The 115,343-nt window shown below is 48.3% G+C and carries 107 protein-coding genes, 1 other RNA gene, 2 pseudogenes and 2 riboswitches (1 of these 112 running past the window's edge); of the genes and pseudogenes, 33 read left to right on the forward strand and 77 right to left on the reverse strand.

The features are described 5' to 3' along the window. Positions 1 to 296: 296 nt before the first annotated feature. The 16 genes from AC58QD_RS18435 to rpoE form a co-directional block, all read right to left on the reverse strand. Positions 297 to 560, reverse strand: a complete 264-nt coding sequence (locus AC58QD_RS18435) for a pro-sigmaK processing inhibitor BofA family protein (protein ID WP_497335904.1) — start codon at positions 558 to 560, stop codon at positions 297 to 299. 1 nt (position 561) lies between these two features. After that, positions 562 to 843, reverse strand: coding sequence for a DUF2508 family protein (locus tag AC58QD_RS18440; RefSeq protein ID WP_497335906.1), 282 nt, complete (start codon positions 841 to 843; stop codon positions 562 to 564). Positions 844 to 976: 133 nt separating this feature from the next. Next, the gene (gene recR, locus AC58QD_RS18445) at positions 977 to 1,576 is read right to left on the reverse strand and encodes a recombination mediator RecR (RefSeq protein ID WP_497335908.1); all 600 of its coding nucleotides are present in this window, start codon (positions 1,574 to 1,576) and stop codon (positions 977 to 979) included. Between the two features lie 34 nt (positions 1,577 to 1,610). Further along, positions 1,611 to 1,928: a YbaB/EbfC family nucleoid-associated protein gene (locus AC58QD_RS18450; RefSeq protein ID WP_497335910.1), complete on the reverse strand. Its 318-nt coding sequence runs from the start codon at positions 1,926 to 1,928 to the stop codon at positions 1,611 to 1,613. Positions 1,929 to 1,979: 51 nt separating this feature from the next. Then, positions 1,980 to 3,776, reverse strand: coding sequence for a DNA polymerase III subunit gamma/tau (gene dnaX / locus AC58QD_RS18455; RefSeq protein WP_497335912.1), 1,797 nt, complete (start codon positions 3,774 to 3,776; stop codon positions 1,980 to 1,982). Between the two features lie 90 nt (positions 3,777 to 3,866). Then, positions 3,867 to 5,285, reverse strand: a complete 1,419-nt coding sequence (locus tag AC58QD_RS18460) for an ATP-binding protein (RefSeq protein ID WP_497335914.1) — start codon at positions 5,283 to 5,285, stop codon at positions 3,867 to 3,869. Positions 5,286 to 5,432: 147 nt separating this feature from the next. Further along, positions 5,433 to 5,700, reverse strand: an RNA gene (gene ffs / locus AC58QD_RS18465) — signal recognition particle sRNA large type. A 38-nt stretch (positions 5,701 to 5,738) separates the two neighbouring features. Further along, a complete protein-coding gene (locus AC58QD_RS18470; protein WP_497335916.1) occupies positions 5,739 to 6,122 on the reverse strand; it encodes a hypothetical protein in 384 nt (127 codons plus the stop codon). 82 nt (positions 6,123 to 6,204) lie between these two features. After that, positions 6,205 to 6,402 carry a 50S ribosomal protein L31 gene (rpmE, locus tag AC58QD_RS18475; protein WP_497335918.1) on the reverse strand — a complete coding sequence of 66 codons (198 nt, stop codon included), beginning with the start codon at positions 6,400 to 6,402 and terminating at the stop codon, positions 6,205 to 6,207. 97 nt (positions 6,403 to 6,499) lie between these two features. After that, positions 6,500 to 7,741, reverse strand: a complete 1,242-nt coding sequence (locus AC58QD_RS18480) for a radical SAM family protein (protein WP_497335920.1) — start codon at positions 7,739 to 7,741, stop codon at positions 6,500 to 6,502. Positions 7,742 to 7,784: 43 nt separating this feature from the next. After that, entirely contained in the window at positions 7,785 to 9,062 is a 1,278-nt protein-coding gene (gene rho / locus AC58QD_RS18485; protein ID WP_497335922.1) for a transcription termination factor Rho, read from the reverse strand. Between the two features lie 86 nt (positions 9,063 to 9,148). Then, complete coding sequence (gene murA, locus AC58QD_RS18490) at positions 9,149 to 10,402, reverse strand: UDP-N-acetylglucosamine 1-carboxyvinyltransferase (RefSeq protein ID WP_497335924.1); 1,254 nt, start codon at positions 10,400 to 10,402, stop codon at positions 9,149 to 9,151. Between the two features lie 79 nt (positions 10,403 to 10,481). Continuing rightward, complete coding sequence (gene fba / locus AC58QD_RS18495) at positions 10,482 to 11,336, reverse strand: class II fructose-1,6-bisphosphate aldolase (RefSeq protein WP_497335926.1); 855 nt, start codon at positions 11,334 to 11,336, stop codon at positions 10,482 to 10,484. A 342-nt stretch (positions 11,337 to 11,678) separates the two neighbouring features. Then, entirely contained in the window at positions 11,679 to 12,074 is a 396-nt protein-coding gene (locus AC58QD_RS18500) for a response regulator (RefSeq protein WP_497335928.1), read from the reverse strand. A gap of 156 nt (positions 12,075 to 12,230) precedes the next feature. Further along, positions 12,231 to 13,847 (reverse strand): CTP synthase, encoded by a 1,617-nt coding sequence (pyrG, locus tag AC58QD_RS18505; RefSeq protein WP_497335930.1) that lies wholly within the window; start codon positions 13,845 to 13,847, stop codon positions 12,231 to 12,233. Between the two features lie 194 nt (positions 13,848 to 14,041). Then, the gene (gene rpoE, locus AC58QD_RS18510; protein ID WP_497335932.1) at positions 14,042 to 14,626 is read right to left on the reverse strand and encodes a DNA-directed RNA polymerase subunit delta; all 585 of its coding nucleotides are present in this window, start codon (positions 14,624 to 14,626) and stop codon (positions 14,042 to 14,044) included. Between the two features lie 393 nt (positions 14,627 to 15,019). Between rpoE and AC58QD_RS18515 the strand changes: the two genes are divergently transcribed. Next, positions 15,020 to 16,192, forward strand: coding sequence for a S8 family peptidase (locus AC58QD_RS18515; protein WP_497335934.1), 1,173 nt, complete (start codon positions 15,020 to 15,022; stop codon positions 16,190 to 16,192). Positions 16,193 to 16,224: 32 nt separating this feature from the next. On the opposite strand, the gene argS is transcribed toward AC58QD_RS18515, so the two are convergent. Together argS and AC58QD_RS18525 are read right to left on the reverse strand one after the other, a co-directional pair. After that, positions 16,225 to 17,904, reverse strand: coding sequence for an arginine--tRNA ligase (argS, locus tag AC58QD_RS18520; RefSeq protein ID WP_497335936.1), 1,680 nt, complete (start codon positions 17,902 to 17,904; stop codon positions 16,225 to 16,227). 64 nt (positions 17,905 to 17,968) lie between these two features. Continuing rightward, entirely contained in the window at positions 17,969 to 18,451 is a 483-nt protein-coding gene (locus tag AC58QD_RS18525; RefSeq protein ID WP_497335938.1) for a YwiB family protein, read from the reverse strand. 177 nt (positions 18,452 to 18,628) lie between these two features. Between AC58QD_RS18525 and AC58QD_RS18530 the strand changes: the two genes are divergently transcribed. After that, positions 18,629 to 19,324, forward strand: coding sequence for a hypothetical protein (locus AC58QD_RS18530; RefSeq protein WP_497335940.1), 696 nt, complete (start codon positions 18,629 to 18,631; stop codon positions 19,322 to 19,324). 51 nt (positions 19,325 to 19,375) lie between these two features. On the opposite strand, the gene speE is transcribed toward AC58QD_RS18530, so the two are convergent. After that, positions 19,376 to 20,203, reverse strand: coding sequence for a polyamine aminopropyltransferase (gene speE / locus AC58QD_RS18535; RefSeq protein ID WP_497335942.1), 828 nt, complete (start codon positions 20,201 to 20,203; stop codon positions 19,376 to 19,378). 243 nt (positions 20,204 to 20,446) lie between these two features. Between speE and AC58QD_RS18540 the strand changes: the two genes are divergently transcribed. Further along, positions 20,447 to 22,501: a transglycosylase domain-containing protein gene (locus tag AC58QD_RS18540; RefSeq protein ID WP_497335944.1), complete on the forward strand. Its 2,055-nt coding sequence runs from the start codon at positions 20,447 to 20,449 to the stop codon at positions 22,499 to 22,501. A 207-nt stretch (positions 22,502 to 22,708) separates the two neighbouring features. Here the strand turns inward: AC58QD_RS18540 and AC58QD_RS18545 are convergent, their stop codons facing one another. After that, a complete protein-coding gene (locus AC58QD_RS18545; RefSeq protein ID WP_497336304.1) occupies positions 22,709 to 23,179 on the reverse strand; it encodes a YwhD family protein in 471 nt (156 codons plus the stop codon). Positions 23,180 to 23,378: 199 nt separating this feature from the next. Between AC58QD_RS18545 and AC58QD_RS18550 the strand changes: the two genes are divergently transcribed. The 3 genes from AC58QD_RS18550 to AC58QD_RS18560 all read left to right on the forward strand — a co-directional run bounded on the left by AC58QD_RS18550 (position 23,379) and on the right by AC58QD_RS18560 (position 26,961). Next, positions 23,379 to 25,367: a M1 family metallopeptidase gene (locus AC58QD_RS18550; protein ID WP_497335946.1), complete on the forward strand. Its 1,989-nt coding sequence runs from the start codon at positions 23,379 to 23,381 to the stop codon at positions 25,365 to 25,367. 29 nt (positions 25,368 to 25,396) lie between these two features. Next, positions 25,397 to 26,215 (forward strand): hypothetical protein, encoded by an 819-nt coding sequence (locus AC58QD_RS18555; RefSeq protein ID WP_497335948.1) that lies wholly within the window; start codon positions 25,397 to 25,399, stop codon positions 26,213 to 26,215. Between the two features lie 131 nt (positions 26,216 to 26,346). Continuing rightward, positions 26,347 to 26,481, forward strand: a riboswitch (cyclic di-AMP (ydaO/yuaA leader). Between the two features lie 3 nt (positions 26,482 to 26,484). Beyond that, positions 26,485 to 26,961 carry a C40 family peptidase gene (locus tag AC58QD_RS18560; RefSeq protein ID WP_497335950.1) on the forward strand — a complete coding sequence of 159 codons (477 nt, stop codon included), beginning with the start codon at positions 26,485 to 26,487 and terminating at the stop codon, positions 26,959 to 26,961. Between the two features lie 80 nt (positions 26,962 to 27,041). On the opposite strand, the gene AC58QD_RS18565 is transcribed toward AC58QD_RS18560, so the two are convergent. Beyond that, the gene (locus AC58QD_RS18565) at positions 27,042 to 27,953 is read right to left on the reverse strand and encodes a LysR family transcriptional regulator (protein ID WP_497335952.1); all 912 of its coding nucleotides are present in this window, start codon (positions 27,951 to 27,953) and stop codon (positions 27,042 to 27,044) included. A 114-nt stretch (positions 27,954 to 28,067) separates the two neighbouring features. Between AC58QD_RS18565 and thrC the strand changes: the two genes are divergently transcribed. Together thrC and AC58QD_RS18575 are read left to right on the forward strand one after the other, a co-directional pair. Then, on the forward strand, positions 28,068 to 29,267 hold the full coding sequence (gene thrC, locus AC58QD_RS18570; protein ID WP_497335954.1) for a threonine synthase: 1,200 nt from the start codon (positions 28,068 to 28,070) through the stop codon (positions 29,265 to 29,267). Positions 29,268 to 29,381: 114 nt separating this feature from the next. After that, positions 29,382 to 29,946: pseudogene (locus AC58QD_RS18575) on the forward strand (FAD-dependent oxidoreductase). A 126-nt stretch (positions 29,947 to 30,072) separates the two neighbouring features. On the opposite strand, the gene AC58QD_RS18580 reads toward AC58QD_RS18575, so the two are convergent. From AC58QD_RS18580 to AC58QD_RS18600, 5 genes are all read right to left on the reverse strand, one after another. Further along, positions 30,073 to 31,053, reverse strand: coding sequence for an HD domain-containing phosphohydrolase (locus AC58QD_RS18580; RefSeq protein WP_497335956.1), 981 nt, complete (start codon positions 31,051 to 31,053; stop codon positions 30,073 to 30,075). A 175-nt stretch (positions 31,054 to 31,228) separates the two neighbouring features. After that, positions 31,229 to 32,146, reverse strand: a complete 918-nt coding sequence (locus AC58QD_RS18585) for an RNA polymerase sigma-70 factor (protein ID WP_497335958.1) — start codon at positions 32,144 to 32,146, stop codon at positions 31,229 to 31,231. A gap of 31 nt (positions 32,147 to 32,177) precedes the next feature. Beyond that, positions 32,178 to 33,491: a phytoene desaturase family protein gene (locus AC58QD_RS18590; RefSeq protein ID WP_497335960.1), complete on the reverse strand. Its 1,314-nt coding sequence runs from the start codon at positions 33,489 to 33,491 to the stop codon at positions 32,178 to 32,180. A gap of 195 nt (positions 33,492 to 33,686) precedes the next feature. Continuing rightward, positions 33,687 to 33,992 (reverse strand): putative quinol monooxygenase, encoded by a 306-nt coding sequence (locus AC58QD_RS18595; RefSeq protein WP_497335962.1) that lies wholly within the window; start codon positions 33,990 to 33,992, stop codon positions 33,687 to 33,689. Between the two features lie 74 nt (positions 33,993 to 34,066). Then, positions 34,067 to 34,990 (reverse strand): Rossmann-fold NAD(P)-binding domain-containing protein, encoded by a 924-nt coding sequence (locus AC58QD_RS18600; protein ID WP_497335964.1) that lies wholly within the window; start codon positions 34,988 to 34,990, stop codon positions 34,067 to 34,069. A gap of 146 nt (positions 34,991 to 35,136) precedes the next feature. Here AC58QD_RS18600 and AC58QD_RS18605 point away from each other — a divergent pair, with 146 nt between their 5' ends. Beyond that, positions 35,137 to 35,559, forward strand: a complete 423-nt coding sequence (locus tag AC58QD_RS18605) for a DUF4395 domain-containing protein (protein ID WP_497335966.1) — start codon at positions 35,137 to 35,139, stop codon at positions 35,557 to 35,559. Between the two features lie 60 nt (positions 35,560 to 35,619). Here AC58QD_RS18605 and namA read toward each other — a convergent pair whose 3' ends face one another. After that, positions 35,620 to 36,630 (reverse strand): NADPH dehydrogenase NamA, encoded by a 1,011-nt coding sequence (namA, locus tag AC58QD_RS18610; protein ID WP_497335968.1) that lies wholly within the window; start codon positions 36,628 to 36,630, stop codon positions 35,620 to 35,622. Positions 36,631 to 36,840: 210 nt separating this feature from the next. Between namA and AC58QD_RS18615 the strand changes: the two genes are divergently transcribed. Next, a complete protein-coding gene (locus AC58QD_RS18615; RefSeq protein ID WP_497335970.1) occupies positions 36,841 to 37,380 on the forward strand; it encodes a general stress protein in 540 nt (179 codons plus the stop codon). A gap of 126 nt (positions 37,381 to 37,506) precedes the next feature. Here the strand turns inward: AC58QD_RS18615 and AC58QD_RS18620 are convergent, their stop codons facing one another. Both AC58QD_RS18620 and AC58QD_RS18625 read right to left on the reverse strand, forming a co-directional pair. Continuing rightward, positions 37,507 to 38,061 (reverse strand): GNAT family N-acetyltransferase, encoded by a 555-nt coding sequence (locus AC58QD_RS18620; protein WP_497335972.1) that lies wholly within the window; start codon positions 38,059 to 38,061, stop codon positions 37,507 to 37,509. A gap of 39 nt (positions 38,062 to 38,100) precedes the next feature. After that, on the reverse strand, positions 38,101 to 38,850 hold the full coding sequence (locus AC58QD_RS18625; protein WP_497336306.1) for a class I SAM-dependent methyltransferase: 750 nt from the start codon (positions 38,848 to 38,850) through the stop codon (positions 38,101 to 38,103). 191 nt (positions 38,851 to 39,041) lie between these two features. On the opposite strand from AC58QD_RS18625, the gene AC58QD_RS18630 reads away from it, so the two are divergent. Next, positions 39,042 to 39,596, forward strand: a complete 555-nt coding sequence (locus tag AC58QD_RS18630) for a hypothetical protein (protein WP_497335974.1) — start codon at positions 39,042 to 39,044, stop codon at positions 39,594 to 39,596. Positions 39,597 to 39,648: 52 nt separating this feature from the next. On the opposite strand, the gene AC58QD_RS18635 is transcribed toward AC58QD_RS18630, so the two are convergent. Continuing rightward, positions 39,649 to 40,077: a DUF6157 family protein gene (locus AC58QD_RS18635; protein WP_497335976.1), complete on the reverse strand. Its 429-nt coding sequence runs from the start codon at positions 40,075 to 40,077 to the stop codon at positions 39,649 to 39,651. Between the two features lie 128 nt (positions 40,078 to 40,205). Here AC58QD_RS18635 and AC58QD_RS18640 point away from each other — a divergent pair, with 128 nt between their 5' ends. The 4 genes from AC58QD_RS18640 (at position 40,206) to AC58QD_RS18655 (ending at position 43,644) form a co-directional block, all read left to right on the forward strand. Beyond that, complete coding sequence (locus AC58QD_RS18640; RefSeq protein ID WP_497336308.1) at positions 40,206 to 40,961, forward strand: exodeoxyribonuclease III; 756 nt, start codon at positions 40,206 to 40,208, stop codon at positions 40,959 to 40,961. Between the two features lie 189 nt (positions 40,962 to 41,150). Further along, positions 41,151 to 41,885, forward strand: a complete 735-nt coding sequence (locus AC58QD_RS18645) for an ABC transporter ATP-binding protein (protein WP_497335978.1) — start codon at positions 41,151 to 41,153, stop codon at positions 41,883 to 41,885. Further along, complete coding sequence (locus AC58QD_RS18650) at positions 41,882 to 42,922, forward strand: ABC transporter permease (protein ID WP_497335980.1); 1,041 nt, start codon at positions 41,882 to 41,884, stop codon at positions 42,920 to 42,922. The genes AC58QD_RS18645 and AC58QD_RS18650 overlap by 4 nt, the downstream gene beginning before the upstream one ends. A gap of 47 nt (positions 42,923 to 42,969) precedes the next feature. Next, the gene (locus AC58QD_RS18655) at positions 42,970 to 43,644 is read left to right on the forward strand and encodes a TetR/AcrR family transcriptional regulator (protein WP_497335982.1); all 675 of its coding nucleotides are present in this window, start codon (positions 42,970 to 42,972) and stop codon (positions 43,642 to 43,644) included. Positions 43,645 to 43,758: 114 nt separating this feature from the next. On the opposite strand, the gene AC58QD_RS18660 is transcribed toward AC58QD_RS18655, so the two are convergent. Continuing rightward, positions 43,759 to 44,097 (reverse strand): hypothetical protein, encoded by a 339-nt coding sequence (locus AC58QD_RS18660; protein ID WP_497335984.1) that lies wholly within the window; start codon positions 44,095 to 44,097, stop codon positions 43,759 to 43,761. 12 nt (positions 44,098 to 44,109) lie between these two features. Further along, entirely contained in the window at positions 44,110 to 44,808 is a 699-nt protein-coding gene (locus AC58QD_RS18665; protein WP_497335986.1) for a pirin family protein, read from the reverse strand. Between the two features lie 268 nt (positions 44,809 to 45,076). On the opposite strand from AC58QD_RS18665, the gene AC58QD_RS18670 reads away from it, so the two are divergent. The 6 genes from AC58QD_RS18670 to AC58QD_RS18695 all read left to right on the forward strand — a co-directional run bounded on the left by AC58QD_RS18670 (position 45,077) and on the right by AC58QD_RS18695 (position 50,063). Then, entirely contained in the window at positions 45,077 to 45,268 is a 192-nt protein-coding gene (locus AC58QD_RS18670; protein ID WP_497335988.1) for a hypothetical protein, read from the forward strand. A gap of 187 nt (positions 45,269 to 45,455) precedes the next feature. Next, positions 45,456 to 45,902: a hypothetical protein gene (locus AC58QD_RS18675; RefSeq protein WP_497335990.1), complete on the forward strand. Its 447-nt coding sequence runs from the start codon at positions 45,456 to 45,458 to the stop codon at positions 45,900 to 45,902. A gap of 1 nt (position 45,903) precedes the next feature. Then, positions 45,904 to 46,131 carry a helix-turn-helix transcriptional regulator gene (locus AC58QD_RS18680; protein ID WP_497335992.1) on the forward strand — a complete coding sequence of 76 codons (228 nt, stop codon included), beginning with the start codon at positions 45,904 to 45,906 and terminating at the stop codon, positions 46,129 to 46,131. Continuing rightward, positions 46,128 to 47,099 (forward strand): NAD(P)-dependent alcohol dehydrogenase, encoded by a 972-nt coding sequence (locus AC58QD_RS18685; protein ID WP_497336310.1) that lies wholly within the window; start codon positions 46,128 to 46,130, stop codon positions 47,097 to 47,099. The genes AC58QD_RS18680 and AC58QD_RS18685 overlap by 4 nt, the downstream gene beginning before the upstream one ends. A gap of 275 nt (positions 47,100 to 47,374) precedes the next feature. Next, complete coding sequence (locus tag AC58QD_RS18690; RefSeq protein ID WP_497335994.1) at positions 47,375 to 48,112, forward strand: bleomycin resistance protein; 738 nt, start codon at positions 47,375 to 47,377, stop codon at positions 48,110 to 48,112. Between the two features lie 139 nt (positions 48,113 to 48,251). Beyond that, positions 48,252 to 50,063, forward strand: coding sequence for an ATP-dependent nuclease (locus AC58QD_RS18695; RefSeq protein WP_497335996.1), 1,812 nt, complete (start codon positions 48,252 to 48,254; stop codon positions 50,061 to 50,063). A gap of 915 nt (positions 50,064 to 50,978) precedes the next feature. Here the strand turns inward: AC58QD_RS18695 and AC58QD_RS18700 are convergent. The 15 genes and pseudogenes from AC58QD_RS18700 to AC58QD_RS18770 all read right to left on the reverse strand — a co-directional run bounded on the left by AC58QD_RS18700 (position 50,979) and on the right by AC58QD_RS18770 (position 63,193). Then, positions 50,979 to 51,767 (reverse strand): ankyrin repeat domain-containing protein, encoded by a 789-nt coding sequence (locus AC58QD_RS18700; protein ID WP_497335998.1) that lies wholly within the window; start codon positions 51,765 to 51,767, stop codon positions 50,979 to 50,981. Positions 51,768 to 51,969: 202 nt separating this feature from the next. Further along, positions 51,970 to 52,146 carry a hypothetical protein gene (locus AC58QD_RS18705; protein ID WP_497336000.1) on the reverse strand — a complete coding sequence of 59 codons (177 nt, stop codon included), beginning with the start codon at positions 52,144 to 52,146 and terminating at the stop codon, positions 51,970 to 51,972. 65 nt (positions 52,147 to 52,211) lie between these two features. Further along, positions 52,212 to 52,334: pseudogene (locus tag AC58QD_RS18710) on the reverse strand (sulfurtransferase); the annotation flags it as partial. 96 nt (positions 52,335 to 52,430) lie between these two features. Further along, positions 52,431 to 53,171, reverse strand: a complete 741-nt coding sequence (locus tag AC58QD_RS18715; RefSeq protein ID WP_497336002.1) for a tyrosine-protein phosphatase — start codon at positions 53,169 to 53,171, stop codon at positions 52,431 to 52,433. A 43-nt stretch (positions 53,172 to 53,214) separates the two neighbouring features. Continuing rightward, positions 53,215 to 53,910, reverse strand: coding sequence for a GntR family transcriptional regulator (locus tag AC58QD_RS18720; RefSeq protein WP_497336004.1), 696 nt, complete (start codon positions 53,908 to 53,910; stop codon positions 53,215 to 53,217). After that, positions 53,910 to 54,740 carry a carbohydrate ABC transporter permease gene (locus AC58QD_RS18725; protein WP_497336006.1) on the reverse strand — a complete coding sequence of 277 codons (831 nt, stop codon included), beginning with the start codon at positions 54,738 to 54,740 and terminating at the stop codon, positions 53,910 to 53,912. The genes AC58QD_RS18720 and AC58QD_RS18725 overlap by 1 nt, the downstream gene beginning before the upstream one ends. Before the next feature lie 13 nt (positions 54,741 to 54,753). Continuing rightward, positions 54,754 to 55,713: a carbohydrate ABC transporter permease gene (locus tag AC58QD_RS18730; RefSeq protein ID WP_497336008.1), complete on the reverse strand. Its 960-nt coding sequence runs from the start codon at positions 55,711 to 55,713 to the stop codon at positions 54,754 to 54,756. A gap of 124 nt (positions 55,714 to 55,837) precedes the next feature. Next, the gene (locus AC58QD_RS18735) at positions 55,838 to 57,184 is read right to left on the reverse strand and encodes an ABC transporter substrate-binding protein (RefSeq protein WP_497336010.1); all 1,347 of its coding nucleotides are present in this window, start codon (positions 57,182 to 57,184) and stop codon (positions 55,838 to 55,840) included. A 30-nt stretch (positions 57,185 to 57,214) separates the two neighbouring features. Next, positions 57,215 to 58,039, reverse strand: a complete 825-nt coding sequence (locus tag AC58QD_RS18740; RefSeq protein WP_497336012.1) for a metallophosphoesterase — start codon at positions 58,037 to 58,039, stop codon at positions 57,215 to 57,217. 2 nt (positions 58,040 to 58,041) lie between these two features. Further along, positions 58,042 to 59,034 carry a metallophosphoesterase family protein gene (locus AC58QD_RS18745; protein WP_497336014.1) on the reverse strand — a complete coding sequence of 331 codons (993 nt, stop codon included), beginning with the start codon at positions 59,032 to 59,034 and terminating at the stop codon, positions 58,042 to 58,044. Between the two features lie 668 nt (positions 59,035 to 59,702). Next, complete coding sequence (locus AC58QD_RS18750; protein ID WP_497336016.1) at positions 59,703 to 60,539, reverse strand: sulfurtransferase; 837 nt, start codon at positions 60,537 to 60,539, stop codon at positions 59,703 to 59,705. A gap of 32 nt (positions 60,540 to 60,571) precedes the next feature. Beyond that, positions 60,572 to 61,027 carry a DUF350 domain-containing protein gene (locus AC58QD_RS18755; protein WP_497336018.1) on the reverse strand — a complete coding sequence of 152 codons (456 nt, stop codon included), beginning with the start codon at positions 61,025 to 61,027 and terminating at the stop codon, positions 60,572 to 60,574. Between the two features lie 54 nt (positions 61,028 to 61,081). Continuing rightward, entirely contained in the window at positions 61,082 to 62,365 is a 1,284-nt protein-coding gene (locus AC58QD_RS18760) for a glutathionylspermidine synthase family protein (RefSeq protein WP_497336020.1), read from the reverse strand. A gap of 5 nt (positions 62,366 to 62,370) precedes the next feature. Continuing rightward, positions 62,371 to 62,703, reverse strand: a complete 333-nt coding sequence (locus AC58QD_RS18765) for a hypothetical protein (protein WP_497336022.1) — start codon at positions 62,701 to 62,703, stop codon at positions 62,371 to 62,373. Positions 62,704 to 62,743: 40 nt separating this feature from the next. Next, a complete protein-coding gene (locus tag AC58QD_RS18770; RefSeq protein ID WP_497336024.1) occupies positions 62,744 to 63,193 on the reverse strand; it encodes a hypothetical protein in 450 nt (149 codons plus the stop codon). A 193-nt stretch (positions 63,194 to 63,386) separates the two neighbouring features. Between AC58QD_RS18770 and AC58QD_RS18775 the strand changes: the two genes are divergently transcribed. After that, entirely contained in the window at positions 63,387 to 63,899 is a 513-nt protein-coding gene (locus AC58QD_RS18775; protein ID WP_497336026.1) for a GNAT family N-acetyltransferase, read from the forward strand. 17 nt (positions 63,900 to 63,916) lie between these two features. On the opposite strand, the gene AC58QD_RS18780 is transcribed toward AC58QD_RS18775, so the two are convergent. Both AC58QD_RS18780 and AC58QD_RS18785 read right to left on the reverse strand, forming a co-directional pair. After that, positions 63,917 to 64,735: a YitT family protein gene (locus AC58QD_RS18780; protein WP_497336312.1), complete on the reverse strand. Its 819-nt coding sequence runs from the start codon at positions 64,733 to 64,735 to the stop codon at positions 63,917 to 63,919. Positions 64,736 to 64,852: 117 nt separating this feature from the next. Next, complete coding sequence (locus AC58QD_RS18785) at positions 64,853 to 65,146, reverse strand: hypothetical protein (protein WP_497336028.1); 294 nt, start codon at positions 65,144 to 65,146, stop codon at positions 64,853 to 64,855. Positions 65,147 to 65,237: 91 nt separating this feature from the next. On the opposite strand from AC58QD_RS18785, the gene AC58QD_RS18790 reads away from it, so the two are divergent. The 3 genes from AC58QD_RS18790 (at position 65,238) to AC58QD_RS18800 (ending at position 72,781) form a co-directional block, all read left to right on the forward strand. Continuing rightward, positions 65,238 to 66,869, forward strand: coding sequence for an SWIM zinc finger family protein (locus tag AC58QD_RS18790; protein ID WP_497336030.1), 1,632 nt, complete (start codon positions 65,238 to 65,240; stop codon positions 66,867 to 66,869). Next, the gene (locus tag AC58QD_RS18795; RefSeq protein WP_497336032.1) at positions 66,866 to 69,922 is read left to right on the forward strand and encodes a DEAD/DEAH box helicase; all 3,057 of its coding nucleotides are present in this window, start codon (positions 66,866 to 66,868) and stop codon (positions 69,920 to 69,922) included. The genes AC58QD_RS18790 and AC58QD_RS18795 overlap by 4 nt, the downstream gene beginning before the upstream one ends. A gap of 231 nt (positions 69,923 to 70,153) precedes the next feature. Then, complete coding sequence (locus AC58QD_RS18800; protein ID WP_497336034.1) at positions 70,154 to 72,781, forward strand: beta-propeller domain-containing protein; 2,628 nt, start codon at positions 70,154 to 70,156, stop codon at positions 72,779 to 72,781. A gap of 136 nt (positions 72,782 to 72,917) precedes the next feature. On the opposite strand, the gene AC58QD_RS18805 is transcribed toward AC58QD_RS18800, so the two are convergent. Further along, positions 72,918 to 73,607, reverse strand: a complete 690-nt coding sequence (locus tag AC58QD_RS18805) for a TerC family protein (protein WP_497336036.1) — start codon at positions 73,605 to 73,607, stop codon at positions 72,918 to 72,920. 480 nt (positions 73,608 to 74,087) lie between these two features. Here AC58QD_RS18805 and AC58QD_RS18810 point away from each other — a divergent pair, with 480 nt between their 5' ends. Next, positions 74,088 to 74,771, forward strand: coding sequence for an N-acetylmannosamine-6-phosphate 2-epimerase (locus AC58QD_RS18810; protein WP_497336038.1), 684 nt, complete (start codon positions 74,088 to 74,090; stop codon positions 74,769 to 74,771). Positions 74,772 to 74,793: 22 nt separating this feature from the next. Here AC58QD_RS18810 and AC58QD_RS18815 read toward each other — a convergent pair whose 3' ends face one another. The 18 genes from AC58QD_RS18815 to AC58QD_RS18900 all read right to left on the reverse strand — a co-directional run bounded on the left by AC58QD_RS18815 (position 74,794) and on the right by AC58QD_RS18900 (position 99,687). Then, on the reverse strand, positions 74,794 to 75,702 hold the full coding sequence (locus AC58QD_RS18815; protein ID WP_497336040.1) for an ROK family protein: 909 nt from the start codon (positions 75,700 to 75,702) through the stop codon (positions 74,794 to 74,796). After that, entirely contained in the window at positions 75,695 to 77,503 is a 1,809-nt protein-coding gene (locus tag AC58QD_RS18820; protein ID WP_497336042.1) for a class I mannose-6-phosphate isomerase, read from the reverse strand. Before AC58QD_RS18820 ends, AC58QD_RS18815 begins: the two co-directional genes overlap by 8 nt. 31 nt (positions 77,504 to 77,534) lie before the next feature. Then, a complete protein-coding gene (locus tag AC58QD_RS18825) occupies positions 77,535 to 79,187 on the reverse strand; it encodes an MGH1-like glycoside hydrolase domain-containing protein (protein ID WP_497336044.1) in 1,653 nt (550 codons plus the stop codon). Between the two features lie 24 nt (positions 79,188 to 79,211). After that, positions 79,212 to 79,889, reverse strand: a complete 678-nt coding sequence (locus AC58QD_RS18830) for an SGNH/GDSL hydrolase family protein (protein WP_497336046.1) — start codon at positions 79,887 to 79,889, stop codon at positions 79,212 to 79,214. A 21-nt stretch (positions 79,890 to 79,910) separates the two neighbouring features. Then, positions 79,911 to 80,729, reverse strand: a complete 819-nt coding sequence (locus AC58QD_RS18835; RefSeq protein ID WP_497336048.1) for a carbohydrate ABC transporter permease — start codon at positions 80,727 to 80,729, stop codon at positions 79,911 to 79,913. 15 nt (positions 80,730 to 80,744) lie between these two features. Next, positions 80,745 to 81,647, reverse strand: a complete 903-nt coding sequence (locus tag AC58QD_RS18840; protein WP_497336050.1) for a carbohydrate ABC transporter permease — start codon at positions 81,645 to 81,647, stop codon at positions 80,745 to 80,747. Between the two features lie 71 nt (positions 81,648 to 81,718). After that, positions 81,719 to 83,056: an ABC transporter substrate-binding protein gene (locus AC58QD_RS18845; RefSeq protein WP_497336052.1), complete on the reverse strand. Its 1,338-nt coding sequence runs from the start codon at positions 83,054 to 83,056 to the stop codon at positions 81,719 to 81,721. Beyond that, the gene (locus AC58QD_RS18850; RefSeq protein WP_497336054.1) at positions 83,053 to 84,411 is read right to left on the reverse strand and encodes a glycosyltransferase family 4 protein; all 1,359 of its coding nucleotides are present in this window, start codon (positions 84,409 to 84,411) and stop codon (positions 83,053 to 83,055) included. The genes AC58QD_RS18845 and AC58QD_RS18850 overlap by 4 nt, the downstream gene beginning before the upstream one ends. Before the next feature lie 18 nt (positions 84,412 to 84,429). Continuing rightward, the gene (locus tag AC58QD_RS18855) at positions 84,430 to 86,160 is read right to left on the reverse strand and encodes a sugar phosphorylase (RefSeq protein WP_497336056.1); all 1,731 of its coding nucleotides are present in this window, start codon (positions 86,158 to 86,160) and stop codon (positions 84,430 to 84,432) included. Positions 86,161 to 86,272: 112 nt separating this feature from the next. Continuing rightward, positions 86,273 to 87,457, reverse strand: coding sequence for a CdaR family transcriptional regulator (locus AC58QD_RS18860; RefSeq protein WP_497336058.1), 1,185 nt, complete (start codon positions 87,455 to 87,457; stop codon positions 86,273 to 86,275). A gap of 502 nt (positions 87,458 to 87,959) precedes the next feature. Beyond that, positions 87,960 to 88,913 carry an ROK family protein gene (locus AC58QD_RS18865; protein WP_497336060.1) on the reverse strand — a complete coding sequence of 318 codons (954 nt, stop codon included), beginning with the start codon at positions 88,911 to 88,913 and terminating at the stop codon, positions 87,960 to 87,962. Between the two features lie 109 nt (positions 88,914 to 89,022). Continuing rightward, positions 89,023 to 89,934, reverse strand: a complete 912-nt coding sequence (murQ, locus tag AC58QD_RS18870; RefSeq protein WP_497336062.1) for an N-acetylmuramic acid 6-phosphate etherase — start codon at positions 89,932 to 89,934, stop codon at positions 89,023 to 89,025. A 164-nt stretch (positions 89,935 to 90,098) separates the two neighbouring features. Continuing rightward, complete coding sequence (locus AC58QD_RS18875; RefSeq protein WP_497336064.1) at positions 90,099 to 90,923, reverse strand: copper amine oxidase N-terminal domain-containing protein; 825 nt, start codon at positions 90,921 to 90,923, stop codon at positions 90,099 to 90,101. 101 nt (positions 90,924 to 91,024) lie between these two features. Then, positions 91,025 to 91,942, reverse strand: coding sequence for a DMT family transporter (locus AC58QD_RS18880; RefSeq protein ID WP_497336066.1), 918 nt, complete (start codon positions 91,940 to 91,942; stop codon positions 91,025 to 91,027). A 128-nt stretch (positions 91,943 to 92,070) separates the two neighbouring features. Continuing rightward, positions 92,071 to 92,997: a LysR family transcriptional regulator gene (locus AC58QD_RS18885; RefSeq protein WP_497336068.1), complete on the reverse strand. Its 927-nt coding sequence runs from the start codon at positions 92,995 to 92,997 to the stop codon at positions 92,071 to 92,073. Positions 92,998 to 93,084: 87 nt separating this feature from the next. After that, complete coding sequence (gene ald, locus AC58QD_RS18890) at positions 93,085 to 94,200, reverse strand: alanine dehydrogenase (RefSeq protein ID WP_497336070.1); 1,116 nt, start codon at positions 94,198 to 94,200, stop codon at positions 93,085 to 93,087. Positions 94,201 to 94,432: 232 nt separating this feature from the next. Continuing rightward, entirely contained in the window at positions 94,433 to 96,943 is a 2,511-nt protein-coding gene (locus AC58QD_RS18895; RefSeq protein ID WP_497336072.1) for a hypothetical protein, read from the reverse strand. 82 nt (positions 96,944 to 97,025) lie between these two features. Continuing rightward, positions 97,026 to 97,109: riboswitch (cyclic di-GMP riboswitch) on the reverse strand. Positions 97,110 to 97,212: 103 nt separating this feature from the next. Beyond that, positions 97,213 to 99,687 (reverse strand): S1C family serine protease, encoded by a 2,475-nt coding sequence (locus AC58QD_RS18900; RefSeq protein ID WP_497336074.1) that lies wholly within the window; start codon positions 99,685 to 99,687, stop codon positions 97,213 to 97,215. A 216-nt stretch (positions 99,688 to 99,903) separates the two neighbouring features. Here AC58QD_RS18900 and AC58QD_RS18905 point away from each other — a divergent pair, with 216 nt between their 5' ends. Both AC58QD_RS18905 and AC58QD_RS18910 read left to right on the forward strand, forming a co-directional pair. Next, complete coding sequence (locus AC58QD_RS18905) at positions 99,904 to 100,392, forward strand: nucleoside deaminase (protein ID WP_497336076.1); 489 nt, start codon at positions 99,904 to 99,906, stop codon at positions 100,390 to 100,392. 228 nt (positions 100,393 to 100,620) lie between these two features. Further along, positions 100,621 to 100,947, forward strand: coding sequence for a hypothetical protein (locus tag AC58QD_RS18910; RefSeq protein ID WP_497336078.1), 327 nt, complete (start codon positions 100,621 to 100,623; stop codon positions 100,945 to 100,947). A gap of 60 nt (positions 100,948 to 101,007) precedes the next feature. Here AC58QD_RS18910 and AC58QD_RS18915 read toward each other — a convergent pair whose 3' ends face one another. Further along, on the reverse strand, positions 101,008 to 101,628 hold the full coding sequence (locus AC58QD_RS18915; RefSeq protein WP_497336080.1) for a DsbA family oxidoreductase: 621 nt from the start codon (positions 101,626 to 101,628) through the stop codon (positions 101,008 to 101,010). A gap of 197 nt (positions 101,629 to 101,825) precedes the next feature. On the opposite strand from AC58QD_RS18915, the gene AC58QD_RS18920 reads away from it, so the two are divergent. Further along, a complete protein-coding gene (locus AC58QD_RS18920) occupies positions 101,826 to 102,479 on the forward strand; it encodes a DUF6483 family protein (RefSeq protein WP_497336082.1) in 654 nt (217 codons plus the stop codon). 177 nt (positions 102,480 to 102,656) lie between these two features. Here the strand turns inward: AC58QD_RS18920 and AC58QD_RS18925 are convergent, their stop codons facing one another. The 3 genes from AC58QD_RS18925 to AC58QD_RS18935 form a co-directional block, all read right to left on the reverse strand. After that, complete coding sequence (locus AC58QD_RS18925; protein ID WP_497336084.1) at positions 102,657 to 102,917, reverse strand: hypothetical protein; 261 nt, start codon at positions 102,915 to 102,917, stop codon at positions 102,657 to 102,659. 66 nt (positions 102,918 to 102,983) lie between these two features. Next, the gene (locus AC58QD_RS18930; protein ID WP_497336086.1) at positions 102,984 to 103,838 is read right to left on the reverse strand and encodes a DUF72 domain-containing protein; all 855 of its coding nucleotides are present in this window, start codon (positions 103,836 to 103,838) and stop codon (positions 102,984 to 102,986) included. Next, on the reverse strand, positions 103,835 to 104,485 hold the full coding sequence (locus AC58QD_RS18935) for a phosphatase PAP2 family protein (RefSeq protein ID WP_497336088.1): 651 nt from the start codon (positions 104,483 to 104,485) through the stop codon (positions 103,835 to 103,837). The genes AC58QD_RS18930 and AC58QD_RS18935 overlap by 4 nt, the downstream gene beginning before the upstream one ends. Before the next feature lie 179 nt (positions 104,486 to 104,664). Between AC58QD_RS18935 and AC58QD_RS18940 the strand changes: the two genes are divergently transcribed. Continuing rightward, positions 104,665 to 105,828, forward strand: a complete 1,164-nt coding sequence (locus AC58QD_RS18940) for an iron-containing alcohol dehydrogenase (protein WP_497336090.1) — start codon at positions 104,665 to 104,667, stop codon at positions 105,826 to 105,828. Between the two features lie 777 nt (positions 105,829 to 106,605). On the opposite strand, the gene AC58QD_RS18945 is transcribed toward AC58QD_RS18940, so the two are convergent. The 4 genes from AC58QD_RS18945 to AC58QD_RS18960 form a co-directional block, all read right to left on the reverse strand. After that, on the reverse strand, positions 106,606 to 107,436 hold the full coding sequence (locus AC58QD_RS18945) for a sugar phosphate isomerase/epimerase family protein (protein WP_497336092.1): 831 nt from the start codon (positions 107,434 to 107,436) through the stop codon (positions 106,606 to 106,608). Between the two features lie 71 nt (positions 107,437 to 107,507). Further along, a complete protein-coding gene (locus AC58QD_RS18950; RefSeq protein ID WP_497336094.1) occupies positions 107,508 to 108,668 on the reverse strand; it encodes a dihydrodipicolinate synthase family protein in 1,161 nt (386 codons plus the stop codon). Between the two features lie 52 nt (positions 108,669 to 108,720). After that, positions 108,721 to 109,872, reverse strand: coding sequence for a Gfo/Idh/MocA family protein (locus AC58QD_RS18955; RefSeq protein ID WP_497336096.1), 1,152 nt, complete (start codon positions 109,870 to 109,872; stop codon positions 108,721 to 108,723). 119 nt (positions 109,873 to 109,991) lie between these two features. Next, positions 109,992 to 110,873 (reverse strand): LysR family transcriptional regulator, encoded by an 882-nt coding sequence (locus AC58QD_RS18960; protein WP_497336098.1) that lies wholly within the window; start codon positions 110,871 to 110,873, stop codon positions 109,992 to 109,994. A 125-nt stretch (positions 110,874 to 110,998) separates the two neighbouring features. Here AC58QD_RS18960 and AC58QD_RS18965 point away from each other — a divergent pair, with 125 nt between their 5' ends. The 3 genes from AC58QD_RS18965 to AC58QD_RS18975 are packed head-to-tail and all read left to right on the forward strand — an operon-like array spanning position 110,999 to position 114,245. After that, the gene (locus AC58QD_RS18965) at positions 110,999 to 111,601 is read left to right on the forward strand and encodes an ankyrin repeat domain-containing protein (protein ID WP_497336100.1); all 603 of its coding nucleotides are present in this window, start codon (positions 110,999 to 111,001) and stop codon (positions 111,599 to 111,601) included. Between the two features lie 44 nt (positions 111,602 to 111,645). Beyond that, positions 111,646 to 112,902, forward strand: a complete 1,257-nt coding sequence (locus tag AC58QD_RS18970; protein ID WP_497336102.1) for an amidohydrolase — start codon at positions 111,646 to 111,648, stop codon at positions 112,900 to 112,902. Positions 112,903 to 112,904: 2 nt separating this feature from the next. Continuing rightward, the gene (locus AC58QD_RS18975; protein ID WP_497336104.1) at positions 112,905 to 114,245 is read left to right on the forward strand and encodes a purine/pyrimidine permease; all 1,341 of its coding nucleotides are present in this window, start codon (positions 112,905 to 112,907) and stop codon (positions 114,243 to 114,245) included. A gap of 33 nt (positions 114,246 to 114,278) precedes the next feature. Here AC58QD_RS18975 and AC58QD_RS18980 read toward each other — a convergent pair whose 3' ends face one another. Continuing rightward, positions 114,279 to 115,343 carry the 3' portion of a glycerol-3-phosphate dehydrogenase/oxidase gene (locus AC58QD_RS18980; RefSeq protein ID WP_497336106.1) on the reverse strand. It continues 615 nt past the right edge of the window, so the window shows 1,065 of its 1,680 coding nt (coding positions 616–1,680); its start codon lies off the right edge, out of view; the stop codon is at positions 114,279 to 114,281.

A 115,343-nucleotide genomic window follows, 5' to 3' on the forward strand; every position in this document is an offset into this window, starting at 1 on the left:
CTCTCCATAAAGGTAGAAATTTGACTTGCTCTTAAAACGAGTCTAGCTTGTTTTTGGCCATATGGCCGTTAAAACTTGCACGTTCGTTGTTCAGTTTTCAAGGAACAATCTTGCTGTCTTCCGGTGAGAACCTTCCGAACAGCGACCTGATTAATATACCACATTCGCCTACTCGATTGCAAGAACTATTTTTCATATTCACTAGCATCGCTCTCGGGCAGAACATTAATCTACCACGAAATAAGAGAAGAAGTCAAATTACAATTTCTACCTGACTTCATTCTCTGCCGCGTCCCTTATACAACCGTTAATTTTAATCCTACCAGCATCAACAACCCAGGCACACCTAAGACCACAACCGAGGTCACTGTAGGCAGATTAATCGGGATTCGGAATCCCGTATAAACGCTAAGCAAATTCAAAAAATAGAGTAGAAACGCCGCAACAACAACATGCAGCATAGCATAGGCAACCCAGTTTCTCGCATGCTTATTACGCAGCACCAACACCGCCAAGAGAATAGCAGAGACTAAGAATAATAGGAGTATGAACAGATCCATGCTATCCCTCCGCCGCTTTCGGATATCCAACAGTCAGCACATGAAGCTTCATAAATTTAGCTTTCCTGAGCAACATTTCATACTTCTTCTCTGCCGCTTCCATAGCATATATGGCATAATCAATCTCATCCTGTCCTTGTGCATAGTTGAACTGGTACTGAGCATTCTTCCAATCCTGTAAAGCTATTCGCACCTCTTCCATCAACCTTTGCTTGTCCGGCATTAGAACATCCTCCTCTACTCGACGTCCAAATATACCCCTCCAAAATGTAAATAACCCCATATCTCCACTCCCTAATCTATGAATGATCGCTCATTTCTATAAATATGGGAGTGGGAGAAAGTTAGAACAACAAAAAGAACCCTGCTATAACCGCATCAACCAAACGGTTAAACAGAGTTCTATGTTCCTATAATCAGAAAAGCTCCCGTCTTCCTTCTAAAGCTTTGGAGAGTGTCACTTCATCTGCATATTCCAAATCGCCGCCCACAGGGAGTCCATGTGCAATTCGGGTCACCTTAATCCCGAACGGCTTAACCAGCCGCGATAAATACATTGCCGTGGCTTCCCCTTCCAAATTCGGATTCGTTGCCAGAATCAGTTCCTGCACCTGGTCGTCTCCGAGCCGTTTCAGCAGCTCCGCCATTCTAATCTCATCTGGTCCAATCCCCTCCATAGGAGATATAGCACCATGCAGGACGTGATAGTACCCCTGAAATTCTCTCATTCGCTCCAGGGCTACAAGGTCTTTGGGCTCCTGCACCACACAGATGATCGAAGCATCACGGCTTCTGTCCTGACAAATTCGGCAAGGGTCGACATCGGTTATATTACAGCAAACGGAACAATAGTGCAGATTGCGCTTTACACTAACAAGTGATTTGGCAAAATCAAGCACATCTTCTTCCTTCATCCTCAGGACGTGAAAGGCGAGTCTACCCGCTGTCTTAGGACCGACGCCCGGCAACCGGGTGAAAGCATCTATCAGTTTAGCAATAGGTTCCGGGTAATACAAAGCATTAGCCCCTTCGCAGTTAAAAGTCGTTACTCTAGAACAAACCAGGCATCTTCATTCCGCCTGTGTATTTTCCCATATCCTTCTCAGCCAACTCTTCTGCCTTAGCAAGAGCGTCATTAATCGCTGTCAGAACAAGATCTTGAAGCATTTCAACATCGTCCGGATCTACTGCTTCCGGTTTGATAACGATGTTCGTAATTTTACGTTGGCCTGTAGCTGTAACGGTAACAACTCCACCGCCGGAAGAGCCTTCAACCACTTTGTTCGCCAGCTCTTCTTGCGCTTTTAGCATCTGTTCTTGCATTTTCTTAGCTTGTTTCATAATTTGCTGCATGTTATTCATAGACATACACCCATCCTTCTCAAAAGTTATGGTATTCTAACGGTGGTCAAAGTTTTATCAATCCTTAATGACAACCAACTCTTCCCCGAACAGCTGCACCGCTTCCTCGATCCATTCTTCCTTGGCCTTAGCAGGTGCCCCGTCCGCGGCTTCCGCTTCCATCCGAAGCTCTTCGGCCGGTTCTTGAGCAACAGCGCGAGCATCCTTCCAATCCTTCATCATGATGGTAGTCAGCTTCGTTTGTGTTCCAAGCACCTCACTGATCACCGACTCAATAATTTCCTTATGCGCCGGTTTCTCCGTCGTATCGCGATGCATCCCGCTCTTAAAAGCAAGAAGCACCGCGTCTCCAGTTGCAGATACCAATTCCCCATCCACAAGCCAGGCATGAATGGTAATCCTTCGCTCTTTCACCTGCTGAAGCACTTGACTCCACTTGGATAACGCCTGCCTAAAGGAATCGGATTCGGTCTGCGAAAGAAAAGCATCTACTTTGACGGATGACTTCACACCGCCTCCAGAGGTGCCAGCGCGAGAACTGGACGAAGGCCTGCCACTTTCTGAGGCTTTGGCTGCCTGAGCTGCTCCGGCCCCTCCACCGGCTGCAACCGTACCCGATTGCGCTAGCTTGGTTAATTGGCGTTCTAGCATATCCACCTTTTGTCGAAGCGCAGCAAGCTCGCCTGCTGGTGTGCGATCTGAACCCACACCCGCACTAGAAGGGGCAGCCTTGCCAGCATCCGCACCCTTGCTGCCCTCCTCTTCTACGCCCGCAGTTGTACAGATCTTCATAACCGCTACTTCCAGCATAGTCTGGGGCTGGGCAGAATATTTCATCTCCGACTGATAGCGATTCAGCACATCAATCATTGTGAATAATTGCTCCGCTGAGAACCGATTCATCCACTGCCCTGCCTGGTTAGCATCAAGAATTCGGTCTGTCATCCCTTGTGCTCCCGGCACCAGCTTAAGCATCAGAACATCACGGAAATATAAGATTAGATTCTCCATGCATTTCTCGGCACTCCGCCCTTCGTGCATGAAAGCTTCGATCTGTCCCAAACAATCCGCTATATCCTGTGCAGCTATTGCAGCAGCCAGTCTGCCGAACTGTTCGGCCCCAATCCCGCCTGTTATAGCAAGGACCGCTTCGTACTTAATCTCATTCCCTGTATAGGCAATGATCTGATCCAGAACACTGAGCGCGTCCCTCATGCCGCCATCCGACAGTCTAGCGATGTATTGAACCGCTTCCGGTTCAGCCGTTACCCCTTCTTGTCCGCAAATGTAATTGATTCTGGATATTTGCTCTTCCAGAGACACTCGGCGGAAATCAAAACGTTGGCATCGCGATAAAATGGTTGCCGGCAACCGGTGCGGCTCCGTGGTTGCCAAGATGAACATGACGTGGCCGGGAGGTTCCTCCAACGTTTTCAATAAGGCGTTGAATGCCTCGGTTGTAAGCATATGCACTTCATCAATAATATAAACTTTTTGTCTGACTTCAGTAGGCGCGTATTTCGCCTTATCTCGAATGTCGCGAATTTCCTCTACTCCCCGATTGGAAGCAGCATCAATCTCAACGACGTCCATAACAGCCCCGTCCGTAATTCTCCGACAGGCAGAGCATTCGTTACAAGGCTCCTCGTTCGGTCCATTCTCACAGTTGACCGCTTTGGCCAATATCTTGGCAGCGCTTGTCTTTCCCGTGCCCCTCGGGCCATTGAAAAGATAGGCATGCGACATACGGCCTTCCCTTAAGGCATTCTGAAGCGTCTGGGTAATGTGCTGCTGCCCGACTAATTCCCGGAATGCTTGCGGTCTCCAGGTGCGGTATAAAGCGATGTGCGCCATAAAGATTCCCCGATCATCACTATCATTTTAAAGCAACTACATTATACTATATCTCGGGAAGCTTGACCAACGGCCAACTTCACATGTCCCTTATTCTCGAATATAGGGCATACTCACTGTAAAAGTCGTACCGAACCCCTTCGAAGACACCCTTATGCTGCCGCCAATATCGTGAATGATTCTTTGACAAACAGACAACCCGAGACCTGTTCCGCTATCTTTGGTAGTGAAAAAAGGATCGAATATTTTATCAATTAAAAATGCCGGAATCCCTGGACCTGCGTCATGAATATCGACACTCACTTTCTGTTCAGCAGCGTCAACACGCTCTGTTAGCGTCAATGTCCCTCCTGTCACCATGGCTTCAATTCCATTCTTGCACAAATTAATAAATACTTGCTTGAGCAGTCCTTGATCTGCAATCACCTTGGGCATCTGGTACACGGATTGGTATCGAATGGTTACATTATGAAGAACTGCTTGGTTGTTAATAATCGGCAGTACATCCCGTATAACGCCTGACATGTCCGTCTTGTCATAAGAAACATGCCTCGGCTTGCTCAGGAGCAGAAACTCATTCACAAGCTCGTTAATACGGTCTATCTCTGTCAGCATCAATTCCGTGAAGCCATGCTCCTTTTCCATCCCCGTATGGACGAACGTCCGTTGAAGCACTTGCAAAAAACCTTTGATCGAGGTAAGGGGGTTCCGGATCTCATGGGCGGTACCTGCTGCAATCTGACCAATCATAGCTAATCGATCGCTTCGCTGCACCTGCTGCTCTAAGGAACGAAGGTTCGTAACATCTTTGAAAATGACATACGCTCCGACGATTTGGCCATCCGGATCTTTGATCAGATTAGAATCCATCAACAGCTCATAACGCTCGGCGTTATTGGTCCAGCTAACCGCATAATTGCGCACAACAACACCATCTAGCACATTCCGCCGGACAAGCCGATGTTCCTCTGGCACTACACGAAACACATCATCAACGGAACGGTTCAATGCCGAATCTTTGTGCACCCCCAGAATACGGCATGCTGTATCGCTAATATCCACGAGCGTAAACTTGTTGTCAATTAGCAGCACACCCAGGTTAACATCCTTGATGAACATCCCTGCAAATTGCTGAAGAAGGCTCAATCCGCCAACCCTGTGATCACGCAAGATCATCAACCAATTCTCTTGTCCATAAGCTTCAACCCTATGTATACTTCGATGCATCCGGGATTCAGTGCCATCCGCTCCTCGAACCGCAACATATGTTGAAGAGCTCTGTAACCTCTCCCCCTCATTCCAATCGATCAAGCTGGATTCTACCGGGTCATTGGGAAAAAACGGATTCACCGACATCCCTTTCGCCCCCATGGCTCCTGTGACACTTGTAAACATAGCATTGCTATTCAAAATAATCCCGTTTCTATCTGTTAACACGGCCGGGTATGCAAATAACTTATGCAAATAAAAATTCAAATCCTCTTCAGATAAATGGATTTTATGCAGCAATTTATGACCACCTTTACGAATAGGCTGGCTATCCATAAATATACAATTCGATGTGATCCGCGTTTTCCCTTTTTTACCATAACACAAAAAAAACACCGATCGGGTCGCCCCTATCCAGTGTATTCTGTGTAACCATAAAGTTAAGTACCGTGCACCTGATGTTGATCAATGCGATCCAAGCGTTACCTCTACCGGTTAGCTCGAGTTAGGCAACCCCCCGGCACATGAACGATCCAGCTTACGGCTGCTTCCTTCCGGACCTGACCGGATTCACAGGTGTCCATTGCGGAGGACCCGACTGTCAACACTACGTATAGAGGGCAGGCCTTACATCGACAAGACCTCCAACAGGAATTCAACCCCGCTACAGCGGATTGCGGGCTACAGGGCACCGCTACCTCCCCATCTAGCACGGCAAAAATAAGTATAGCCGATCATGCTCAAAAACGCAATCTATCTGGCCATTTTTACATAATATTGGTAGCGCGGCGCGGCTTTGGTCAATTCGATCTCGGCTTCCTGCTTGATCCGCGCCATGTCTGCGTCGGTCGCATCCTTAGGAAGGAACAACTTAATCGTAGCATGCGATCCATTGAGATTAATCCGAGAATCACGGATACCCGAAATCTTGCTCAGTGCGTCCTTCATCATGTTAGAATCTTGCTGATAACCATGATAAGTCGGGTTAATGGGAAGATTAGGATTCGAATTCGACATCCCCATGTAGCCGTCCTCTTTATAGGTCTTTGTCTGATCGGTTGCAGAGTTCGAGCATCCTTCTGCAGCAAATACAGCCGTGACAATTAGGCTCAGTGCAGCTATTCGTTTCATCCACATAAAAGAAACAACCTCCCTTTACCATTAGGATGGCCAAGAGAGGTTGAAATATGCTATGAAATCTCAAGAACAGCGAAATTGCTTATACGCCGTATTTCTTCTTAAATTTATCAACACGACCGCCAGCATCGATAAACTTCTGCTTACCTGTGAAGTGCGGGTGGCAGGCCGAGCAAATTTCCACACGAAGATTCTGCTTGATGGAACCGGTCTCGAACGTGTTACCACAAGCACATGTAACCGTAGTAATGTTGAAATTAGGATGTGTGTTAGCTTTCATTGAACTTCACCTCTTTCCGCCCTGGATCTGTTTGTCGAACCAGAGTTATATAGACACATAACGAGATTATAGCACGCAGTCCAGGCTCACGCAACTTTTATTTGATAGGCGGAATATGCGTGTAGGATCCAATTACAACATCCGGCAGTTCAGCACGGTAGATGTCCAGCATCTGCTTCATGCCGTATATTTCACCTTGCGGCTTAGGGATAAGCTCCAAATAACTTTCTGGATCAATGTTCAGATTCCTCATCTGAATCAACTTAAGTCCAGTCCGGCGAACAAATCCTAGCATAGCCTCAATTTCTTCCTCGCGATCCGTGACACCAGGGAAAATTAAGTAATTGATGGATGTATATACTCCGTGATCTGTAGCATATCTAAGCGACTTCTCGACATTGGCGAGGTTGTAGGCTCTAGGCTTGTAATAAGCGTTGTAATGATCATCCAGAGCACTGATTGTGCTTACCCTCATCAAATTAAGTCCTGCATCAACGATCCCGCGAATGTGGTCAGTCAGACCGGCATTTGTATTGATGTTAATATACCCGTTAGCCGTCTGCTCCCGTACTCGCTTGATGGCAGGTATAATAAGCGCTGCTTGTGTAGAAGGCTCTCCCTCGCACCCTTGTCCGAAGCTAATAATCCCGTCCGGTGTTTGGAGGTGCTCGAGCATAACCTCTACAATCTCATCCGTAGTCGGTTTGAAGCTCATCCGAGTCTGCGGCGCCGGGAATCCACTGTCATCCGGTTGTTCCGATATACACCCGAAGCAACCCGCATTACAAGAGTAAGAGACCGGAACAGCGCCCTCCAACCGATTTAAGAACGTGTTCGATGCTGTCAAACATTCATACTCCAAGGCGCAATTCGTCAGATGCTGATATAACCGATTCTCCGGATATTGTTCATTGATACGCTGAACTTGTTGCTCCAGTTCCGTTACATCACAATTGCGTGGATTCCAAGGCTCTGGATCGTCAGTAGATTCGGCTGCGACAAAAAACTGCCCGTCCTTCCACACAACTGCCGTATATCCAAAAAGAGGGAATTTCTTGGTTTTGTCCGTCTTGGCATACCCAGGCAACAACAATCGCGTGTACCCTTGAGGCAGCAAAGCACCTACAGCTAAGCAGTCTTCAAGCGGCTTCATCTGGCCGGCTTCCTCATCCCATCCAATGGGACGGGTGTCAGGCAAGCTTACCATTGTAGCACCTTCAGGCAGAGGAATAAGCTCCTCTTCCAGAATTTCCGTAATCATATCCCCGCTCCGCCCTAAGCCCAATAACTCGGGATGGTCGAAGACGTTCCCTTTGGCGTCCGCATATACAAGATACATGCGCTTCACCCCTATTCACTTACAGAGTTAGAATGACCTCAGATTAAGAAGCCGGGTGCTTGACTCGTTTCGGATCTGGCTTCACTTCGAGAGCATCCAGGAACTCCTGATTAGTCTTCGCTTCCCCGATTTTCTTAATCAACGATTCCGTAAATTCGTGAGAGTCATTCATATTTTTGCGAATGGCCCAGATCTTATCCAGCTCTTCCTTGGTCATAAGCATCTCTTCGCGTCTTGTACCCGAACGACGAATGTCGATAGCAGGGAATATACGGCGCTCAGCAAGCTTACGGTCCAGGTGAAGCTCCAAATTACCTGTACCTTTAAATTCCTCATAAATTACATCATCCATACGCGAACCCGTTTCAACCAAGGCAGTTGCTAATATGGTCAAACTTCCGCCCTCTTCAATATTCCGAGCGGAACCGAAGAAGCGCTTTGGACGATGGAACGCCGCAGGGTCAATACCCCCGGTTAATGTACGGCCGGATGGAGGAATGACCAGGTTGTAGGCGCGTGCAAGACGAGTGATACTGTCTAGCAGAATCACAACATCCTTCTTATGCTCGACTAGACGTTGAGCACGCTCTAACACGAGTTCCGCAACCTTGATATGGTTCTCCGGCAGTTCGTCGAATGTAGAAGCTACGACCTCGGCTTTTACAGATCGTTGCATATCCGTTACTTCCTCCGGACGTTCATCAATCAGTAAGACAAACAGTTCAACTTCGGGATAATTATTCGAGATACTGTTGGCAATTTCCTTAAGCAACAACGTTTTCCCTGCCTTGGGCGGTGCGACAATTAATCCACGCTGTCCCATACCTACCGGGCTTAACAAATCCATGATTCTTGTGGAAAGATTCGTTGGGGAAGTCTCAAGAACAAATCTCGTTTGAGGATAGAGAGGGGTAAGAGCTGGGAAGTGGAGCCGTTCTGCTGCGGTTTCCGGCTTCTCACCGTTAACAGCTTCAACTTGAAGCAATCCAAAATACCGTTCATTTTCTTTGGGAGGTCGACATTTGCCGGATACGATATCCCCGGATCTCAGATCGAATTTGCGAATCTGGGATTGGGAAATATAAATATCCTCTGTGCTCGGCAAATAATTAATGGGACGTAAAAATCCGTATCCTTCCGAGAGTACATCAAGTACACCTTGCATGAACATGAGTCCGCCCTTCTCCGCTTGCGCTCTCAAGATGGCGAAAATCAGTTCTTTCTTCTTCATCTGGCTGTAAGACTGAATCTGATGCTGTTTGGCCAGTTTGTACAATTCTGTCAGCTTCAACGTTTCCAGTTGCGAGAGTTGCATATCCATTGTTTTATTAACCACCACACTATTAAATTTTCATGTCTGCTATCTATCAAATCAGCATTGCCGATTTGTTCGTAATCTATTCTCTGCTATTCTTCTTCCCAGATGTCTGCACCCAAATTTTTGAGATTCGCCACCAAATTCTCATAACCGCGATAGATGTACTCTGTGCCAGTAATCTCTGTAACACCTTGCGGGACGGTTAAAGCTGCTATGAATAAGGCTGCTCCTGCTCGCAAGTCGGTCGCTTTCACTTTTGCTGCGCTTAACGGTCCGCCTTCAATTACGGCTGAACGTCCTTCAACTTTGATCTTAGCACCCATTCGTACTAATTCCGGAATATGTTTGAATCGATTATTATACACATAGTCGCTAAGTATGCTTATACCATTTGCTTGTGTTAGCAAACTTGTCATTGGTGATTGCAGATCTGTAGCAAATCCAGGATATACAAGAGCTTTTACATCAATACTCTCATACTCCGGCTGTCCGACAACACGAATAGACTCATCCATCTCGTAAATATGAACGCCCATCTCTTGCAACTTAGCGGTTACCGCCTCAAGATGCTTTGGAATGACGTTGTCCACAAGCACATCACCTCTAGTCGCGGCAGCAGCGATCATGTAGGAACCCGCCTGGATCCGGTCCGGAATAATCGAATGCCGGCAGCCATGCATGGCATCGACGCCTTCGATCCGTATTGTCTCTGTACCGGCTCCTTTGATCTTTGCTCCCATAGCAGTAAGAAGTGTGGCTACATCTATGATTTCAGGCTCTTTGGCCGCATTTTCAATCAAAGTAATACCCTTGGCTCGTGAAGCTGCTAACATTATGTTAATGGTTGCGCCTACACTCACTACATCCAAATAAATCTTGGCTCCACGCAGAGCTTTCGCACGAATATGAATAGCTCCATTCTCGTTGGAAACCTCAGCACCTAATGCTTCAAAACCTTTAATATGTTGATCAATCGGTCGAGGCTCGAAATTACAGCCACCCGGCAAGCCTATTATAGCTTCGCCGAATCGTCCCAGCATCGCACCCATCAAATAGTAGGACGCTCTTAGTTTTTTGACATTGCCATTCGGCATTGGAATGGATCGAAGCGAGCTCGGATCAATGATCATCTGATCGCCTTCCCACTGAACACCTGCACCTAAATCTGATAGTATCTCTGTATAAATCCCCACATCGCTTATCTTAGGGAGATTATCCAGAATAACTGTACTCTCAGCCAAGATTGCTGCAGGAATTAGCGCCACTGCACTGTTTTTTGCACCACTGATTTGTATCGTACCTCGCAGCGGACGTCCCCCTGCAATCAATAATTTACCCGTCATCCGTCCTTATCCCTCCAGAAGACACCAAGAAGAGAAACAGAAATCCGCCGCCTTAAGACGGCGAACTCCCATCCTATCTTTAAGCCTGATTACTGCTACCGAACAAACGAATTTTTGTTTGAACTACTTCTACCATAGCTTTGCGAGCCGGGGTTAAATATTTACGTGGATCGTATACCTTGGAGTCTTGACTCAATACTTGACGGATTGCTTCCGTACATGCCACTTGATTCTCTGTGTTCACGTTGATCTTGCCAACACCCGCTTGAATAGCCAATCGAATCGCTTCATCCGGAACGCCGGAACCGCCGTGAAGAACAATCGGAACTGGAATAGCCTTTGATACTTGCTCAATGATATCGTAATGGATCTTCACTTCGCCTTTGTACATTCCGTGAGCGGTACCTACAGCGATAGCCAAGCAGTCTACTCCTGTTTCTTCGTAGAAGCGGATAGCTTCCTCCGGTTTGGCCAGGTTTGCATGCTCTTCGTCGACGTTGATATCGTCCTCTACTCCGCCAATTGTGCCAAGCTCACCTTCAACGGATACCCCCATAGCATGGGCTGCTTTTACTACTTCTTTCGTCAGACGGATGTTCTCCTCCAACGAGTAGTGGGAACCGTCGAACATAACGGAGCTGAATCCCGCACGGATACATTTCATAGCAACTTCGAATGTGCTGCCATGATCGAGGTGAAGGGCAATAGGAAGTCCAGACTTCTGAGCCGCAGCCTGAGCAATGGCAACGGTGTATTCATAACCCATGTACTTCAATGCGCCTTCGCTGACACCAAAAATGAACGGTGATTTCTCTTCGATCGCCGCATCTGTAATGGCTTGTGCAAACTCAAGGTTGTTCATGTTAAATTGACCAACAGCGAACTTACCCGCTTTGGCTTTTGGCAAAAATTCATTCATAGAAACTAGTGGCATGGTGGATCCTCCTACTATTTATTTGTACGACCCCAAGCATAAACGACTTAACCGTCCTTACCAGGGACGGCACCGTTGTGTATACAATACCAGTTGATCGTATAGGAAAACCTATGCTGTCTGATATCCAAAAAGGAGCCGGGCTCGGTTAGTCGCCATAGCACGCAGTAATTATATCACAAACCTCTTCACAATGGTAACGCCTGCTCTGTATTAGTAGGGGAGTAACCAGCAAAATGGACTTAGTCGTCCTTATAAGCGGCAACGATTTATCGTAGAAATATTAGAAAAGGATGACCTTGTACTTTCAGATATTTTAAGAAAAATGGACCCTGATTTCACTCAGGATCCAATCGCCATTTTGGGAGAATCAGGATTCCGCAGCTGCTTGTTCACAGCTTGCCTAAGGTCATCAATATCGAAGGGCTTGGTAAAATGCATCAAAGCCCCAAGATCCGTTGCTTCCTTAATCATATCCAGTTCTCCGTATGCGGTCATCATGATGACTTTGATGGAAGGGTTGATTTGTTTGATATGCTTCAAGATATCGAGTCCGTCCATCCCTGGAATTTTCATATCCAGCAAAACGAGATCAGGCGGGTCCTTACGAACAATCTCTAAAGCGAGCTTCCCGTTAGAAGCCTGAGACGTTTGATAACCTTCGGAGCTGAACACTTCAACCAGCAACACCCGGATGCCATTCTGATCATCGACAATCAGTACTTTTCTCTTCTCCAACCTGATAACCCTCCTATTCAAAGCCAACTCGAGAATCAAGCATTGTCCTATTCCTACTACTATTGGAAATAATTCGATACTAATTCTCAGTTTCCTGCCGCCAAAGAAGATTCCTTGAAGGTTTTACAAAAAAAGTTATGAATTGTCTCTTACAATTTAGGCTTCGGTTTGTCCATACTCTAGTGATGCGCGTACAAAATGTTTGAAAAGCGGCTGCGGGCGATTCGGTCTGGATGTAAATTCAGGATGGAATTGAACGGCCAGAAACCAAGGATGATCCGGCAATTCAATTACTTCCACGAGTCTTCCATCCGGGGAAGTACCTGAAATTTTTAATCCCACTGATTCAATCAAATCCCGATATTCATTATTGAACTCATACCGATGCCGATGTCGTTCATATACGAGTTCATCTTCATAACATTTCATAGCCAAGGTACCTTCAGCGATTTTGCAAGGATACAAGCCAAGTCTCATGGTACCGCCCAAATCCTCAATCTCTTTCTGTTCAGGAAGAAGATCTATAATTGGATAAGGTGTAGTCGGTTGGATCTCTGAGCTGTTCGCGCCATCCAACCCAGCTACAGAACGAGCATATTCGACAACAGCTACCTGCATACCTAAACATATGCCGAAGAATGGAATTTTTTGCTCACGCGCATAGCGGATTGCCGAAATTTTCCCTTCGATACCGCGATCTCCGAATCCCCCAGGCACAAGGATCCCATGCACGCCTCCAAGGAGCTCGTCCACATTGTGATCGTAGATCTCTTCTGCATTGACCCAGCGAATATTAACGTTAGAGTCGCAGTCGATCCCCGCATGCCCTAATGACTCCACAATACTTAAATAGGCATCATGCAGAGCAACGTATTTACCAACAATTGCAATTTCGGTCTGGTGTTGAAGCTGCTTCACACGTTGGACCATCTTTTCCCACTCACGCATGTCCGGAGGATGGCTATAGTTATCCAATTTCAAATGCTTTACTACGATGTCATCTAAGCCTTGATCACGCAACATCATCGGAACTTCATACAAAGTCTCCGCATCCTGATTTTCTATGACCGCACTTGCATCAATATCACAGAACAAAGCCAGCTTCCGCTTCATCTCTTCCGAGAGCGGATACTCGGTACGGCACACGACTACATTTGGCTGAATTCCGATACTGCGGAGTTCTTTTACACTATGCTGAGTAGGCTTGGTCTTCACTTCGCCTGCAGCTTTCAAATAAGGGATGAGGGTGACATGAATATACATCACATTATCCCGGCCGATATCACTCTTGATCTGCCGAATCGCTTCCAGGAAAGGCAAGCTCTCTATATCGCCAACCGTTCCGCCAATCTCAGTGATCACTACATCGGATTGCGTCTCCCGTCCTGCGCGGAATACACGGTCCTTGATCTCATTCGTAATATGCGGAATAACTTGAACGGTACCGCCTAGATAATCACCGCGGCGTTCCTTGGTAAGTACGGAAGAATAAATCTTACCTGTAGTGACGTTACTGCTTTTGGACAAATTAATATCAATGAAACGCTCATAATGCCCCAAGTCCAGATCCGTCTCTGCACCATCGTCCGTTACGAATACTTCTCCATGCTGATACGGACTCATGGTTCCTGGGTCCACATTAATATAGGGATCAAACTTCTGAATCGTAACCTTCAAGCCCCTGTTCTTCAACAATCTGCCGAGTGATGCCGCCGTGATGCCCTTTCCCAAGGACGATACGACCCCGCCCGTTACAAAAATATATTTAGTCACTGTGTATTACCCTCCGATCGATCTTGTCCCGCCTTATCATATTATCTACAAAAAAAAATAAAAAGCACACCCGTAAATACGGGGCACTTTCTATAATAATCCTGTTATGAACGGATTTTAAAACTTTAGCCCAAAAAATAGTTTACCTATTTGAGAGGAGCCTGTCAAGCGAACCTGCATGCTCTTGGACTTACTTATTTATCGTCTTCCTCATCGTCGTCTTCGTCGCTGTCTTCCTCATCGTCGTCAAAATCGCTGTCTTCCTCGTCGACCTCGACAATGCCAGCGATATCTTCATCTGTTTCCTCAATACCTTCGCCTTCGATCGGCTCCTCATCGACTTCAGCTTCGAAGAAATCTTCTTCTTCCTCTGCCGGCTCACCATCAAGGCTCGTATACTCACTTTCTTCTTCTGTATACGTTTCTTCCTCTTCCGGATAGTAATCGTCGTCGTCATCGTCTTCATCGTTAATAATACGCGGATGTTTGGCGCTGTTGACTCCGTCGTCGGACTTATCAACTGGGTACCACCGCTTAAGGCCCCATAAATTCGTCCCTACGCATGCGAATCGACCGTCAATGTTAATTTCCGTATATAATTGCGCAATTACCTGCATGACTCCGTCATCGGACAAATCTTTCAGTTTAGCAATTTCTTGCATCAGATCCCGGTAATAAAACGGGGTATTGGACGCTTTTAGCACCTCAAATGCAAGGTCAACCATCGGCATTTCTTTAGCCTGTTCAGCAGAAATCTTTAGCGTATATGTGCTGCTCATTGGGCTACACACGTCCCTTCAACAATTCATTAATCTACATTATGGGTGCCTATCCTTCTAAAATACCCAATATCTTCATTAAGTAAAACCTATTTTTTATAAAAATGCAACTAGCCTTAAAAAATTACAATTATCCAGTGATAAAAAAAACGGAAGCCCCCTAAGGCTCCCGCATCGACTGTATCCGCATCTTGGTGGACGATTGCCGGCCACCACCCTGCTTCCGTATCAAGAGCCCGAAATGAACTCTCCATCCATTCTATGGAACTTTGGTTACCTTGACACTTCAAATTGCCCATTTACGCGAAAAAAGGCACTCATCTCAGTCGGGCTATGCACAGCGCACATATGATAGCGCAAGAAAGCATATGACGTGCCCGGGAGGAATTCTAGTTGAACGATGCGGCCTTATTGCGCTTGCTGCAAGTCCCCCCCGTACCTTCTACGGAACCTGCAAAAAAACACATCATCCATTTCAAAACCAAAGCTGACTATCTTCATTTTATTTGCAGTTGGAGCAGCTCGGGGCCGTCATTAAACGCACTTCCGCCCATCCAGCCGATTCAACTTATTCATGCCATCTCCTGCACGTTATCGTCTGTTGAAGACTTAGACAAACATCCCGGTATCCGATTCATTGAAGAAGACGTTCTTCTTCAGGTCCACGCTCCAATCGCGCGACTCGTCTCTCAGAAATCCGGCGGCATTATTGAGGAAACCTCCACCGTCCCCTGGGGAGTTCGCCAAATCAAAGCTCCAGAATCCTGGAGTCATGCCAAAGGCAGCCGCATTAAAATCGGGGTCATCGATACTGGGATCGACTATATGCATCCGGACCTTCGCGGCCGCATCTCTCGAGGCGTCAATCTCATAAAAAAAGGCAGTCTTCCGTCCGACGACAATGGCCACGGCACGCATATTTCCGGAACGATTGCCGCCTCCAATTCCTATTCCGGCTTGGTCGGCGTTGCCCCGATGGCGATGATTCATCCAGTCAAAGCGTTCGATCAAAATGGAACGGCATTCGTATCTGACATCATTCTCGGAATTGATTGGTGTGTTCACAACCGCATGCACATTATCAACATGAGCTTCGGCATGCGTAACCGCAGCAAATCGCTGCATGATGCCGTGCGGAACGCCTTTGCCGCAGGCATCTCTGTGGTAGCCTCCTCGGGTAATGATGGGAGGCGTTCACAGATTGATTATCCGGCTCGTTTCGCACAGACGATTGCGGTCGGAGCCACAACAAGACATAAACGGATAGCTCCATTCAGCAATCGGGGCAAAGCGATCGATATATATGCACCCGGCGACAAGATCCATTCCACTTGGCTAGAGCGCAAATATATGGAGCTGAGCGGAACATCTATGGCCACATCGCATGTCAGCGGCGTGATCGCCCTCATGCTGACGCTGAAGCCTGATCTGAACCCCAAGGAGATCAAAGCGCTGCTGCGCAAATCGTCAAATCCGATCACAGGATTCCGTGCTAAGGAGCCCAGCAGCTGCGGAGAGATCGACGCTGTGCGTGTGCTTAAAGTATTGAAGCCGCAACCTACTTAAAGGTTACGGCTTTTGTTATGCGGGACGAACGTTTACATGCTCTCAGGCGCGGATACCCCTACAAGCTTCAACACGTTTCGGATGACGATTCTAAGCGCCGCAGCCAGTGCAAGACGCGCTTGCGTCAGTTCGGCGTTCTCCGTGATTACATACTCCGCCTTGTAATAGCTATGGAACTGGGAAGCCAATTCATACACGTAGCGAATCAATCGGTGCGGCGCGTGCTGCTGGGCAGCTTGAGCCACTTCCTCCGGCAGGTCGCCCATCTTGCGCAGCAGGTCGAATTCGGCTTCGGTCTGCAAGGTAGATAAGTCGATCTCGCCGATCGGACGCATTCGGATCCCTTTCTCCTCAGCCTGGCGGAATATACTGCAAATGCGCGCATGCGCATACTGTACATAGAATACTGGATTCTCGTTGGATTTGGATATCGCGAGATCCATATCAAAATCCAGATGGGAGTCTGTGCTGCGCATCGTGAAGAAATATCGGATCGGGTCAACCCCGACTTCGTCCATCAAGTCTTCCATCGTGACCGCTTTACCGGTCCGCTTGGACATCTTGACCTTCTCCCCGTTCTGGAACAAGCTCACCATTTGAGCAATCAATACGGTCAACTTGGCAGGATCGAATCCGAGAGCAGCCATAGCAGCCTTTACCCTCGGGATATAGCCATGATGGTCGGCTCCCCATATGTTAATCAACTCATCGAAGCCGCGTTCGAACTTCGTTCGGTGGTACGCTATATCAGGAGTTAAATAAGTGTAGCTCCCGTCATTCTTGATAAGCACGCGGTCCTTGTCATCGCCTAGCGGTGTAGTGCGCAACCAAGTCGCACCTTCCTCTTCGTAGATGTGACCCGCTTTTCTCAAAATGTCCAACACAGGATCAATCATGCCATTCTCATACAGCGATGTCTCACTGTACCAGGAATCGAATGAAACGCCGAACCGCTCCAGATCCCTCTTGAGCTTCTGCAATTCCTTATCGAGCCCGTATGTTTTGAAATAAGCGCGCCGTTCTGCCTCAGGCATAGCCAGCAGGCGATCGCCTTCTTGCTTGGCAAGCTCCTGCGCGAAGCCTTTGATATCTTCTCCGTAGTATCCATCCTCCGGCATCGCCGCGTCCTGCCCAAGCGCTTGGAGATAACGCGCTTCAATGGATTTGGCCAAGTTATCCACTTGATTGCCGGCATCGTTAATGTAATACTCCCGACTTACCTGGTAACCGGCAAAATCGAGCACATTACAGAGCGCATCCCCAACCGCTGCTCCACGAGCATGTCCCAGATGGAGACTGCCCGTCGGGTTAGCACTGACGAATTCAACCTGGATTTTGCGCTGCCCGCCGATATTGACACGGCCGAAGTCATCTTGTCCCGTTAACACGTCATTCACGATGGGATATAAATACTGCTTATTCATGTAGAAGTTAATGAAACCAGGACCCGCAATCTCCATCCTGGAAATCCCGGCCTCTACTTGGTTAAGTTGCTCCACGATGGCTTCTGCGATCAGCTTCGGGTTCTTCTTCGCGATGCGCGTTAATTGCATCGCTATGTTGGTCGAGAAATCGCCGTGAACCTTCTCCCTTGGCACTTCAAGCACGAAATCCGGCAAATCAGCCGCTTCAACCAAACCGGTTGCTGTTACTGCTGCTGCGATGGCTTCTTTCAATTGGGATTTAATTTGTTCTACTGTACTGCTGCTCATTATGTAATCCTCTCTTCTTCTCGTATGAATATTTTTAAGCATTTGCGAAGCAAATGCGCCTCATTTAACTTATCACATGAATATCAAGCCGAAGCTTGTACACACCAATGAATTGCCCATCCGAGTATAACTCATAGCTCCACTTAAGGGAGTAACCGTCCTTTAACGTCTTACGTGATATGGCACGGGTTACACTTTCCAATAGCATGCGGCCATCCGTAGGATCATTCCGCCCGGTGAGTACTAACGGATCCCTGCTATCCGCAGAATCTGAAGACTTGGGAAGCCAATAACTCCCCGACATTCTGGCCCCTTTAATGAAGGTGAGGTCGGATTTCGTCCCTCCGTGTCGGATAATCTTGATTTCGCTCTCGTTCCACTTCACGGTAGTGGTCGTTAACCCGTTCGTCTGCTCAGGTTCCACATATCTTACATAACTCGATCCGGTCGCAGTTTCGTATAATTCGCCCTCGGTTTGCTGCTTCGACGACTGGCCCCCGCCGCTGCTCTCGATTCGGATACGCACCGGTTTCTTTACAGCGCTCATGTGCCGCATTCTCCCGTCTATTGAATACGATAAGTGTATATGATAGCGGAAGCAAATTCAATTGCATGCAAGCTTATTCGACAATAGCTCATACCCGAAAAGGATTGACTGGGTAAAAATACCTATGTAATATATATTCCATATAGGACATTATTTCCAAATATCGGAGGCGATACCGTGGGCTTTCTTAAAGGATTAGGGAATTTCGCAGGTGAAGTTGTGGGTGGTGTCCTAGGTGGAACTGTCCGAGTTGTAGGTGAGGTTACGGGAAGCAAATTTATTAAAGAAATTGGTGATGGCGTCGAAAATGCTACGAAGTTTGCCGGAAAAACGGCTGGGGACTTAGCTAGTGGTGCTTGGGATGTGACCGCAGGGATCGTAACTCAGAACGAACAAAAAATGAGTGAAGGCCTGGGCGATATAGGCGGCGCTGTATCATCAACTGCAAAAGGCATCGGGCATATGGTCGTAAATGTAGTAGAGAACGGGACCGATGTAGTGAAAGGAATTGCAAATGACGACAGTGAACGGCTGAAAAACGGTGCCAAAGGGCTTATATTTACAGCAGCTGTGGGTGTAATTGCGGTGGGAATCGTCGATTTGGTAGACGGACCTGATGCTGCATATGCTTCAGAAGGCGGAGAAATGGCTGAACCAGCTCCTGCTCCAAACGTGCAACTAGAGGATTCTACAGCAAATGAAGCAACGGCTGCCTCCGAGCCTGGTGTGCATCATGTAGAACCGCACTACGTCGAAGGGTACTACCGTGCTGATGGAACTTATGTAGAAGGCTACTACCGGGACGGTGCCGATGGGAATGGCTATGACCGAAGCAATCCTGACGGAAATCCCAACAATAATTTAAAACCGTAAATCTTATCGCATAACAAAGGGCATCCTCACGGATGCCCTTTATTTGTGCAATTATTTACAAAGATCTTCAACGAACTTAGGTAAAACGAAAGCTGCTTTGTGCAGACGCGGAGAGTAGTACTTCGTGTCGAGCTCCGGAATGTTAGCTTCATCTACTGCTAATGGATCAGCCTTCTTGCTGCCCATCGTGAATGTCCACAGCCCGCTTGGATAGGTTGGGATATTCGCACAATACACGCGAACGATCGGGAAGATCTCCCGAACATCGCGATTCACGCTCTGAATCAGATCAGCCTTGAACCAAGGGTTGTCCGTCTGGGCTACAAAGATGCCGTCTTCCTTCAGCGCCTCATGGATCGCTTGATAGAATCCGCGTGAGAACAGCTCAACAGCAGGCCCTACAGGTTCAGTGGAATCCACCATAATGACGTCATATGTATCCTTATAGTCATGGATATGCATGTAACCATCATTTACGATGACTTCTACGCGAGGGTTGTCCAGCTCACCCGCAATCTCAGGCAAATATTTCTTCGAATACTCAATCACTTTACCGTCAATATCAACAAGGACGGCTTTCTCAACCGATTGGTGCTTCAGCACTTCCCGCACTACGCCGCCGTCTCCGCCGCCTACAATAAGCACATGCTTAGGATTAGGGTGAGTGAATAAAGCTGGATGTGCTACCATTTCATGATAAACAAATTCATCACGCACAGTAGTCATAACCATGCCGTCAAGCACAAGCATACGTCCAAATTCTATCGTATCGATAATGGCCAAATCTTGAAACTCCGTCTTTTCGGTCACGAGGGTTTCTTTGATTTGAGCTGTTATTCCGAAGTTTTCCGTTTGTTTCTCTGTGTACCACAATTCCATGTCCATTCCTTCTTTCTACATGATTCTATTATGCAGGCGCTGCCAAACTTCCTTTATTGTACCACAAGGCACACACAATTTGTATTATATAAAAACGATGTTAAATTGCAATGCTTTCCCCTATATTCCCCTCCAACCCTTTCTCCAAATGCGAAATAATGTCCAAAAAACAAAATTCCTGTTGAATATTGCTTACCACTCTTTTCCATACTAGTAGTAGTCTTTTGCAAAGGAGTGGCTGGCATGTCCAGAGTTGAATCGAGAGCTGCCAAGAAACCTAAACCGCGCCGTCTATTTCGCAAGCTGTTCTCAGTTGCCTTCTCTCTCACCATGATCGGAGCTATCGGTCTGGTCGGTCTATTGTTATATTTGCGGTCTCAAGCTTTGCCTGTAAGTACAACGCTGCAAAATCTGCAGCTCTATGACATACGCGGGGAAGCCTTGGTATCCTCTTCACCTGGACAGAACCGGGATTTTGTTCCCTTATCCAAAATATCTCCTTATCTGGTGAAAGCGACATTATCCATCGAGGATGAACGCTTCTATGATCACTACGGATTGGATTTCCGCGGTATTGCCCGAGCTTCGCTTGTCAATCTGGAGCATATGGAGAAGGTTCAGGGGGCCAGCACATTAACTCAGCAGCTCGCTCGCAATTTATATTTATCGCATGACCGGACATGGACGCGGAAGATCAAGGAAGCTATGTATGCAACCCAGCTGGAGCTGCAGCTTAGCAAGGATCAGATTCTGGAGCAGTATCTCAATCAGATCTATTACGGCCATTCCACCTACGGGATTCAGACGGCAGCGATGATGTATTTTCACAAAAATGCAAGTGAGTTGACGTTAGCCGAGAGCGCCTTATTAGCAGGTGTTCCAAAAGGGCCCAAGTATTATTCCCCATACCTGGATGCAGAAAGCGCCAAGGAGCGGCAGGAGCTGATCCTCGATGCCATGGTCCGAAACGGCCATATTACCGAGTTGGAAGCCCGTCAAGCCAAGCTGGAGAAGCTCGTCTACCAACCGCGTGAGAATCGCACCCCCGTCAACGCGGCACCTTACTTTCAGGATTATATTCGATCTATAGCAGTTGATAAGCTAGGAATTAGTGAGCAGGAGTTCGACGAGGGCGGGCTGCGCATTTATACGACCTTGGATCTCAAGGCACAGCAAATCGCGGAGCAGATTGTGTCCAAGCACATGGAAGGGAATGAAGACCTTCAGAGCGCTTTAGTAGCCATAGATCCGCGTACAGGGTACATCAAAGCAATGGTTGGAGGGAAGTCCTATCCTGAGAATCAGTTCAATCGAGCCGTCTCGGGGAGCCGTCAGCCTGGATCGGCCTTCAAGCCCTTCGTCTATTTGACTGCCTTGCAGCAGCCGGGATTCTCACCGTCAACTCGTTATAAAAGTGAACCCACTGTATTTACTTACGATGAAGGGCGGAAGACCTATACACCTAGCAATTTTGCTAACAAGTATCCGAATGCAGAAATTGATCTGCGCGAAGCGATCTCCAAGTCGGACAACATCTATGCCGTACAATCGATCCTGCAGGTGGGAGCAGACAAAGTCATCGATACGGCACACCGCTTAGGCATCACGAGCCCTCTGGAGCCGTTGCCGTCATTAGCGCTTGGAACTTTCCCGGTAAGTCCGCTGGAGATGGCTTCCGCTTATGGGGTGTTGGCTAACCAAGGGATGCGCATCGAACCGACGGCCATTACTCGGATCGAAACACCTAACGGCAAGACAATCTATGAAGCGAAGCCGATCCGAGAGCAGGTCGCGGATCCCGCGTACACGTACGTCTTGACGAGCTTGATGCAGAGCGTATTCGCCGAAGGCGGTACTGCGAACCGTGTTACCTCGACGCTGAAGCGGCCGGTAGCAGGCAAGACAGGATCGACCAATACCGATGCCTGGATGGTCGGGTATACACCCGAGCTCGCTACGGCGGTATGGGTCGGTTATGATCGTGATCGTGCTATTAGCCCGATCGATTCCTACCAAGCTGCTCCCATATTCGCAGAGTTCACCGAGCAAGTGCTGGAGTCGATCCCGCCGAAGCTGTTCCCGATGCCTGATAATGTCGTCAGCGTGTATATCGACAATGTCACTGGGAAGTTGGCCACGAACAGTTGCACGAACTCGCGTCTGGAAGTATTCGTCAAAGGTACAGAACCAACAGAATCTTGCTCCGGACAGCCTGTACAGCCTACCGGCGATACGCAGAATGGCAAGAAAGATTCGAAGTCCTGGTGGAATGATTTCAAACGATGGTGGAATGATTAGCACCCTCAAAATTGTCAGGGCCCCTGTAGAGTAATCGGATTAAGATCGAAGGCTCCCTTCCCTTTAGGGGGATAGAACGCAAAGAGGAAGACGCGCGCACGCGCGTCTTCCTCTTTGCTGTCCTAGTATATTGTGCGAAAATATACTTTCATTAGTTTACTTCAGAAGGGGTTGTCGTTCAACGCATGACACATAATCGCCACATATTCAGGCGAGTGCGGCTTTGAGCTGTTCCCCTGAATTGTCCCACCATTCTGCGTTATGGTTGATGAGCACTTGCTTCAATGCCGCTTTCTCAACGTCATTTAATCCTTCTATGATGAATCGACGTTTCATCGCGTAATCCATTTTGTTCACATGGTCCGCAAGAATTTTCCAACCCCTGCGTGCTTCCGTATCCACCAGCATCTCACAAACGGTTAATCCGGCATAATGAGAGCCTTCTTCGCTGCGCCCTACATACACCCACACAATCCAGCATTTGCGGCCGTTCGGCACATCATCCTTATTCATGCTGAACTTAATGCCCTTCTCTACCTTACTCTTGGCATGGATCGCCCCGAGGTCGATATAGGCATCATCCCCATCAATGATGACGCTGGACAGATTGTTCAGATCAATAGAACCCGCTCCAAATCCACGATGTTCCTTGGTACTGACTACATTCAGCGCGTTCAGCTTCTTCTTTTCCTTCTGCGGCTCTTGGCCTTGACCCTCTACCTGATTAGCTCCTGTATTTGAATCACGAACGTCCACTCTGGCACCTTCCCATCTCTCGTTCTTGATTTTGTATTCTTTTTAATCATTTTAGCTAATATTTGTCCAAATGCAAACATATAGATGGGATAGAAAGCTTGTCAACGGGGTGAATATGCTAATGTCCAACGTACTCATGCGACTGTCCAAACATCCGGCGCTATGGATGCTTATCCTCGCGCTAGCACTCGGTACCCTGTCCGCGGCACTCTCACCGGCATCCCCATCTGCCGAAATCCGCTCAGCACTTGTAGGAGAACCTACGGCGAACCAACTGGAACCTCCGGCTCCTACCGTTAAGGCAGCACCGCCGGCACTTAGCAAACGAATAGTCGAGTATCACATGTCTGTTCAGCTAGATCCCGACAACAAGTCGTTGCAAGGCGCCCAAACTGTAACATGGAAAAACCCAGGCAGTAAGCCCGTTAGCGAACTCTACTTCCATCTGTATCCGAATGCTTTTCAATCTAAGAAAACTACGTTCAACAAAGAATCTGGCGGAAAGCTGCGCACTGATGAAATGACCAAAGACAGCTTTGGTCGAATCGATATAACGTCTGTCCAAACAGAGGACGGGCTTGACTTGTACTCCACTCAACAGTTCGTTCAGCCCGATGACAACAATTCACAAGATCAGACTCTGGTGAAAATCCGTCTCCCCAAAGCTGTTAACCCCGGTGAGAAAATGACGCTTAAAATGAACTTCGCCGTGCAGCTGCCTTATGTGTTTGCCCGAATGGGATACAAGGATGATTTCATCATGGCCGGACAATGGTTTCCCAAGGTAGCGGTATACGAACCCAAGGGCACTCGAGGGCGTGCAGAAGAAGGCTGGAACCTGCATCAGTACCATGGCAACTCTGAATTTTATGCTGATTTCGGCCTGTATAATGTGCGCATTCAAGTCCCTTCCGCTTATACGGTCGCGGCTACAGGATTTCCTACGAAGCCAGCTGTCGATGACGGGATTAAGAAAACCTATTCCTTCTACGCGGATGATGTGCATGATTTCGCCTGGTCAGCTTCGCCGAACTTCATTTATGTGGAAGAGCCGTTCTCTACGCCGAATATTCCAGGTATGAAGATCAAGCTGTATCTAGATCCGGCCCATAAGGATTTGAAGGATCGGTATATGTATGCAGCCAAACGCGCGTTGGCCAAATATAGCGAGTGGTTCGGTACTTACCCCTACTCGACCCTGTCCATTGTTGTGCCTCCTGCAGGAGCTAATGGTGCGGGTGGGATGGAATATCCTACGCTGATTACGGGTTGGGCAGCCGATGAACAGCCATCAGGCTTCGGTCTTGAGCGAGTCGTTGTCCATGAAATCGGCCATCAGTATTGGTACGGCATGGTTGCGACCAACGAATTCGAAGAAGCATGGCTGGATGAGGGCTTTACTTCCTACGCCGAAGATCTGCTCATGGAAACCGAGTTCGGAGAGAAGCCGAATCTGGCCCTGGAGTCCAGCTATATGACTACCCCTGCCCCTCTCAAGCTAGATGCCTGGCGTTACGATAATCACAGCCATTATGCCGATAATGTGTACACGAGAGCCAAGCTTGTCTTGAAAAGCATCGAGGATCAAATCGGACAAAAGCAAATGCTGAGGGTCCTGCGCACTTATTTCGAACGTTGGAAGTTCCGACATCCCTCTACACAAGATTTTCAGAAAACTTTGGAAGACGTAACAAAGACTAGCTGGAGCGGGTTTTTCGACCAATTCGTGTATGACGGGATGATGACGGACTATTCAATTGATCAGGTTCAAACTTCGAAAAAAAAGAAAGACGGAACACTCCTATACGAGACCGCTGTCGTTGTAAAGAAGCTCGGCGGCTCCTATAAAGATGTCCCTATCCATTTCCATTTCCAAGACGGATCTACCGTGGAGAAAACATGGGAGGGTACGGAACTGCTCACTACGTTCACGATGACCAGTCAGTCACCGTTAGAATGGGCCGCTATTGATCCGCATCATACATTGATCCTGGAAAATAAGCGCATCAACAACTTTTATCAAACCCAGATTGATCCGAAGTGGAAAGTGCGGTGGAATATAGGCTTGGTTAAATTAATTGAGAGTGTTGTCGACGGGATTGCTTGGTAGGTCCGTAAATGTTTTGGGAGGATAAAACGATGATGAAATATCTCAAACACGGCTTTCAGACTATGACTTCGCAATATTTCGTGCTGCTCGTATTATGGGTGTACCAATTCACATGGGGACTGCTGCTGCTCCATTTCGTCAAATCCATCGTCATTCCTTTGCTGCACCGATACCCAAGCGGGCACCTGTCCACGTCAGCCGTCCAGCTGTTCTTGGCTGAAGGCGAGTTTCAACTTATGAAGACCGATATCAGCCATTCCTACTTGTGGACGTTGCTTGGGCTTGTCCTTATTAGAATGATATTGACTCCTATTTTGAATGCTGGCATCTTTTATTCCATCCATAATACTAGTCTGAACTCGGGTTATCGCTTCTTCAAGGGTGTGAAGGAATTAGGAGGTATATTCGCCCTCTATTACTTCGTGCAGGTAGTGCTGACAATTGCTCCTGGTTACTGGCTCTATCCGATTGTCAGGAAAGCATTCACCACACAAACCTCCTACGAATCTCTCATCATCGCGGTGCTTCCTTCGGTACTTGCTTTCCTGATCTACGCCTATATGGTTCATTTGTGCTTCGTCTATCTTATGTTGGGCCGTACGGCACAGAAGCCTATGTCGGGATCGATTGGTGTGTTCCTTCGACATATTCCCATGATCCTGCTGTTATCCAGCTTCCTGTTATTGTTATCGGGCGTTCTCACTTCCTTGACGATGTCTGCATCTCTCGTGTGGGCCGGCCTCTCAGCACTCATTCTTCATCAAGTATTCCATTTGTTAAAAATGTTGTTCAAGCTGTGGGCGGTTTCGACCCAATATCACTATTTCAGCGAGCACAACATGCGATAGTTCGGTTCTAAGCACCTTAAAGCCCGAAATCCAATGCGGATTTCGGGCTTTTCGCATATTTTGTTATTTTTTTTGCACAAGAAGGAGGATTTTGGCATACAAAGGCGAATTAGAAAACTTAGCAAAAAACAAATCGATATTTGCCGAATTCCCATTCTTGGGAAACGGGGGATCCAATCTGGGTGAATTGATCTCGCTTCAAAGTGATCATAGGGAACCTTCAACCGAACCCTCAGCTAACCTCGTAGGCACTGGAAGGAGTTTCCTGTTTGAAAAAGCTTTTACTATTGTTCGCAAGTATTACCATGTTATTCTGCTTTCAGCTTGGAAGCGCTTCAGCAGAAACGGTCCTCGAATCAACAGTGGACGAGCTCGCAGGCACGAAATACAGATACGGAGGAATTTCCCCGACAACTGGCTTCGATTGCTCCGGCTTCACCATGTTCGTATTCAATAAGTTCGGTATCGAACTTGACCATCAATCCAAAGCCCAGAACAAAGAAGGCTACTGGATTCCGAAAGAAGATTTACGTGCAGGCGATCTTGTATTCTTCAACACAGACGGTAAAGGCATCTCACATGTCGGCATTTACCTCGGTGACGATGTGTTCGTTCATTCGGCCACGAATAAGGGCGTCGTGAAGAACACATTGAGCGAATCGTACTATGCCAAGCGTTATGTATCCGCTCGTAGAGTGCTGTGGGATGACCTCTATGATCAATTAAACGCACAAGTGGCACATTGAAACAGGGATTTATAAATTTTTTCTAAGATGTTCACAAGCCCGGTATGATGCGGATCTTTCCGCCGTGCCGGGCTTGTATTCTATTCGTGGGGAGCTTGTCCCGGTAGCGCTCTGATGCTCTCGTTGACCAAGTCACGAAAAGATTCCGCAGCTGGTGTTAACCGTTCCTTAGCCCGCCAGCACAAGTGTATGGGATTGTGGAGTTGGACCTCCTGAACGTGAACGATACATACCTCGCCCTCCTCCAGCGCTTGTTTCACTTCTAATGCAGACACGAACATCGCTCCGTAACCGGCTGCAACAGCTCGTATAATTTCATACAGCCCGTTGACCGTTAAGCCAATTTTAAGCGGCAGCCCTATTTCACGGGATAGTCCTTCTAACTTCTCGCGTGCAGAGCTTCCCTCTTCTCTTACAATGAAGGGTTCTTGCAAGATTGACTCGAGGGTTGCTTTACGGTTAGCTAAGGGATGATGCTTCGGTACTACGAAACACATAGCATCTTGAAGCAGCAGCTCATGTTCCAGTTGATCAGGGATTATCCCTCCTCCCCCTATAATAGCGAGATCAGCCTGGTAAGTAAGCAACCGTTGGACGGCTTCCCTCCGGTTACACGAATGAATGTTGATCTCTATATCCGGCGACCCAAGTTTATAGCCTGCTGTCCATTGCGGGAGCAGACGGTGTGCCGGCAGGGAGGTAACGGATAAACGCAGCTTTCCTTGCTTCCCCTCCCGATATAAACTTACACGATCCTCGATCTCTCGCTCCATCGCGAAGAGGCGCTCAGCATGCTCGGCCAGCATGCGGCCAGCATCGGTTAAGATGACTCCCCTCCCCTTCGAAATTAATAGGGTCAGTCCCGTCTCCCGTTCGAGATTACGCAATTGCATTGTAACGGCAGGCTGACTGATACGCAGATGCTCAGATGCTTTTGTCACACTGCCTAACCTCGCCACCGTATCGAACAGCCTGAGGGCGTGCAAATTCATGTGGACTCCACCTATTCATAACTATTATTTATGCATTATGCTCAATAATATATTAGATTTATGATCAACTGCAAGATATCCTGAACCTATACATTGTAGGCGGAGGAGATATCGATGAAGTGGATTTGTTGGGAGTGCAATAAAGAACGAGCTGGATCACTAGAGCAGTCCTTTCAATGTGAATGCGGCGGGTGGTATGACATCAAGCAGGATTTGCGCGGTGTGGATAGTGAGTTGCTGAAACGAGTGTTTCACGAGCGTTTATCCGCACGAATGACTCCTTATGCAAGCGGGGTATGGCGATACAAGGAGCTTATTGACCCTGAGCTTCCGGTTGCATCCATTGTGACCAAATACGAGGGGAACACGGGAATGTATTCGCCTGCCTCTGTGCAAAATTACACCGGTGTGCGGCATCTTTGGTTGAAGGCTCAGAGTGAGAATCCCAGCGGGTCTTTCAAAGACAATGGCATGACTGCCGCTGTGTCAAGAGGTTGGGCTTTGGGGTTTCGCCGCTTCACCTGCACCTCAACCGGCAACACCTCTGCTTCTCTTGCCATGTATGCTGCGCTTGCAGGCGCTGAAGCGATCATACGACTGCCTGATGCTAACGTTCCAGCAGGCAAGCTCTATCAGACACAAGCCTATGGCGGACAAATTGTTCCTCTTAAGGGGGGCGGCTACGATGCGGGTATCGCTTCTTTCCTAGCAGAAGGCGATCACCTGGATGCGTATGTATGTAATTCGATCAATCCGATGCGTATTGAAGGACAGAAGAGTATTGTCTACGAGATTGCGCAGATGTTGGGTTGGTCGTTGCCGGATTGGATCATCGTGCCAGGCGGGGCGCTAAGTAATGCAGTTGCACTCGGCAAAGGGCTAGAGGATCTATACAGCCTGGGTTTCATTACTCGATTGCCACGTGTAGCTATCATCCAAGCTGAAGGTGCTGCTCCCTTCCACCGCTTGGTGACTGCAATGCATGCAGGCCATCCAAGGAGGATCGATCTGCAGCTTGAACCCGAGCTTCATCCTCAGACCCTTGCGTCTGCACTGAATATCGGAAATCCTCCAGGTTGGAAAAAAGCTCTGCATTACACGATTCTACAAACGAACGGGATTACAGCTTGTGTCAGTGATGCCGAGATTATGGAGGCGAAATCTATAATTGATCGCGGCGGTATCGGCTGCGAGCCTGCGTCCGCTGCAACCGTCGCTGGTCTTCGCAAGCTCGTTGCAGCAGGAGACATCCATCCCGAGGAGACTGCCGTTTGTATTTTGACCGGACATTTGCTGAAAGATACTTCTATTTAAAGCCTATATTATTTTCTAAAGGCTCTTATTTTATAGTTACTATAAAATAGTGGTATAATGAATTTTGTATTCAATTGGCATAATAAATGCCGTATCCAAAGGAGGAGAACACAAATGTACGATATTGTAATCATTGGAGCAGGTCCAGCAGGCGCTAGCGCAGCTATCTTCACAGCAAAAGGCAGGCAAGAAAACCCTTATCCTGGACAGCGACCAAAGTGTAACCAAGCGCGCTTGGGTCGAAAACCACTATGGTGTTAAGGAAACAACTGGACCGGACCTGGTCGAGATTGGCAAGCAGCAAGCTGCTAAATTCGGTGCTGAGATTGTTACTGCAAAAGTTACGAACGTCACTTCAAGCGCTGAAGGGCTAACCGTGCAGACTGAAGACAGCAACTATGAAGCGAAGCACGTTGTCCTGGCCACAGGAATGTTCTCTGACCTCGCAGAAGCTATCGGAGTTACAACCATTCCAGGCACAGAGCCTAGGATTAAGACTATTATCCAGACAGAACCAAGCGGTAAAACGAACATAGAAGGTGTCTGGGCAGCAGGCACAATTGCCGGCGTCAGCATGCATACGATTATTACGGCAGGTGACGGCGCCAAAGTCGCGATTAATATTATCAGTGAGTTGAACGGCTCTCGTTACGTAGACCATGACATGATGAAATCTTAATGAACTTGAGTAGAAAAGCAGAACCTGACTGGCATCGCCTGTCAGGTTCTACTTGTTTACTTGGATGTGCTTTTAGCTATAAAGCCCCTAAAGGTCCCTTCCGGACTATTTCCTAATAGGCTCCATTCATGCATGAACACGTTGAATAAAGGCCGTGATTAAATCTGGATTGAACGCCGTCTCTTTCTGTGCTTCCAGGAAATTCAGGGCTTGGTCATGACTCCATGCTTCCTTGTAAGCTCTTCTGCTTGTTAGCGCATCATATACGTCCACGACGGATACAATCTGGGCTTCAAGGGGAATGGCAGTTCCGCTAAGCCCATATGGATAACCCGTACCGTCCCATTTCTCATGATGATAAGCAATTATATTCTTCGCCACCAGCAGCTCCTGTGTCAGCAGCTCATCATCCAGCTCGTGGGAGATTTTGTTGAGAATGTCGACTCCAATCAGTGGATGTGTCTCGATAATGTTGCGTTCGTAAGAAGTGAGCTTCCCGGGTTTGTATAGAATTCCCTCTGGAATACCAGACTTGCCGATATCGTGCATGATGCTGGCATTCACAATATGCTGCTTGTATTCATAATCCAGTTCCAGCTCGTACATATCTGTATAGGCATCCAGGAGCGCAAAAGTCCAATTCTGAACCCGGGTCAGATGCTCCTCAATGGCCGGATCACGGATTTCACAGGAGATGGCAAGCACCTTAAGAATCTCGCCTTGAATCTTGCTCTTGCGCGATTCGGATAAGTATATGCCTTCGGACAGCTCGCTCATATCGCGGAACATGCCAATGTAGTACGTATCACCCTCGAGGATTAGCGGAGTAATCGTCATGTGGGAATGCCAGATCTCTTGCGATTTCTTACGGTTGATGAACACTCCGGACCAAGGCCTACACTCCGTTAACTCATTTTTCATATGATCATAGGTTCTTCGAGGTGTCAGCTTGGATCTAAGAAAGCCCGCTTTCTTGCCAATAATGCTAACTCGCTCGAACCCTGTTATCTCCACATACTTCTCATTCACATCCAGAACCCGATGATTGTTATCTGTGATGATAACCGCATCCGCCAGATGAAGAAAACATTCCAGTTCTGTTCTCATATGTATGGACTCACTCCTCATGCTGGTTGTAGCTACAGCTTACTATTAGGAGTGGCCTCTCGCAAGGCTCATGAAGTAGAAAAGAACAGAAGGGCGTGGAGATATTCGGAGCACGTATAATAACCCCTTTCGAGGAAAGGGGTTATTTTACCTGTACAGGACCGGGTCCTGCAGCCTATATCGTCAGATGCCTCAGCTTCTCTGGATTCACCACGAGATAAATATTAGTGATTCGTCCTTCCTGGATACGGAAGGTCATCACATTATTCGGAATGGACCCGAAATAAGAAACGATGCCTAACAGACCGTTCACATTAGCGAATCGGTAAGAGTAATCGGTTGGCAGTTTCTCCAGAAGCCCTGCCAAGAAACGAATAATCCGATCGGATCCAAGAATTGGCCGGACAGCGGCAGTGACTTTTCCTCCTCCATCCGAAAGAAGCGTTGCATCCTCGGTTATGAGGCTCATGAGTTTTGTAATGTTGCCCGCTGTCAGAGCTTGGACGAATTGGTTGGTCAGTTCGGCTGCTTGTTCCTGGAGTTGGGTTGTCTTGAGGGTATCGGCAGCATTTGCCGTTGCCCATGTATCGCTGCTCCCGCTAATAGCCCGTTTGGCCCGATGGAAAATTTGACGGCAGTTCGCAGAGCTTTTATCCACTATAACTGCAATTTCCTCGTAGTCATACTCGAGCACTTCTCTTAGTATGAAGACGGCCCGCTCCACCCATGATAACTGCTGCAAAAGAAGCATGTAGGCCGTGGAGACGGATTCTTGCTGCAAATAACGATAACCCGGTTCACCCAACTCATGATCAGCGTCCATAACAAGCGGCTCGGGCAACCAAGGCCCTATATAAACTTCTCGCTGTTTGCTTGCGGAACGGAGACGGTCGATGCATCGGTTGGTCACGATTTTGCATAGATACGCCTTTATATTCTGGACAGATTCCAGCTGGGCTGCATTCAGGCTCAAGAATGTCTCTTGTACGGCATCCTCGGCATCCATCACACTGCCCATCATCCGATAGGCCAATGCAAATAATAAAGGTCTATATGTGGTATACAGCATTTCGAAAGTTTGATTCGGTTCCATGCCTCAGCACCCTTCCTAACACCAATCCATTCTACAAAGCTACTTTGTTATCTGTCCCGGTATTCACCAGACGATTGTGCTGCATAATCGCAAGTTTGGCCGCTCTTCTAGCACTAGCCGCTGCTGCATCTAACAACAGTTCTCCATGGTTGGCCCAATCTCCAGCAACATACAACCCTTGAACCTCGGGAACGGCAGGACCGATATGCTGCTCCGTCCTCCCTAGATGAGGATAATCGTGCACGACGGTTATATTCGGCAAATATTGCTTGGTCACAACCTCCCGCTCCCAATTAGGGTGCAGCAAGCTCATAGTCTGCTCCAATAAACGTTGATCCTGCTTAGGGTCACTTTCCCCGACCCCATTATACTTGATAAGGTGAATCACTTTCGTCCCGTTCTCACTAAGCTCTGCAACAGCAGAATGGTTGCTGAAAAATACCGGCCGATCCAGACCAATGGCCACATTCCGCCCCTCAACAGGAAGCTTCTTCAGGCATAGGTCCAGACAGGCTGCATGGGAAGGACGAGCTTCTTCCTTCCAACGCCGAAGTACGGTCCGATCTGCTCCGTGCAGCATCTGATAGGTCTCTGCAGGCGGCGCCGTGCTGATGACCTGAGTCACGCTCCACGCTCGCCCATCAGTCAATACAATTCTACGCACAGACGAGCGATCCTGCTCGATCTCAGCTACGTGGCAGCTTTCCATAATATCCACACCTGTATGAACCGCTTTCGTACGCAATTGATCGACGACCGTCTGCCATCCCCCGTTGATATAAAGCACTCCAGACTTCAAAGAGCTTTGCACCTGCCTCATAGCAGGACTTGCTGCTTGACGGTCAGCGTCAAACGTATACGTAGCCGTTCTGGCAAGCGCATAGAAAATATGCCGAACCATCGGGTCCCTTATTTCCTGTTCTGCCCATTCTCGCAAGCTTGACCTTGGTGAAATAGCTAAAGGATCCAGTTTACCCAGCTTAGATAACAGCCCAACCAGCTCTAATTTGGCCGACCAAGACAGGAACGAGGAGAAGAGAAGTTTGGCGGGTTGACCTAGCGGAACCACTTTCCCTTGCCAAATGCCTGCTACCTGAGTAGAAGGATTGCCTCCTTCCAGCTTCAAGCCCCATTCCTTGAATAATGAATAAGCCTCTCCTCCCCGATAAATGGCATGCCCTCCGAGATTAAACAGAGCACCATTTCGGTTAACCGTAATCCCCCGTCCACCGACCTTGGATGCCTTTTCTAAGAGAACGACTGACTTTCCAGCCTGAGCTGTTTCAACAGCTGCAATTAACCCTGCAATTCCTCCGCCGATCACCGCAATATCGTAAGTTTTCATTGTTGTTCACCCTCCGCTTTTTATTCTTTCATCCTTAAGGCGTAGGGGGAGTTCATTTTGTGACAACAATCTCGAAAAAAAATCCCATTAGAAATATTTCTTAGTATGCGTATAGACAAAATAAGGCCGATGCCGTCGCTATATAACTAAGCAACTGCTCCAGCCTCTACTTCAACTTCAATTCGCAAACTCCGTTTACTTGATGCCTTTTCCACCTAACGTCTGCAGTTTCACCTGTTCTATGCCAGCAATTAACGGCCTGCCTCGTTGGATAAGCTTCTTAGTCGCTTCATGTGTCAGAGAGTCTTGATGAGCCGCTTGATCGACCCATACCTCCGTAACCCAGATGACGTCCGGCTCCTCATCCGTGATATTAACCACATACAACTCGCAGCCTTCCACATCTTCAATAAAAGAAGCCGCCTCCAGCAGCACTTGTACCAGTTCGTCTCGTTTGCCTGGGTGCGCAATGCATTTACCGTATAGACCGAATTTACTCATCTTACATAGTTCCTCCAATTCGCCTTTTTGCCTAAGTCTACATCATCTTCACTGACAATTGTAGTCAGTGAAGATTAGGCGGGATTGCTCTCAAGCAAGTGGAGCATTAACGCTTTTTGCACATGCATTCGGTTCTCGGCCTGCTGGTAAATAATCGATTTCTCGGACTCAATAAGCTCTTCCTCAATCTCAAAGTCTGGGTGAATCGGCATGTCATGCATAAGGTAAGGTTGGTACCCTTGAAGATTGAGTCTGTTGACTTGAGAAGGCATCATAAGCTGAATGCGTCTGTCCCTCTCCTCTTTATAGCGCTCATCTCCGTAAAACTCCATGTCCATCCACGTGTCCGTATACACAAAGTCAGAATTAGCTACGGCCGTCGACAAATGAGTAACTTGGGTTACGTACCCGCTTGCATACGCGCGCTGCATCAGCTCTTCATCCCATGAAGGCTCATTAATGATCGGTGTTACGAGCTGAAGCTTGATCCCAAGCGTGACACAGCCTGCCACAAGAGAATTGGCCACATTGTTATGAATACCCGCATAGGTGACGGTTATCGTCTCAAAAGAGCCAGAAACTTCATAAATGGTCATCAGATCAGCCAAGGCCTGACAAGGATGATACTTATCACAGCAGCCATTTATAACAGGTACGCTGGAATATTCAGCGAGCTGCAACAAATCGGCATGGTTCTTAAGCCTTGCCATAATGAGATCGCTGTTGCGTGATACATATCGAGCTTCATATTGGATGGGGGAAATGCTGAAATTGCTTGCATCCCAATCCATAGTCACAGCGTAACCGCCCATCTGATTAATACCGGACTGAAAGGAAAGGTTCGTTCTAGTTGATGTTTTCTGAAAAAGCATTAGTAATCCTTTGCGGTGGCATGCATTGTAATAGGCTTCGGAATTTCGTTTGATCTCGACGGCTTGGTGGATGATGGATAGCAAAGTGGGCTTATCTAGTTCTTGTAAGGATAAAAGATGATTCATAGGGCTCTCCTTAATTATGTATATTTATTATTTGTAGTGCATATTTATTCATACTATCGATTAAACATCCGTCTGTCAATTCCTTATCGCCAAGATTACGATAATGCTGTATGATTGAAATATCCGATACGAATGGTGGGATTAATATGAGCACAAAGCCTCGCTCGATCCCTCGCCCGCTGGTGAGGGCTAATCAATGGTTTATTGTCTTGAGTGTGGTAGCAACTTTGCTGTCTGGACAATATTGGATCCTTGCTTTGCCGCTTACTTCGGGACTTCTTGGGCTAATCACAGGGGTTAATCCCGTTATGCGGTTGGCGCGATTATTTCTTCGCAAGCCAGCATCTACTTATATCCCAGAGGACTGGGCCGAGCAACAATTCAACCAGACTATTGCGGTAGCATGTCTTACAATCGGCTTATTAAGCTATATCCTCAATTGGACGACTACAGCTTATATATTCACGACGATTGTGGGTGCAGCGGCGTTTGTCGCTATCCTCGGCTTCTGCGTAGGCTGCTTTATGCGTTACCAATTATTACGATTACGCAGAGCTTACAAGTCTTGAGCGAACAAAAGCAGCAATTGCGATTCAACACGCAATTGCTGCTCTTTTATTCTTGCACCGTTATAACCACGCCCGCTTGTAGGCTGTGGGAGGTTCAACCGTTGCCTGTAGCTGTGCAGCCGCATGCAGGGGCCAGTATGGATTACGCAATAACTCCCGCCCGAGGAAGATCAGATCGGCTTGTCCTTGTTCGACGATCCGATCTGCTTGCTCGGCCTCTGTAATCAATCCTACCGCACCAGTCGCAATACCCGCTTCCCTCCGAATTTGCTCCGCATATGGAACTTGGTAACCCGGATACAGCTTGATCGTAGCAGGCACTACTGCACCCGAGCTGCAGTCCACCAGATCCACACCCAACTGCTTCATCCGTTCCGCATAATACACGTACTCTTCTATACCATTGCCTTCCGGATGGTATTCATTGGCCGATATTCGTACGAATAATGGTCCACCCCAGACCGAACGAATCGCAACAATAATGTCCTCTAAGAACCGGAATCGCTTATCCCGATCACCGCCATAGGCATCTTCACGATGATTGGCAAGCGGAGATAGGAATTCATTGATTAAATATCCATGCGCCCCATGAATCTCAATGATATCAAACCCTGCTGCTGCCGCTCGGTTGGCTGCTTCCTGAAAGGCATGTACAGTCTCTCTAATCTGCTCCAGACTCATTTCAATCGGAGTGCGGGATTGTTCGTTGAACGGAATCGCGGACGGTGCAAGGATATCCCCTTCGACCATAGCTTTTCTTCCTGCATGAGCGATCTGAATCCCGATCTTGCCGCCGGCTTGATGGACAAGCCCTGCCAGTTCCTTAAGACCTGCAAAATGATCATCACTCCAGATACCTAGATCATTGGCGGATATTCGCCCTTGTTCTGTGACAGCTGAAGCTTCCAGCATAACTAAACCCACTTGTCCCACAGCTCGGCTGGTATAATGCGTTTTGTGAAACTCGGTTACTTTGCCGTCATGCTCCGGACAGGAGTACATACACATGGGGGACATAACAATACGATTCTTTAACTCCAGGTTCCTTATCGTGTAAGGTGTGAACAGCATGAACTCACATCCCTTTCTTTTTGTAAATAAATTAACCCTACTATAACGCAGTATTCCGACTAAAACAATAGGATTAAATGTAACAAAATGTAGTACAAGCGGGTCATCTGTACTTGTTTAGAATAACCCACATTGGGTAAGAAGATTTAGCAAGCCTCTACATTTCAGCGGACCGAAAGGTTCAGCACAAACCACTAGGAGGTAATAAGAATGGAACAAAACAAAAAGGTTGTTGGTGTATTCAATACCGAGCAGGAAGCGATTAATGCAATTGAAGGACTGAAACGACAAGGTTACACGTCCGATGATATTTCGGTTGTGGGTAGAAATAGAGATGACATAGAAAATGTTACCGGTGAAACCAATACCAAGGCACCCGAAGGAACAGTGACCGGGATGGCAACAGGCGGTGTGATAGGTGGTGTGACGGGATTGTTAGCAGGGATCGGCTTGCTAGCCATTCCCGGGATCGGTCCTATTCTGGCCGCAGGCCCAATTGCAGCTACCATTACAGGGTTGGCGGTAGGCGCTGGAGCAGGAGGCGTAGTAGGCGGGCTCATCGGACTGGGTATTCCTGAAGAGGAAGCACGACAGTACAACGACTACGTCAATGACGGACGGATTCTGGTTATGGTCGACTCGGATGCCGAACGCAATCGCTCCGTATACGACACATTCCGAACGAACAATTCCCTAAATGCCGATACCTATGACTCCATGTATGGTGCAGGGACGACTAGAAGGCATTAATAGACTGGCAAGAGCCCGAGCAGGCTTGATCCAATAAAAATCTGAAATGCATCGACGCGAATCGTCATAACGAGGAATCCATCCTCTTTATGGCTGATAAGCGGAGGTGCATTTTTTTCATTAGCTTCAAGGCTGCTTGATCATTCGATAAAAGGCACGGCCGCTTACCTGGATCTTCCCATCCTCTATATATCCTAGCTTTTTGTACAGAAGTTGGGCGGGTACGTTCTCCTCATCTACTAGCAGCATAATCTTGGGATATCCCATCTCAAGAGCATTTCGTTCGAATAGTTGGAGCAGCTCTGTGCCGATTCCGCGTCCTTGAAAATCGGAATCGACGGCTACGGAATCCAAGTAGTACTCGTCCTGTCGGGCTTCCCGTTCGATCCATGGAGAAAGCTGGCCTATGGCTCGCAATCGGGAAAGAAACGGAAGATCCAGCTCCTTTGCGCGACTCCCATGATAAGCCAGCATAAATGCAATGACTCTGCCCTCGACTTCTTTCACCAGCACATTCTCGAAGCTAATCCGATTGCCCCTCTGTCGAAAAAAGCTTTCTAACACACGCAGCGTATCTTCTAAATTGTCCGTGCCGGAGAGTGTATGAGCAATACCGCCAATAGCGGTATACATAAGCCGAATCACTTGTTCTGCGTCTTCTTGAGTGGCCTGACGAATCATATTGCTTAGCCTCCTATAAACTTTCCAAACAAATATTGCTTACCGACGGACAATTATCATAAATCGCTTGGAATTCGTTCGGATTCCTTGCTCCGTGCGATTCTCCCGGATAAACGAATCGAGGATATGGAAATCTTGAGCGTCACGCCCAAAATCCTGGATAATCGGGGTGTGCTTCAATAAAAAGATCAGATCTTCCGCCGACTCGTAATATTCAGAGGCATCATACTCATACGAATGAATTTCTTTGAAGCCTGCTTGGGTCAAATCGTCGAGGTACTTGTTCTTAAGCTGCCCGTAGGAGTCTTGATCCCCTTGCCCTCGGCCGAACGCCCTTTTCAAATTTTCTTTATCCCCTTCGCCTACTTGCTGCGTCAGAAATATTCCGTCTGGCGATAACACCTTTGCTACTTGATCAGCATAGAACGGGGCCTGCCGACAGGACACTACATCGAAGAAATGCTCAGGGAATTCAAGCTTCGACGCGTCCATTTGCATGTAGCGCACATTCGCCCTATTTGCTCGCTTCCGATTAGTATTCGCCGTTCCGATCATATTAGCCGAAACATCGATTCCGATTAAAAGCAGGGCAGCATCGCTCATCTGAAGCAATGCCTCTCCTCCGCCTGTACCTATATCCAGCAGAAGATCGGATTGTTTACAGACTTTCCTCACTTCCTCATATAATTGAAAGGTCGCCCCTTCCATCACACACTTCACCTTACTGAAATTCCAACCGTTCAAATGCCCGACTCTATCGTAAAACGACCTGTATTCCGCCTCATTCATGGCCATGTCACTGTTCCACCTTTTGATTTCTCTAAGAGTAATAGCAAGACGTCTAGTACCGCCTACCGACTAAAGTCTAGCCCAAAACTATACCTGCGTTCGTTACGACCAACCACCGATCCACTGTATTCTTTTAATAACAGACGAGATGCGGAACGCACAGTTGGACAATGAACGGAGGTATTCTTCACATGACTCAGTACAAAAATATTTTCATTCTTCTAACCGATACGGGCACCCTGCTCAACAAAATGATCCGACTATACACTAAAGCTTCAATGAATCATGCCTCTATTTCTTTGGATGGAAGCCTGCAGAACGTATATAGCTTCGGGCGTAAATATGAAGAAAACCCTTTTGTCGGAGGATTCGTTAGAGAGAACATGGAAGGAAAAGTGTTTCAAAACTCCAAATGCTCCGTTTATAAGTTAAGGGTGAGTACAGGCCAATATGAGAAGCTCAAATCGATCATTCAAAAATTCGAGAAGAACGAGCATCAATACTCGTATAATCTCCTGGGTCTATTTTTACTACCTCTCAATATGCCATTGGAACGCAAGCAAGCTTTCTTCTGCTCGGAATTCGTTGCTTTTACTTTATCCCGTGCCGGCATTTCGGTTACTGACAAACCTTCCTCCCTAGTAAAACCATGCGATTTCGCCAAATCAACGTCCCTGCAGCTTGTATTCAAAGGGAGCTTGAAAGACTATATGGAGCTTAGAAGTCTAGCAAACATGGCCTCGTAATCGAACTACCTTCATCATCATATGAGTGTTCGGTCTATCTGGGATCTGGCTATTACTTTTCTTTGCTATTGCGCATCGCAGGTAAAAGCATTAAATCTCCCTTGTCACCCTCAATGAATTGTTGGTACGCTGGCGACTCCATTGGAATCAACGCCATCTTACCCTCTTTATCGAAATGAATGCCCCATCCGAATTTCTTCGGCAGCATGGACGCTCTCATACAAGCCGTAGGTTTCTGGAAAAACTCGTCTCTGATTTGTGTACCCTTGGAGGACAATTCTTCCTCTGAGAGCGCCTTATGGCGAATATGCACCTGATAGAGTAGCTCTTCTTGCGTGTAAACATATGGATTGGCGGAAACTAACTCGAATTCGATGCCGGCCTTGGTCTTGCCGTCCTTCTTATCTGGCGGTACCTTACCGCTAACGGCCGGACAATCCGCTGCAACTTTTATAAACGTGTCATAATAATTCCATTCCATTTGGATATCCCTCCAACTTCTTCCTTTTCCAAATTATTGCGCATTTGATCGAAGAGTTCAAGGTAAAGGATGTGTGGTACACTGGGAGCATACTTACTATGACGTTGAATGGCTAGGAGTTGCGAATGATGAAGCTAGTATCGTGGAACGTGAATGGACTAAGAGCATGTGTGAACAAAGGATTTAACGATTATTTCGCTGAGACGGATGCAGATATATTCTGTATTCAGGAAACCAAGCTGCAGGAAGGACAAATTACACTGGAGCATGGCGAACAATATACATCCTATTGGAATCATGCCTTGAAAAAGGGCTACTCCGGAACGGCGATTTTCACTAAGCTTAAGCCGCTTTCCGTTCGATATGGAATGGAGCAAGACGAAGAACCCGAAGGGCGTATTCTTACACTTGAATTCGATTCTTTCTATCTAGTAAATGTTTATACCCCCAATGCTAGACGAGATTTGTCCAGGTTGGATTTCAGATTGGAATGGGAGGAACGGTTTCGAGGCTACCTTCAGCAGTTGGACATGATCAAACCTGTCATTATTTGCGGAGATTTGAATGTAGCCCATCATGAGATCGATCTGAAGAATCCCAAGTCGAATCGTAATAATTCCGGCTTTACTCAAGAAGAACGGGATAAGATGACTCAGTTGCTGGAAGCGGGTTTTATCGATACTTTCCGACATTTCTACCCTGATCGAACGGATGCTTATTCCTGGTGGTCTTACATGCCTAAGGTAAGAGAACGGAACGTGGGGTGGCGTATTGATTATTTCCTCGTCTCTGCAAGACTGGATTCCTCTTTAACAGATGCCCATATAGATTGCGATATAATGGGCAGCGATCACTGTCCGGTAGTCCTTTATTTGGCTGATTAATAAGGGGCTGAAACGAACTCATTTGACATGGCCCACTAGTACACGAAAACCCACCTAAAGCTGCATGCTGAGGGTGTTTTTTTTTCGTTGAAAAATAAGTGATTACTCACTTGACGCTCGGAAAATTCGGAAGTATATTGAATTTAACAAAAGTGAGCAATCACTCATTATTCAAGGAGAGTGAATGAGATGGCAAAAGAAAACGAAATATGCATCCGAGCCGTGGATGTTATCCGCAAATTCGATGACAAGGAGGTTCTCCACAGCATTAGCCTCAATGTCAGCAAAAACGAGATATTCGGATTATTGGGCCCCTCGGGTTCCGGCAAAACCACACTGGTCAAAATAATCGCCGGCATCGACCAAGCAACAAGCGGCCGAATCGAAGTGTTAGGTACGCCGATGCCAAAGCTTGCGATGATGAATCGAATCGGATACATGGCCCAATCTGACGCTCTGTATACCGAGCTAACCGCCAAAGAAAATCTGGAATTTTTCGGCTCCCTCTTCGGACTTCGAGGTGCAAAGCTGAAAAAACGGATGCAAGAGGTCATGGAGCTTGTCAACTTAACCCCTCATCTGAAGCGCTCCGTTGCCGCTTACTCGGGCGGCATGAAACGCCGCTTATCTCTTGCCATTGCCCTTCTTCACGAACCGGAAGTCCTAATTCTCGATGAACCGACCGTCGGCATCGATCCCGTGCTTCGCAAATCCATATGGGATGAGCTCGGGAGTCTGAGCCGAAGAGGGACAACGATCATGGTCACTACTCACGTCATGGATGAAGCCGACAAATGCCACCGTCTCGGTATGGTTCGCGATGGACACCTGATTGCCGTCGGAACACCGGAAGAATTGAGAGAGAATACCGGCAGCGCCAGTATTGAAGAAGCATTCCTGTTCTATGGAGGAGTTCGCTCATGAGAATCCGAGCCCTTATTGTCCGTATTGTTCGCCAGTTCATTCATGACAAGCGAACGATGGCATTATTGATCGCCGCCCCGCTATTAGTCTTATCCCTTATGTATTTAGTATTTAATGGCGGTACGTATCAACCGAAGCTTGGCACCCTGCAAATTCCAGCATCCTTATCACAGAGCTTGAGCAATAACGATGCTATCGTGACGGCCTTCAGCACGGCGGACGAGGCAGAAGCAGCACTCGCCGATCGAGAAATCGATGCGATTATCCGGCTGGACGGCGCACTTCCGCATGTGAAGCTCGAAGGCAGCGATCCTGCCAAAAACCGTTCCGTTATGATGCTGATTCAGAAGACCATACAAGAGCAGGCTCCTGCACAGAATCAGGCAGCCAAACCGCCTACACCGGTCTTCGACTATCTACACGGTTCTGCAGACATGTCTTCCTTCGACAATTTTGGCCCCGTATTGATTGGATTGTTTGCCTTCTTCTTCGTTTTCCTCATTGCGGGAGTCTCCTTTCTGAAGGAGCGAACTAGCGGAACGTTGGAGCGTCTCTTGGCCACTCCGCTGCGCCGTTGGGAAATCGTTGTCGGATATATGGCAGGCTTCGGAATATTCACCAGCCTGCAGGCGGTGCTAATCGCGGGGTATACGATCGGTGTATTAGGAAGCCTAATGGTTGGCTCCTTCTGGTACGTGCTCCTGATTATGCTTCTCTTGTCCATAACGGCACTCAGCTTCGGCACCTTCCTATCGGCTTTTGCGAACACAGAATTCCAGATGATTCAATTCATTCCGTTAGTTATTGTGCCACAAGTATTCTTCTCAGGCTTGTTCGATCTCGACAGCATGTCACCCTGGCTGAGTTGGCTGTCCTATATCACTCCACTTAAGTACGGTGCTGATGCTCTTCGGAACATTATGATCCGCGGAGAAGGCTGGGGCTCCATCGCCTTTGACGTGTACATTTTGCTGGCGTTGTCTCTGCTCTTCATGACGGCCAATGTACTCGCGTTGCGCAAGCATCGGAAAATATAGTAATCTTGTAAAGACATTCATTCGCACGTGAAAGGGGATATGCCTCTATGTCGGATCATACAGAACAATGGCTGGAGGACCTTATCCGGTTGACCGAGGGGGACGACCAGAAGAAAACCGATAAACAAGCCAAGATCCTGGAGGCTGCTATCGAGATCTTCTCAGAAAAAGGCTACGCCGCCACATCTACCAGTGAAATTGCTCAGAAAGCCGGCGTCGCGGAAGGAACCATTTTCCGTCACTATAAAACAAAGAAGGATCTTTTGCTGTCAATCGCTGGGCCCATCGCAACCAAGCTGGTCGCCCCGTTTCTTATGCGTGATTTTGCCAAGCTGCTTGACCTTCCCTATAACCAGGCCGATGAATTCTTTCGCGCTATTGCTCGAGACAGGGTCGTATTCGCTCGTAAAAACGTAAAGCTTATCAGAATTCTGTTCCACGAGGTTCCTTTTCAACCGGAATTGATGGAACAGGTTAAAAGCTTGATGACGAACATCGTGGTAACACGTATCGAAAAGGTCGTCAAACATTTTCAGGAGCAGGGGCAGATTATCGAAGCGCCGCCATGGCGTATTATGCGATCCGCCGCCAGCATGTTCATTGGCATGATCATCTTTCATGTGTTTCTGATGCCGGAATTTCCCTTTGATGAGGAAGAGGAGATCGATCGCACGCTGGACATTCTTTTGCACGGAATCGCACGTCGGGCAGAAGCGAAGTAGACTAGTGTTCGACAGCAACCAACGCGCCTGTGCTCGGTTGTGATTGGCAAATAGCACAAAAAGGGCTGTGAGAGGTTGCCTGTTGGCAACCTTTCACAGCCCTTTTCCCGCTTACTATTTCGCATCTCTCATGTACTCATCAGGCACGTAGACAATGCTCGATTGAGCAGTAACGATCAGTACTCCCGCATCCTCATCATACGTGACCGGCCCTTCATGTACGTAATACCAGGTTTTAACCGTTGGTTGGTCTTCATACTCACGAAAAATAAACACGTTCAACTCATCCTTGGACTGGAGTACACCTGCTATTTGATCACTCGACAGACCTTGCACGGTAAATTTCGTCCCGCCGCCCTCCATCTCCTCGATCTCATAAGCCACAGGCCGCTTGCCCGTATCAATGAAAATGGGTCCTCCGACCGCATTCTTGACGACAAAAATCTCCTTCATCACCCGGCCCCCTTATGGCAAATCGATCAGCATGAAAAACGCCGACTGATTCGCTTCCAGCTTCAGATGCGACTCGCCTTCCATGCGCGCCGAATCTCCATTACCCAGTATCGTTCCATTCACCTGAACCGCACCCTCGATAACAAACATATACATACGCCGGCCTTCAAGCTGCGTATATTCCAATTGCTTGCCGCTCTCGAGTCTACTGAGATAGATCGTCATATCCTGGTTCAGCAACGCTACGTTGTCCGATGCCGTATGCGAAGCTACAGGCAGAAGGGTATTGATCAGCTTGCCTACCTCATATCGGACAGCTTCATAGGAAGGCGGTAGTCCCCTCTCGCGCGGCATGAACCAGATTTGCAGCAGCCGCAACGGCTCTTCATCTGATGGATTAAACTCAGCATGCACGATGCCCGTACCGGCAGACATTCTCTGCAGCCCGCCAGCAGACGTGGTCTCAGCATTCCCCAGATTGTCTTCATGCCGGATGCTGCCTTCGAGCACGATAGAGACAATCTCCATGTCACTGTGGGGGTGGGCACCGAAGCCCCTGCCTGGGGCAAGCACATCGTCGTTACATACACGCATTACGCCGAACGCCGTATTGTCAGGGTCAGCGTAGGCTCCGAACGAGAAGCTGGGGCGGCTCTGCAGCCAACCCATATCGGTCTTGTGCCGTTCTAAATCGGGGTACACTTTAATCATGCTCCGGCCTCCTCGAATAAAAATATAGATACTATACTTAGTATAGTGAATTATTGTTGAGCTGACAACCCTATGATTGCACGGCTCCCGAGGCCGTCCGGATTCGTCTTTCTTTTCAAATTAATTGTCGTTCGCAGGGATCGGAGTGATATTTATCACAGAGGTATGCGGTCTCTATGATTCATAATATATGTAGCAGAATGAATAAAGTATAGGATAACCAAGTTGGTGTAGCGCAAGTACTAACTATTATGAAAAGAGGGATTTCATGAATACCGAGAAGAACATTTGCGAATCGTGCGCTTCTAAAAGCGGCACATCTACATGGCCGAAGAGTACCCATTGGATTTGCGAAGACTGCAAAGTAAACATGAGAATCAAGACGATCACAGCGACCAAGCTTGAACTCCGAACGATCACCTATGCAGACGCGATTGATTTGCCCAATAAAAAGCAGTAACTGGTAAGTGATACCTAATCGCAATTCCAAGGCCAAACAGCCAACCCCCTGCTTAGGAGGTTGGTTATTTGTGTTGAAATTATTTCATTTTTGTGTAATATATACTTTACAATGTGTATGGTTTAAGTTACATTATGTACATGATACTTTACTCAAAGTAAAGATTAACTTACAGGAGGATTCGAATATGTCCTATCAAGAAAAAAAGAACCTCGTATCTTTAATTGGCACCACACTGATTTTTGGATCCTATTGTTTGTATGTATTTCAAATGTACCAAGAAGGAAGCATAGATCCGGCTGATAGCTTCAGCTTTTGGGGGGCCGCCATCTTAATCTTAATCCCGGTGTCGATTGTAGCAAAAATCATCATTCAAATTGTATTCAATATCATCTATAGAATCACTACTAATGAAAAAGAGCCTTCATTTGCTGATGAACTAGACAAGTTAATAGAATTGAAAGCCACAAGGAATTCTCATTACGCATTTATACTTGGCTTCCTTCTGTCGATGGGATCGTTGGTTATGGATATGTCCCCCTCGGTGATGTTCATCATCCTTTTTATCTCTGGGTTTGTGTCTGAGTTGGTTGGAATTTTCACACAGCTTTATCTTTATCGGAGAGGAGTCTAAGATGGGCAAATTTGTTATTAGCAATAACGTTCGGAAATTACGGTTTATCCATGATGAAATGACGCAACAACAATTAGCTGAAAAAGTAGGTGTGACACGACAAACTATCGTAGCGATTGAAAAGGAAAAATACTCCCCTTCTTTGGAATTGGCTTTTCGTATTGCGCTCGTCTTCAACTCTCCGTTGGAAGAAGTATTCTTTATAGAAAATAAGGAGGAATTCTTATAAAAGCGATCATATGCCCAAAATACGGGACACCGGATGTTCTTCAACTCAAAGAAGTAGAGATACCTACTCCCAAAGACAACGAAGTACGGATAAAAATATTTGCGGGAGTAGTTACGCCCTCGGACTGTGCCTTTCGAAAGGCCGACCCCTTTATGATCCGATTTCTTTATGGCCTCAGTAGACCCAAATATACGATATTAGGGGTTGAGCTGGCTGGGGAAATTGATTCAATAGGCAGAGATGTAAAGCTATTTAAGAAAGGCGATCAAGTATTTGGTATAAGTCCGAACAGCTTTGGTGCTCATGCCGAATACATGTGTTTGCCCGAAGATAAACCGGTGATCCTAAAACCAGCCAATGCAACCTATGAAGAAGCCGCTGGCGTCTGTGACGGGGCATTAACTGCATTGATTTTCCTTAGAGATATGGCGAATATTCAGCGTGGACAACAAGTTCTTATCCATGGCGCTTCTGGAGCGGTAGGTGCTTATGCTGTACAGCTTGCCAAGTATTTTGGGGCAGTAGTTACCGGAGTATGCAGTACCACGAATCTAGAATTGGTGCAGTCTCTGGGGGCCGATAAGGTAATCGATTATACCAAAGATGACTTTACCAAAAACGGTCACACCTATGATGTTATTTTTGACGCGGTAGGCAAGAGTTCATTTGCGCGTTGTAAAGGCTCGCTAAAGCAAAGAGGGGTCTATCTCTCCACTGTCCCTTCACTGGGAATTATGCTTCAAATGTTATGGACTTCAAAGATCGGCAGCAAAAAAGCCATTTTTACGGCTTCGGGCTTAAAGCAAAATAAAGAAAATCTGGTCTTCCTCAAAGAGCTTTTCGAAGCGGGCAAGATAAGATCGGTTATAGATAGACGCTATCCGTTGGAACAGACTGCTGAAGCTCACCGGTACGTTGAAAAAGGACACAAAAAGGGCAATGTCGTCATCACTTTGGAACATCGTTAGTATTTTGCATGCGACGCGCAAATAGGTCGGTAGCCGCTCGAAAGAGTGGATCTACCGGCCTTCTTTGTGAACACGAAGAGGTTCAAGAATATCAAAGGAACTACATATTCGAAATCTTCAAATTATTATTAAACCTATGAGACGGGTTTTTATTTGAATACAAGGATAAATTCGTTTAAACATTAGCATTTGCACTAATGTTGTACGATAAGGGGGTAAGGTGTGCCTCAAGGGGATTACAAAAAACTAGTATTAAGTTGTAGGAGGTTGGTAACTTGTCAACAAATCAGGGTGCGATAACAATCCCTATTTTTCCATGCAGGTCTATAGACGAACAGTTGGATTTCTACCAAGCATTAGGGTTTGAAGTGACTTATCGGCAAGCCAAACCAAACCTATATGCTTGCGTCCGTCACCGTATTACGGAATTACATTTTTTTGTACTCAAACAATTGGAACCATCCAACTCTTACAGCATGTGCTACATAAGCGTTCCTGATGTGGATGCCGTGTACAGGGAATTTTGCGAAAATCTAAGAAAGACTTACCAAAAGATCCCCACCAAGGGGTTTCCAAGAGTCACCAAACTCAATAATCTTTCAGAAGACCGTAGATTTAACCTCATCGATCCTGCAGGAAATCGCTTGATGATTGGGCAGAAGCATGCCTCTTCCGAGCCAATCCACAACAATCCATACATTGTGGTGCACCCTTCAAAGTTTACAAATGCGCTCGAAACTGCGCACCGATTGGCGTATGCCAAAGACGACCCCGCAGCGGCAGCCAAGGTGCTGGATCTTGTTCTTTCAAAAGCTGAAGAAGCATCGGCAATACTTCGCTACAAAGCTTTTGTACTGCGTGCCGATATCGCCGTCTCCATGGACGAGATCAATCTTGCGCGAACTTTTATTCAAGAGGCGGATCAATTAATTCTATCTGATCAAGGACTTGAAGGCGTGAAGGAGGAAACCGAAAGATTAAATGAACTTAAAGTGACTTTGGGGCAAAGCTAATCTTCATAAAGGTTCATGGGGGGTATAAGTTGGCAAAACAGATGAGTTAATATAAACCTCACAACATGGAATATATCCCCATTTATTAGAAGTTGTGATACTATTGACAGTATTACAACTCACGGGGGATAACTATTAAATGAAATTGAAATACATAAAAATTACTAACTTTCGATGCATTTCTGAACTAGAAATTGATATTTTTGAATTTACTAGTCTAATTGGTCCAAATAATTGCGGTAAATCTTCCATTATTCGTGCGATTGAAATTCTTTTAAATCAATCAAAGCCACATACCGACGAATGGAAAAAGGGTAGTGAAGACCAGGAAATTATTGTTGAGGGAACTTTTGAGGAAATCGAAGAGTGGGAGCGGAACACTCCTGGAATTTCCGGATTAGTTAATGATTCAAAAATAAGATTGCGTGTCCGAGCTTCAATTTCTGCGGAAAACAAAATCGAAGTTAACTATGAGGCGTTTATTAAACAATATGAGATCTCCGGATGGGCTGATAGATGGCAAGATGTAGACCCAACAATCCGTGAAATTGCTGCAACTGCAGGTATTGCCGACGGGACAGCATGGCGGACCAAAGCAAATAAAGAAAGAGTACGAGAAATCGTTTTGAGAGAAAATCCACAATTACACGAATTAATTGGTGAGGAATGGACTTCAGAGAATATTAGTTTCTCAGCTGCGTTGAAACAAGCTCTTCCTAGGGCAGTGATTATTCCTGCCGTGAAAGATGCATCCGATGAAATTAAACCTACCAGTACTACTGTTTTTGGAACACTTCTAAGCCAAACAATTCTACCAGCTATTCAAGAATTACCCGAATACCAAAGTCTAGTTGCAATCATAGGGAGCATCTCAACAAAATTATCGAATGATACCGAAGATGGGATACCTATTATTAAAGATTTGACCAGAGAGATATCAGCTAGAATGTCTTCAATAATTGAGTCAAAAATTAAAGTTACGATGTCGACACCAGATACTGATAAATTCGTTGGATCAAGTACAACTTTGTTAATAGATGATGGAACAGAAACTACTATTGGAAGACAAGGGCACGGTGCACAGAGAGCATTAATTTTTGCACTAATTGAAGTCTTGGCAACTAGATCGTCTATTGTAGAGCAAAACGAACAATTTAGGTCAACAATTCTATTGTTTGAAGAACCTGAATTATTTTTGCATCCACATTTAATGATTAGGCTAAAAAATGCTTTAAAAAGTATTTCCGAGAAAGATCATTGGCAAGTTATTATCAGTACGCATTCCCCATTTTTAGTTGATGTTGTTGATAATCCTAAGTCACTTGTTATTTTGAACAGAGCTACTCCAGCTGAATCACCCTATAAGAATCAACTTCAAAACGACCCTTTTAACAATGCCGACACTGCTGATGATGAAAGAGCATCATTAAGGGCATCTCTTGATTTTCACCCTACAGTGAATCAAGTTTTCTTCGCAAAAAGAGTAGTTTTGGTCGAAGGGGATTCAGAACTAGCTTTATTTAACCATACAAGTAAGTTGCATGCACATTTTAATATTAATGAAGAATCATTCAACAATACCACTGTAGTATCTTGTGGTGGAAAATGGACGATTGTTCCATTTGCAAAATTACTCAATGCATTTCGGATTCCATTTAAAGTTATTCATGACTGTGACAAAAAAGACAGAAATGAAGATGAACTAGCCATTATTGCTGCAATTGACCCATATAGGGCAAATGAAAAGATAAGATTAGCAGCTGATGGGCGTGAAATATATGTTGTAGAGGATACGCTAGAGCATCTTCTCTGGGAAGCAGGAAGAAGAACTCCAAGCAAGGATAAACCTTATTTGACTTGGAAAAGAGTACAACAACTTCTCGAAACACCCGAACAATTGGAAAATTTTCCTCGCTTAAGAGATCTGTTTGAGTTTGTTTACAGATGGTAGTATACGCCAAATAATAAAATCTCTTTTTTAACATCTTGATTACTTGTTGAACCGGCATTTAATACGACATGTTGCCGACTTCATGCAACGGACGGACTCTTAATAAGAATGGCCATGAACCCTCAAGATGAGGGTTCATGGCCATTCTTTGTGTTATTAGATATATAAAGAAGATAAAAATGTGTGTTCGGTTTGGCTCCCGCTGGTATTTACAGCAACCGAGAGTTGAATCCTTGATGAATCGAGGCCTCCTGGTTACACGGCTAGGTAAACTATTCAACCAAGTACTATGTATTCCGAATGCCTGTCCGACGCGTTTTCTCCATTGTTACTCATCACCCGTCGCAATCGGATTACCCTCATACGAAATCCAATCGCTCCAGCTTCTTACTCCCCCACGAACCCCCATGCTCGGAAGGTTCCAAATGCAAAAGGTGAGGGTTCGGAGCAGCGCGGCGGGAATGCTTCGGAGGATGTGCCAGCCCCCATATGCAACGACCTCCCATGGCTACGCTTGGGAGGACTTGTGGAGCAAGAAGCCCGTAGACGACGCGGCTGGTGAAACATTATAGTTTGAGCCAAGGCGAGTCATCCACCTGTGGCTGGGTCAAGCCGAACGGATCGCCAACAAAAGGACAAGTGAAGCAAGGTAAACCTTAACTTACTTTTGTCTTATCTTGATTGCTGTTTGCAAGCTGTTGAACGTTGTTTACAGGTTGTTCCTCTTTACTATCAAGGGCTTCAACATATGACGAGTAAGAGGACTTCAACTCTCCAAATCAATATTGTTCTCCTGAACAACAAGTTCCTAGTCTCGATAGGCGTGCGTGGAATAATATTCGTTTGACCAACTCGCGTTTGGAAGCCGAGCACGTTACTCAAGAGTAAATCATGAGGACTTGCAACCCAAAATAATCATCCCAGTTCTCTTGCAGATTTAGCTCCTTGAATAGCAAGCCACTGAATCAGTTCAGCAGCGGAACTACGTTTTGCTGCGTCCAGTGGAGTTAATCCATCCCAGACGGATATCCAGTTCAGTTTGGCGCCTTGTTCGAGGAGGTATTCTGCAGACTGCAGCTGTCCTCCGTGGCAAGCGCACCAGAAGGCAACGGTAACTTTGTCCGGAGGAGAAGAGCTATTTACTCCCCAAGGATATCGCTCAGAAAGCGTGTTCCCGGCGAAATAGGCCTTTATTGCGTCCATCTGTCCAAGCGCAGCAGCATGCCAGAGTGCAATCTTCGCTCCGCGTTCAACCAATCTACGGGCTGCACACCATTGTCCGAACGCTACTGCATCGTCCAGTGGCGTGCCACCGGCGATCACTGCACCTGGCGCTTCGATATCGGCGCCAGCATCAAGAAGCGCGTCAAGCACTTTAATGTCATCGGAGCTCGCAGCCCAATGAAGCGGTGTCTCGGTGTTCGAACCCGTGAAACGAGCGTTCACCTCCGCACCGAACTCGACTAACACTCCCACGGTAGCCGATCCGTTTGGGAAGTGACCGGGCCAGTCGGTCACCACATGCAACAGTGTTCGAGACATCTTACAACTTTCGCCTTCGTTGCTATTGTCTCTTCCGATAATTGTTGCCGTTGCCAACCCTGGATTCTCGACGAGCAGTCGCTTCAACGATGGAATATCGCCAGTTTGGATCGCTTGAACAACGGTTACTGCCAGCGTTTCATCTTCGTAAATAAATTCCATATCCAAGTCTCCTCACACACATAATCAGTCCCATCTATCCTTTCATGGCTCATGTAACAGTTTGAATTGTATAACGACTTAAATTTGAGCTTCGTAAATTCACCGTACTTGAGTATTCGTGGAATGATTATAATGTCCTGCTCGTTAGTAGATGGAATAAATTTTAGTTCATCAACGCTATCTTAATGGCGGCTGGACTCTTTCACCGCACGTAAGAACTCGCCGCGCCTGTCTGTGGATGGCTAGATGCAAGACGCATGATGCCATTCAACAACAACCTGTCCCGCTGCCGGACTGTGGCTGGCTCAGGGGTTCTTGCAACCAATTCCAGCGACTTCTTGTTTGCAAGCTGTTGAACGGAAAACCCAAAGAGGGCCACAACAAGTCGCCACCCGGCAACCTGTCACAGCCCTCCACCCCACGTCCGACGCGGCTTCTCGGTCCTTACTCTTCTCCAGTCGCCACCGGATTCTCCTCATAACTAATCCAGTCGCTCCAGCTTCCAGAGTACAGCTTCACGTTCGGGAAGCCGGCTTCCTCCAGCGCGAGGACATTCGGGCAAGCGGTCTGCTTGTCCGGCAGCATATTAGGGCTTTAACAGGTTGCCCGGGAGGCAGGCTGTTAAAGCCCTAATTGGCTTTCCATTCCCCGTTGCTCAAACAATCAGTCTTTGATCAATCGGTCTTTAATCGCCTGAATCTGCTCCTCCGTAAGGCCGATGAAAAGCAGATAATGTTCGGCGTTCGAATACTTCTCCACCAAATGATCCAGCATTACGTCCATATTAAGAGGATCGCAGCCGAGAAAATTTTCATACATCTCTTCCGGCATCGTGGCAGGACGTTCGCCGCGCAGCTCATGCATGATTGGTTCGAGACAAGATGCCGTCAACGAATAGTCTTCTTTTATCGTTTCATGCGGAACGCCGGCAAGATCCAGCAGCAATGCCGAAACGACGCCGGTCCGATCCTTGCCTGCAGCGCAATGGTACATGGTTGCCGGGCCAATCCGATCCGCCAACAATGTGAACACACTTAGCAGCTCCGCTTGAGACCCTTCCAGCATGCTGACGTACAAATCACCAAGATGGCGTACTTGCATGGTGGCCAATTTCGTAGGATTAATCAGACTGATATGATGATACTCGACTTTGTCGAAATCAACGAACACATTTTTCTTCGTCTCAACCTCTGACGTATGCCGCAAATCGATTACCTTGCCAACACCTCTATTCACCAAGTCAGAGCGGCTTACATCCGTCAGCCGGTGCAAGCCGTCCGCACGGAAGTAAACTCCCCAATTCGTCGTCTTTCCATCTTTCGTAGCATATCCGCCCAAATCGCGTACATTATAGGCGCCTTCAACCTGAAGGACGCGTTGCTCGTATCCAATAACTGGTTTCATAAAAGTAACCGCCTTTGTGAGTGATAGATATGAATCTAAGCCTTTAAATGTAAAACTGCTGAAATTGCATGAGGACTTGCTCGTTTAATTCGAGAACCGCCTTTCTTGCTTCCTCTAAATCTCCGCGTTCAAGGGAGTCGTAAATCCGCCTATTGAATTGCTTGGCCTGATTCGGCCTCGGCAAAGAGTTTGCATGCAACTTGCGGTAAGAGATGATTTTGAACATATACTTGCCTTTGATCTGCTCGAGAATCTGCAGCATATTCTGATTGCGAACAGTGGAAAGCATAGCTCCGATGAACATCAAAGAGCTATCATAATAAGCCAGGTAGTCGCTCTCTTCGGAAGCCTGTATCTGGCGATCGAGATGAACTCTCATAGACGGCAAGTCGAAAGACAGCTTCCTCATCGCTGCAACTTCTAAACCGTACAGCTGCATGGAAGTCAGCACTTCGAACATTTCAGCGAATTCCCGGAAGGAAATGTCCTTAACGAACACGCCTCTGCCTCGAATGGACTCTACAAATCCTTCGGTTTCCAGCAACGAGATCGCAGCGCGAATCGGCGTGCGGCTCATGTTCAACCGATCCGCCAATTCGTTCTCCGACAGAAGCAGGCCCGGCAAATAATTGCCGCATATAATTTGCTCACGGATTTTCTGATAGGCTATTTTTTCTAATGAAGGCTTTGTCGAGCCTTTCATCACGGGTAAGTCTTGCTGGTTGGACAATGAACTCATTAACGAATGCCGCCTTTTAGGAAAGAATCGATAATTTGACGCTGTAACACCAAGTATATAATAAGAATGGGTAAGCTCGCCAACGTAGTTGCAGCCATCATCGGTCCCCATTGATTCGACTCGGTGGACATGAACGACTGCAGTCCGATTTGCAAGGTTGAGAATTTCGGCTTGTTCGTAACGAGAAGAGGCCAGAAATAGTCGTTCCACGCCGAAATGAACAATAACACGCCGGATGAGGCGATCGTCGAACGCAGGTTCGGGAATATAGTGCGCCACAACACACTCCAGTCGGAGGCGCCGTCTAAGTGAGCAGCTTCAATTAGTGTTTTAGGGAACGATTTGAACGCACTATAAAGTTGCAGCACCGCGAACGCCGAAACGATGTTCGGGATAATCAGACCAAGCAGATTATTCCTCAGTCCCCAACCGCTGATGACGACATAATTCGGAATCATGATGACCTGAAAAGGAACTAGCCATGTTAGCGAAATGAGTGCAAAGACGAACGTTTTACCGCGGAATTCCCAACGGGTAAACGCATAAGCGGCAAGTATGCTGGTCAACAGCTGCGCGGCTGTCTGAACGATGGCCACGATCAGCGAGTTCGCCATCATGCGGGCCATCGGGATCGCATTCCACGCGTACGCGTAGTTCTCGAACGTCCAATGGCGGGGAAGCAGCGAAGTGGAATATATTTCTCCTGGAGGCTTAAATGACGTATTGAGCATCCAATAAAAGGGGAAGACGGCCAGTAAGCTAAGCAATATCAGCAAAATATGCTTGCTGGCTAACGCCTTTCGGGACACATGGAGTCTTGCGTTCTTCACCTTTGTTCCTCCTTCAATTATCGTAAAATGACACTTTTTTAGACCATTTCATAAATCCGAGCGCAATCAGGCTGGAGCCAAGAACGACAAAGACTGCCGCTGCCGAGCTCGATCCGACCGAAAACGTCTTGAAGCCGTACGTCCAGAGCAAATAATAGATGTTGGTCGTCGAATTGATCGGCCCGCCTTGCGTCAATACGTTGATGTAAGAGAAGCTCCATTCCGCGGCGAACAGCGTACTGAGCATGGCCATAAACATAATAGTCGGCGACAGCAGAGGGAGCAGCACGTGCCAAATGATTTGCCAGCGGTTCGCCCGGTCCATTCTAGCGGCTTCCACATATTCTTTGTTCAGCCCGGACAATGCAGCCGAGAAGATCAAGGTGCTGAAGCCGATCAGCTTCCAACCGGTAATGAAGGTGATCGACCAGATCGCCCAATGAGAGTCTGAGAAGAATCGAATCGGTTCCTGAATAATATGGATCGCTTGAAGCAGCTTGTTGATCAGGCCGCCCATCGGATTCATCAACCAGCTCCATAACGCGGATACGGCAACCGGCGCCATGATCATTGGAACAAATACGAGCGCCCGATACATGGTTCGCGAACGTTTGCCGATGTTATCCGTAGCGATGGCGATGGCCAGCGGGATTAACAACGAGAACGGCAGCACGCCGACCGTGTAGATCAATGTATTCCACAAGGCTTTGCTCATATCGGGGAGTGTAAACAACAGCTTGTAATTTTCAAGTCCAAGATATTCCTTCGGAGAGGTCGGGAGCATGTTCCACTCATAGAAGCTAAGCTGGAACGTTTGCAGAAGCGGGCGGTAAACCCAATAGCCGATTGACACGATGGCCGGCAGCAGATACAACCAAGGCATGATCCAGCGCAACCGGCTTCTTCTGCGAATCCGTTCGAAGGACTTCGACCGATCGCTTTGAACCGTCGCGGCCATTGAATTGCTATTCATAGGATCTATCCTCCTTGCAATTTCGTTTCATTTGATCGATCTTTTTACCGCTTGAAAAATAGAAGACAGAAGGTCATTCCGCCTTCTGTCTTGCCGGACAGGCGATTCTTTCCATGCGGTGTTGTTATTGGATCAGTATTTGCGCGCGTTTTTGCGCATCCTGCATGATTGGAGTAATATCTCCGCTTGTCTGAAGCGATTTCTGCACTGCATCCAGGAAAGTCGATTCGACTTGGCTGAATTTGGAGCCTGGGTATGCGACCCACGGCTGAAGGCGGGTAAGCTGTTCCAAATTCGGCTTGACTAGCGGGTTTTGAGTGACCCAGTCCTTCAGATATTTCGGGTCGTCGACAATCGCCGGACGCAGCGGCAAGTAGCCGAGCTTGGACGTTATGATCGTATATCCCCTCTCACTGGTAACGAATTTCAGAAATTCCCAAGCTGCTTTTTGTTTAGCCTTTTCATCCGACAAGATGAACAAGGCACTTCCCGAGTTGACCGGTGTTGTCGGTTTGCTGCCGAACGAAGGCATCGCCGCCGCTTTCAACTCCCAGCCTCCGGCTTTGGCTGCGCTCAGGAACCCGCTTTGCAAGGCGCTGCTAGTAAGCACCATGCCAAGCTTTCCTTCGCTAAACGATTGGGTGACTTCGCCGTCGTTCAATTTATCGTGAGCGCCGCTTAAGAGAAGATCCTGCCACATCTTAATGGCGCCGACAGCAGCAGGCTCGCCGAACTGAATCGTTTTACGGTCGTCCGACAGCACTTTACCGCCATTGCTGCCGACAACTGCTTGCGCGAGCCAGTCATTGCCTGCCATGCCCTGGATATGAACGCCTGCGGCCTTCGTCTTGGAAGTAATTTGAAGCGCTGCTTGCTTTACTTCCTCCCAAGTTTTCGGTGGTTGATTCGGGTCGAGACCCGCATCTTGAAAGATCTTTGCGTTGTAGAACAGAATCGGCGTGCTGAACGTGTAAGGCAACCCGTACGTTTTGCCCTTCAGCTGCCCCAGCTTCATCCCGTTCGGAGAGAAGCCTTCGAAGTTTTTCTTGAACTCGTCAGCAGAAATGATATCCTCGAGCGCTTTTGCCCCATAATTTTGCACCGCATAATCCAATCCATCGAATACGAGCTGGGCTACATCGGGACGCGAACCGGCTGCAATATCGGCTTGAACCTTCGTATTGATTTCCGTTGAGGTGATTGCAATCGGATCGATTTTTATTTCCGGGTGAGCCGTTTCGAATTCGGAGATCAACTGTAATACGCCGTCCTTCTGGCTGGCAATCGCCAGATTGTAGCTATAAAATGTGATTTTGGTCGGTTGACTGGCCGGTTTGCTCGAGCTTGTGCTAGTAGCTGTGCCGCTATTGGCCGAATTAGAAGTGCCTTCATCTGAACCTGAGCTTCCGCATGCGGCCGTAGTCAGCATCGCTAATGCCAGCACGCCGGCCATTTTTGTTTTTTTCAACATGACAACACTCTTCCTTTCAAAATTTTATAGTTAGCCGTGAGCTTCTTGCAGCTTCTTAAGATCGTAATCGATAAGCAGACGATGGTCCCCTGGCATTGTCATCGGCTGAACGATCATTTGTCCGTTCTTCACGAGAACGAAATTGTAGCCCGATCGATCCAACATCCGCATGCTGTTGGCGGCGATCGGATCAAGACCGAATGCTACCCCATCGGCTGCTGCGCAAGGAATGCCGCCCAGCATGCCGATATTGTGATAATGGATATGCCCCGACAGCAAGCCGATGACATCGCTGCCTTCGATCACATTTGCCAGGTCTTGCGGGTTTTGCAGCAGATGGCTGTCCATCATCGCCGTAGGCGTCGGAACGACCGGATGATGGTGCACGATAATCGTTCCAGCTGGAGCCGGCTCGACCAGCAATTGCTGGAGCCATGTCAGCTGCTCTTCGTCGATTCGCCCGTCATGGGTTCCCGGCACTTGCGTATTCAGCATGACGACACGCAACCCATTGCTCATGAAGGTGTAATAATACGACTCATTCGACGGTGCTTCTTCGAGAAATCCTTCGCGGAACGGCTCGCGGAAGTCATGGTTGCCTAACGCGACATGAATCGGAACGCCGACCGCTTGCTCTTCTTCTTGAAGGAACGTCCTGAGGAACTTGTAGTCTTCCAAATCGCCGTCGTGAGTCAAATCGCCGCTAATTACGACAAATGCCGGTTTCGGCTGAAGCTTGCCGATCTCAACAAATACGTTATGAAGCTTGTCCGACATTTCAAGCCCGAACAGCGGCCTTTTACCTGGTTTGCTAATATGGATATCAGTCAAGTGTACGAAGAAAATCGGTTCCATAATTATTTCCCCTCCGCGTGTGAATGTTGGTGTGCGGGATAAGCTGCGATTTCTTGAAAGCCATCCAAATGGAGAACACGATAAGTCGGAACACCGCCGCGCATCGTTACCCATAGAATCAAATTGGCGTTAGCGCCTTCTGCCGATACGCCATGAGGAAGTCCGCCTGTACGACCCAATTGGATGTGCTCGCGGTTGCCTTCGCGCGTATATTCCAGCTCGTGCAGATGACCCGCCAGAATGGTGTAGGGACGATCCCCGAGCATGCGCTCCAATTGGCTGAATTCCTCGCTCCCGGTTTTCCAGCCCGGCTTATGCATGTTGACGAATGTCCAGGTTACATCCTGGTTTTCATCAAGCACTTTTTGAAAGAAGGCAAATTGCTCTTCGCCGATGTTCATCTTGACCTTTGACATGCCCTTCCGCTGTTCAGGCGTAAGCAACTCCCCGAACAATCTCAAGTGATCTTGGACATTGCCTGGATCACGTTTGAAATTTTCCGTCACGCGCTTAACGACGTCGATGAGCTCATCAGGTAGCTCGTCAGGCGTATGCTCCGTGTTGATGGTTAAGTAGAGTACTTCGGCGACGCGGAATGCATAGTAATCCATGCCTTTGCGCTCGCTCCAAACGTTGGCCATGACGGAATTTCCATAGTCGTGGTTCCCGACCGTTGGGAAGAACGGTACTCCCATCGCTTGAATCTTAGCGTCAAGCTCATCCCACTCTTCGTGGACGGAGCCTGGATTTTTCCAGTAGCCCTCGATCAGATCGCCGACGGCGAGGACGAATTCGGGCTTCAAATCCTTCAGCATGTCCAGCGCTTTTTCAAATACGCCTTCTGTTGCCATTCCGCAACGGTCACCCACCACGGCAAACGAAAAATCGCCTTGCAGTTGTTCCGGAAGTTTCCCAAACCAAGGGCGCTTGTTCGTTGCAAACCTTGGATCCTCAAACATGGCGCTAAGCTTTTCATTTAGTTGTACAGTTTGCATGGTTGGCTCCTTTATATCTAGATTGAATATCTCCACAAACTCATTATGCAGGTTGTATGTAAGCTGAATGTCAACTGGATTTTAAGAATTTGTATAGTTAGTTATCCTTGTGGTTGCAAGCTCCTAATCCTAAAAATGCAAAGCCGCCAGCTTCAAACCGTCCGTCAAGGAACAATAACAAACGAGAACTTCACAATTGGTATTTACATTCCATTCTGTGTTGATTTTTAGGCTGAGAGCAACATGAATATAAGGCACAGCAAATACAGTCTCTATATTTAACAATTGGACAGTTTCCTTGAAGAGGGACTAGGACCTTATTCATTTTAGGGATATAGCAAATCAGGGCACATCGAGTCAGTAATGAATCGGCAGGTGTGCCTTGATTGCTTGTGGCGGGGAGCAGAAACTAAAGGGCGGGCGTACGGGAGGGGATCAATGTCGGGCGGATCGCCATGCCCGGCGTAGCGTAGCAAACAAACAATCCTGACTGTACGGTGGAGTGGGGGGTTTACAAAAGACTATACAGCCCCACATCAAAGGGTTGGCGGCCTATTCTGGCCGCCAACCCTTTGATGTGGGGCTATTCTGGCTATTTCGCCCGGGCCGGGCAACTACATATGCACGCCCTGTATTAAACATCCGCGTCCCGTACGGTCCGCCAAAGCTTATTCATTGCCGGTAGCTATTTCGTTCTCAGGGTAAGAAATCCAATCGCTCCAACTGCCCGCATACAGCTTCACATTCTTGTAACCCGCTTCCTCCAACGCCAACACATTCGGACAAGCGGTCACACCCGATCCGCAGTACACCACGATTTCCTGGTTAGGTGACAGTTTATCGAATCGAGTGGCTTGTCCAGCAGCATCACGCCAGCGGCCCTGCTCATCGAGCGCACCCTTCCAGAAGTAGTTAACCGCCCCCGGAATGTGCCCGGCCTTGGCATCGATTGGCTCCGTGATCCCGAGGTAACGCGGCTCTTCCCGTGAATCGATCAGCGTCACATCCGTATTCCCGATCCTGGCCTTAACTTCCTCCATCTGCAGCAGCATATGCTCACGAGTGCGAACCTCGAAGACAGCAGGCTCCGGTATGCTTACTTCAGCGGTTACAGGATGTCCTGCTGCTTGCCAAGCGGAGAAGCCGCCATTCAGGATGAACACCTGATCGTGTCCTGCATAGCGCAGCAGCCACCATAGACGGGACGCCATAGCACCGCCTTGGTCATCATAAGCAACGACCGTTGTCTGATTGCCAATCCCAGCTGCACCCAGAACGACTGCGAATGCCTGCAGATCAGGGAGCGGATGACGCCCCCCATGCTGACTCACCGCAGAGGAAAGCTGCTTATCCAGGCCGAAATAGACGGCTCCCGGCAAATGCCCCTGCTCATATTCGCTTCTCCCCGAGCTCGGCTGTCCAAGAGCAAAGCGGCAATCAGCCACCACCACGTTCGAATCGTGCAAATGCTCAAGCAACCACTCAGCTTCTACTATGAATCCCATCTCATCCACGCTCCTTTGTCCTATCGTTAAGATTAGTAACTGATTAAGGCGGCCATTAGTAACCCTGTGGCAACACTAAGTATGGCGGCGAAGATTCCGACGCTTACATTCCCATTCGGAATTTCACGTACAACTCGGAACGGCGTAATCCACTCGAATATATAGAAGACTAGCACTTGAAACAATGTCCCCACAATCCCCCAAAGCGCCAAATCCCATAAGGAAATGGAATGGTATATTGCTGATGCCAGCACAACGGACAACCCGATTATTTTACCGCCCAGATCATAAGCCGCTGCCTTGGCTGCATTATGTTTGCGGGGATCATCGGTATTCGCCCCTTCACGAATGAGGGCAAACTCGTTATAGGGGGTAGTGATCATAAAAATAGCCATTCCAAATGCTAATAGAGGCAAAGTAACCCCCAAATAAGCTAAAAAGTTCAAAATCTGTTCCCACTGGCCACCAACAGGGTCCATCTCACTCATATCTGCATCTCCTTTGTCCTTAGTCCCACCAACATCTACTCTTCACATCAGAAATTATTCAAGCCCTACAGGCACATAGTACGATAAGTTTCCTGTTATTCGTCCTCCTGCTCTGGCAACAATGGCTGATGCCTTACCTCCCACCAGAAAAGAACCCCAGAGCAGCCGGCAGCGTTCCAAACCGCGCTCCGTCTCAAGCTCCACAATCGGCAGCTCTACGCATTCTTGCACGATCATAGGCTGATCCCAGTAGAGCCCCTCTCCATCTCGTTCCTCCACCGTTCCATCTGCACGGTAAAGGGTCACCCCTCCGCCTTCCCGGCCGAATATCGGCTTCGAAACGAACGGACGCTGCCCTTCGAATTGATTCTCCATGTATGTCGGAAGCATATAGGTTTTAATGGTCTCGTGCTCTTCCGGGGTGAAGAATTCACCCGCTTCGTGCAGATTCCAGATCAGCGCCTGTAGCGCTTTGGACTGTGCGATCAGTGCCGATGGCGGGTTCAGCACACATACCTTACCGCGTGCCATCAGGTCGAGTGCATGAGCACCAGTCGGATAGCCGTCTTCGGCATCCTTCTCTTCCGCCAACTTCTCCAGTGCATGCAATCTATACAATAGGTTGATCGGCTCGTGCGTCCCATCCTCCTCCTGCCATACACACAGTTGATCCTCGTACACACGCAGGTCGGACAAAGGAACGAATCGGCCGTCCAAACCGCTGCAGGCTAACAAATATCGGGTGGTGCCGGCATCCTCTTCATGCCAATCCAGTGTACTGAATGCAACACGGTCCACCGAATACCCGCGAGCTGCATATTCTGCCGCACCAGCCATGAACGCATCCCGCAAATGCTGCTTCATCCCCGCATTCGGATCCTTAACCCCGAACATCGAGCATACATGGCCATTCACCTCATAGGCTTCAACAATACTCGTTGGGGTATCGCTGTTCAGCTCGAGCATCTTCAGCCCTTGATCCGTCTCGGCAAAATCAAACCTCCCGATCACGGTAGGCATCAGCTCTGATCCTGCAACACGAACAGCATCCCAAGTCTCGACGGGCAATCCCAAAGCTTCGAATAGCGAATCCTCACCTTGGCGAGCCATGTGTACGGTCTTGCTGAATACATGCCCGAGCTTCTCGGTAGCTGCTGCAATCTCAGCTCTAAGCGAAGGTCGGATCCGAATTAGGGAAGCCACTGCATATTCATCACCATACATGCGATCCCACGCAAAGGAGCCTCCTTCACGAATGTCTGCATAGAGTCGTTCGCGCCACTCCGCATAGGAGTAACCTTCGACTATCTCGCCCTTGTAGGGGTTAGAGTATCCCATACTCATTACCCGCCGCTGGAGCTAGAGCTTGCAGAAGAAGAACTGCCTATCCCGCTCTTGGAGCCCTGTGTCCCGCTCGAGATGCCGGATGACGGTTTGTTCGCGGTTCCGCTCGTCAGACCTGAATCCGTCTTGGTGTATCGTTTCCTACCATTCGACATATAGTAGGAGCCCCCTGCCCGACTTCCGTCATCATCACAATAGCCGTCATTATTGTCGTCCCAGCATTCGTTCGTTGCTCCGGTCGTTGTCGTCTTTGTACAGCCAGAATTAATAGCCAGAACCCCAGCGATGAACAGACTAACCAATGTCCGGGTTTTCAATCCTTTCGATTCCATCCTACAGCCCGCCTCCTCACCTGTGCAGCAAAAACCGCCCTTATGCGCTCGGTTCCGCGTAATATACATACAGCTTGCGATCCTCATCCACTTCAGTTGAAGTTCTCAACCAAAGCTGTCCACGTATAACCAACCGGTCACTTTGCAAAATTAATATCGTCGTATCATCATCCTGATTGTTATACCTATGGACTACCGGGTAGCGGTCTGTTCCCTCTCTGTATTCCCGCACCTCAATGCAAATTCCTCCTCCGTACCGGTAATCGTCTTGACCATAATCAACAACATGCTCATCCTCAGCCACCTGAACATAAATAACACATTTATTCGCTTCAACAACGCTATGCAATTTCTCATACACCGTCTTGTTCTTAATCCAATAATCGCAGGCAAAGCGAAGTGATATTTCATCTGGATCAATGAAGTCATAATAGTAGAGCACGGGATCCTGCTTATACTCATCCTTCAAACGATATTCCAATCTTGCCATTACCTTTCATGCTCCTTTGCATCAAAATGAATATGTGTAATATACGAGCGAGTATGGGTTTGGTTTCCATCTCCATTTGCTGTCATCTCTGCAATGAATTATGATAAGTTAGGTTCCAACAACCCATTATAAACCTTGCTATTCCCTATTGAATAGGGCATTTAGCAGCATATGATCAGGAGATCTACCACCTATGAAGCATCCACTTCTTCCCTCTTCGCCTAATTGGATCATTACTCCTTTAACGGAGTACCATGGCCGTCTATTATGCGAGTGGCGCTACCCTGCTCCTTACAACATTTACAACATGCCATCTTGGGAGCATATGCTGGCTCACAGCCAAGAATTCGCTGATCCGCTTATCCGGGAGGAGCAATACTTAGCCGTGTGCGACACGAAGGACCAATTGTCAGGCTTCGCTCAATTGTTCCCGCTCGAAGGCTGGACACGGTTAGGGCTCGGACTGCATCCAGACCTTTGCAGCCAGGGACTCGGACAATCCTTCCTGCAGGCGATTCTTCGCACGGCTAGACATAAAAAACCCTCCAATCAAATAGACTTGGAGGTGTTGACTTGGAATAAGCGCGCCATTCGGTTATACGAATCAACCGGCTTCCATATAGACGATACTTATGAGCGCCCGTATGCAGACGGCCGACTTGGACAGTTTCACTGTATGGTGTACAACGATAGTCGATCCGATTGATCCGTATAACAGAATGATTAGTGAATATCTTTCTTCTTGAAGCGACCGCCTTTGACATCATGAATATTGCCAACAGCCAAGAACGCAGCCGGGTCCAAATCTTCAACGATTGATTTCATCTTCGCTTCTTCCAGACGTGTTATTACACAGAAGATCACACGCTTGTTATCTCCGCTGAATCCGCCCTCGCCGTTCAAGAACGTGACACCGCGGCCAAGCCGGTGAATAATGGCATCTCCGATCTCTTTGTTGCGCTCACTGATGATCCATACCGATTTGGATTCTTCGAACCCTTCGATAGTAATATCGATCATCTTAAAAGCTATATAATAAGCTATAAGGGAGTACATCGCTTGATCCCAGCCGAATACGAAACCAGCGCTCCCAAGAATGAATATGTTGATAAACATAACGATTTCGCCAACGGAAAAAGGACTTTTCTTGTTCACTAGAATAGCTACAATCTCGGTTCCGTCCAACGATCCCCCGGAACGGATGACCAAGCCTACCCCAACCCCAAGGATAATACCTCCGAACACAGTGGCAAGCAACGGTTCAATCGTTAGCGGCGGAACAGGGTGAAGCAGGAATGTACCAATGGACATGAGTGCAACTGCAAATAGAGTAGAGATAGCGAATGTTTTGCCAATTTGTTTGTACCCGAGGAAAAGAAAGGGCAGATTCAGAAGAAACAAGAATATTCCGAGCGGAAGACCAGACAAATGAGATGAAATGATAGATAAGCCTACGATGCCCCCGTCAATAATTTTGTTGGGTACCAGGAAAATTTCCAGCCCCACCGAGACAAGCGCGGAGCCCAGAATAATTACAATCATTTTTCGCAAAACCTTGGTTCTCGATAGCCTCAGGTGTTTTCTATGGGCTTCCGAGTTTTTGTCAAAAAGCTTCTCTTGCTCTAAAACAGTCAAGCCAAACTCCCCCTTTTTCTTGTCTCAAACCAAGTAAACCAGCTGCAACTCCTTATCGGTTATAGCTAATTTAATAATATGGTGCTCGCGATCGTAGATCACTTTGCCGCTCCCGATATACATAACCGGATCAGCTCCGAGCGCATAGAATAAGTCGTCTGCCAGAGTACGAATACACTCCGAGCGTTCCTCTTCCTCTAATTGACCCCATTGTTCTTCACTCATCTCGAAGCTATCGTGCACGTTATTCATCCGAATCAGCGCATCCGAAAGCTCTCTTACAATATCCTCATATTCCCTGCCGAATTTGACACCCAATTTGTTGACTCCCTTCGCGCCAACTGGAAAGCAGCGCCTAATGAACTGTGTTATACTATATTGTATCGTATTGTGCGGAGATGATCCAATAATGTTGAAAACTCAAATAACTAAAGAAGAATTGGATCTGTTAGGAGCGAAAGTGAAGAGCAGCTTTCGTCTATTTGAACTGGAAAAAGGACTGGAGCTCCAACAAAAAGGATACGTCTATAACACCGCTATTCTGCCGGAACACAAGCTTGTCGCCAAGGTGCAGGATCAGCAGGTGTATGATGTATCGCTAGACTTAGACAACCTGAAGAGCAGCAAATGCCATTGCTCCGATGGAGGCTACTGCGAGCATATGGCTGCAGCTTTCTTCTATGTATTCGCAGTATATGGTCGACCGGATGCTTTCGTACGCGCCTTGAAGCAGGATGACAAGACCGCTGCTACGGCAGCGGTGAAGAACGCATCTGCTCTTCACCGCAAGACCGTTCTATACGTTGACCCTGCGAGTTCCGCTTCAGACGGAATCAAGGAATCGGCTGCTCCGGAGGAGTGGAAGGATTTTATTGCGAAAAAGTGGGTGCTGTTCACTCAGAAGAACCAGCAGCACAAGCTTTTCATTGATGATTATTACAATGCTGCCTTCCATACCATTACGATGTCTACACAGTGGTGGAGTCGAACTCCTCGGCTGCTGTTTGCCGTACAGACCGGGCTCATGCTGTTAACTCAATTAGATGAAGACTATGCGCAGCGTCAAACGCTCGGTTACATCATCCCCGGTGACCGTCATAGGGAAGCCGCCAACTCCTTACTGGAGAAATGGCATGCTGCTGTCAGGGAGATCGATGTAAAAGACGCCGTTAATCAGTATGTTCCTTATATTTCTTTAATTGCGGACACGGTTCGCATGCTCTTGTTGGCCACTAGGGAAGAAACACCATTTCAACCTATCGCCGTCTACAGACTACTATGGTCACGTGTGTTATTCCATGGATCCGAGAGCTTCTCGGAGAATGAGCAGGTGCTGCTCGAAACCGTCCGAAAGAACAATGAACTGTCCGAGATCACACGCGGAGCGGCTACGCTTGCAGCGGTGCATTTCCTGCTTCTCCGGCACCAGGACGACGCGGCCTGGATCGAGCTGCATTCTGTGCGCACCTTCCGACCTGAGCAGCTCCTCCCTTTTCTTGAGGAATGGCAGCAGCAGGAGGATTGGCTGCGCGTATGGCAGTGGCTTGAGCGGCTGCAGCCCAGCTTCCGAGCTTTGAATGAGAAGTCGTTCCAACAATTCTGCAGTATTGGGAACTTGGCCGCGAAGGAACTCGAGTTAACGGATGAGTGGCTAGCCAGACTATCCGCCCTTCTGCCTCGGAGCTATTATGCTTATACGGAAGTGTTGATGAGAATGGGCCGTTATCGCAGATGGGTCAACTTCCATCTCGCTGAACGCATCGGACTCTCGTCCTTGTATCCTGTCGATATGCGGGCAATCGAGGCGCATGATCCGACTCTGCTGCTGCCCGTCTACCATCAATCCATTGATGCTTATATCAAGCAAAAAAATCGCACCGCATACAAAGAAGCCATTCGACTTCTGAAGAAGTTAGCCAGTATCTACAAACAATTGGGTCGCCAGGATCGGTATGAAGCTTACATGGAAAAGCTTGCTCGCCACTATAGCCGACTGCGCGCATTCCAAGAGGAATTGAAGAGAGGAAAGCTGATTCGATGATTCTGATGTCTCCCATCACGGTACACACCCAGTGGATGTCTGCTGGTTCTTTCTTCATATGGGCAGAAATGCACGGTTCTGAGCTCGATGCGGAGCATCTGAGGTCTTTGCTCTTCGCTTGGCATGAGCCCTCCTTTTATGGAACCTTTATTGAGATCGGCAGTCTGGATCGCAAGGAAGGACTGCTTCTAAGCGCTGAAGAAGCATTGGATTACTTCGCCAAGCCCCTATGGAATGAACATGCTCTCATTCAATGGGATGAGGATTCCACCCGCCTGCTGGATGCTGCGCCTGATATATTAACGGCGAGGGAACAAGATGCCATCGTACCCGACTTCTACAAGTGGAAGAGAGGTCAAGCGGGTTGGAAGCTGTTATTGGACCCAGAGGAGCATAGAGCCGATTCGAGGGATACAGATCGTACCCAGTCATTATCACCTATAGTTGAGGTGTGGCTTGACCATCTCATGGCGGAGCGTTTGCCTAATGCACACGCTCGCATGATGCTATGGAATTCACCAACGGTTGCACAATCAGGTACTGAAGTCGGGGTGGAGCATACACCATTAGATGAAAACCCTGAAGGCACCTCCCTGATTGATGCCCCGCAAGAAGCTCCCGTCCGTGCGCCTGACGGCTTATTCGAGGACGAACGAGACTGGCTTGTGTCTATCGGCTGGTTGCCTGATCCCGCCCCCTTCCGGGTATGTTTACAGATTCAGGAGCCCGATGCAGGATCGGCATGGATGATGTCTATTGTATTGCAAGATAGAGTGAATCCAGATCAATGGATCGCTTGCACCCCTTCCGGGATGCCTATTGAGGACGAAGAGCAACCCATCCCGGAGCATTGGGGCAACCCTTCAGCTCGAATCCGTCAAACGATGGCCAAATGGTTCTATGTCGTTCCCTGGCTTCAATCTGCAGGAACGGAATCCATTCGTTCCTACATCGAGTATACCGAAGCTTGGGATTTCCTTATGGATCGAAGCCTGCGTCTTGCTGAGCTGGGACTTCCTGTGCTGCTTCCAGCCTGGTGGGAGCAGCTTCGTCAGATGAAGCCGCGGCTGAAAGCCAAGATGAAATCATCCGTCGGCTCGTCCCGTGATTCCTTATTCGGGCTGAACCAAATCATGCAATTCGATTGGCGCTTGTCGCTCGGCGGCCTTGAGCTTAACGAGGCCGAGTTCGATATGCTCATGAAAAGCAACCAGCAGCTAACGCAGATACGAGGACAGTGGGTGCTGCTTGATCCAGCTCTGCTCGAGCAAGTGCAGCGGCTGATGAAGCAAGTCAGCAAGCGCAAGGGCCTGACATTCCGTGATGTTCTTGAGATGCATCTGCTTAGAGATCCAGAAGCGCTTGGAGACGCTTGGTTCGAGGAGGAACGCTCTGCGAGCGAGAGTCTTCAGCTCGAATTAGAGTTGAATGAACAGCTGCTCCAGTTCATAACGCAGCTAAGCCATGCCTCCAGCATTCCGCGAATGGAGATCCCCCCGACCTTCCAGGGGACATTGCGGAACTATCAGGTGGAAGGCGCCTCCTGGCTGCTGCTGCTGCGCAAATTCGGGCTTGGTGCATGCCTCGCGGATGATATGGGACTAGGCAAGACGATCCAGATGATCACATATTTGCTGCATATCGCACAGAACGAACAGCCGCAGGCCCCTTCTCTGCTCATCTGCCCCACTTCGGTGCTGGGCAACTGGCAGAAGGAGCTGGAACGCTTCGCCCCTACCTTGCGAGTGCGTCTGCATTACGGGCCGAACCGCAGTAAAGGAGAAGCATTCAATGAATCCATTCAGGACTGTGATCTGGTGCTGACCTCGTATGCCCTAGCTTATTTGGATGAAGAAGAGCTTACTTCCATGGAGTGGAATTCGATCTGCCTGGACGAGGCTCAGAATATTAAGAACACGTATACCAAGCAAGCAACCTCAATACGCAAGCTTAAGGGCGAGCATCGTATCGCGATGACAGGTACACCGGTTGAGAACCGTCTGACTGAGCTTTGGTCGATCTTCGACTTTATTAATCCTGGTTATCTGGGTCCATTAAGAGAGTTCAATCAACGCTTCGTTGCAGGGGTAGAGCGCGACCGGGATCCTAACCGCATTCAGCAATTGCAGCGATTGGTGAAGCCGTTCCTGCTGAGACGGTTGAAAAAAGACCCGTCCATCGAGTTGGATTTACCTGATAAGCTCGAATCCAAGGCTTATGTCTCGCTCACAGCAGAACAAGCAGCCCTTTATGAGAACTACATCCATGACTTGTTCGACAAACTGGACCGGTTATCTGCTATGGAGCGACGCGGGCTGATTCTGGCCTCGCTTACTAAGCTGAAGCAAATTTGTAATCATCCTGCTGCCTTTTTGAAGGAGTCAGAGGAGGTTAGGCTGCAGAAGCTTGAGGCACGATCCAATAAACTGGAGAGGCTGCTTGAGATGGTCAAGGAGCTGCGCCAGGAAGGCGATTCCTGCTTGATCTTCACTCAATTCGTGGAGATGGGGAGACTGCTGGAATCTACCCTGCAGCAGCATTTCCAAGAGCCCATCCTGTTCTTGCATGGCGGGACCCCAAAAGCTCAGCGTGATCGCATGATTGAGCAATTCCAACAGGGTGCTCCGACAGCTGTCATCCACAGCAAGGATCAAGAAGATGAGGAGCAGTGGGATGCACCCATGAGACGCATCCCTGCAGATCAGAACTCCAGCATCGAGGCGACAGGCATCTTCATTCTTTCTCTGAAAGCAGGCGGGATTGGTCTCAATCTCACGGCAGCCAACCACGTGTTCCATTTCGATCGCTGGTGGAACCCTGCTGTGGAGAATCAGGCAACAGACCGCGCTTTTCGCATTGGCCAGACCAAACACGTTCAGGTGCACAAATTCATCACACTGGGTACGCTTGAAGAACGTATTGACGAGATGATAGAGCGCAAGCAGGGGCTCAGCCAACAAATTATTGGGGCAGGCGAGCAATGGATCACGGAAATGTCGACAGATGAGCTCAAGGATCTATTCACATTGCGTCGTCAGTGGATTGAGGGATAGAGCCTAGAAGCTGCCTACACAGCCGTAAGCCTGGTTATCAGAACCAGGTTTATTTGCTGTATAGTCAGAACCAACCGTGGACACCATCGTCTATCAAACATTTTTGAACGCGGTCCGCTTTGCCCTGCAACATTCCATTTTGTAAGCGCGTCTAATTGGATAGAAATGTTTTGGAAACAACTGGACGTTGCTGGCTAGCGCCAATACCTAATCTTGCAGGAGGAATACGATATGAAAAAATGGATATTACCAGCCTTGCTGATCGCTGTGCTGATCGCAACCTTTTTCCCTGTAACTGCCGCTCCAACTGCGAATACGCAGGCTGCCGAACCGGAGATTACCGTCAATATTACTTTGCACGGACAGCCTATGGCTGTTGAGCAGGCACCTATCTTATCCGATAGCGTGACACTTGTCCCCCTGCGGAGCATTGCTGAAGCGCTGGGCGCAGAAGTCACCTATTCCGAGCAAGATCAATCCATTACAATGTTGAAGGGCAGCACCTTGATCAACCTGGCTCTCGGCTCTTTCTCTGCTCAGAAGAACGGACAGCTCATTACCTTGCAGGCTGCACCTAGACTTGTAGGCAATGTTACTATGGTGCCGGCCAGATTCATCAGTGAATCCTTCGATATGTTAGTAACATGGGATGATGCCACGCGCACCGTTCAAATCAACAATCTGCAAGAACTTCCAGCTGTAGGATCATTGGACAACTTGAAGGCGATCGTGCAAAAGGCTCAAACCGCCCATAATAATGCTTATGGCATGATGGCGGGAGCCGCTACGACAGATAATGCTATGATGACCAAAGAGGCGGCTAGTGCTCCATCTGCACCACCCAATAGCCAAAAATCAGTTGCCTCAGAATCGTCAGCGTCCGCAGACTATTCCAAGACCAATACTCAAGTAGAAGGTGTGGATGAAGCTGACGTAGTGAAGACAGACGGCACTTATCTCTATCAAGTGAACGAACAATCGCAAAGTGTACTTATTACCCAAGCCTATCCTTCTACGGAGATGAAGCTGGTTAGCACTATAGCTTATAAAGATCAGTCTTTCAGCCCGCGTGAATTATATGTAGATGATCAATATTTGGTCGTGATCGGCAGCTCGTACCAGCCTGTTAATCGCCCTATGCCAGAGCCAATGCCAATGCCTAAGCCGCTTCCCGCCCCTGCGAACTCCAGTTCAAGCATGCCAAGCAGTCCGGCGACTGCACCGTCCATGTCTGTTGATTCAGGGGCTCCCGCTGTACAAGGATCAGGCTCCGGCGATTCTTCCGTGCAGGCATCAACCTCTTCTTCATCGGCAGCTGTGGCTCCGTCCGTATCCAAGATGGCTATTGCCTCGGATCGTATGATCTATCCAGGGTATTCCCGTCAGACCATGAAGGCTTACATCTATGATATTTCGGACAAGACGAAGCCTAAGCAAGTACGAGATTTTGAGTTAGAGGGCTCCTATGTGTCTTCGCGCAAGATCGGGTCGTCACTCTATCTGGTAGCGAATCAATATGTGAATCTGCCTTACGTGATACAGAATAAGGGCGCTGAAATCGATACAGGAGTACAAGCACAGCAGCAAACGGCCCCCCTTACTCCATCCTATAGAGATTCATCCGGTGTGAATGAATTCAAATCTCTAGATTATAGCGTTATTCGCTACTTTCCCGATTCCATTGAAAGTAACTATATGATTGTTGGCGGACTAGATCTAAGCAAACCTGAGAACCAATTGAATGTAGCTGCTTATCTCGGCTCTGGCCAGAATGTATTCGCATCCGATCAGAATCTGTATGTGGCTGTGACCAAATATACCGCCTCATCCCCTGACCCGCTTGCGCAAGAGAGTCCTAATCCTTTGGAAAAGAAAAGATTGATTGCGCCTCGTTATGAAGAGAATACAACGATCTACAAGTTCCGCCTGGACCAAGGCGCTACGAAGTTTGTCGCTCAAGGTGAAGTTCCTGGAACCGTCTTGAACCAGTTCTCCATGGATGAACACAACCAGCATTTCCGTATTGCCACCACTAAGGGTCAAATATGGGGATCCGGGGAAAACATGTCCAAGAATAACGTCTATGTGCTCAACGAGGCGATGAATGTGACAGGCAAGCTGGAGAATATAGCGCCAGGAGAACGGATCTACTCCACTCGGTTCATGGGCAACCGCGCGTATATGGTTACGTTCAAGAATGTGGATCCATTATTCGCGATCGATATGACCAACCCGGCCAATCCTACCATTCTAGGCGCGCTCAAAATCCCTGGGTACAGCGACTATCTGCATCCTTACGATGAGAACCACCTGATTGGTTTCGGCAAAGAAACGATGGAGACGACTATCAAGGGCGGGAATGGCGCTCCAGATCAAACAAATGCCTACTACCTGGGTATGAAAATATCGTTATTCGATGTAACGAATGTCGCTCAGCCAGTTGAGAAATTCAAAGAGATCATTGGCGATCGCGGAACTTACTCCGAGCTGCTGAATAACCATAAAGCGTTGTTGTTCTCCAAAGAGCATAATCTGTTATCGTTCCCTGTACATGTGATGGAGGCAAAGAACGGGACGACCGATCCGAACGGCATGCCAGCATATGGCCAGTTCAGCTTCCAGGGTGCCTATGTCTACAGCCTTGATCTGCAGACGGGCTTCAATCTGCGAGCGACGATCACGCACATGACAGAGGAAGAGCGTCTGAAGGCGAGCAACAATGGATGGTATGGCAGTAACAACCATAATGTAGAGCGCATTCTGTATATCAAGGATACCCTTTATACATTGTCACCAGGTATGATCAAGACGAATGATTTACTCACACTCAAGGAAAAAGACAGCCTTCAATTGCCATAATGAATGGTAAGTTGCAACAACCGCAAGAAGCCGTCCTGTTAGGGCGGCTTCTTGTGTGCTACAAGGGCAAATAAACACCGCACACCATCGTCTAGAATGGTGTGCGGTGTTTATTTGCTTATAGGTATCTGGATAATTACCCTTCGCCTCGTACTTGCGGATTAGGACGTTTGCCTTTTTTAAGCATCCCCGCTCCTACCAGAGCAATAATAATTACGATGACGATGGTCCATTTCAGCAAGCCGCTATCACCGAGAAAGTTGTGAACGAATGGCTCTTCAACTATCATTTTACCTGCTGTCAGTGCCAACACGCCCGCACCAATAATAATGGCTGATGGGAATCGATCCATAATCTTCAATACGAATGTACTGCCCCATACCATAATCGGAACACTTATGATGAGTCCTGCGATTACAAGCCCGTAGCTCCCGTGCGCTGCTCCAGCAACTGCGAGAACATTATCGATCCCCATAACCGCATCCGCAATAATAATGGTTCGAATCGCTGCGGCTAATGACACGCCTGCTTTTATGTTTCCGTGGTCCTTCTCATCGACTAGAAGCTTGTAGGCGATCCAGAGCAGGAACAATCCTCCGACAAACAATAAACCAGGAATCTCTAGCAGCCACACGACTGCAAGCGTAGCGATTGCCCGGATTACAACTGCCCCTACAGTCCCCCAGATGATAGCTTTCGTCTGCTGCTGCTTGGGCAAATTACGTGCAGCCATACCAATTACAATTGCATTGTCACCGGCTAATACCAAATCGATTACGACGATTACAGCAAGCGCCGACAACATATCCATCGTTAACCATTCCATTGTTGCCACTCTCCCTTTGATTTGGATCTCAGCTGTTTTCGCGTCCCAGACAACGCAAAAGCGGCCCCCCTAACGGTAAAGGCCGCTTTTCGCACAAAAGAAAAGTAGGAAACAAGGGACCTTTACCGTTATGGCAAAGGTCTTGCTAACAACGAAATTCGTTGCCAACAAAGCCGGGGATGAGTTCATCCCGTAATGACGACTTTGCTGTAACAGCTACTCCCCTTTGATTCGATTGCCTTAATCGTACAAGGAAACAGGTAATATTGTCAAGCCTAGCAGACAAGCTTCCACGTCCAATCTATCGTATAGATAGGCTTTTGGTTAAGCAGGGAAGCCAAGCTAGCCGCCAAAAAGAATTTTTGCTCCATAATATTAATTAATTCAGGAACTAATCTCCACTCTGTGTTATACTCTTAATATGTCTCATTGCTTATAAAGTTAATCGCGACTGTAACTAATTAGGGAGTGGTATGAAGAATGAATCCTTTATTCAATAAACGCGGCCTTATCGTTTCCTGTCAAGCTCTGCCCGGGGAACCTCTATATTTGCAAGGCACTATGGCATTGATGGCTGCAGCTGCAGAGCAGGGAGGCGCAATCGGTATTCGAGCAAATGGGCCTGCAGACATTCGTGACATTAAAAAAAGTGTCGGGCTGCCTGTGATTGGATTGTTGAAACGCGATATTCCAGGGTCAGATATCTATATTACGCCGGAGCTTGAGGATGTACGCGCGATCATTGAAGCAGGTGCTGATGTAGTCGCGTTGGACATGACCAATCGCGAGGACCGTCTTGAACGTGTCAAACCCCTGTTGGATTATTGCCACAACGCTGGCGTACTCGTCATGGCCGATATTTCTAATGTAGAGGAAGGAATTGCCGCTGAGCGTCTCGGAGCAGACCTGGTCTCCACAACCATGTCAGGTTATACTCCATATAGTCCTCAGCAGGTAGGACCAGATTTGGAGCTTGTGCGCCTGCTTGCCGCTCAGATTCGCGTGCCTGTCGTAGCAGAAGGGCGCATATGGAGCCCTGCAGAAGCCATTCTTGCCTTAGAAGCTGGTGCTGAGTATGTAGTTGTGGGTGGCGCTATCACCCGCCCTCAACAAATTACTGCCAAGTATTCGGGCCAAATCGAGGACTGGCTTGGTGGCCAGTGACTGAATTCGGCGAAGAAAGTCGCTACAACAGGGACACTACCCCCAGAAAAGCGCTTCGAGAAGTGTTTTCCACGGGCAAGACCTCGATACTTCGGGAGACACCCCTTTTGAAAGCTTCGAGGAACAAGTCGGAACTCTTGGCAATTTGCCCACCGAGGATGACGGCTTCAGGCCGGAAACGATCTGCATAAGGCTTCAAAGCGGCAGCAAGCAACGAACCGAATCGCTCAAAAACGTCCAAAGCTTCCCGATTCCCCTGATGGGCTAATAAAGCCAGCTCTTTCACATCGTGCGTCTCGGTATTAAAACCGAGCTCTCGTGCGATGCCTAGAATCCCTCGTCTGGAAATATAACGATCTATGGTCCCCTCCAGAAAAGGCTGGTTGTATAACCAGCCTTCTGGCGGAACCCCTTCCCCGTCCGTCACAATGCGGCCGTGCTCCAAGAAGGCGGAGCCAAGGCCTGTCCCGATCGTCAAACAGAGGCATCGTCCGTAGACCGACGCTTGTCCGAACTTAACCTGTCCTAATGCGAATGCCCGAACGTCGTTCTCGAATACGATGTGCCAGTCGGCAGCAAAGCAGGACAGCAGGCGCGGATCATTGCTTACCCGCTGCCTCAATTCCCGCCCTACATCGACTCCGTAAAGGTTGTCGAATTTATCAATGCCCCGCATCAGGCTGATTCCCCGTGCATAATCGAAAGGCCCGGGAAACGCCATGGCCACCCCGCGGATCGAGCCAGCGCCCTCGAACGGCAAAGCCTTTTCCCGAACAATGTCGAGTAAATGAGAAACTATGACTTCCTTCGATTCTTTTGCACGTGAGAGATAGGTACTCGCCGTTCCATCAAGGATACGCCCTCCTGCTTCCACAAACGCCGCTTTAATGGAAGTACCGCCTACGTCCAAAGCGATTGCGCCATTAGACATTCACAAAACTCACTTCCCAATCCGGACTTACGCCGGCTTTAATCAGCTTGCACGGACCGCTGCCGATATTATCAATTCTAAATTCACCGAATACCGCAGGTAGAATATAAGATTCCGCATACCCAAGCTCAACAAAAACGTTCGGATCCTGCAGGGAGACAATCTTTACTCTTTCCCCTTCCACCAGGTTAAGGAGCAGCAGTTCCCCGACTGTGTCATCCTCCCACTCGTCAGTTAGATGAACACGATTGACATAGAACAACAAATCTTCCCGCTGTCCCAGGCGGTACTCTTGATTATCGCCTTGAGCGCTGAGAAGCACAGGAGTTGGAATCAAGTTTTGTTTGACCCACTCTTCCTTTTTGTGGAAATCGATATTGTCAAAGGCATGATCAATATTGATCGGACGCGGTTTGCCGTCCAAATCTTTTCTTAAATAATCGTAAATTTTGAACGTCAACCACCAGGAAGTAGCGGATATTTCGAGCACCATATTATCAATTCCCGAGCAATGCACTGTTCCCGTCGGGATCAGGAACAGATCCCCTTTCTCCGCGTCCCATTCCTTGACGTACCTGGTGAACTCCATAGGAACGGCTGTTTCCTGGGCTGTTTGCACGGCTTCGAGGAAGCTTTCTTTGGTGGTCGATTCGGTCAATCCCAGATAAACTTTGGAGTCGCCTTTTTTCTCCATAATATAATAGGATTCCTGCTGCTCTATAAAATCATTGAAATGTTCGCGGACATAAGCTTGCTTCGGATGCACCTGGCACGAGAGATTGTCGCCGTCCATTGTGTCCAAATAATCGAATCGGATCGGGAAATAATCTCCGAATAGGCGAACAAGCCGCTCACCCATGATACTCCGGTGACCCAATGCCATGACGATTAGAAAAGGCACCTCGATGACCCGACCCTGATGCCCGATCAAAATCGAGTTCTCAGGCGCAATCGGCTCGAAGCTCCATGCGCAGTTGACCCAATCTTCCGGCAGATCCGCAAGCTTTTTCAAGTATTGGCCACCCCATACACCAGGGGCGAAGAACGGCTTCACCCGCATTGGCGCTGTGGAAATCACTTCGATCATTACATTCAAATCCGCCATCCGAACCAAATTCGGTGACTTCTCGTCGTTCATATCCACATAATAATCGATCTGAGGCAACGTTTGCTTGCGATACGTTTCAAGAATCGGCCATTCGACAAAATAAGCGATTTTGTATTTCTCTACCGAATCCCTGTTCCAGCTCATCCCGAAATTGAGCAGCTGCTTCCGGTGCTGAGCCTGCTGGTATTCCCGTGATACGTCCAGGAAGAAGGAGAGATCGTAATTCCCCTGCCCGAGCCAATAAGCACCCGGTCCGAATACGAGCACCGCTCGCTTGGGCGCGTCCGCTTCTTCAGAGCGGACCGCACGGGTACTTTGTTCAAATGCTTCCTTAGTCTCGGACACAAAGTAGTCTTCAATCGAGCCCTCGGTTACATAACCGAATGCCCGGTTGCTCGTAATATTGTTTTTGAAGTCGGAACGCAGCTGTTCCCCCGATTTCAAATAGCTGTAGCTGCTGATGACGTCGACTTGAATACCCTTCTTTTCCAGCTGTTCAACCACTTGTTGCACGACTGGCTGAAAGGCTGCTCCATGCGTACCGTCTAATGCCACAAATACTTCCTTGCGACTGGAGGATTCCAAACTTTCAACAAGAGTGGCGACAATCGCTTCATAACCCGATCGGATTCCGGCATAGTCTTGTGCCAAGCGTGATTCGGGAACTAAGTTAACTGGCTTTTTGTCAAACATTCGTATCGATCCTTCCTTATCCATAGTGTGATTATTGAATCCGGAATTGTGCGGAACCGTCGATTTTCACCCGTTGTTCATTCGTGCTAGATTGAATGTTCAGTGTGACTGGGCCATCGCTAGTAACTGTAATGAGATAAGTGCCGTCGGAATCCTCGGTTGCGGTCAGGTTCAACGTTGTGCCGGCGAACCAGTACCGGTTGCAGCCGACCGTTCCCTTTCCTGCAGGCAGCCGCCACGTCAACTCATTCGTGCGGGCGTCACCCTTGAGACCGATCGCATGCTCTAACAAATAAAGCGTCGGGGCGATCCCCGACCAGCCTACAAAATCATGCTTATCCGCATCTCCCTTATCGATGAAATCGGGCGGATAGTTTTCCCATATTGTGCCTGTGTCTTGATAAATCTGAACAACGTTGTTCAAATGATTCAACGCGATGTCTCGCGCAACCTCGTAGTATCCGTATTTCTCCAGTCCGCGAATGACCATCGTATTCGTCGGCGCCCAGACCGATCCCCGCCAATAGCCTCCACGCGGATCGTAACCCTCTTCGTCCGCCGCACAAACAGGTACGCGGTGTTTCCGGTTAAACGTATTCGGATCGTTCACCCATCCGACTAGTTTTTCGGCCTGGTTCTTGTCTGTAACACCCGCCAGAAGGGCCCAAAACGCGGCTATCGTTTTGACAGGAGCCCGTTTCCCCTCATTGGTGAAATCATAGTAGAAGCCGGTCTCTTCGTCCCAGAGAAGCTTATTGATGGTGTTCGTGATCTCCTGTGTGTCCCGTTCGAGTCGAGCCGACAGCTCGGCAAACTTCTGCGCGTCAGCCTTCCGGTCTTGCCGTTCACTCCGCTGCTTTAGCACGTCTAGAATTTCAAGAAGATTGCGGCCGAACAGCACCATTTCGCAGCTGATGTCCACTCCGCTGCCCAAGTACTTGTTGCGCGGCGAGTTGTCCATACTGGCCCAGTCAGTAACGAACAGCCCGTACTGGTTGTACAAATGGTAACGCAAAGCGTCATAGTAACGGAGAAGCGGTTCCCATACAAGCTCCAGCCGATCCGCATCGCCGGTCTGCTTGTAGCTTTCGATCTCCGCCCAAGCCAAAACCGGATGGTTCAACGTATCAAGGGTCAAATAAGGCGGATTCTCAACAGTACGTCCAAGATCCGGCTTATACATTTCTTCATAAACAGGAGGTTTTGGCTTCTCAGTCCGATTAAGCCCTCTGAATTGATAACTATTATGAAAGTAGGAATGGAGCGGCTTACGGTCGTGGTTCACCCACCTGTCGAATAGCTCCCCTGTATCGCGAACGATTTCCCGAGTAATTTCACCGTCACCCAGCTGCTTGCAGTAAAAGTTATCGAGGGAACGGATCCCCGGCATATAAGGATGAGCTAGATTAGCGAACATAGTAATAAAAGCGGTGTCCCACAAAAAGATATTTCCGTTAAAGGCTGCATCGATAAAATTGCTGACGAACCCGCTTTTCTCGGACGGGACGTGTGTATTCTGGAAGGCGATTTCCCAAGTGCGCCAATAGCACTCGATATAATCCGGCCTGTTCACGAATATGGGCTCGGGCAGCAGGCCACGAGCCTCCTCAAACGAAAGCAGAGGGGCGTCCTCATAAGTTGTTTTCTTAAAGAAAATTCCCATTTCGTTTGTCTTGCTGGTCATAGCGTTCACTCCATTACCATTTTTTCAAGTTAAAATTCTATGCTGTCGGATGGCCTTGACGATTGCGTCCGCGATCAGCTCATAGGCATATCGGCTTGGATGAATATTGTCGTTCTGGTCGATAAACCATCGGATGGGCGTCCCCTCAGCGACTTGCTTTTGTACCCGCTCGTATACATTGATGGTCGGCACGTTCTGCTGTCTCGCAAAATCAACCGCTGCCCTCAGATACATTTCGCTAGATTCCGCCCATTCCCTTCTTAACTCCGGCGCCACGTCCTTGTAAGTAGGAACATGGTCCAGGAAACGTTCGGGATCGGGAGGAATCGTAACCAGAAATAAAAGCTTGGCGGGAGTCGCGGCAGCTACGGTATCCCATAACCGGCGCAGCACGCTTGTGTAATTGGCGACGTTATGTTTGCCGTCCAACCGGTGATTGTAGGCGAATGACTCCGCAATTACGAGATCAGGGCTTGCCGCAGATAAACACTTTTGGTTGCCGGACCCGAATGGATTCGGATATTCGTGGGTGATACGGTGAATGCCGTATTCCGCCCGCGTGCCGCTTACCCCATAGTTGAGCAGCTCAAAGGGCTGATCCGGAAACTCCCTAGCGAGAGCGTCCTGAAGCTCCGGCAGCTCCGGCCCCCAGAAAGCGGTCATCGAATCGCCAAGACATGCAATCTTGAACTTTCGCTTCACTGCAACATGTCCCCCTTCTTGTTAACCCTTAACAGATCCGGCCATTAACCCTGCCACAAACTGTCTCTGCAGCACGATAAACAATATAAGAACAGGCAACAGTGAAAGCACGTTAGCCGCTAATATTTTGGACCAAGGTATTGCCACCGAATCTTGCGCCATCAACGCCAGTTTCAATGGAATCGTGAACTTCGACTCACTCTGCAGCAAAACGAGAGGCATCGTAAAGGAATTCCAGTTTTGCACGAAGTCGATAATGACTAGCGCCGTCAGAGCTGGGCGAATCAAAGGAATGACGATTTGGAAAAAAGTGCGGAAATCACCGGAGCCGTCAATTTTGGCCGCCTCCAACATTTCGTCCGGAATGTCGTCGATATATTGTTTCGTGAAGAAAATGGCAAATACCGTGACTGAAAAAGGCAATATTAACCCGATCAGCGTATCGAACATGCCTAGCTTCGTGATAATGAAATACAAAGGCAGCAACAGCACCGTCGGCGGCACGGTCATCGTCGCGATTAATATAACGAACAGAACGTTTTTGCCTAGGAACCGCTTCTTCGAAAAGGCATAACCGGCCATGCTTGAGAACAAGACTGTCAGCGCTACGGTAGGAACCGCTACAATCAGTGAGTTCATAAAAGTTACATCAAACTTGAGCAAGTCCCATATTTGCGGATAGTTTTTCCATACGATTTCTTCCGGCCAAAAAGTCGGGGGAAACCGTGTGATTTCCGCATCGCTTTTCAAACTCGAAGCAAGAAGCCAATAGATCGGAAGAAAAAATAGGATCCCAACCAACCACAGAATGGCAGCAGGCAGCAATTTTTTCATCTTCATTGCGCGTGTCCCCCTTTACCCTAACCGTTTTTCGACGATTCTTCTCTGAATGACCGTCACCAACACTACGATAATAAACAAGATGTATGACATGGCTGCCGCCGGACCGATTTCGTAATACTTAAACGCCCGATTGAAGATCAGGAATGGAACGGTCGTTGTGGAATCGGCAGGGCCGCCACCCGTCATGATGTAAATTTCCTGGAAGACGTTAAGCGAGCTGATCAGCAGCAAAATCATTACGACCAATGAAATTCGCCCCAACAAAGGCCATGTGATATACCGGAATTTTTGCAGCGCATTGGCGCCTTCCACATCGGCTACCTCATATAAATCTTTAGGGATATTTTGCAAGCCAGACAAGTAGATAAGCATGAAATAGCCTATGTTTCTCCAACTGGACATGATCGCGATTACAGGCATCGCCCATACGGTGCTTGCGAGCCAATTCGGTCCGTCCATGCCGATTTTCAAGAGCAGGGCGTTAATTAATCCACGGTCTCCGTTAAACAGAAACATGAAGACCAAGCTCGCGCTTACGACCGAGAAAATATAAGGGACAAAAAACACGGATCTGACGAAATTCACACCCGGCAGTTTTTGATTGACGAGCAGGGCCAGCAGGACCGATCCGAACATCGTGATCGGGATGAAAATGATTCCGAAATAAGCCGTGTTGACGATTGCTTTTATAAATAAAGGATTGTCCAAAGCGGCTGCGTAATGATCGAAACCAACAAACGCACCCGGAATTTCAAACAGCCCTGAATTTTTCAGTGCAATCGGTTTAATATCCTTAAAGCTGGCTATGATCGACCAGATGACCGGATACACCAGAAACATGCCCAAAATGATGAAGGCAGGCAAAATAAATAAATAAGCGCTAAAGTCGCCCAACTTGTTTTTTAGTGCTTTCATTTTATCACCCCTATGAAAGAGAAAGCACCTGAAGGTGCTCCCTCTTACTCTCCCTCTTTATATGTGGAAATTTATTTCTTCTTGATGATTTCGTTCCCTTTGTCTTCGACCATCTTGAGCGCTTGGGCTGCAGAAATGCTTCCCGATACGGCTTGGTTTAATGCGTTCTGATATATTTCATCGCTGACTTGTGCCCATTGCGGAATAGGGATCAGAGTAAACGGATATTTCAAGCCTTCCTGATAGACAAGGAACTCCGGATGATCTTTGTAATACTGGGTATCTCCCATATCTTTGCGAATCGGAATTCGGAACGGGTAATATTTGCCGTCATCTCCCTTTTCGCCTTTCATGATCATTTCTTGCGCAGGCTTGGAGGTCAGGAATTGGATCAGCTTGTTGGCCGCTTTGAGCTTATCTCCTTCAACTCCGGTCGGTACGGACAGCAGGTAAGCCGTAACTTCCGTAGCTTTGCCGGCCGGACCTGCAGGAACTTCAGCTACAGCGGTCTCGAACTTACCGCCTGTTTTCCAGACGTCGGAGACGCCCCATGGCCCTTGCAATTCCATAGCCACGACCTGATTTCTGAAGTCGGCCATGATCGCGCCTCCGTCTTTGTTCAATGAATCCGGAGGTGCTGTTTCTTTCATCAGCTTGGTGTAAAATTCAAGAGCTTTCTGGCCTTCAGGCGAATTGATCGCCACTTCGTGTCCACCGTTCGCTTCTTTCACGAGTTTGGCTCCGCCCTGAGCGGCGAACATACCGAACATCCAGGATAGGTCGGGACCTTGCTTACCGGCGAGTCCTATACCGTACTGATCCGGTTTACCGTCCCCATTCGTATCTACCGTCAGTTTTTTAGCGGCATCGTACAGCTCGTCCCATGTTTTCGGAGGAGATTTAATACCCGCTTTTTCAAACAACGTTTTGTTGTAAATTAACTGGATCGTGTGTCCGAGCCATGGCATGCCGTACAGCTTGCCTCCATCCTCGGAGAGCTTCCAAATTTCCGGCTCGTAATTCGCCTTCTCAGAGCCGAACGTTTTCGACAAATCCTCGAATGCTCCCTGAGGAGCCAGCGACTTCACGTCGCCGTAATTCACTTGAAGCACTTCTGGGGCTTTACCGCTCAAAATTTGAGTTAACAACTTCGAACCGTATTGAACCCCACCGAGCATTTCAACTTTGACATCCGCATTTTTCTTTTCAAATTCATCAAGAATTTCGCGAATTGCCTTTCCACGACCGGAATCGCTGGCCCAGGCAATCTGCATGCTGATATTCGTCACCTTACCGGTATTGTCCGCTGGTGCCGCAGTGTCGGGAGAACTGCTGTCTGGTTTAGAGCTGCATGCAGACACGAATGTCATGGCACCTGCAAGTACAAGTATTCCTAATTTTTTGATCATCGACTTACCTCCTCAAGTAATGGTTCCAAAAGATTGCGTAGAGACTCATACGAAAAATTCGTTTCGCCAATTCGGTAATTATGTTGAACGACCCGTTCATACTGTTCGGCGTCGGTCAGCAGTTCAGCCATCCGCTTTGCTGCTTCATTCACTTTCGAAACCTCCACGCTTACAAGGCCGTCCGGCTCGATCTGATGCCGATTGCCCAAGGTGATAAACTCAAACCCATAATCATGGATATCTTTCTCAAATACTGGGTATTCATAGATCAATAATGGCTTTTTGGCGAATACGGCCTCCAGCAGTTGGTTTCCCCAGCTTTCCAGGATACTCGGAAACGTGACCAGATCGGCGATCACATAAGCATCCCACAGCGAATAAATTTTTCTGCCGCCCGTATGGACACGGGAATATTCGATTACCCCATTGATGAATCTCAGGTCTACTCCCCTATCATCCGCTTTCATCCGGAGCTGTTCCGTGTATTCATAGCTCGATTCGGGCATCCCGGCCAACACATGAATGATCCGGGTCCTATCCGTCAGCTTTTTACCGTTGTACAACTCGGCCGAACGAAATTTCGGGTCCGTCAGCACGCTTTGCAGAGAGGCTACCGCTTCAATGCCTAATTCGATCGCTTTCCGTTCCGTAACCCGGGTTGCCTGTAAAATGACGATGTCGTCTTCGCCGACGCCGATATCACGTCTCAGCGATTCGTTGTAATCGTCCTTCATCCATCTGGCTAGGACAAAATCAAATACGTTCGGGATTATGGCCGATATCAGTTTGCGGCGCTGCAACAGCTCCTCATAGCTGATTCGATTGGTCACCGCATGACGGATGTTAGGCATAGCTGGAGGGAATAGCTGCTCCAGCCAAGTTTGCACAATCGGGCAGGTAGGTTTGGAGTATCGCTCTCTTTGCCAGTAAAAGTCATGATGAAGCGCAATGCAGGCGACGCCAGTCGATCTTAGGGCGTTCGTGAAGGCGATGCCGGCCGGCAAGCTCCATCCTAACGACAAGATATTGTGCGGCATGATCAAATCGATTCCTTCGGATTCGATAAAATCGGTCAGCTTGGTCTCCATACTTTTGGCAAAGGCCAAGATGTCTTCTGCAAACTCCTTTTCTGAATCGTAATCGAGAAGCTTGTCGTACGCATTGAAGACGAATTTCTCGTTCATCGGATGTTTGTAATGAAGCTCCGGAATGACATAGGCTTTGCTCATGCCTTCGCTGCCCGCCAGAAATACAACCTCATACCCTAACCGGCTTAGAACGTCCTTCCACTTTTCCATCTCCAGGGAAACGCCGTCCGTTTCGCCGACTCGAAAGTGAGCCAGAGCGATTTTCAAACCATCCCCCCCTTTTGTTTATTGATATTTGATCCACATGACTTGATAAGGTTGAACGGTCAACTCCAGCGAATCTTCGATTTCGAATGTTTCACCCGAAACCAAGTCCACTACCGTCTCTCCTGCCTTCCAGCCCATTTGCAGAGCGGAAAACGGCACGCTGACCGATTCGTTGGCCACGTTGACAACTACCATCAGCTGTTCGCCGGCCGACAACGTGCGTTTGATCGTGAAGAGACGCTCGTCGCTCACAACAACGTCTTGTGCAGCATTCGGATGGAAGCACGGTTCGGTAACCCGGAGCTCAATGAGCTTTTGGAGTGCGCCGAACACTTTGTTCCGTAGGGTGCCTTCCTCTTCCAACTGTGCTGCTACTTGTTCGTATTGCAGCTGTTCGCGGTTGATGGACCGGTATCGGCCTGTTGCTTTCACGCCTTCCAGATCGTTTTGCGATCCGAGCAGGCTGTGAATGTAAATCGCGGGCATACCCATGATCGATAAAAGAATGGAACTGGCGGCTGTAAATCGCTTCACTTTCAAATCGTTGGAATCATTGGGCCCGGAAAGAGCGTCCAAGTAGTTAATATTCAACTCGTATGGACTTTTGGTTCCGTCTCCATTATCCCGGTAAGAAACGAATCCGCCCCGTTCACTAACCTTCTCGACCATGGCATTTACTTCGTCCTTCGTCAAAATCCCTTCGACCGGACGAACCCCGATCCCGTCGTGCGAGGCAAGGAAGTTGAAGAAGGTCGTAGTTTCCGTCGTCGGCTCGAGCGACTGCGCCCACTCCAGAAGCTTTCGGCTGTTACCGGTTTGCAGCGAATGCAGCGTAAGCGGCGGTAGCGGAAACTGGTAAACCATGTGCGCTTCATTGAAGCCGTTCCCGAAATAACTGATATTGTCTTTATGAGGAACGTTCGTTTCGGTGATAATGACCATACCCGGTGCCGCCATCTCTAAGACTTGCCGGATCACCTGAACGATCTTATGAGTTTCCTCCAGATGCATGCAAGTTGTGCCGAGCTTTTTCCACATGAAGCCGATGGCGTCCAAACGCAGATAACGTGCTCCGTATGTTGCGTACATGAGAAGTATGTCCAAAATTTCAAGCAGCACCCGTTCGTTGGCAAAATTCAAGTCGATCTGATCCTCGCTGAACGTGGTCCAAATGTGCTTTTTACCTGTAGCCGTATCAAACGGCGTAAGCAGCGGAAGCGCGCGCGGACGAGTTACTTTGCTGTAATCTTCATCAGGATCGGCCTCTACAAAATAACCAACGTATTTCGGATTACCCGCCAAATACTGCTCAAACCAGCTGCTGTGTTGGGAAATATGATTGATTACCCCATCGAACATAAGCTCGAAATCTTTGGACAAGTCCTTAACGTCATTCCAATCTCCCAGTTGCGGATTAACAGCCCGGTAATCGATAACAGAGAACCCGTCGTCCGATGAAAAAGGGTAGAACGGTAAAATGTGTACCGAGGAGAACAAACCCTTGCAGTACTGCTGCAAAAAGTGCCGTAAAGTTTGGAGCGGAGATTGCTCGTTCGCCTGAATAGAATCCCCGTAAGTGATCAACATGACGTCTTTTTCCGATACCCATCGTTTATCCGGTTCAAACACAGGACCGGAGTAATGGGCGATCATGTTCTCTATCTCCTTCATCAGGGCAGGTGCTTTGTCTTTCCCATAAATAAATTCAAGCTTATTCTGGAGATTAGTGTTGGATTCTATCGTTGGCATACGCTTTCACAACCACCTTTAATCTTAGATGTATCTTTATGGTAGCAGGTTGAAGAAAAGCATCATATGGTACTGATACCAACTTTGCACCCCGTATTATGCTCCTATTTTGTTACGTGTAACGACTGTCCGTCTGTTCATGGGCGGACTTTAAGTAAAGGGACAAATACAAGAGCACCGCTTCCTCGAACACTCTCGGATCGTAGCCGGTCGCTTCCTTGATCTTGATCAATCTGTATTGGAGGGTGTTTTTATGAATAAACAGTTTTTCCGCCGTTCTGTTGATAGACTGATTGTTCGCAAAAAACAAGGTCAGTGTTTCAACGATTTCTTCCGGATCGGAAAAGGCCTTCAGGTTTAACGTTTTCTGTACGAAATGGCTACATCGCTCGTTAGGAATCCCATCAAGCAACAGTTCGAGACGCAAGTCTTCATAGAACACAATGTCCGATTCCTTATTCGTTTTGGAATACGTCTCCGCTTTTTCCGATTCCAGGTAAGAGACCGAGATGCCCCGAATGAAGTCGTAGTAACCCCCGATACCGACCTTCACGGCACTTATCGACGATTTGGGAATTTGCCTTAGGATGTACTGGATTTTGCGGGTAACGAATTGTCTCCTCTTCTCTTCACCCGACTCCGGACATGTGACGAGCAAAGCATACTTCATGAAGCCTGTCGGTACGATCAAGTCCTGATCATTGAATTGGATAGCTTCCCTCAAATAACCGGCATATCGGTTCTCCTCCCTCTGCAGATCGAAACCAACAGGTTCCTGTTGGTCGTTATCCTCAACATGAATTCGGATCGTAACGACAACACGGGGTAAATTCACATTGATGCCGAGCAGCCAGGCTCTCGAAGAAAACGCCTTGTCGTCCTTCCATCTGCCTTCCATCCAATCCCGGATCAACACTTCTTTGGATTGATTGACGATCTCGTTCCGCTCATCCACCATTTGCTCTTTGATCAGGATCTCCGTCATTTTGCGAATGACTTCCGCCATTTTCAGAACTTCCGGGTCGTTTCCAGTAATGCCGATGACACCGATGACTCTATTCTCAAAATACACGGGTAAATTAATGCCGGCCTTGGTTCCCTCATATTGATTGTCCTTATCAACCAACAGCTTCTTTTTCGTGCCTAGAACGACGAGAGCCCCTTGATGGACGGTTCCGATTCTGGAGCGGTCCGTGCTTGCTACAATGACCCCTTCCTCGTTCATGAAGTTGATGTTCATGCCGATAATTTCCGACAGCTCTTCTACGATATATTGAGACTTTTTACCTGAGATCATTGTTGTCACCTTCCCTACTCAAGCATGTACAGGTGGAGCTTCGTCTCATGGAAAGCTTACATCACATTATTTGATAAATGAGAGAATATCATCCTCGTATTATTGTAAAAAAGCTCGCTGGATAGTTCCGAGAAGCAATCGGCACCATTCATTTGTACATAAGGAAAAACCTGGCCGATGGCCAGGTCCTTGGTGTTGGATATCAGTTTGGTGTATAGCAGGATGGGAAGGTGGGCTCCGATTGCTGGTTATATGTGCGGAAAAGACCGTTTTAGCTGGGATAGCAAACTTTACTACTGGTTATTTGCCTGGTTTTGAGGGAAATCGGTTCACGAAGCGGAAATAGAGGATAGTCAGATTGGCTAATTAGTGCCTGGGTGATGAAAAAGCCCAAATAGACAGTAGTAACATAGCTTATCTGTCAGCTGTGAGCCACTATTAACGGTATTAGCAAAACAATTAAAAAGGGGAAACCTTCGATTGTACAAAAAAGAGCCGCTCTCTATAGAGTGGCCCCTTCTTGTGCTCTTTGCAGCGCCAGACGGGCGGCTCCGGCAAAACCGGCATGCTCTCCCAATGTAGCCGCTACAATCTTCATATTGTCATAAGCTGGCATGACTTGTCTGGATATGTTGGTACGAATTTGGTCCAACAGGAAATCACCTTGGGCGGTCACTGCGCCCCCAATTACGATTGCTTGCGGGTTAAGCGCATGCACGAGATTAGTAAGCCCTAGTGCTACATACTCTGCATAAAGCTCTATTACGGCCGCAGCACGTTCTTGCCCTTGCTTGGCTTGTTCGAATAAGGTTTTGGCAGAATGTCCGATCGTTGCCAAGTCGATGCCTTGTTCCTCAGCCATCCTCATCAGACCCGTCACGGAAGCGTACTGCTCCCAGCATCCTGTCAGCCCACAATTACAAGCCGCCCCTCCGTGCTGGAGCACCATGTGACCGAATCCGCCACCGTAACCGTCTCGTCCGTAATAGGGACGACCATTAACGACGAGACATCCGCCAACCCCTGTACCTAATGTGATGCAGATGAATTCATCCCATTCGCGCCCCGCCCCAATCCATGCTTCTCCCATGGCAAAGGCATGGGCATCATTGGCAAGCGCAACGGGTAATCCAGTATGGCGCTCCATCTCAGCACGGAGTGGAACGCCTGTCCACCCAGGTAAGTTAGACGTTGCATAACCGATACGTCCCTCACGCGCATTCACATAACCGGCTGTGCCAACTCCAAGTGCTATCGGAGTCCAACCTCGTTCCTTAGCAACCGCACTCTGGCGCTCCGCGATATCGAATAATTTCGATAACCGTGAATCACGTCCTCCTGTCTGCGCTTCAGTAGGCACCGTATCTGTATGCAAAATGTTTCCCTCAGCATCAATAATGCCTGACTTGATGTTCGTGCCTCCAATATCCATTCCGAATATGACCTTCTGCTTCAAGGTGATCCTCCTTCAACTCAAGCTTTGTTCACTAACGGGGTAAGTCCAGGCTGAATCAGTCGAAGTAGAGTCGTCTCTACCCCGATGTACAGACCAGGCACTAATGGGTTCACTCGCTAGCTAGTCTCAGCGCTTCCCGCACAACCCCTTCAGCCCTGTTCAACAGGTCAGCCGCTTGTTCAGCCTGCACACCCGCAATCAGCATCACAATGCTGGTCTTGACATGTCCGTTCGTCTCCGTCATTGCCTGTTCCACTGCCGCGTCATCTGCACCCGTCGCCATACTTACGATGTTCCGTGCTCTCGCTTGCAGCTTGCCGTTGCTAGGCTCCATGTCCACCATCAGGTTGCCAAAGGCTTTGCCCAGCTTGATCATCGAAGCTGTGCTGATCATGTTCAGCACCAGCTTCTGCGCAGTGCCTGCCTTCAGCCGGGTCGAGCCGGTCAGCGCCTCGGGGCCGACAGGCACCTCGATCGCCCAATCGGCGACAGAGCCGATCGCCGAGCCGCGGCTGCAGGCGAGGGCAATCGTCGCGGCGCCGACGGACGCCGCGTACGCAAGCGCGCCGACGACGTACGGCGTGCGCCCGCTTGCGGCGATGCCGACGACCACGTCGGCAGCCGAAAGCTGCCGCTGCCGCAGCTCGGCAGCGCCAAGAGCGGGATCGTCCTCCGCCGATTCGTCGGCGCGATCCCGTGCAACGCCGCCCGCAACGAGTGCTTGCACGAGTTCGGGAGGGGTCCCGAACGTCGGAGGGCACTCATAGGCGTCGAGCATACCAAGACGTCCGCTTGTGCCTGCGCCGACGTAGAAAAGCCGCCCACCGCCGCGCAGAGCTGCGGTTACACGATCGACCGCTTCCGCAATAGCAGGAAGCACAGCAGCTATAGCCCCAGGAACACTGGCATCTTCCGCATTTATCAGGGTGAGCATCTCCAATGTAGTGCTGCTGTCTATTCGTTCCGTACGGGGATTGCGTTGTTCCGTATCCAATCTGCGTATAGGTTGTGGATTCGTCATAGTTACCGTCCTCTCCGAATTGGAGATAATTTCTTAATAATATATCAAAAAAGGAGCATATCTCCATTATAGAGATCACTCCTTGTACTGTAAAGTATTATAAGTGCCCTTACAATCCTACAAAAGCAAAGAGCCCGGGAACCCGGACTCGATTATTATCTGAATTACGAATTGATAATTACGCTTGTTGTCTCAGGCTCCCAATCCACAATAGCCTTCAACGCTTCGCTTATAAAACGAACAGGCACCATCGTACGACCATTCATACGTTCACCTGGGACTTCTAGTATGACTTCCTCACCGTTCACATAAGCTTTAACATCGCCAAGTACCAATTTCACAACAATTCCATCTTTGGTGATCGTTACGGATTTTTCTTCATCGTTCCAGATAACCTCAGCATTTAATGCCTCAGCAATAGCTCTTATAGGCACCAAAGTGTTGCCTTCTTTAATAACGGGTTCCATATCCTCGAATTTCGGTTCAACTCCGTTAACATAAGCCTTCACACCTGTTTTGCCAAGCTTTTCTACAAGCTTACCCAGCTTTTTGTAACTATTGATGTTTTTGGTGTTAGCTTTAACAGCTTCCTTTTGTACCTCTACTGCATCTTCCACATTTCCTTCAGCAGCCAATTGATCCGCAGCTTCTGATAAAACTTCATCGGCATTGACATCAATACCATACTTGCTTTCTAGCAGATTAGCTATGATTTGACCGGCCGGCTTGTCCTTTACATTCTCATACGCTTTTTGCAACCCTTTATACCCATTATGACCGTATGTAGCGTAAGTCACTGAAGTAACCGTATCCCCATCTGACTTTCCTGCTTGCCCATTAACTTTTACTGTTATTTCGGATTGAGATGAACTTCCCGATTGTGAATTTCCTTTGTTTTCTTTATCAGTCGGGGGAGCAGCCATCACAGAAGCAGCGAATACACTTACTGATAAAACAACGGCACTTAATGTCATAGTTATCTTTTTCATAATAATTCCTCCTGAATTTTTAGTGACAGACAACTATTTCGTGGAAAAATATTCTTTTTTGTGGGTACATAAATTAAAAGAGTGCACATTAATTTAGCTCCTCACATACGCTCCACTTCAGCTTCCCGGCTTCCAGCCGATCTCTTAGCCCGCGACCGCATCGTCCAGGCTATTTGCGTAGTGGCCACCAGCACTCCGCCAATGATCAGAATGGAGCCGATCATTTGTGTCCCAGTCACGCCCTTCCCCAATATAAAAAAGCCCAATGTCATAGCAACAAATGGCTGAAGATTCAGGAATACCGCCGCTTTTCCAGCCCCTACCTTCTGCATTTCCCTATTCCACACGAGCCCGCATACGACCTGCATCACTAACGCACATACTATGAGCAAAGCCCAAGCCCACAATTCCGTACTCATCTCATATATGGAATCTCGAACCAGTGCAATCGGCAATAACATTCCGGCGCCTAAGACCGTCCCATAGGATGTTGCAAAAAAAGGATCACGGAACTCCGTGAGCCTACGAGTCAGAATCATCGAGATCGCAAACGACATCATGGCAAACACCATCAAAAGCTCTCCAAGAGAGATATGCAGCGAGCCGCCTGACCCCACCACGAAGAAAACTCCGGTTACCGCCACAACCGAGCCTATCGACATCCGAACGGTCAAACGCTCCTTCAGAAATACAGCAGCCAGCAAACTTACTGCAATAGGAGAAATCGAGATAATAAGCGAGGATGTAGTCGGATCTGCATACTGCAGTCCGATATAGAACGAACTTTGATTAATCAAAGTGAGCAAGCTGATCGGAATCAAGTACTTCCAGTCTCGCTTGGTAGGTTTAACAATTCTGCCTGTCGACCAAGCGAAGCATACGAAAAAACTCGACGTGATCGCAAGCCGAGTTATAGCAAGCAGCATTGGGGGGAACTCACTCACCAGAATAGCGCCAAACACGAAATTACTGCCCCAAACCGTAACACAAAAAACTAACCATGCGTATGAACGCAGCATGTCCAAGTTCCCTCTTCCGCTTCTAATCTTACCGTATCCCACCATCATACATTCGAATGGTTGGGATGGCGAAAGGCTTAATCTGCTTAGAGGAGTGATTCCAGTCGGTTTACCTCACAAACTCGCCCCTATTCTAGTCGGTTCTCACGTTCTTCCACTTCCGGCAATTTGGGCATTTTATTGTGCGCAATCGACTCCAGGAATAGCTTTACAATGCCTTGTATCGGCTTATCCTTCAATGTAATCAGGTCATAGCTGCGATGGATTTCAGCAATCTCTGGAACTGCCACCATGACCAGCTTTCCTGCCTCAACTTCTTTTTTGACGGATAGATGGGGAAGGATGGCTATGCCGGTTCGATTTTTGACCAATTCAATCATAGCTTCTATGCTATCGATTTCCATAAAAGCCTTCGGCTGCAGCCCGCGGCGTACGAACGCCTCTGCAATTAGCTTCCAATCCTCCGTGCCTCTAATGAACATGATCAGCTTTTCCCCGCTCAGCTCGTCAAGTGTTAATCCTTCTCTCCCTGCAAGCGCATGTCCCGGATATACGGTGACCGTCATTGCGTCATCTAACAGGCGAACAGCATGAATATCAGGATGCCGAATCGAGCGAACAATGCCCACATGCGCCTCATGACGCAGGATCATGTCCAACACCTGATGGGAATGGCCCGTCGAGATCGATAGTCGAACCTTGGGGTATCTGCTGCAAAAAGCATACAAATAATCCGGCATCAAATGATTCGCAGCATAAATCGCAGTTCCGATCTGCAGAGAGCCTTCCACCTGATCGTTCAATTGCTGAATGGCAAGTCTCCCCTCCGCCAACTGGTTAATTATCGTTTCCGCATAGGGCAAAAAGGCTTGACCTGCTTCGGTCAGCCTTATACTTTTACCAGCACGCTCGAACAACAGACTGCCAAGCTCGTTCTCCAACTGTTGAATGCGTGAGCTTACGGAAGGTTGAGTTAGAAATAAAAGTTCGCCTGCCCGGCTGAAATTACCTGTGCGAGCTACATACAAATAAGCCTCAATTTGTTGAATGTTCATAGGGGGTTATGGACCTCATCATTTTCTCTCTTTACACTTTCGATTCAATTACCTGAAAATCCTCTATATCAACTTAAAAACTAACTTTTATGCAGGTTGAAGCTCACGATAAGATTGCTGCAGCGAAAGGGAATCGGCCACTGCTCTATGGGTCAAATATCCACCATGCACATTCAACCCCGCTCCGAACAAGCTGTTGCTCCTCAGGGCGTCAAGCCCGTTAGCGGCCAGCTCTAACACATAAGGAAGAGTCACATTCGTAAGCGCCATTGTTGAAGTCCGCGCGACCGCTGCCGGCATATTCGCTACCGCATAATGAATGACTCCATGCTTCTCATATACAGGGTTATCGTGTGTGGTCGCATGATCCACTGTCGCAATAGAGCCCCCCTGATCGACAGCCACATCCACGATAACCGAACCTCGCTCCATACCGCGTACGGTATCCTCATCTATTAGCTTAGGTGCCTTAGAACCGGGTACTAGCACAGCTCCAATGAGCAGGTCCGACTGCACCGCTGCTGCTTGCAAATTCCATGGATGCGCCATCAGTGTCTTGACTCTCCCCTTGAAAAGATCATCCAGCTGTCTGAGACGATCTGCCGATATATCCAGAATCGTTACGTCCATCCCTAAGCCCAATGCCACTCGCGCTGCATTCAGACCGACGATGCCTCCACCCACAACCGATGCTCTAGCAGCGCCAACACCTGGCACTCCTGCTGGCAGAATCCCCTTCCCGCCGACAAAGTTCAACAAATAATAAGCTCCCACTTGAGCCGCCATACGACCTGCAACCTCACTCATCGGTGTGAGCAGAGGCAGCATTCCTGCACGATTCAGCACCGTCTCATAAGCGATTGCGGTCATCCCGCTATGGATAAGTGCATCTGTAAGCTTCGGATCCGCCGCTAAGTGCAAATAGGTGAACAGCATGCTGCCTGCACGGAAGTATTCGTATTCCTGCTCTACAGGCTCCTTCACCTTCAGGATTAGATTCGCTCCATTCCAAACCTCCTGAGGATGGCCGACGATCCTGCAACCCGCAGCGATATAGGCCTCATCATCGAATCCGCTCTTCTCACCCGCACCTTTCTCCACCCAGACCTGGTGACCCGCCTGCGTAAGCATTCTAGCGCCACCTGGAATAAGCGCTACTCTAGCTTCGTTCTTCTTGACTTCTACTGGAACCCCAATAATCATTGTAAGCCCTCCTATGTAACTCTCTCGATCAGTAGCTTATCATTACCCCAAGGTGTATAGCGAATAGATAAATGCCATATCCTGTATGGCTTTTATCTATAGCTTACACGTGCTGGCACCTTCAGGAGAGTAGCGGCGCGGCACGAAAATTTCAGCAACAGCGTATTCGGTCTCCGCAAAGACTTAAGCTTCTAACTAAAAAGACCCCGCTTCGCAGCAGGGTCTCCTTCACTTACAACATCGCCTTCACCAATCCAAGCAGATTATCGAAGGCTTCATAAATTTTCTTTGTCTCTTCCGGGCTGGCTAACAGCTTCTTCAAACGGTCCGGTTCGATATCCATGATCTCTTTGAAGTTATTCTTCACCTTATCCATTAATGTGTTGAACTTATCCACATTCATGGTTGAGCCGTACACATTATTCTTCTTGGCATACTCAACGAACATCTGTTCCAACTCGGGGCTGCTGAACTTCAAGCTTACTTCACGTTTATTCCCGTTACCATCGCTCACATAGAACAAACCTGAACGGTTGCTTCCCGAGAGAGCCTTCAAACTAAATTTGAGTCTGTTATTGCCTGAACCAAATTCAAATTCATAGTTAGGGCGGAACAGATTACGCAGTTTCTTGGAGAATCCTAAATCGGAAGGACTTCCGCTACCAATTCCATTGCCGTTGCCATTGCCATTCCCGTTACCATTTCCATTTCCATTTCCATTACCATTGCCATTGCCATTGCCGTTTCCGTTCCCATTGCCGTTGCCATTACCGTTTCCATTCCCATTGCCATTTCCGTTCCCGTTACCATTGCCATTGCCATTGCCATTGCCTGGACCAGGTATAACTCGATTATTCCAATTTGTTATTTGCTCCTGAATGGAATCCCACAGTTGATCCATCTTCTGCGTAATAACATCCCCAGCTAAAGCACTGTATTTCCGCTGAACTCCAGTCAAGGATTCACTTAATCTGTCACTCAAACCAGAGTTAAATTCTCCTCGGACATTGTTCGTCCATTGTGTCAAATCATTCCGGTAAGCCAGCTTCTCCTGGTCGGAAATCCGGTCAGGATCTTGTTGGATAGCCGCCTTTATTTCATCGAAATAATCTTTCACATCCAACTGCAGCCCTGTACTCCACTCATTAAGGAAGCCCGCCGCCTGTTGATCCCCGGCATTACGGAAGTTAATAGACTCCCCGACAAACTGAGTTAAAGCAGCCTGGACCGTGCTCATGTTACTATCAGCCTGCTGCTGTAAGGTATTGCGGAATCCAGCGGGTCCAGATGCAAGAGCGCTCGCAGCCTGCTGCTTCTGGGTTCCTAACCAGCTAGTGATTTGACCCGTATATCCTTGCTTCTCTTGATCAGAGATGACGTCTGAATCATTGAATATAGCTGCATTAATGGAATCGAGTACATTCGATGAGGAATCGCCTAAGGCATTATCCCATTGATTGAATGATTGACGAGTCTGATCGACCAAAGCGGTGTAGGCACTAACTGCAGATTGGACTGAGGTCCTATATGCATCTTGTAATTCACTTAGCTTATCACCGGATAATTCCAATAAGCTTCCACGAATACCAGTAGGAACATTCTGCAAACGATTAGTAAGCTGGGTCTGATTCGCTGTAGACCAATCCGTTACCCACTTATCGAAATCCTGCAGATCCTGCTGGGATACAACTCCATCCGCATCGGCCGACAATTGCTGATTAACTCGTTGCAATAGATCACTGGTGTTACCGACGTTATTGTTCCACTCTTGATATACTGCACGCGCAACACCTGAAGCTGCCGTATGCGCTGCAACTTCTGCACGAACGTCAACCCATAGATTATCAGCTAGATTATCTAAAGCCTTGTTCGCTCTGCCTAAAAGCCTTTGTGTAATATCCCGTCCTGAATCGCGTAGTTGGTCTGAAAGGTCATCATATTTAGCCTCTATCCAGTCATTCAGTTGAGTCCGAATACCCGATAAGCCGTCTTCACTAATTTCAGTAGGCGATGCATCAATCAAATTCTTCACACTGTCCAGATATTGGCCACCAGCTGATAGCAGGGAATCTCTCCAGTCTCTGAAGATCTGTCTTGCCTCAGAAGAAGGGGTCGGGCGTTCCGGACGATCTGGACGATCTGGACCATCTGGGCCATCTGGATCGTCCGGGCGATCTGGATCGTCTGGTCTGTCTGGTCGATCTGGGCGATCTGGTCGATCTGGTCGATCTGGTCGATCCGGTCTGTCTGGGCGATCTGGTCGATCTGGACGATCTGGACGATCCGGTCTGTCCGGGCGGTCCGGACGATCCGGACGGTCTGGGCGATCTGGACGATCTGGACGATCTGGACGATCCGGACGATTCGGTTTGTCCGGTCTATCCGCTCTGTCTGGACGGTCTGGGCGATTTGGTTTGTTTGGTTTGTCTGGTCTGTCTGGCCGATCCTGACGGTTTGTTTTGTCCGGTCTGTCTGGGCGATCCGGTCGATCTGGTTTGTCTGGTTTGTCTTGTTTTTCCGGCTTGGCCTTCTGAGCTACAGAGGAAGAAAGCGCAGCTGCTGCTGCTGCTGCATTGCGGTGGCTGCTCTTAATGTATACGGCAGCTAATGTATAGTCCGGTTTGGCAATTGGTGGTGTTTGCGGTCCGTGATGTCGCTTAAGCTTCTCCTTTAGCACTCCATGTGAAATCATATTGGCATTAGAAGAAGCTGAAAATGGGGATGACGATGAGGGCAAAATCATTGCGGTTCCTCCTTGAATCAAGTTAAATCATACACGTTACGTAGTTGTCCGGACAAAGAAAAGACCGCCTTTTCAGTCCAGCAAAAAGTACGGTCGGTTGCATCACTGACTCCTCATGTCCCAGATGCCCAATTACAAGACATGAATCATAGTCCCCGATATGTTATTGCTTCTATATTATCACGATCAACCCGGTACTTACCAGCCTATTTTTGGTAAAATAGACCTAAAATAAAAGTTTTACAAAACTATAAAATGGTTCTATTTAACTACTCCTTGATCATAATGGAGTTAGCTGCTGTAGTGCTGCGATTCACATTTTCTTCCGTGCTAACCGCATCATTCATTTTGATCGTGATCGTATATGTTATGTTGTTCCGATTGAATACGTACTCTGTCTGTGTATAAGGGGCTTTCTTCAAGTTATAACGGATGGATACTTTCTTGCCTTCACCTGAATAGGTGGAATCATCAGTAATCTCATACGTAAACTCCTTGTCGTTCTCGTTGCTCTTCTTATGTCCCTCTTCGAGCTTCTTGACAACATCCTCAACAGTCGATTTATCATTTGCTTCTACAGATACCATACCGCCGTAGAAGGTAAAAGCCATCCTTGGACTATCCTTCGTGATAAAATCGCTATAAGAATACCAGGTTTCTGGAATTTGAATGGAATATTTGAACTTCTCATTCGTATATTTGATTGTTTTGTTTTTATCTGTTATGTCATCTTCATCCTGGATAAAACCCAGGTTCGTATTCATATCTTCTTTGTTCACTTTTATAGATTTGATAATTCCTGCGATAAGTTTGGTTACTTCCTCATCATCAGCATCATTCTTGAAGCCTACATTAATCTCGTATTTATACTTGTCCTTGATCAAATAAATTCTTTCTTCAGATTCCCACTCGTCGCCGCCCATCTTCGAAGCCAATCGAACCTTTCTGATCACAACACCGTCTGTAGTAAATTCTTCCCAATCACCGATCTGCCGGTAGTCTGCAACAAACCGATCTTTGAATTGCTGCTCTTCACGGACCGTCCAGTCTGCCAAAGTCTCTCCAGAGGAAGCTGATGTGACATACACTTCTACATGCTGGTCATAATCTTCATTTGAATAAGAAAGCTCGCTGGTATATTCATTTCCTGACCAACCGGAAGGAAGCTCGAAGGATAAGCCGTATTCATTCGTAAATACAGCATCTCCGTCCTTATAAATCGAGATATCCTTAAGTGAGGCATCTTTGGCGTCAAAGCTCAAGGTAAAGCTATCCAACAAATCATTATAGAAATTATGCTTCACCTTGTTCTTGTAATTCTCTTCGTTCTCCACGATCAGAGTTATGTAATAGATTTTGTCACCCTTCAAGAAAGCACGGACTTGGTAATAGTTTTTACTGTTCGATTGGCCTACCAGTTTGGCATATGAGTACGGCTTTTGCTCAATATATCGCTTCTCAAGAACCGAATCATCGAAGTCATTAGTCAACTTGCGCAGCAATCCCTTTACGGATAAATCTTCACTTTGCTCCTCATCAACCGAGATACTGATCATGAACTCCCCTTTGGCATCACCGAAGATCACACGATCCCCTTCATCAGTCTGCATGCTCTTCACAAGCCCGGCGGGATACTTCATCGACCATCCATAATGGCTGTCCCCGATATGAGTTTTGCCTTGGTCATTGTCAATATAAGATCCATCGGAATCCTGCGTCCACTGGGATGCAGACTCTGTATCTTCTTCTAATACTACACTGCGCACGACCGTCTGTCCGTCAGATTGCATCGTGATCCGTATTGTATCATCAGGCAAATATTTCTTCATAAATTCATTATATTCAACTAGTGTTGTAATCGATGATTGATCGATGGATACGATTGCGTCGCCTTGCTTGATACCTGCTTTGGCTGCTGGAGAATCCGGATCGACATAGGAGACCTTAAGACCTTCCTTGGCCGGAAGACCGACTACGGCTTCCCAGCTCTCCTCGAGCTCTATACCCATATAAGGGCGCAACACTTTACCATACTTCTCAAAGTGCTCTAATACGTATTGAACCGTGTTCACCGGAATAGCGAAGCCCATGCTCTCCACAGAATAGTCAACGAACTTCAAGGAATTGATACCAACCACTTTTCCCTGCATATTCACTAACGCTCCACCGCTGTTACCCGGGTTAATTGCCGCATCTGTCTGCAATAATTGATACTTGGACTCAACCGAACGGTCAATGCCGCTAATAATGCCGAGCGTAACGGAGTTGCGTAGCGCGAATGAGATCGGGGTGCCAATCGCCATAACGGTCTCCCCTACTCGAATATCGCTAGGAGCAGCGAAGGTAGCGGTCGGCAACGCGAAGGCTTCAATCTTGATAAGCGCTAGATCGCTTTCCTCGTCGAAATGAGTCGTTTTACCTGGATATGTCTTCCCATCGGAAGTAACTACCACAATATTCTTCATCCCTTTGACAACATGAGCATTCGTAAGAATAACTCCATTAGCCTTCACAATGACACCTGTACCGTGTGCCAGATTGAATCTATCATTCTCTGTTTCCTTATCGTCACTAGGCTTGCCGATAATCGCCACAACGCTTGGAGATACTCTCTCAATAATCTTAGGTATTTCTGAATCTGCACCATAAGCGGCATTTGCTGTAAAGCCGCTTGAAAGTAACCCTGCGAGCAGGCAAATCACTACCATTAAACTTAACTTCCATCCTCGGTTACTCCGCGTCATCTGAACGTTACTTCCTCTCGTTTATGTAAAATGAGTGATATTCTCTCTGAATCTACCATAATATGGGGAAGCAAACAACGTTAATTTTGACACATAAATCAAATGGCTTAATGAGCAGGTTTACAATTAAAACTGGGGTCCTATATTAGAAAAATGACACCTTTTTTGAGCAATTGGCTATGCTAGTAGGAGAAGTTAGAATTAGGAGGCATCTATATGAAAGACATAGATTCGAAATGGATGAAGCAAGCGATGGAATTGGCTTATCATAATGCGGAAAGCGGAAACGGGGGTCCATTCGGCTGTATTGTAGTGAAGGGCGATGCGATTATCGCTCGAGGTGTGAATGCAGTGACCACACTCGGCGACCCGACCGCCCATGCGGAAGTGCAGGCCATACGGGAGGCTTGCAAGCAATTGGGCAGCTTCCAATTGGAGGGCTGCGATATTTATACGAGCTGCGAGCCGTGCCCTATGTGTCTAGGTGCTATATATTGGGCTCGACCTCGGGCTGTGTATTATGGGTACACCCGCGATGAAGCGGCTGCTGTCGGCTTCGATGATTCGTTCATCTACGATGAGATCTCTACACCTGTCGAAGAGCGGCGAATCCCAATGATCCAGGTGAAGCATGAAGACGGCAGACCGGATGCTGAAGGTCCTTTTGCAATGTGGAGCCAGATGGAAGGAAAAGTCGAGTATTAAGCATGTGCCCTGTTTCGAATGTTTAATATGTGTTTATATAAGCATTAAGGGCGAAAGACGTCTATTTGGACCCCCCACAATTCGTCATAGACGTTCGAACAATATAAATACAACGTCCTCTATACGTAAAAGACATCCGTTACTCAGCCCGTAGGTTACCCTACAAAGCAAAGCAAACCGCTAAGCTTTGCAGGGGGATTCAACAATCTGATTAAGGTGGTGTTCGTAATGGAATTGGCGATTGTAGTAATAGTTGCCGCGCTTATCATCGCAGGTCTAGTGATGCGAAGCCGAAATTGGAAGACAATGCTCGCAGGTAACGGAAGTACGGCTGACGAAGTTCATGCCAAATACGCGTATCTGAAAGCGAACCAAGTGAAATGCAAGCTGAAAGCGGAAGAAAGCCCGACAATGGGGGCCGTCCAGGGTGGCGGGGCTTATACGGATGGCACGCAAAACGTAAGATTGAATGTGCATAAGAAGGATATTGATCGAGCGACGGAGCTTCTGGAAGTTTATGATAAGGAAGCCGAGCTCTCGCTGAATGGACTGTAATAGACATGGTGAATAACCTGGCGGAATCCGCCAGGTCATTTTTTTGCGGGTATGTGCAAATCACTCGGATGATGCTTGCGCAAAAGCTTGCAAAAAAGAACCAACCGGCTGAGCCCCTGTTAAGGCATATTTACCCGCCAGCACGAAGAAAGGAACACCTGTAATCCCTACTTGCCGCCCGAAATCCAAATCTTCCTCAACCTGCTCGAGACCTTCGCCGCGCTCCACTTGTGCTCGCAATGTGTCTGCATTTCCTCCTGCTTCTACAGCCAGCTCCAATAACACTTCCAACTGACCAATGTCTTTTCCCTCTTCGAAGTAAGCGCGGTTTACTGCCTCTACATAATTCGTTCTTCCCGCTTCCGGCATCAGGGCAATGATCTGATGAGACAATATAGTATTCGGCATAACCTGCACCTTATCAAAATCAAACTTTACGCCTGCATTTGCTCCAGCCTGTACCACTTGTCCGAACAATTGCGGCAAGTCGGCTCGTCCGTTGAATTTTTTCGTCATGGTCTCTTTGAAAGGCAATCCTTCCTTCGGCGTCGTCGGATCAAGTTGAAACGCTCTCCATTGTATTTCTACTGGCTGCCCCCACTCCTTCAAAGCTTTAAACAGATGCTCCTTGCCAATTCTGCACCATGGACAGACCGTATCGTGGAATACTTGTATTTGCATTGCAGTTCCTCCTCGTGTTTAAAATAATTATAAATATTTGTATAGTAACTTATTAAACGTTCGTTCATCTATTATAGTTTACCCCAAAACAAGATAATAGTCCAAGACTTAATGTGAAACGTTTTAGCCTTTTAATGCGTATGTTCCTTAGAGCAGGGTAACCTAGCTTCATTCAACCTGCCAATTGGAGGTACTCTATGTTTCAGAGAGACTATATGATGCGAATGATCGAGCAGATCTCCCAAATGGTCGGAACACTGCTTGGTTTTAAACAGAACCGCGAGCCTAAGGAAGCCCTTTTTTATATTGATGAATTTTTCAAAAAAATGTTCGGCCTCAATTCCAAGCTGTTGAACAGCCTATCGGATAGTGCTCTTCTTGACCTTTTGCGACAGGGGAACGATGGAGGCAACGACAAAATTCTTCTTGCTGCTACTCTATTCAAAGAAGAAGGTGACTTCTTCTTGATGCTGGGTGATTTCAACGGAGCTTATAATCGCCACTCAAGAGCCCTATACTTGTATCTGACGATTGTTCTCGACGAGCCTGAACGCAATTACGATGAAGAGATCGATATTGTCCTAGAGGCGCTTCGTCCTTACGAGCTCAACCCCTCTATCCGCAACCTGTTGTGGCGTTATCATCTGGCGGGCGGCCGGTATGCTGAAGCTGAGAATGGGCTGTTCCAACTAATTGATGACGGACATGGCGACTCACAATTATTGGACGATGCCATCGTCAGCTACAAGAAACTGCTTCAGCTAGATGATGAAGAGCTGCTGGCTGGCGGTTTGTCGTTGCAAGAGGTTGAGGAAGCGATTGAACAGTTAGAGGTCAAGCGCGGACAATAAGGATCAGCAATGCAAGGATAAACGGCTTCGCCGTCTTTACGGCGGACTTCGTTTACTGAAGGAATAGAACAATCAGCGGAGATATACTTTCTGATATTCTGCAAAAAACGCCCCCTGCTGAGGAGCGTCTCTTGTACTTGGCTTACAAGAAGCAGTCTTGACCAACGGCTATGAGCGTTATAGCTGCGACAGATTCTCCTTGTCCTCTTCCAGGCTCTCCCTGGCTTGGTCGACAGGAGTTTGATTCATGCTAACAGTAGTCGCTGACTCCAACGCATGCTCCGCTTTTTCAATAGCATTGTGAGCTTGCTGCACTGTAATAGGTGTGGGATGAGATAGAGCTTGAGTTGTCGCCTTGTGTGCTGTTTCTACTGAGTTTTGTGCTTGAGAGGTCTGGCTTTGCCTTTGGAGGCTTGAATTATGGTCATGCTTAGCCATTCACGTTACCTACTTTCTGGAGTATGTCATAACGTCCTTAATATGGGATGAGGCCTAATATTTTATTCAAAACAACCCCAACTGCTCCGGAGGAGGCTCCGGCAAATCAGGGTGCGGCAAACCCAGCATGTCCATGAGCTCCAGCGCATTCGTAGCGGCATCCCCGCCAGAGTTGTTGTTCAAGATCACACATACCTCCTCTGAGCCTTGCTCGAGCACCCGCAAACGTTCCGCCCACTCCGCCAGCTCTTCAACACTGTAGCGATACAAGTAACGCACTTCAAACCAGTTCTGACCTGGCTTGCTGGTCCAACCGTCCACATTGCGACCATGAAACCGCACCATCGTGACCTCCGGGTGAGTCGCATGCATCACAATCGGCACGGAACCCGCACCCGCTTGCGGCTCATCGCACACACTATGCATCCATCCTGCGTCTTCCATGAACGACAGCGTTTTCTGCCGAAACTCAGCTTTGAACCAAGACTGATGCCGGAATTCCAATGCCACCGGTATGTCTCCCATTCTGTCCTTGGCGTCGCGCAGCACTGCAACATTTTCCCGCGTGCAATCGAACCAGGGCGGATATTGGAACAATACGGTCTTAAGCTTACCTGCCTCAAGCACAGGGCGAATGGATGCCAGGAAAGCTTTGTACATCGTTTCTGTGCTATCGAAAGGGTTTTTGCCTCTTAGATGGCCGGTCATCCCTTGGTAGGCTTTTATGATAAAGGAAAATGTCTCAGGGGTATCGTTCACCCATTTGGCATAGCTTCGCTCCTGTTGGACCGCATAGAAAGAGCTATCCACTTCCACAATGTCAAAATAACGGCTGTACACACTAAGTCGGTCTTGATTATTCGGCCCTGGCAGATACAAATCCTTGTGACCACCCCAACCGGCCAACCCTATTCTAATCACTGATAACTCCCCGCTTTCCGGCTCTTCCTCCGCTCGAATACCCAGATGAACAATCCTAGAAAAGTCCCGCTCGCCAGGTAGCCGCCCACCACATCACTAGGGTAGTGGACACCCAGATAAATACGGCTCACCCCGATAGCCAGTATAAACACCGAGCTTAACGATACTTGTAAAGATCTGCCCCAAGTCGAGGGGATATGACGCCATAATAAGTAAGTTAACGCCCCGTACAGAGCAAAGGCCGCCATCGAATGCCCGCTTGGGAAACTGTAGCCGGTGATTTCAATTAACCGATGCAAGGTGGGCCGATCTCTTTGGAACAATAGCTTTAGCATTAGATTCAATATACCCGTCCCGCCGACAACAGCCACCAAAAAGATCAGCTCCTGACGGTGCTTCAACACCGCGTACAGAAAAATGCACAATAATAAGGTAAGCAGAGCAACCACGAAACCGGAGCCGATTGTAGTAAAAAACTTCATAATAGAAGTCCAGCCCGGTGACTCCATACCTTGGACTGCAGAGATAACCCGTTCATCGAATTTCGCGATTCGCTTATTCCCTACCAGCATGACTACTGCGACAAAACCGACAGCTAACAACAAGCTGAGGGCGAGCACTCTTGTTAGTTGAAATTTTATGTTCATTCCATAGTCCCTTCTTCTCTTCGCTTGCAACTACAGTTTGCGTTAATAAAGTAGATTCGCTTTAGGGACGTAACTTTCCTTTTCTTCGGCGAGGGGAACTCTTTTGCATGGCTAGACTGTTTTCAGATAAAATAGTAAGGTATGATTCGCTCGCCATCAGAATGAAGGAGGAATTGAATATGCTTCCGTTTGTTTTTCATAATCCTACGAAGTTGATTTTTGGCGTTGGGCAGCTTCAGGCGCTTCCGAAATTGCTGTCCGCATACCCTTCTCGTGTTCTCCTGGTCTACGGCGGAGGAAGCATCAAGAGGAACGGGGTATACGATCAAGTCATCTCCAAGCTGCAGGAAAACGGCTCCACTTGGTTCGAGCTCTCTGGAGTAGAGCCTAATCCACGGTTGACTACGGTTCATCGCGGAGTAGAGATTTGCCGCAAGGAAGAGATCGGCTTCATTCTGGCTGTTGGCGGCGGAAGCGTGATCGACTGTGCGAAAGCAATCGCAGTTGGAGCCAAGTATGAGGGTGACGTATGGGATATTATTAGCCGTAAGGCTAGTGCGAGCGATGCTTTGCCATTAGGAACCGTACTGACCCTCGCCGCTACTGGTTCTGAGATGAACACAGCCTCCGTTATTACGAACTGGGAAACGCAAGAAAAGCTCGGTTGGGGACACCCGCTAGTTGCTCCAGCATTCTCCATTCTGGATCCAGCATTTACAGTTAGCGTCCCACGTGATCAGACTATATATGGTTCAGTAGATATCATGTCTCATGTGTTTGAGAATTATTTCCACCATACTTCGTCAACTCCTATTCAGGATGGTTGGGCGGAGACCCTGCTTAAGACTGTGATCGATACGGCTCCTAAGCTCCTGGCCAAGTTGGATGATGTTGAGGCGCGGGAGACGATTCTGCTATCTGGTACCTTAGCGCTTAACGGTCTGCTGAACATGGGGGTTAGAGGTGACTGGGCCACTCATAATATGGAGCACGCCGTGTCTGCTGTGTACGATATCCCGCATGGGGGCGGGCTTGCTATTCTGTTCCCGAACTGGATGACTTATTGTCTCGATGAAAATGTTGCGAGGTTCAAGCAGCTTGCGATTAACGTGTTCGGAGTAGATCCGGCGGGGAAATCTGATCGTGCAGCAGCTGAGGAAGGCATTCAAGCACTAAGGGCTTTCTGGACATCGATTGGAGCCCCTTCGAGGCTCGCCGATTATGGGATCGACGATAGTCAGCTAACGGTGATGGCTGATAAAACCGTAAAGTTCGGGCCATTCGGAAATTTCAAAAAGCTTCAGCACGAGGACGTCATGGCTATTTATAGGATGTCATTATGAGATATTTAAAGATATTTTAGAGCTGTTTTTAGGCGGGCGTGGATATTTTGCGGAGACTTGCCTGGAATATTGTGTTCATGGAATGCTAAATACTAGAAATAAGGAGCCGGTGGCCACCGACTCCCTGCACAACACTTGGGCGGGTTTCCTCCTAAAGTGAAATAAGTTTTCAGACATAACCCATTCCCTTGGCGCTAACCTGGGTGAGTTATTTTCGTTTCAGATAAGTGAGAAGCGCCAGAAATAACATTCCAAGCATAATCACTTCTTGCAACGAAAATTGCATAGGCATTCCTTAAACATTTGCGTAGCAAATGTACTTCGTAAGCATAGACTTTCTGGAGGAATACCACACCCCACCCAAGCTCAATTGTACAAGATTATTCTAGCACATATCTTCAAGTTTAAAATATTATCTTGAATATTCGTCAAGTCATGATCAGTCCTTAAGTATGCGAGTTTGTATTTTAGTGGCATGCCTCCTGCAGATTAGCTATGTTACTATTGTCTATTTGGGGTATTTCATCACCCAAGCCCTGATTAGCCAATCTAACTATCCCTAATTTCCGCAATGTGAACCGATTTTCCTCAAACCAGCCGAAATAACCAATAGTAAAACTTGCTATTCCAGAATAAGCCGTCTTTCCCGCCCAAATAACCTATACTGTCACTGGTTATACCTCATATACGACTGGTTATTCTCTGCTCCCAAACGAAAAAAGGATGGCACAGGTCCTAAGACCCTATTGCCATCCTTCTCTTGTATTCAACGTTATATTAGCAGTGCTCCAAGTAGCGTTGCTTCATGAGCTCCAATACTTCGTCACCCGGCTGATCCCAGATCGCTTTGTTGAAAATCTCAACCTCGATCGGGCCTGTGTAGCCGGCTTGCTCTACGGCGCTGCGAATGCGGCGCAGCTCGATGACGCCGTCGCCCATCATGCCGCGTCCAAGCAGCAGATCCGGCACGGGTACGATCCAATCGGACACGTGGAAGCCCAAGATGCGGCCATCCGCGCCTGCACGTGCGATCTGCGGGTACAGGTTCGGGTCCCACCAGACGTGGAACACATCCACTACGACGCCCACCTCATGCGCTGCATGCTGCTGTGCCAATGTATTGGCTTGCTCGAGCGTGTTGATGACGGAGCGCTCCGCGGCGTACATCGGGTGAAGCGGCTCGATGCCCAGCTTCACGCCGTGCTGCTGCGCGAACGGCACCAGCTGTGCGATGCCGTCGGCGACCATCGCCCGCGCGCCGTCAATGTCGCGGTCGGGCGCCGGCCCGCACACAAGCACGAGCACCTCCGCGCCAAGCTCGGCGGCCTCCTCCACCGCGCGGCGGTTGTCGTCGATGCGAGCTTGGCGCTCGGCAGCGGTCGCCGCGGGGAAGTAACCTCCGCGGCACAAGCTCGAGACGCGAAGTCCCGCGTCTTGCACCAGCTTGCGGCTCGCCGCCAGGCCAGCGTCTGCCACCTTGTCCCGCCACATGGCGATCCAAGGGACGCCTGCGCGAGCACAGCCATCCACAGCTTCGCTCATATTCCAACGGTTCGTTGTAATCTGATTCAAGCTGAGTCGTTCTATCGATTGAAAAGGTTGTGTCATTCGAATAAGTCTCCTTCCTATTCCTGCCTTCGCGTGTTCCCTATCCGCTCTAGTACATGTCCCTCTTGCTGTTAAGCCCCAGCAAGCTTCAACACCAGACGCATCCGTTCTGTCGCGAGGTCCGGATTCACCAGCAAGCCCGCTTGGTCGGCTAATACGAACAATTCGGACAGGTGAATCACCGAACGTTGACCCTCTGCTCCACCAATCATGCGGAAATGAGATTGGTGACCGTTCAAGTAAGCCATGAAGACGATCCCGGTTTTGTAAGCATACGTAGGCTTTTGGAAAATGTGTCGAGACAAAGGAACCGTCTTCTCCAGAAGAGCGTCATAACGATTCACATCGCCGTTATCCAATGCATGAATGGCTGCAGCAGCGGCAGGTGCGATAGCATCAAAGATCCCAAGCAAAGCGTGGCTGTAGCCCTGCTCGTCGCCGCGAATCAATTCCGGATAGTTGAAATCATCCCCCGTGTACATCTTCACACTGGCAGGAAGCTGACGACGCATCACAATTTCCTTGTCAGCATCAAGCAGCGAGATTTTGATGCCGTCTACTTTGTCCGCATGCGCGCGAATGACGTCCAGACAAACATCCATAGCTGCATTTACATCTTTATGTCCCCAGTACCCAGCGAGCCCAGGATCGAACATATCGCCCAACCAATGCAGGATGACAGGCTCTTTCACTTGACTCAGAATTTTGCCATAAACGCGCACATAATCTTCCGGTCCCTTAGCACAAGCAGCAAGCGCACGGCTCGCCATCAGAATAATGCGTCCGCCTTGTTCCTCAACGAAAGCGCATTGCTCCTCATAGGCTGCCTCTACTTGTTCTAACGTAACTTTGGGTCCCGGCACAAGATGGTCTGTACCCGCACCGGAAGCAATTCCGCCTCCGACTGCGCGAGCTTCTGCTGTAGAGCGGCGAATGAGTTCCTTCGCCCGCTCCCAGTTCAGTCCCATCCCGCGCTGCGCGGTGTCCATAGCTTCCGCTACAGACAATCCGAGCGACCATAGGTGTCGGCGGTAAGCCAAAGTGCCATCCCAATCTATCTGTCCATTGTTGATAGGATCCGCATCTGCGAATGGATCCGCCACAACGTGAGCAGCGGAGAAGGCAATCCGTGTCTTCAGCGGGGCTGCAGGCAATTCAATCGGGGCAGCTTGCCCCGGCGCATAAGTTAATCTTGTGCCGCCAACTTGCGGCAAATACAAGGTGTTCGCCATAGTCATAAATCCTCCCTCTTGGAAATCTAATCGATCTCGCCCGATCTCAGGCTTACAGGCTCAATGCAGGAACGTCGATCCAACGGCGCTCTGCCCATGATTGCAGACCCAAGTCGGCAAGCTGAGTACCTTTTGCACCCTCTAGCAGATCCCAAGGGAACGGAGTATCGATGACTACATGCTTCAGGAACAACTCCCATTGTACTTTGAAGCCATTGTCATACACTTGGTTGCCCGGAACTTCTTGCCATTGCTCTTGGAATTTGAATGGATTCTCGATATCCGGGTTCCATGTCGGCTTAGGTGTGTGCACACGGTGCTGGGCTTTGCAATTCCGCAGGCCGGATACAGCACTGCCTTCTGTACCATCTACATGTATCGTCAACAGATCATCACGGTCTACGCGCACAGTCCAAGAGGAGTTGGCTTGAACTACAATGCCGCCTTCCAGTTCAAAGGTTGCATAAGCGGCATCGTCTGCTGTGCATGCATAACGCTCGCCCTTTTCATCCACGCGCTCGTCGATGTGAGTAACGCCAAGGCAGGATACGGATTTCACTTCTCCGAAGAGATTGTCTAACACATAACGCCAGTGAGCGAACATATCTACGATGATACCGCCGCCGTCTTCTTTTCGATAGTTCCATGAAGGACGTTGCCCCGGCTGCCAGTCGCCCTCGAATACCCAGTAACCGAACTCCATGCGTACAGAAAGGATTTGGCCGAAGAAACCGGAGTCTACCAGACGCTTCATTTTCATCAGACCCGGAAGGAATAATTTATCTTGAACTACACCGTTCTTCACGCCTGCTTCTCTTGCGAGACGAGCCAGCTCCATAGAGGATGCCAAGTCGGTAGCGGTCGGCTTCTCACAATAGATATGCTTGCCGGCAGCAATCGCTTTCTTCACATCAGCAGCGCGGCGAACCGTAGTCTGAGAGTCAAAGTAAATCGAGTTGTACGGATCAGCAAGACAGCTGTCCAGGTCTGTGCTCCAACGGGTCAAACCATGCTTCTCAGCAAGATCCTGCAGCTTGTTCTCTTGACGTCCTACCAGGATTGGATCTGGCATAATAGTATCCCCGTTAGGCAGCGCCACCCCACCTTGCTTGCGAATGGCCACGATGGAACGGATCAAGTGCTGATTGGTACCCATTCGACCTGTAACTCCGTTCATGATAATTCCGATTTGATGTACGCCCATTGTTCCTGTCTCCCTTGTATTTAGAATGGAATATCTTTTGTTGCCCTCATTGTATCCCGCCAGACCGTGCACGTCTTACTAATCCGAGAACTGTATTCTCAATTTAGGAAATGATCCTGCTAGGTTGCGGGCGACTTGTACACTTCAATAAAATGCTGGGCGGTTCGGGATAAATAGTGCTGTTTCAGCCATATTAATCCGGAAGAGGCCGTTAACTCGGCATCCGCAATGGGGTGAACTTGCACCTCATAGCCCTTGTGAAGCTTCAGCACAGCCTCCGGCACAATGGTAGAACCGAAGCCTGAAGCGACTAGTTCCATCAGAACATACATATCCGAACACTCACAGGCAATATTAGGAGTCAACCCGCGTCTTGCGAAGGTGTCCAGAATCAACTTGTACAATCCTAGTCCTTCCGTGCTTGGCACGATCAGAGGCACTTGATGGATACGCTCCAGGGTTACTGCACTATGGTCCGGGATATCGCTTCTATTAGAAGTGACATAATAAAAGGCTTCCGTGCGGAGCGGCCATACATGAAAATCACTCAATTCCAAAGGCAATCGGATAATCGCAAGCTCAATCGCCCGTTCCCGTACTAATTTGCAGAGCTGTGCGGATTCATTTTGCTGGATTTTATAGGTGATGTTCGGATATTGACTCTGAAAACGAAGCAACAGCTCTGGAAGCCGATCATTCGAAAGCGTATTAACTCCAATCGTGAGCTGCCCTCTCAGGCCGTTTCCTGTCTCTTGCACTTCCAATTGGGATTGCTCCATCATTCTCAAGATCGACAAGGCATGCTGGTAGAGCAGCTCACCCGCTTCCGTCAGCTTCAATTGCTTGCCCATCCTCTCCACCAGCTTCACACCCAGCTCCTGCTCCATTCCCCGTAACTGCTGGCTAAGCGGAGGCTGCGCGATGTGTAGTCTTCGGGCTGCTGCTGTGATTTGCCGCTCTTCTGCTATGGCTACAAAATATCTCAATTGACGAATATCCATGACTGACCCGTCCTCTTCTATATGATAAAAGTATGCAAATTTAATGAAACTGATATTTTTCATATACTAAGATTCATGTTAGCATAAGAGGCAATGCTCGGAAACCAAGGAGTTGATCAAGGGTCATGAGAACTTATCCTATTATTGAAGCAGCAGAGCGAGGGGATCAGGTAGCGGTTCAACGGTATATTGCGGAAGGTGCAGACATCAATGTACAGGATGCGCAAGGTCGAACCGCTATTATGGCAGCCACTTATGGAAACAAACTCGAAGTCGTTCGCGTACTCCTCGCAGCGGGGGCGGATTTGAATATTCAGGATAACAGAATGGATAATCCCTTGCTCTTTGCAGGTGCCGCTGGGCTCTCAGCCATCATCAAGCTCTTGGTGGAGGCTGGCGCTGACACATCGATCACGAATCGCTATGGCGGTACTGCATTGATCCCGGCCTGTGAACGTGGGCATATAGAAACGGTGAGGATTCTGCTCACTTACTCTGATGTAAATGTGAATCATATCAATCGACTGGGCTGGACGGCTTTAATGGAAGCGATCGTATTGAGCGATGGAGGTCCGGATCATCAACGGATTGTTCAAATGCTAGTAGAGCACGGCGCGGATGTGAATATACCGGATAAAGATGGCATTCTACCTCTCAGGCATGCACGCCGACGAGGTTACACGAAAATAGAAGAAACTCTTTTACATGCAGCCGCAAGGGAATACTAGAATCATCGACTGTCTTTAATGGAATGGAAAGGATGGGTCCAAGCATGACAACATACTGGTTAAAAAATGTGCGTCTCGAAAGCGGGTATCGGTACGAAAATGGACGAATCGATGGAACGGAAACCGAGATTTGCCACATCCTAATCGAAGGAGGTCGTATAGCTGAGATCAGGTCTGCCAACAACAGGCATATAGAAGAAGCTGAGCCGTTCCAACAGTCTTTGTCTCTGCTAACGGAATTGCCAGAGATAGATGCCCAGCATCTCCTCATGCTTCCGGCCTTCCGAGAGATGCATATTCATCTCGACAAAACCTACTACAGCGGCCCTTGGAAGGCTGTTAAGCCGATCCAGAGCATCTTCGACCGGATTCAGGAGGAGCAAGAGCTTCTGCCTCGGCAGCTCCCGTTCGTTCAGGAACGCGCGGAGCGCTTGCTTAACCTTGTGCTGGGTCATGGCTCCACTCATGTGCGCACCCATTGCAATATCGATCCGGTAGTCAAGCTGCAGAACTTGGAAGCCACGATGAGAGCCTTGCATACATTCACGGGGAAAATTACACATGAGGTAGTTGCCTTCCCACAGCACGGATTGCTGCGCTCTCATGTCTTAGCCGAGATGAAACAAGCCATGAAGCTCGGCGCTACCCATGTAGGTGCCGTCGATCCCGCAAGCGTTGACGGTGATATCGAGAAATCTTTGCAGACTATGATGGAGATCGCGGTTGAAGCCAATGCAGGAGTCGACATCCATGTGCATGACCGTGATCAAGCCGGTCTAGCCACCCTCACTCGACTCGTGGAATTAACGGAGGAAGCAGGTTGGCAAGGTCGGGTCACCATAAGCCATGGCTTCGCCCTGGCAACCGCTGCTTCTGGCGCTGTTAGCGAGCTTGCGGATCGCATGGCTTCCCTCGGCATAACTGTAGCTTCTACAGTACCCATCGGGGGCATGGTTATGCCGATTCCTTTGCTGCGCGACAAGGGAGTCCAGGTGGATCTTGGCAACGACAGCATCACGGATCACTGGTCGCCATTCGGCACTGGCGACTGCCTGGAGAAAGCGAAGCGGCTGGCTGAGCTGTATCGTTATTCCGATGAGCGCTCGTTGGCTCAATCGCTAGGGTTCATCACAGGCGGTGTCAACCCGCTTGGTCTGGATGGCCGCCGCGTGTGGCCCGCAGTCGGCGATGCGGCTGATGCCGTGTTCGTAGCAGCCAGCTGCTCAGCGGAAGCCGTAGCGCGGTTGTCCAAGCGTCAAGCGGTTATGGCTCAAGGCGTCATCGTTTCGGGCGAGCTGTAATAATGAACCCTTCTAACCAACATCGCCTGTACTTGGGCCTGAACACGGTTCAATGGTTCATCTTTCTGCTCGCCAACTCCATCGCGATGCCCATCGTGATCGGACATGTGTTCCAGCTTCCCCAAGAGGAAGTATCTTCGCTCATGCAAAGAACCTTTTTCGTCGTCGGTATCAGCTCCTTCATACAGGGCTGGCTCGGTCACCGCTATCCCATTGCAGATGGACCGGCGGGCTCGTGGGTTAGTGTATTCGTCATCATGGCCGATATGGCGGTGCAGCAGGGCAATAGCTTAAGGGACACTTTACAGATTATTGAAGGAGCCTTGCTTGTAACAGGCGCACTGTTGTTCCTGCTTGGCGTGACAGGGCTGTTTCGCCGCATGTTATTCCTTTTCACACCTCTTGTTACGGGAACTTTTCTGCTCTTGCTTGCCGTACAGCTTAGCGGTGTGTTTCTGGGAGGCATGCTAGGCATGTCCGGTGAACCCGTGAGGCTGGATGCAGGCGCAACGATCATAGCTGTGGGAGTTTTTCTGCTGGTCATTGTGTTATCGGTTAAGGGGAAAGGTTGGCTCAGGAATTATGCAGTCTTGGTCGGTATTGGCTTAGGGTGGTTAGCTTTTGCCCTATGGGGACCATCGTCAGGTAGTGAATCGTTGACTGCTGCAGAAAGCAGCATGATCTCATCCACATCCGTTTCCTGGTTCAAGTTGCCTGAAATTTACCCTTGGGGCATGCCGCATTGGAACATGGGGATTGTGGTGACTGGTGTGCTTTTCACCTTGATTCTAGTATCCAACACCATCGCAGCGATCCAGGCAGTGAGTCACGTTGTACCCGCGTCCGATGCGCCCAAGAAGCCTGAACAATCTTACAATCGCAGCAGCATGGCTGGCGGAGTTTCCCATGCGTTATCCTCTGCGTTCTCTACACTTGGCTTAGTCCCATTACCGGTGTCAGCGGGGTTCATCCGTTTGACCGCCGAAACGAGGAGAGCTCCATTTCTAGCCGCATGTATGGTGTTATCTGCAATCGCTCTATTCCCGGACCTTGTCCATCTATTGGCCTTACTGCCCGGACCCGTTGCGAATGCGGCCTTATTTGCTACTTTTGTGCAAATGATCGGCATCGCTTTTCAATCCATCCTGAAGGATCCGTTGGATCAACGTCGCCTTACAATACTCGGCGTGACGCTGTTGTTTGGAGTTGGCCTAATGTTTCAGCCCTCCACTGTGTTTCAAGGACTTCCGACAAGCCTTCAATATGTATGCAGTAACGGGCTTCTGATTGGCACCATTATTGCGATCGTGCTCGAACAAATATGGAGGAAGCCACCTGCTTAAGGCAGGGCTTCCTCCATTGAATATAATAACTTTCTAGAAATGGTCCCGCTCCGCAGGAACCGTCGCTTCAAGCAGCCGGGCCTCCAGCTCCTGACTATTCGCAGCAACCATTTCTTCCGACCAGTCGAAGTACTCCTTCATCCAACTAATAACCTGCACCTTCCACCGATTGACCCAGTGGATGTCAAAGTACAACGCGCCCGTTCTGCGAACGAAGAAGTCTACCGCCTTCACGGTCATCTCCCTCTCGATCGAATAGCTGAGCTCTGCTCGTACGGCCTCCTCGGGGAGCCGCTCCGTCCCGGCAGCTGGTCTCAGCTTGCGTACACGCTCCAGCACCTCATCCACATTCGTGCCATAGCGGCGAACGAGCCGATCCGCATCGGCTTCGCTCAGTCCAAGGCGTTGAGCCTCCTCGCGCTTGGCGCTGACGAAAGAGGCTAGCTTCACGGAGCCGCCCATATCCCCGCCGGAGATCGGCAGATTCTTCGTACGACTGGCCGGAATCGACGGAGATCCTTCTTTCTCCAGCAGTTCCACCGCTTGGTTCACGACGGCCTCGGCCATTTTGCGATACCCGGTCAGCTTGCCGCCAGCTATGGAGATTAATCCGGAATCCGATACCAGCACTTCATCCCGTCTTGAGATCTCCGATGGATCCTTCCCCTCCTGATGGATCAAGGGCCGCAGTCCGGTCCAACTGGACTCTACGTCCTCTGCTGTAAGCTTCATACTCGGGAACATACTATTGGCTGCATCAAGCAAATAGTTGCGATCCAGTATCGTTAATTGGGGATTCACCTTATCCCCGCTATAATTCGTATCGGTAGTACCTACATAGGTTTTCCCAGCCCGCGGAATAGCGAACACCATACGCCGATCAGGTGTATCGAAGTAGATCGCCTGGTGCAAAGGGAACCTTTTCTGATCGAACACCAGGTGTACACCCTTGGTTAGATGCAGCGTTTTGCCGCGTTTGGAATCATCCTTCTCCCTCAAGGTATCCACCCAAGGACCTGTTGCATTAATGATCTTCTTCGCCCGAATCCGATAAGATTGGCCGCTCAGTTGATCTTTTACAACGACTCCTATCAGCTT

The sequence above is a fragment of the Paenibacillus sp. J2R1T-4 genome, from assembly GCF_059692235.1.

Coding starts and splice junctions, on each gene's coding strand:
- AC58QD_RS18730 (WP_497336008.1), bottom strand. CDS start 55,713: ATGAATAGCAATTCAATGGCCGCGACGGTTCAAAGCGATCGGTCGAAG.
- AC58QD_RS18960 (WP_497336098.1), bottom strand. CDS start 110,873: ATGGATATTCGTCAATTGAGATATTTTGTAGCCATAGCAGAAGAGCGG.
- AC58QD_RS18605 (WP_497335966.1), top strand. CDS start 35,137: ATGAGCACAAAGCCTCGCTCGATCCCTCGCCCGCTGGTGAGGGCTAAT.
- AC58QD_RS18790 (WP_497336030.1), top strand. CDS start 65,238: ATGTTGAAAACTCAAATAACTAAAGAAGAATTGGATCTGTTAGGAGCG.
- AC58QD_RS18660 (WP_497335984.1), bottom strand. CDS start 44,097: ATGAAGGAGATTTTTGTCGTCAAGAATGCGGTCGGAGGACCCATTTTC.
- AC58QD_RS18895 (WP_497336072.1), bottom strand. CDS start 96,943: ATGATTTTGCCCTCATCGTCATCCCCATTTTCAGCTTCTTCTAATGCC.
- AC58QD_RS18650 (WP_497335980.1), top strand. CDS start 41,882: ATGAGAATCCGAGCCCTTATTGTCCGTATTGTTCGCCAGTTCATTCAT.
- AC58QD_RS18770 (WP_497336024.1), bottom strand. CDS start 63,193: ATGGCAAGATTGGAATATCGTTTGAAGGATGAGTATAAGCAGGATCCC.
- AC58QD_RS18795 (WP_497336032.1), top strand. CDS start 66,866: ATGATTCTGATGTCTCCCATCACGGTACACACCCAGTGGATGTCTGCT.
- dnaX (WP_497335912.1), bottom strand. CDS start 3,776: ATGGCGCACATCGCTTTATACCGCACCTGGAGACCGCAAGCATTCCGG.
- AC58QD_RS18620 (WP_497335972.1), bottom strand. CDS start 38,061: ATGATTCGTCAGGCCACTCAAGAAGACGCAGAACAAGTGATTCGGCTT.
- AC58QD_RS18965 (WP_497336100.1), top strand. CDS start 110,999: ATGAGAACTTATCCTATTATTGAAGCAGCAGAGCGAGGGGATCAGGTA.
- AC58QD_RS18695 (WP_497335996.1), top strand. CDS start 48,252: ATGAAATTGAAATACATAAAAATTACTAACTTTCGATGCATTTCTGAA.
- AC58QD_RS18665 (WP_497335986.1), bottom strand. CDS start 44,808: ATGATTAAAGTGTACCCCGATTTAGAACGGCACAAGACCGATATGGGT.
- AC58QD_RS18715 (WP_497336002.1), bottom strand. CDS start 53,171: ATGAAACCAGTTATTGGATACGAGCAACGCGTCCTTCAGGTTGAAGGC.
- thrC (WP_497335954.1), top strand. CDS start 28,068: ATGAAGTGGATTTGTTGGGAGTGCAATAAAGAACGAGCTGGATCACTA.
- AC58QD_RS18810 (WP_497336038.1), top strand. CDS start 74,088: ATGAATCCTTTATTCAATAAACGCGGCCTTATCGTTTCCTGTCAAGCT.
- AC58QD_RS18585 (WP_497335958.1), bottom strand. CDS start 32,146: ATGGAACCGAATCAAACTTTCGAAATGCTGTATACCACATATAGACCT.
- murQ (WP_497336062.1), bottom strand. CDS start 89,934: ATGACGAATCCACAACCTATACGCAGATTGGATACGGAACAACGCAAT.
- AC58QD_RS18450 (WP_497335910.1), bottom strand. CDS start 1,928: ATGTCTATGAATAACATGCAGCAAATTATGAAACAAGCTAAGAAAATG.
- AC58QD_RS18975 (WP_497336104.1), top strand. CDS start 112,905: ATGAACCCTTCTAACCAACATCGCCTGTACTTGGGCCTGAACACGGTT.
- AC58QD_RS18815 (WP_497336040.1), bottom strand. CDS start 75,702: ATGTCTAATGGCGCAATCGCTTTGGACGTAGGCGGTACTTCCATTAAA.
- AC58QD_RS18755 (WP_497336018.1), bottom strand. CDS start 61,027: ATGAGTGAGATGGACCCTGTTGGTGGCCAGTGGGAACAGATTTTGAAC.
- AC58QD_RS18640 (WP_497336308.1), top strand. CDS start 40,206: ATGAAGCTAGTATCGTGGAACGTGAATGGACTAAGAGCATGTGTGAAC.
- AC58QD_RS18435 (WP_497335904.1), bottom strand. CDS start 560: ATGGATCTGTTCATACTCCTATTATTCTTAGTCTCTGCTATTCTCTTG.
- AC58QD_RS18925 (WP_497336084.1), bottom strand. CDS start 102,917: ATGGCTAAGCATGACCATAATTCAAGCCTCCAAAGGCAAAGCCAGACC.
- AC58QD_RS18860 (WP_497336058.1), bottom strand. CDS start 87,457: ATGATCTCAGGTAAAAAGTCTCAATATATCGTAGAAGAGCTGTCGGAA.
- AC58QD_RS18760 (WP_497336020.1), bottom strand. CDS start 62,365: ATGGGATACTCTAACCCCTACAAGGGCGAGATAGTCGAAGGTTACTCC.
- rpmE (WP_497335918.1), bottom strand. CDS start 6,402: ATGAAAGCTAACACACATCCTAATTTCAACATTACTACGGTTACATGT.
- AC58QD_RS18655 (WP_497335982.1), top strand. CDS start 42,970: ATGTCGGATCATACAGAACAATGGCTGGAGGACCTTATCCGGTTGACC.
- AC58QD_RS18900 (WP_497336074.1), bottom strand. CDS start 99,687: ATGACGCGGAGTAACCGAGGATGGAAGTTAAGTTTAATGGTAGTGATT.
- AC58QD_RS18590 (WP_497335960.1), bottom strand. CDS start 33,491: ATGAAAACTTACGATATTGCGGTGATCGGCGGAGGAATTGCAGGGTTA.
- AC58QD_RS18935 (WP_497336088.1), bottom strand. CDS start 104,485: ATGAACATAAAATTTCAACTAACAAGAGTGCTCGCCCTCAGCTTGTTG.
- AC58QD_RS18750 (WP_497336016.1), bottom strand. CDS start 60,539: ATGGGATTCATAGTAGAAGCTGAGTGGTTGCTTGAGCATTTGCACGAT.
- AC58QD_RS18970 (WP_497336102.1), top strand. CDS start 111,646: ATGACAACATACTGGTTAAAAAATGTGCGTCTCGAAAGCGGGTATCGG.
- AC58QD_RS18670 (WP_497335988.1), top strand. CDS start 45,077: ATGAATACCGAGAAGAACATTTGCGAATCGTGCGCTTCTAAAAGCGGC.
- AC58QD_RS18940 (WP_497336090.1), top strand. CDS start 104,665: ATGCTTCCGTTTGTTTTTCATAATCCTACGAAGTTGATTTTTGGCGTT.
- namA (WP_497335968.1), bottom strand. CDS start 36,630: ATGCTGTTCACACCTTACACGATAAGGAACCTGGAGTTAAAGAATCGT.
- AC58QD_RS18780 (WP_497336312.1), bottom strand. CDS start 64,735: ATGATTGTAATTATTCTGGGCTCCGCGCTTGTCTCGGTGGGGCTGGAA.
- AC58QD_RS18910 (WP_497336078.1), top strand. CDS start 100,621: ATGGAATTGGCGATTGTAGTAATAGTTGCCGCGCTTATCATCGCAGGT.
- speE (WP_497335942.1), bottom strand. CDS start 20,203: ATGGAATTGTGGTACACAGAGAAACAAACGGAAAACTTCGGAATAACA.
- rpoE (WP_497335932.1), bottom strand. CDS start 14,626: ATGAGCAGCACATATACGCTAAAGATTTCTGCTGAACAGGCTAAAGAA.
- AC58QD_RS18825 (WP_497336044.1), bottom strand. CDS start 79,187: ATGACCAGCAAGACAAACGAAATGGGAATTTTCTTTAAGAAAACAACT.
- fba (WP_497335926.1), bottom strand. CDS start 11,336: ATGCCACTAGTTTCTATGAATGAATTTTTGCCAAAAGCCAAAGCGGGT.
- AC58QD_RS18600 (WP_497335964.1), bottom strand. CDS start 34,990: ATGAATCATCTTTTATCCTTACAAGAACTAGATAAGCCCACTTTGCTA.
- AC58QD_RS18885 (WP_497336068.1), bottom strand. CDS start 92,997: ATGAACATTCAACAAATTGAGGCTTATTTGTATGTAGCTCGCACAGGT.
- AC58QD_RS18775 (WP_497336026.1), top strand. CDS start 63,387: ATGAAGCATCCACTTCTTCCCTCTTCGCCTAATTGGATCATTACTCCT.
- AC58QD_RS18615 (WP_497335970.1), top strand. CDS start 36,841: ATGGAACAAAACAAAAAGGTTGTTGGTGTATTCAATACCGAGCAGGAA.
- AC58QD_RS18955 (WP_497336096.1), bottom strand. CDS start 109,872: ATGGGCGTACATCAAATCGGAATTATCATGAACGGAGTTACAGGTCGA.
- AC58QD_RS18525 (WP_497335938.1), bottom strand. CDS start 18,451: ATGAGCGCTGTAAAGAAACCGGTGCGTATCCGAATCGAGAGCAGCGGC.
- AC58QD_RS18540 (WP_497335944.1), top strand. CDS start 20,447: ATGTCCAGAGTTGAATCGAGAGCTGCCAAGAAACCTAAACCGCGCCGT.
- AC58QD_RS18875 (WP_497336064.1), bottom strand. CDS start 90,923: ATGAAAAAGATAACTATGACATTAAGTGCCGTTGTTTTATCAGTAAGT.
- rho (WP_497335922.1), bottom strand. CDS start 9,062: ATGGATATGCAACTCTCGCAACTGGAAACGTTGAAGCTGACAGAATTG.
- AC58QD_RS18555 (WP_497335948.1), top strand. CDS start 25,397: ATGATGAAATATCTCAAACACGGCTTTCAGACTATGACTTCGCAATAT.
- AC58QD_RS18950 (WP_497336094.1), bottom strand. CDS start 108,668: ATGGCGAACACCTTGTATTTGCCGCAAGTTGGCGGCACAAGATTAACT.
- AC58QD_RS18580 (WP_497335956.1), bottom strand. CDS start 31,053: ATGAGAACAGAACTGGAATGTTTTCTTCATCTGGCGGATGCGGTTATC.
- argS (WP_497335936.1), bottom strand. CDS start 17,904: ATGAGCAGCAGTACAGTAGAACAAATTAAATCCCAATTGAAAGAAGCC.
- AC58QD_RS18920 (WP_497336082.1), top strand. CDS start 101,826: ATGTTTCAGAGAGACTATATGATGCGAATGATCGAGCAGATCTCCCAA.
- AC58QD_RS18735 (WP_497336010.1), bottom strand. CDS start 57,184: ATGTTGAAAAAAACAAAAATGGCCGGCGTGCTGGCATTAGCGATGCTG.
- AC58QD_RS18835 (WP_497336048.1), bottom strand. CDS start 80,729: ATGAAGATGAAAAAATTGCTGCCTGCTGCCATTCTGTGGTTGGTTGGG.
- AC58QD_RS18905 (WP_497336076.1), top strand. CDS start 99,904: ATGAAAGACATAGATTCGAAATGGATGAAGCAAGCGATGGAATTGGCT.
- AC58QD_RS18845 (WP_497336052.1), bottom strand. CDS start 83,056: ATGATCAAAAAATTAGGAATACTTGTACTTGCAGGTGCCATGACATTC.
- AC58QD_RS18635 (WP_497335976.1), bottom strand. CDS start 40,077: ATGGAATGGAATTATTATGACACGTTTATAAAAGTTGCAGCGGATTGT.
- AC58QD_RS18855 (WP_497336056.1), bottom strand. CDS start 86,160: ATGCCAACGATAGAATCCAACACTAATCTCCAGAATAAGCTTGAATTT.
- AC58QD_RS18625 (WP_497336306.1), bottom strand. CDS start 38,850: ATGAATGAGGCGGAATACAGGTCGTTTTACGATAGAGTCGGGCATTTG.
- AC58QD_RS18700 (WP_497335998.1), bottom strand. CDS start 51,767: ATGGAATTTATTTACGAAGATGAAACGCTGGCAGTAACCGTTGTTCAA.
- ald (WP_497336070.1), bottom strand. CDS start 94,200: ATGATTATTGGGGTTCCAGTAGAAGTCAAGAAGAACGAAGCTAGAGTA.
- AC58QD_RS18745 (WP_497336014.1), bottom strand. CDS start 59,034: ATGCAAACTGTACAACTAAATGAAAAGCTTAGCGCCATGTTTGAGGAT.
- murA (WP_497335924.1), bottom strand. CDS start 10,402: ATGACGGGTAAATTATTGATTGCAGGGGGACGTCCGCTGCGAGGTACG.
- AC58QD_RS18680 (WP_497335992.1), top strand. CDS start 45,904: ATGGGCAAATTTGTTATTAGCAATAACGTTCGGAAATTACGGTTTATC.
- AC58QD_RS18550 (WP_497335946.1), top strand. CDS start 23,379: ATGTCCAACGTACTCATGCGACTGTCCAAACATCCGGCGCTATGGATG.
- AC58QD_RS18840 (WP_497336050.1), bottom strand. CDS start 81,647: ATGAAAGCACTAAAAAACAAGTTGGGCGACTTTAGCGCTTATTTATTT.
- AC58QD_RS18740 (WP_497336012.1), bottom strand. CDS start 58,039: ATGGAACCGATTTTCTTCGTACACTTGACTGATATCCATATTAGCAAA.
- AC58QD_RS18880 (WP_497336066.1), bottom strand. CDS start 91,942: ATGCTGCGTTCATACGCATGGTTAGTTTTTTGTGTTACGGTTTGGGGC.
- AC58QD_RS18765 (WP_497336022.1), bottom strand. CDS start 62,703: ATGGAATCGAAAGGATTGAAAACCCGGACATTGGTTAGTCTGTTCATC.
- AC58QD_RS18820 (WP_497336042.1), bottom strand. CDS start 77,503: ATGTTTGACAAAAAGCCAGTTAACTTAGTTCCCGAATCACGCTTGGCA.
- AC58QD_RS18915 (WP_497336080.1), bottom strand. CDS start 101,628: ATGCAAATACAAGTATTCCACGATACGGTCTGTCCATGGTGCAGAATT.
- AC58QD_RS18480 (WP_497335920.1), bottom strand. CDS start 7,741: ATGTATCTTGTATATGCGGACGCCAAAGGGAACGTCTTCGACCATCCC.
- AC58QD_RS18800 (WP_497336034.1), top strand. CDS start 70,154: ATGAAAAAATGGATATTACCAGCCTTGCTGATCGCTGTGCTGATCGCA.
- AC58QD_RS18805 (WP_497336036.1), bottom strand. CDS start 73,607: ATGGAATGGTTAACGATGGATATGTTGTCGGCGCTTGCTGTAATCGTC.
- AC58QD_RS18720 (WP_497336004.1), bottom strand. CDS start 53,910: ATGAGTTCATTGTCCAACCAGCAAGACTTACCCGTGATGAAAGGCTCG.
- AC58QD_RS18595 (WP_497335962.1), bottom strand. CDS start 33,992: ATGAGTAAATTCGGTCTATACGGTAAATGCATTGCGCACCCAGGCAAA.
- AC58QD_RS18945 (WP_497336092.1), bottom strand. CDS start 107,436: ATGACACAACCTTTTCAATCGATAGAACGACTCAGCTTGAATCAGATT.
- AC58QD_RS18630 (WP_497335974.1), top strand. CDS start 39,042: ATGACTCAGTACAAAAATATTTTCATTCTTCTAACCGATACGGGCACC.
- AC58QD_RS18565 (WP_497335952.1), bottom strand. CDS start 27,953: ATGAATTTGCACGCCCTCAGGCTGTTCGATACGGTGGCGAGGTTAGGC.
- AC58QD_RS18675 (WP_497335990.1), top strand. CDS start 45,456: ATGTCCTATCAAGAAAAAAAGAACCTCGTATCTTTAATTGGCACCACA.
- AC58QD_RS18470 (WP_497335916.1), bottom strand. CDS start 6,122: ATGTGGATGAAACGAATAGCTGCACTGAGCCTAATTGTCACGGCTGTA.
- AC58QD_RS18645 (WP_497335978.1), top strand. CDS start 41,151: ATGGCAAAAGAAAACGAAATATGCATCCGAGCCGTGGATGTTATCCGC.
- AC58QD_RS18440 (WP_497335906.1), bottom strand. CDS start 843: ATGGGGTTATTTACATTTTGGAGGGGTATATTTGGACGTCGAGTAGAG.